Origin of the sequence: Streptomyces sp. NPDC060027 (assembly GCF_042737005.1) — a bacterium.
GTDB lineage: Bacteria > Actinomycetota > Actinomycetes > Streptomycetales > Streptomycetaceae > Streptomyces.
Genome location: NZ_JBHWVI010000002.1, coordinates 57,672 through 138,582, shown reverse-complemented (window position 1 = coordinate 138,582; position 80,911 = coordinate 57,672). Strand labels below are relative to the sequence as shown.

The following is an 80,911-nucleotide window of genomic DNA, read 5'->3' as shown; positions in this document are numbered from 1 at the left end:
GTCTCACTCCGAGGCCGGTGGCTCGGGCCGCGTAGGGTCAGCCGTCCGCGAGCGCGGGTCCGGGGCGGTTCGCGGCGCCCCGCGCCGTTGTCCGCCGGGCCCGGGCAGCAGGGCCAGGACGGATGTGGCGGTGGCGAGTGCGAGCAGCGCCCGGGTGACGGTGAACGTGCCGCTGAGGAACAGGGGCAGCGCGACGAGCACCGCCATCGACACGCTGACCGTCACGGCCAGGACGCCCGTCTCCAGCACCGCCGTGCGGTCCGTCGCGCGCACCGTGCCCGACCGGGCCCACCGAGAGGCCGCCAGGCCGGGGCAGACGAGCAGGAACGCCGTCGTCACCACGATGCGCAGGACCAGGGCGTCCGACAGGAAGGTGACCACCGCCAAGGCCACCCAGCCGGACAGCGCGAGCCCCCAGCGCAGGGAGGTCATGGTCCCGTTCCGCTCCTCGCGCCCTGGTACCGGTAGACCACCGCGTCCTTGCTGCGGTAGACGGGGATGTAGTCCCGGGTCTTCGACAGGGCCGAGTCCATGCGCCGCATGGTGTCGGCGGGCAGGACCCCCCTCTGGTAGATGTCGGCGGCCTGAGCCCGGCTCAGGATGATGAAGGCGGGCTGTTGGGGGGTGGCCCGCTGGACGAACCCCGCCAGGCCCTTCACCGGATCCTCCACCAGGCGCCGCCGGTCACCGATGTCCTGCTCGTCCAACTGCACCTGGGCGTTCTCGTCGTAGCGCAGATACAGGCCGGGCACGGCCGACGTGAGAGAGACGATCGTGGACCCGGGAGGAGAGGTGGCCGCGACGAAGCGCCCGGCCGCCACCTCGTCCTTCGCGAAGTAGTTCGCCGATTCCTTGCCGTAGTAGCCGAACACGAGTCCCGCGAGCAGGGCGAGCAGCAAGGGATAGACGGCCGCCACATGAAGGCGCGGCCCCCTGCCCCGATCGAGGAGAAGGGCGGCGATCAGGAGCGAGGCCGCGGGCAGCGCGAAGAGATAGGCGCGAAAGATCATCTCTCCGCCGTAGGCATTCGCCGCCAGGACCGGCAGCGGAGCCGCGACGAGCAGGGGCAGGCCGGTGCGGCGGACCCAGGGGCGGGCCAGGAAAGCGACGGCCGCCAGCAGGAAGACCGCGGCGGACAGGCCCCGGTCGACCCAGGCCACCACGACATGACCCGGGGCCGCGGTGCCGAGGGCGGCCAGCCCGGAGACGACGTTGGTGTCGGGTTTCAGCAGCGCGCCCAGGAAGTCGTTCAGGTTTTCCGAGATGTAGGGGCGAGCGATGGTGGCGTCCCAGACCGCGGTCAGCACCACCGTACTGGCCAGAACAGGCAGTACGACCCGTCGGTTGCGCCGCGGTAGCGACAGCACCACCAGTGCGCTGATCAGCAGGAGCGGCGTCAGCGGGTGTGAGGAGACGATGACGGCCGCGATCACCACGACCAGCACGAACCGGCCGACGGGCCATCGGTCTGTGCGGGCGTCGGCCGCACCGTACAGCACCGAGGTGGGCAACTGCCCCATGACCAGGGCGATCACCGTCACGAAGAGCAGGAACGCGAAGGCCTGGGGGGCGAAGTAGTCCTGCCCCACCCAGGAGCACGAGTAGTAGACCCACGCCGCCCCCCAGATCAGCCGGCGGTCACGTGTCACCGTCCGGTAGAGCAGCAGCAGGGGAGCGAGCAGTACGGCGTTGAAGACGGGCGGGGTCCAGATCGCGTAGCCGAGCGCCGAGTCCAGACCGGTGGCCTGCAGGAAGAACGCGTTGAGGTCGAAGAATCCGGGCCACTGGTTGTAGATGGCGAGCTTGTCGGCGTGGGGCACCTCGCCGTGGTGGCGGATCACCGCGTCGACGACCGCGACGTGCTTCCACGCCCAGCTGTAGCGCAGGGTGGGGTAGAGCAGTGTGGGCGTCGCGTGGATGACCGCGACCAGTCCCAGAACGTAGCCCGCGAACCATCCACCGGCGGTTCGTCGGTCGGCCAGCGCGAGGCAGAAGCCGAAGGTGAGCAGGCCGAGGGCGACCCAGAACAGCACCGGCAGCACCTGCAGCAGGCCGTAGTCGCGCATCTCGACGAGGCGCACATGGCGCAGGGACAGCAGCCAGAGGACGAGGGCCGCGGGAAGAACGAGGCGTGCCGCCCACTGGCGTGCCGTGGTCCGGTCGGGGAGATGACGCTCACCGGCGGCGGAACCCGGCCACCGCGCCACGGCGTTGGTGAGGGACGCCACGCGCCCGCTTGTCAGCGTCTGGAGCTTGCCCATGAAGCGGTCTCCCGGGGAACCGCTGCGCCTACGGCGTTCCTCGTGACGCGGGACGCCGGTTCCTCGACAGGACCCACGACTCTCCCGTCACGGCCGACAGGGGCGCTGACTCGACGCATGTGGCACCTTCCGGATCCGGCCTGTCGGTCTCCCGCCCCGGCGAACGGCCATCAGTGACACCGGCCGGCGGCACTTCCGCTCGTCGGTCCACATCGATGTTCGATCTCGACCGACAAGAGGTATTAGTAACGATTGTGATGGTATCTACGATCGCTGCAAGTGGCAGCTCGTGGCGATCACGCACAGCACGCGCCGACACGGTGCCCGGAGGGAGAGCGGTGAAGCCACGAGGAAGGGGCGCACGGCCGAGGCCGGGACGTCTCCGGACAAGAGGGCTCGTCGCCTGCGCGGCCGTGATGGCGACGCTCCTGAGCGCAGCGGGCTGTGACCATTCATCGGCTGGAGCCCGGATTCCCCGTCCGGACCACATCGTCGTGGTGATCGAGGAGAACCAGTCGTACGACGCCATCATCGGAAGCGCGGATGCCCCGTACCTCAACCAACTGGCCCGGCGGGGCGCCTCGCTCACCCAGTTCTACGCCCTCACCCATCCGGGCCAGCCCAACTACCTGGCGCTCTTCTCGGGCTCCTTCCTGGGGGTCAGCGACGATTCCTGCCCGCACACGCTCACGTCGCGGAATCTCGGCTCTCAACTCCTCCAGGCCGATGAGACCTTCGTGGGCTATGCGCAGAGCATGCCCCGTGTCGGCTTCACCGGCTGCGCCGACGGTGCCTACGTGCGCCGACACAACCCGTGGGTGAACTTCAACAATCTTCCCGCCTCCGGCAACCGCCCGTGGACCGACTTCCCTCGCGACTTCGGGGATCTGCCGACGGTTGCGTTCGTCGTCCCGGACCTCGACCACGACATGCACGACGGCGGCGTGCGGCAGGCGGACACCTGGCTGCGGAACAGTCTCGGCGCATACGCCGACTGGGCCATGACCCACAACAGCCTGCTGGTCGTCACCTGGGACGAGGACGATGGGGAAGGGCCCAATCGTGTCCCCACCATCCTGGTGGGTGAGCATGTCCAGCGAGGCGACCACGCCCAACCGAACAATCAGTACGGACTGCTGCGCATGCTCCTGGACGCGTACGACCTCAAGCCCCTCCACCACAGCGCCGACGTGGAACCCGTCGATGTGTGGGGCGACGACTGAAACGAGGAAGCCTCAGGGGTCCTGAAACCGGATCAGGCGCTTGACGGCCGTCCGCAGCCGCCGCTCGGCCGCCGAGACGGGAAGTCTTTCCCGGAGATAGCGCGGGGAGGAGAAACTCTCCGCTCCGAACCCCGCCTTGAACGTGGCGAGGGAGGAGTCCGGGGCGGACTCTCCCATGTCGAACGTCCGGCAGGCCGCCGCGCACGCGTCCTCGATCGCCAGCCGGTACAGCAGGGGGACGGCGTGGACCGGATGGGCCAGTTCCCGATCCATGGCACTGCGCCACAGCTTGGCGTGACGACCATGGCGCAGGACGACACACGCCCCGGCGGGCTCCCCGGCGCGCCAGGCCATCCAGATCGCGCACCCCTCCCCGAACCGGGCAGCCACCTCTTCCAGTCGGCGCACGGGGAACTCTCGCGTCCTGCGCCAGCGGGCCAACGCCAGCGGCTCATGCTGCTGTTCGGCCCAGCGCACGATCGACTTCTGGTACAGGTGGTAGAAGGCGGGGACGAGCCGGCCGGTGCGATCCACCTCGACCTCGACGTCCGAGCGCTCGGCATGGCGGACCTCCCGCCGCACATGACGTCTGAAGCGGCGCTCCCAGACGGTGCCGAAGCCGCCGTCGAGGTCAACCATCTGGGTCATGTGGGGCTCGGGACGGAAGCCGCGTGCGGCGTTCGCCCATACGGCCTGGTCCGTCGGCCGCAACCGCACACCGACCCGGAGCGCGCGCAGTCGCGCGAGATCGGCGAAGACCGCGCGTGCCTCCGCCGGACTCACGCTTTCCGGGCACACCGGTCCTCCGATGCCCCAATCGGCCGGCCAGGACTCCTCCGCGCCCAGGATCTGCGGGCGATGCCTTCTGCCGACAAGGGGGAGTACGAGCCGATGGCCTCGCTCGAACTCGTAGAGGCGGCTCGCGTCCCGGTACGGCCCCGCGGCGCACAGGCAGTCCAGCCAGAGCGGAGTCTGGGAAGGATTGGTGTCCGGGTCCCTGTCCGCCAACTCCCACCAGACGTCACGTGGAGCCGGTGTGGTGATGTGCGCGAAGCCGGCCGGTGTGTTGATCAGGAGCTCAGCAGGTGCGTTCACGGGCCTCTCCTGCCGGACGTACGGGCCCCGCGAGGACGATGCTCGCGGATCGAGGACCCGCGTGCCCATGTCCGATGCTAGGCGGGGCACCCGAGCCGAGCATCTCGGTGGGATCGGGCGTCACTCGTCCTTGAAACCGATGAGACGCTTCGCCGCACTCCGCAAGGCCTGATCGATCGAAGTCAGGGGAAGCACTTCCCTGCGGTAGCCGAACGATGCGTAGCCGCGAGCGCCGAGCCGCTCCTTGAAGATGCTGACAGAGGAACCGGGCACCGAGTCGCCCATGTGGTAGAAGCGGCAACCAGCCGCACAGGCATCCTCGATGGCGAGCTTGTGCAGCAGTGTGGTGGCACGACTCGGACCAGCCAGTTCTTTGACCATGCCGCTCCGCCAGTACTTCGCGTGAGGCCCTTGGCGGAGCACCATGATGGCCGCCGCGGGCTGACCTTGGTACGAGGCCAGCCACACGGTGCAGCACTCGGCGAACGTCTCGGCGACGGTCTGGAACTTGTGCAGCGGGTCGATCCGATGCCTGCGCCAGCGAGCGAGTGCCAGCGGCTCGTTCTGCTGTTGCGCCCAACGAGCGATCGAGTGTTGGTAGAGCGCGTAGAAGGCGGGTACCAGGCGCCCGGTGTGGTCGACCTCCACGTCGACCCCTGCTTTCTCGCCCTTGCGTACGGCGGTTCTGACCGCTCCTTTGAACCTCCGCCCCCAGACGTCACCGAAGCCGCCGCCGAGGTCCAGGACGTACGTCGTGTGACGCAAGGTGGTGAAGTCGGACGGCACCGCTGACACCCACGCCGGGTCGACGCTCGGCCCGAACCGCACGGACACGCGATTCGCGGGAAGGCGGGCCAGATCCCCGAAGACGGCGCGCACTTGCTTCGGGTCGGGCGCCTCGGCGGCGACAGGGGCTCCGATGCCCCACTCCGAAGGCCAGGCGTCCTGGGCGATCAGATGGGCGGGCCAACCGCGTCGGCGGGCCAGCGGCACGATGATCTCGCCGGCATGGTCGAATGCGTAAAGGCGACTCGCATCCTCATAGGGGTCGGTCGCGCAAATGCAGTCCAACCAGCCCGGGGTCTGCGTAATCAGCGCCTCGTCGCTCCCGTCGACCAAGAGCTGCCATTTGTCGCGAGGCGCCGGACTCGTCACGTCGAGATGACCCCCGGTCGACGAGGTTCGCGGGCCCGAAAAACGCATGACGCTACTTCCTTACGCGTCGCGAACGGTAGGCGTTTTGAACCTTCACTGATTCAAGGGTGCTCTATCAGCCATCAGGCCGCATCTCGGTCTCTCTCATTCGACGTCACATGGTGGAGCGCCAGAGCGAAAGGTATTATTTCTGTCGAAATGCCAATACCGCGACCTTGATTATCGCCAGTCGACAGAGGTGCCTGTGGACCAATTGGGCGGAACTCAGACCTCCACGCGCATGGTGCGCCTCCATCAGCGATTCCCGTCGCTTCAGGTGATGCGCGGCGCGCGGCGCAGGCTCGACGACGCGATCGATCTGATCCGCCTGAAGCTCGATGCGCTGCCCGACGGCATCTACCAGCCGGTCCCGGGCATACGCGTGCGGAAGGCCAAGCGATCCGTCGGTACCGGGTCACGATGGGCGGCGATGGAGCCGGTTGTCGAGCGGCTCGGAGTCGAGAGCGCGCTGGATGTGGGCGCCAATGTCGGCTACTTCCCGATCAAGCTCGCCATGCGCGGGATACCCTCCGTCGCTCTGGAGTCTGATCCGAAATGTGTTCGGACAGCGACGACCGCCGTGCGACGGAACCAGCTGGACAACGTGGCGGTGATGGATCTAGAGCTTCGCCCTGACACGCTCCGCCTTCTGCCGACGGCCGACTGCACCCTCCTGCTGTCCCTCTGGCATCACCTGGTGCGGGAGCTGGGTCTCGACGCCGCCACTCACCTGCTTCGAGGGCTCTGGACCCGGACCGGCAAGGTGATGTTCTTCGACAGCGGCGAGGACGAGATGCCCGAGTCGTTCGGACTGCCGCCCATGGTGCCGACGCCTGACGCCTGGCTCACGGAGTACCTGCGGAAGAGCTGCACCGGCGGGCGAGTCGAACACCTCGGCCGGCACCGGGCCTTCGACGCCGACGGTCTCCCCACGGACCGGGCGCTGTTCGCCGTGATCCGGGAAGCGCCGCATGCGCGGTAGGAGGCGTTGACCGCTCCGATCAGGCAGGCCGCACTCCTCGCCGCTTGCCCGGCAGGCCCGCTGATCCGGTGTCAGTTCCGGGTCGGCGGCGGCCGGGTTCTTGTCCTCGGCGAGATGAGATGGGTCAGCTGTCGACGCCGCACCCCTCGGCTCGTGGACAGCTCCAAGCGGATGTGTCGGCCCGCCCGGTGCTACGGCGAGGTGGGCAGGTGCGGGGAGCGGAGCACGAGCAGGGTGATCTCGCTGGGGGCGAAGACGCGGAACGGCGGGCCCCAGAAGCCGGTGCCGCTGCTGGTGTAGAGGAGGGTGCGGGCGCCGTGGTGGCTGAGGCCGGCGACGGCGGGCTGGTCGATGCGGACCAGATGGTGGAAGGGCCAGATCTGGCCGCCGTGGGTGTGGCCGGAGAGCTGGAGGTCGACGCCGTCGGCTGCCGCCCGGTCGACGAACTTGGGCTGGTGCGCCAAGAGCAGGACGGGGAGGTCGGGGTCGGCGCCGTTCAAAGCTCCGGCGAGGTGGGCGCGGTGGCCTGCCAGGCCGGAGGACTCGGCGGTGACGTCGTCCACGCCGGCGACCACGAGGGTGTCGCCTCCGCGTTCGAGCAGCAGATGGCGGTTGCGCAGCGGTTCCCAGCCCAGCTCGTCCATCAGGTCGACCCAGCCCTGGGCCTCGCTGTAGTACTCGTGGTTGCCCGTGACGTAGACACGGGCCCGGGTGGCCCGCACGGTACCGAGTGGGGCGGCCTGGGCGCGGCGGCGTTCGGCCGTGCCGTCCGCGATGTCGCCGGTGTGGCAGACCAGGTCGGCTTCCAGAGTGTTCACCGTCTCGCACACCCGTGCCGACCAGCGGGCGCGATCGAGTGGGCCGTAGTGGGTGTCGGTGATGAGGGCGACGCGGAGGCCGTCCAACCCGGCACCCAGCCGCGGGAGTCGCACGTCGAGCCGACGCACGCGTGGCACGCGGCGGGCTTCGGCGTACCCCCAGGCGAGGAGTACGGCGGTTACGCCGAGGACGGCCCAGGTGACGATTCGGGCCCGGTCCTGACTCTCGCCGACGCCGGCCGCGGTCAGGGCGAGCCGCAAGAGGACGCCGAGCAGAACCGACCAGGTGAACAGAACCCAGCTGATGCCCAGCAGGGTGTCACCGACGATCGCCGCGCGGTCCTGCTGACGGCGGCCGTGGCCGCGCACCATCGCGAGCGGCATACCGATGAGGCCGAGGGCGAACAGGGCGCTGCCGACCAGCGCGACGGGCAGCGACCAGTGCTGGCCGGTGTGCAGGAGCACCCAGCAGGGCACGGCCCACAGCAGGACAGGGGCGATCAGGGGGATGTGGCGCATCAGGCGGTGCAGTCGGCTCTGCCGCGGCGCTTGCGCCTCACTGTCGGCGGGTCGGGTGTCGCTGGTGTTGGTCACGCTTCCCCTCTCTGGCACTGGATCGTCGGTGGCCAATCCGGCTCTTCGTGCCCCACCGAGTCCGCGGGGGATCTTACTCTGGCAAAGGGAACTGAGTTAGGCAGCAGAGATCAAGAAGCGTCCTTCTCCGGTGAAGTCCGGACAGCCGTGAGGCATCGCGTTGGCCGCGGAGTGGCTCCCATGTCGGTTGCCTGGAGGTCAACCAAGCCTCCAGGCAACCGACATCGGACCCCTAGAAGAAGCCCAGCTTCTTCGGCGAGTACGACACCAGGAGATTCTTCGTCTGCTGGTGGTACAGACTCGATACCCCGTTGACCAGCGGAACGGTGGATGTTGAGGTCCTGGGAACGGTGTTGGCCCGCATATGGTCCGGATCTCCGGAAGTGGAGCCGAGCGGCGTCGCAGTTCCCCTGCTCTGGCGACAGCACGGCGAATGGTGTGGGACTCTCCGCCTCCGGTGAAGGCTTGAAGGGTGTGAGGGCAGCGAGAAGATCTCCGTTGCTCGCGCGGAGAGGACATCACGACGCCCGGCAACGTCGCGGACTACGACGGCTTACCTCCGCTCGCGCGGAGAGGACGATGACGGTGCCGTAGGTGCCGGTACGGAGGGCGGCTTACCTCCGCTCGAGCGGGGGTGACCCCGCAGGGCGCTGCGCCCCTTCAAGCGCCGCTTCCCCCAGGGGCGACGCTCGGAACTGGACCTGGACGCGACCGTCCGCGACTACTGCCGCACCGGCGAGCTCACCCCGGTGCTGGGCCCCAGCCCCGAGCCCTGGTTCGAACTGCTGCTCGTCGTCGACGCATCGCTCACCATGGCCGTCTGGCAGAACACCAACTCGGAGTTCGCCACCCTCCTGGCCGGACTGGGCGCGTTCCGACGCGTCCGGACGTGGAGCCTGAGGCCGGGCACTGATCCAGTGGTCACCGACCACCAGGACAGGCGGGTCGCCCCCGGGCAGGCCGTTTCCGCCGACGGCAGACGCCTGGTGTTGGTGCTCTCCGGCTGCGTGGCGCCCGGCTGGAGGCGACCGGAAACATGGCAGTTGCTACGCCGTTGGGGAACGAAAGGCCCCGTCGCGCTGCTCAACCCGCTCCCCGGGCGCCTGTGGCACCGCACCGGCCTCGACCTCCCCGCGATCCGCGTTGGACAGCGACGGCCCGCCCTTAGGAACGCCGACCTGACCTTTCACGTCCCCCTGCTGCTCCGTACTCTGCCCGGCGCCGAGGACGCGGACTGGCAGGCGTTGCCCACGCTCACGTTCTCGCCGCATTCCCTCGCCCGCTGGGCGGACACCTTCATGCGCGGATCGCCCCACGGGCACGACGCGGTCCTGGTCCCCGGCACCGGCATCGTGCCCAGCCCCTTTCCGACGCCGAATGCCGCGCGACACACGGGCCCCGACCCCACGGAGATGTTCCTGCGCACGGGGTCGCCCTCGGCCGTACGGCTGGCCGCCCTGTGCAGCCCGTTTCGCAGGCTGAGCCTCCCGCTCATGCACCTGGTCCGTCAGCAGCTCCTTCCCGAGGCGTGCGTCGGCGATCTGGCCGAGCTGCTGACGAGCCCCGGCGTGACCGTCGAGGCGCACGAGGACGGGCCACCGGTCATCGTCTTCGACGATGCGACACGCGAGCGGCTCGCCTCCCGCCTCAGCCGCCGGGACGCCTGGCACACGTATGACGCTCTCAGCAGGCCCATCGCCGCCAGGGCACCCGGCGGCGTGGAGGACATCCAGGCGACCGCGACGTTCGAGCCGGACTCGGTCCCGCCCGCGCTGTACCCCTTCGCGCGTGCGTCCAACGAGTTGCTGACATTACTGCGGGAAGGCGGACCGGTGCGGCCCGCACTGCTGCCGGGAATTTCGGAGTTCCCCGTGTTACAGCCCGACCCGGACCCGGGTCAGCGCCTGCCCGACCCGGCACAGAGCACCGCGCTGCTTATCGGCGTTTCCCGTTATCCGAGAGGCGACTCGTTGCCTGGCGTGAACGCCGATCTTGAGGAGATGCGGTCCTATCTCACCTCGCCGGAAGGCTGGAACCTGCCGGCCGACCGCTGCGTATCGCTTGTCGACCCCCGCAGGGCGAGCGAGGTCCTCGAAGAGATCATGCGGGCGGGCGACACGGCCGACACCGTGCTGCTCTACTTCGGCGGGCACGGGTCGGTTGACCTCAGGGGCCAGGCCACGTGGCGTCTCTCGGGAGAAGGAGTCGATGAGTGGCATACCTCCGGGAGGCTGGAGTTCCTCGACGTCGCACGGGTCCTCGATGAGTCGAGGGCTCGTCACGCCATGCTGATCCTCGACCACGACGGGGGCGCGGAGGCTACCCGGGCCATGCGCCGTGACCTGCATGAAGGGGTCGGGCAAGTAGTCTCGAGAGCACAGGTGTTGTCCGTAGGAAGTGCACGGGGCGCCTTGAACAGGGGACCGCTGACGCAACAGCTCCGGAGGGTCACGAGCCAGGGAGTGCCAAGAGGTCCCGAGTTCCTGGACCTGTCCGCCATGGTCAGGGCCTTGAGCGGGCTCGATACATGGTCGCGCTCCCAGTTCGTTCTCTTCGGTGGGGGTCGTTCAGCCCCAGCCTTCGCGCGCAATCGGGCCTGGAAACCCCAGGTGTCCTCGACCGGGCTCCACGAAGACGAGGGCGTCGGCGCCACCGAGCCGGTCGACCCCATGTACGAGTCGGTCCAGCACCAACTTCAGGCGGCTCTTCCTCGCACCTACCAAGGCGTGTACCGGAGAGAGGCGAACCGTCTTCTGCGCGCGCTACTCGCCTTCGCGGAGAGTTTCATCGACGGAGGCCAGCAGGCCGACAGCGAGATGACACTGGTCGACGAGGTTCAGGACTTCCTCGCCGATCGGGGGATCATCACCGAACGCGAGGTGCCTCGCGACGATCAACGTGTGGATGTCGTCTGGTCTTCAGAAGCCGGCCTGTTCGAAATCCACACAACGCAGGACGGAGCCGCTCGCCATTGGAACGTCGAACCCTCGGTCAGCTTCGAACTCGTGCTGGATCGAGAGGGGCGGGCCTGGATGTCCGATCTCGTCGACTGTGTCACCGCGGATACCTCAGAGACCTTCCCCGGTAATGAGAAATCGTGTCTTGTGATCATGTACCTGCCTGTCCCGCTGCACCGCGTCCACGACCCCGAGGCAGCCGTCGACGAGGCTGAGCCCGAGACGGCGGATGCGCCCTGGGGTCTGAGGTGGTTCACCCGCAATGCCCTGTCGTACGCGGTGGATTCGGCCTGTGAGCGACTCCTTGGCGAAGCCGTCGCGGACGAGTTCGCCGACGACGTCATGGACGGCGTCTGGACGCTGAACGGGGTGGCGCTACCACCCGGTCTCACGGACGTGACGATCCAGGACGTCACTCCGGACACCCAGTCGATCGTCTGGGACACCGTGGAGGAGTACGAGGAAGGCTTGGTTCTCGGGCAGGTGACGGTGGACGTCCGACTCATTCTCGAAGGCCTCATGCACAACCGCGACTATGACCTCGCCCTGCCCGAAGTGGTGCTGCTGAACAGGGTCAACGATCATATGGTGGAGGTGCATGTGGAGCGGAGCGCACAACTGGTCTTCGACGCCCGGCGGGAATCGGAGGATGTCGAGCTGGAGTTCCGCGGCACGAACGCTCCCGAGCCCAACCCGCACGACCTCAGGTGACATTCGAGCCCGGCCGGTGCCGCCGCCCAGCTGGCAGGGCCAGCGTTGTTTCCGTCTTGCGGCGCAACGCTTGCGGCAGGTGCCGTCCACGGACTCACATGATCATGAACCGGGCGTCAAGGAACTCGCAGAGACCCTGCCGCAGGGCCGGTCGGGAAAGTATTCCCTTCGGAAGCATGGCATTTGAGGGCTCGGTTTCGCGGGGCTGGCGGGAACAGTGCGGCGTGCCGGGCCAGCAGATTTTCCAGCACGTGCCCCAGTGGCGGACTGCTTCCGTGAGTTGAAAAGGAGCTGCCGGTATTTGATGAGGCAGCACGCTGCGGTTATGTGAACCGGGACATCTGATTGAGGGTATTGGGCGCCCCGGCATCGATTCTGCTCCGCTCACGCCTGAGAGCTTGCATAAATCCATATCGACTCGGGTCAAACCGGACGCAAGCGTCATTCTTCGTGAACCGCTTGACGAGGCCGCTGCATTTTCCATCTGACGGTCTTTTATGCGAAGATGATTGTCGCCTGGGGCCCACTGATGCCTCTTTGGGAGCCGCAAGCAAAGTGCGGTGAGCTGCGCGTCCCAGTGTTCGAAACCGGACAAATTTCCGTCATTGAATGTTCACTTGTTGCAAAAGGGACTTAGGGTCGTATGCAGGAAAAGGCCTCGCCAGATGCGCCGCCGGGCGATCGGTGCTCATCGCCTCTGGATCCGTCAGCACCTGCAAGAGCCGGAGACGAGAATGCAACGCACGTGACGGGTCGCGGCCGTACCGGGATCGCATGCCTGTGGAGGGTGTCTGCCTATCTGGTGGTGGCGGCGCTGTGCGCGCTGGTGGCTTACCTGTTCTGGGTTATCACCATGATGGGCGGTGGCTGGTATCTCCTCATCGGTGCTTTCGTCTTGTGCGCACCCCTTCCTACGCTGCACCTGATCACGCGGATTCAGAACAAGCGGCATTGACGTGCTTGCGGCACAGAATTCCGCCGCAATCATCACCGCCGCCTCGTCTCGCTCTCCGCGTTTCTCTCAACCAGGCCGCAAGCGGAGCAGGGCCGTCTGCCGATCCTGTCAGCATACGGTCGGCCAGCGAGGAGCTGTAGTAGATAGGCGGGGTATTTAGCCGGGTAATTTCCTTAGGGGCCGGTCTTTCCGAATGGAGAGGCCGGTCCTTTTTTTTGGCCCTTCCTCTCCGGGCCTGGACGGATCATCTCTCAGGGGAGAACGAGACCCGGGTGCCGAGTGCAAGATGCCCGGCCCATGTGCCATGGGCGACTAAGCCTGCAGGCAGGGGACCAACTGCGTGTCGAGGTGACACTTGCGTCACCTTGCAGTCACCTCGCCCGTGCGAAAATCGCGTGAATCGACGATGTTCAGGTCCAGCCGCGGGGAAGGCGGCCGGGTAAGGCGACGGCTCATCCGGCTCATTAGAACCTCACCGAAGCTCGCCAGGGTTTCGCAGTCGTGAGCCACCCGACGTTCGTGCACCAGCGATGGCTGCGCTTGACGATAGCCAGAATGAGCCACGCCTTTCTCTCGCGCCCAACAGGCAAGACTGCCCGCGCCGCATCTCATACCCGACGGATACCGGACCGCCCAAACAGGCCGGCCGGCTGCGTTCCGTACGCAAACGAGGGGGAATCACGCGATCGGGCACCGGAGTTCACGCCGGCCGCCGCGACTGCATACGACGGCGACAACAGGGCCTCCTGGCACTACTCGGGTTGCTTCGCAGCTCCGAGCCGCCAAGAGGCCCTGCCTTCATTCACCTACCGGGAAAGGCCACCCGGGCGGGAAACCCCTTCCGCAGACACGTTCCATGATCGGTTGAGATACGGACTGTCAGCCGATGGTGACCCTCTTCTGCCAGTAGTCATTGGCAGGGACCACTTCGGTTCCGGATCCGGTGAGGGCGGTCTTTCCGCCCGCGTGGAAGCGGACGGAGCCGTCCGGGCGTACGGACCAGATGTCAGGGATGCCGTCCTTGTTGACATCGGGTGTGCCGAACAGGAACGGCACACTGCTGCTGAACCAGCCGGAGGCACCGTATTCGGTGTCGCTGCCGCCGGATGAGTCGGCGCCGGAGGCCAGTGAGTTGAGGTCGACGCCGCCGTCCGGTGAGCTGATGCCCTTACGGAGCATGAGGCGCCCGGTCGCGTCGGTTCGGTAGACGAGGTCAGCGATGCCGTCGCCGGAGACGTCCAGGGCAAGGACGAGGTCGCGGTCCTTCCACGCCGAAGCGGACAGGCGGATGACCTGGTCGACGGTGGCACCGTGGTAGCCGGTGAAGGCCCACAGCTCGTCATCAGTTCCCGCACTGTTCCTGACAGTGGCGAAAAAGTCGGTGCGGCCGTCGCCGGTGACATCACCTGCGGCCACGATCTGGGTAAAGGAGGCGGGGCTCGGTGCGCCTGAGGGCAGGAGGATCTCTCGGCGCTTGTCGATGTTGACAGCGCCATAGCCGTCTCCGGGGTAGACCCAGAGCCTGCCCTCGGTCCGGACGATGAGGTCCTGCAGACCGTCGCCGCCGTAGATATCGCCGTTGTGCGTGATCAGTGCGCCCTTGAAGTGGCCGCCTGGCGCGGCGATGTTCGGGGGCAGGTCGTCGCCGTTGGGATCCTTGTCCGGGTTGGCCCGGTAGGCGCCGGGCATCGAGTAGTCGAGGTCTCCGGTGCCCTTGGCCAGGTCGTCTTTGTTGGCCTGGGAGGGGTAGAGGGAAAGGTTGCCGGCCTCGGTGACCGCCATGAGGTCCGGTAGCTGGTCGCCGGTGAAGTCGCCGGGCTTGTCGGCCTGGTCGCGCGGGGTGACGTAGAAGAAGTACTTGGTCGGCTCAGAGACGTTGTCGGCGCTGTCGACGGTACGGACGTACAGCACGTTGGGTCCCGCAGTGGGAGGTTTGGCGTTGGTGATGGTTGCGCTGACGCTGGTGGCGGTGCCGGGGGTACGGCTGACACTGCCGGTGTAGCTGGCTGAGTTGAACCCGTACTCGTAGCGCTTCACGTCGGTGTTGAGCGCGCGCATGGTGAAGGAGCCGGCCGTTCCAAACTTCTTGGCGGACCAGATGGCGTCCTCAGAACCGCTGCCGAAGCCGTTCTCGCTGGCGTCCGCGTTGGGGAAGTCGGTGGAAGTGATCTTGGGCGGGTGGGGGGCGGTAGTGTCGAGCACGAACCGGCAGGGGGTCGTGGCCGGGTACCAGTTGGAGGTGGAGGCGGCGTCGTCGACGGCTCTCACTCGCCAGGAGTACGTGGCCCCGCTCTTGAGTCCGCTGGTGGGAAACGTCTTGGTCGTTTTCAGAGCTGCGCCGGTGTCAGGGCCTACGGAAACCTTCCCCGTCGCCTTCAGAAGGTCGCCGGTGGAATCCCACTTTTTTGTCTCCCACAGGTCGAAGTCGAGGTAGTCGAGGTTCTTGTCCTTGTCGGCGGCCTTGGCGGTGAACGTGAGATCGCCGGAACCCATCCGGACGTACGGCTTGGTGGTGGTGCACTTGCCGTCCGGGCCGAGGTCAAGGGAGTTGGACGTAATCGTGGGCTTGCGGTTGTAGACCAGCTCGAGGACGGGTGCGAAGTCCATGTCGGCCTGGAACTTCTTCCATGCGTACTGAGCATTTTCGTCACGGGCCCGCATGCCGAAGGTGATGCCTTCCTCGCCCCTGTCTGCTGCCTTCTGAGCTCCCTTCTTGACGTCGAACGTCTCGAAGGCATCGCGGCAGCCAGCCTTGTACCCGTGTGCGAAGCTCTTGGTGGCAAGCTTGTTGCCGTCGTGGAGTTTTGGTGCGTTCTTCCAGTTGGTGTGGGAGTTGACCTCACTGGTGAGGTGGACGCTCATGGAGCGGTCCTGACAGGACCAGGAGTAGGTCTCCAGCACCCTCAGCTTCGCTTTGGTGATCTTCGTGCCCTTGAGGTCCTTGTCGAAGGTGATGTTGAAGTAGGAGCGGGAGGTGCCCCAGGTGTCGGACTCGAAGCCGACGCGGGCCTCGTGGCTGCCGCCCTTGTTGAATCCTCTGCCGTTGTAGAAGGTGGCGTTGGGGAATCGGTTGTAGGCGGTGGTCCAGTTCTGGGTGTGCTTCTTGACCGACGGGTCAATGAACACCGGGTAGGTCGTGGCTGAGTCGGCGAGGAAGCCCTGGTCCGGCGTGAGCGTCCACTGGCCGGCGGACAGATCGGCTTCGACGATGTCGCCGCGCGAGTCGGGTGAGGGCCCATCCAGTGAGGCCAGGCTCAGCGTTGCGGCGGATCCGGTCTGCGTAGGCGCGGGCGTCGGCTCGGCAGGTGCGGACGGCAGCGCGGAGTCAGAAGCCGTCGGTTCAGGGCCGTCAGTGGCCGACGGCAATGCCTCGACGTCGGCGTCCTTCTGCTCGTCGGATTCAGTTTCCTCCTCCTCGGACGGGCTGGGTGTGTCCGAGGGGGACGTGTCGGCGGAGTCGGTGGGATTCGGGGACTCGGCCTGTGTGGGCTGCGCGGTGGCGCCGACGGTGCCGTCGGTGACGGCCGGCTGCCCGCTGTTGTCCCACATCAGAGGTGTCGGGGAGACGGCGACTTCTTCTCCGTAGGCATTCTCCGCACTCACGATCCCGGAGACAGGGTCGAGCCGGAAGGTCAGGTCCGCGGAGTGCAGGCCATAGGCGAGCTGCTGCACGTGAGGGTCGGAGGCGGCCTGACGGTTCTTCAGGACGATCACCTGCCCGAAGCCGTCGTCATCGGCGGTCAGTACAAGGTCAGCGCCCGGGAAGATCTCCGGGTACAGGGCGCGGTTGCCGTCGATGACCGGGGCCGGGATCGCGCCGGGCCAGGTGAGCTGGATGCTGTGGTCACCGCCGCCGACGTACAGCGTGATCAGTGGAGTTCCGGTGTCGGCTGCTGCGTTCAGCAGAGAGACTCGTCGCACGGATGAGCGGGAGGCATGCTGCTTGTCATCGCTGTGGGAGCTGTCCTTCGAACCGGCGGAGAATATCATCCGCGTGTTCGTGGCCTTCGGTTCCCAGCCGGCTTTGGTCTGATGCAGGCCAGGGTCGATCTTCTTCCATTCACCGCCGACCTTGGCCTGGAACGGAGAGGAGTGCAGCTGCTTCTCCATCAGCCCGTCGGGACGGGCCCAGGTGCTCGATCGTGCTGTTCGCGCCGCAGTCACCTCGACGCTCTTGCCCGTCTTGGCGGCCTGCGCCACCGCGGCGGACTCAGTAACCGTCTTGGACTGACGCCCGGCGCCGCCTGCGCCGTCCCCGTTGTCGCCGTCCAGCCGGAATCCGGCGTAGACGATGCCGCTGGTCGCCACTGCGGTCGCGAGCAACGCTGCGCCGACCCGACGGTCGGTCGGGCGAAGCCAGTTGCGCGTCATCAGACGAGGTTCCCTTCCCCAGAATGCCACCGGCCATGAACTTCCGCTTCCTGGTATGGGAGCGGATCCCCTGATGACAAGGGGCATGCCGACGCGAGCCGATGATGACTCATGGAGAGGCTGTCGTCACGGTGCGGAAAAAGGGTGGGGAACGCGCGAGCGAGTTCGAGGAGTAGGAGCTTTCCAACGCGGGCGGGTGCTTTTGCAGGTGAAGCGGGCCCTGGCTCACGTGAAGTAATCGCCTGTATCTGCGGCAATTATGACAAAGAGTCAAGCGACTCATGCGCTTAGCTGCTGACTGGAGTCACTGGTCATGAATGTGGCTAATGTCGGATTCATGGGAGCTTTACTTGATCGTGAATATTTGACTGGTGTTGTGCTGTTACGGTGTGTGATCATGCTCACGCCAAAAGAAATGATCTAGCGCTTCTTCACAGTAGGGCCACAGAATCTGACGGTCTGCCAAATTGTCACGCGTGGTCCGTCACCGGTCCCGCCTCGAATGGTCCGGGGGGATCTCGTCGTGTTCGGCCGTCTTCCGCACGCCCGTCGTCGCATGGCCCGCGCTGCCATACCGACCGTGGCTGGCGCATTGCTGGTGGCATTGCTGCCCACTCAGTCACTGGCGCTGCCGCCTGACCCTGATCCCTCGCACGACGAGGCCGGCAGGCAAGCGGTGGAACTTGAACAGCTGGAGAACGAGGAGCCCATTCCGGGCATGAAGTCCTCCCGTGATCTCGACACCCTCAAAGCCGATATCCCTGAGGACCTGCTCACCGCACCAACAGGTACAACAACCGCACCGTCCAACCTGACGGGCACGGTGAGCTTCGGCTCGGCCTCGGCCCCGGCGTCTTTGCGCACCATCACCTCCGCCGGGCAGACAGCCATGTCGCCCGTCGGGAATCTGCCCGTCAGCCTCGGCCAGGCTCCCGACCAGCCGGCCCCCACCGGCACCTGGCAGGTGACCATTCCCGACCGCACGTCCGCTGTCAGCCAAGGTGTTGACGGGGCAGTTTTGAAGGTGCAGGGACCGGCTACCGGGGCCGTCCCGGTCAACGTAAAGCTCGACTACTCCGACTTCGAGAGTCTTTACGGCGCCGACTGGGCTACCCGCTTGCACTTCGTGCAGTTTCCCGAGTGCTACCTGACCACGCCGGACGACGAGGCGTGTCAGGCATACGAGGAGCTGGAAACCACCAACGACACGGCGGCGAAGTCGATCACGGCCACCGTCGACCCGGCAGCGCAGGGCATCACCTCGACCGTGGGCAAGCCCTCACCGGCATCGCGTTCGGGAGCTGCCCCGGCGGCGTACCACGCTTCAACTTCGGCAACTCCTGTGGCTGCCAGCACTACTGCGGTTGTCGGCGCTGTCGACTCCGGTGCCGGCAGCGGCGGAACTTTCAAGGCGACGCCCTTGGCATCCGACGGAAAATGGGAAGCCGGAGGCTCCTCAGGAGCTTTCTCTTGGTCATACCCATTGACGATCCCCACAGCACCCGCCGGTCCGGCCCCGAAGATCTCCTTCAACTACAGTTCCCAGACCGTAGACGGCCGCACCGCGATCTCGTCACCGCAGGCGTCATGGATCGGTGAAGGCTGGAACTACGAGCCTGGTCACATCGAGCGCGGCTACCGTTCCTGCCAGGAGGACCGGAAGGCGTTCAAGGCAGGTACCCCCAACAATGCAGCCAAGAAAGACAAGACGTCCGACCAGTGCTGGGTGTCGTACAACGCGGTGATGTCGCTGAGCGGCAAAACCACCGAGCTGGTCCGCGACGCCGGCTCCGGCAGCGACCCGGACAAAGACACTGAGCTCTACCGCCCCCAGCAGGACGACGGCACCCGCGTCCAGCATCGCGTCGGCGGGACCAACAGCGACAACAACGGCGAGTACTGGGTCGTCACGACCACAGACGGTACGCAGTACTACTACGGCCTGAACAGCGTGGGCGGCGGCCACGCCAACACGAACTCGGTCTCCACCACACCGGTGTTCGGCAATCACCCGGGAGAGCCGTGCCACGCCGAAGCCTTCGCCGACTCCCGCTGCGGCGCCGGGAAACAGCAGGCCTGGCGCTGGGGCCTGGACAAGGTGGTCGACGTCCACGGCAACACGATGATCGTCAACTGGAACCAGGAGACGAACTACTACGCCGTTCGCAAGAAATTCAAGTCTCCCGAGAAGTATGACCGTTACGCCTACCCGGCCTCCATCGAGTACGGCATGAGACCCGACAGCCTCAACAAGCCGTCCGCAACGGTCGAGTTCGGTGTCAAGCAGCGCTGCCTGAAGTCGACCACCTCCTGCGACCCCGCCAACTTCGCCAAGACCGACGACCCGGGCGCATACCGCCCCTGGTGGGATACGCCCGGCAACCTCAACTGCAAGTCCACGTCCAAGATGTGCCCGGCGTTCCCATCCTTCTGGACCCAGCTGCGCCTGGACACGGTGACCACGAAGGCTGCCCGTGCAGGACAGACCGGCCTCGGCCCGGTCGACACCTACACGCTCCACCAGTCCTTTCCTGAGGACTGGTACGACACCGCACCTGGCCTGTGGCTCAACTCGATAACGCGTACCGGCTACGGCCCCGGAGACACCACAGGCACTCTCCAGTCCAAAGACGGCATCAGTTTCGGGCACTACACCGTGGGATCGGCCTCCCCACTGCACGCCCGGCTGAAGGACAGACAACTGCCGAATCTCGTCCTCACGGGCAAGAGCGACCAGCGGCCCGGATTCACCCGGCCCCGCATCGGCGTGGTCTCCACCGAACACGGCGGTGACATCGAGGTCGAGTACACCGGAGGCTGCGCGAGCGAGCCCACCGAAGACAAGGGCAAGGCCAACAGCACCTGCTACCCGGTGCGCTGGTCACCCGACGGCGACGAGAAGACCCCGGCCAAGACGTGGTTCAACAAATACGTCGTGGCTTCCGTCACCGAGAACGACAAGGTCACCTCGCACGGCAAACCCGTCATCACCACCTACCAGTACTCGGGCCCGTCCTGGGCCACAAGCGACGACGAGTTCACGCGTCCAGCCCTGCGCACCTTCAGCGACTGGCGAGGATACCGACAGGTCAAGTCACTCAAGGGCAGCAAGTCGGCTTCTGAGCAAGGCGACGTGAACTCCCAATCGATGTCTGTCACCCGCTACTTCCTAGGAAACGGCGGCGAGGTCAAGGACTCCAAGGGCGAGCGCATCCTGCTCCCCGACGACGCTCCCCAGTACGCCGGCATGACCGCAGAGACGATCACCTACCGAGACTCCGACGGCCAGGTCCTCCGGCGCACCCTGAACTTCCCGCGGTCCAAGCAGACCGCCTCCCGACCGCGTGAAAACGAGGACGGCACCGCAGGCGAACCACTGCTGGCCTTCCACACAGACGTCAAACAGACGGACGAGATCCAGTCCCTGGACGACAACGGCTGGCAAGCCCTGCGCACCCTCACACAAGTGGACGACACCTACGGCCTGCCGATCCAGGTGGAGACGGCAGTCGTCAAACCCAACGGCTCCAACGAGACGCTTTCCAACCAGACCTGCACCAAGACGTCGTACGTGCACAACACCTCAGCCTGGCTGATCGGACTGCCCAAGGAAGAGCGGACAACCGCCACCTCCTGCGCCGGCTACGCCGACGCCGACCCGGCCACCCAGCTCAAGGCGGCGATGCAGACCAGCTACGACAAGCTGGCCTTCGGCGCAACTCCGACAAAGGGCTCAGCCACTTCGGTCGCCGAGATCGACGCCACCGGCACGTCCTACTCCAGCGTCACCACCACCACGTTCGACGACCTCGGCCGTGTCCGCACCATCACCCACCCCGGCGTCGGCCCCACCGAGACGCAGTACACGCCCGAGGCAGGCGGCCCAGTCACCTCGACCAAGACGATCAACGCCGCAGGCCAGGCCACCACAACCACGTTCGATCCCGGACGCAGCCTGCCGCTGACCGTGACCGACCCCAACGGCCGAATATCCCGGAGCGAGTACGACTCTCTGGGCCGTCTGGTGAAGGGCTGGTCCCCGTCCCGCTCCTCGGGCGGCAAGTCCCCGAACGTCACCATTGACTATCAACCAGCCATTGCCACATCCAGTGAGAACCGACCAGCGTCCGCAACGGTCAGCACACTCAAGGACGACGGCTCCTACGCCCGCGACGTCACCCTGTACGACGGTCTGATGCGCGAGATCCAAAAGCAGTCCGAGGCCCACGGTCCAGGCCGGATCATCGTAGACACCGACTATGACGATCACGGTCTGCCGCGCGAGCGGACCGGTGCCTACCTGGCGAAGGGTGAGCCCGGGACAGAACTCTTCGCTCCCCGGTCGAAGTCACTGATCCCTAGTTCGGTCAGGCACCGCTACGACGGCCTGGAACGCGAGATCCGCTCGTCTGTCTACCACGACGGCGACTACCAGTACGCGACGTACACCTCATACAGCTGGACCAGCACGTACGTCGACCCGGCAGGCTCGACGCTCCCCAAGACGCGCACCAACTACGACGCCCTCGGCCGGGTCACGTCGGTCAAGCACTACTCCCAGAACGCCGAAGACTCAAGCGCGGGGAGCACGACCACATACGAGTACGACACCCGCGGCAACCAGAACAAGGTCACCGACCCCGCCGGCAATGTCTGGTCGTACGTGTACGACGCTCGCGGACGCATCAAATCCACAAGTGACCCTGACACCGGCACCACCGACACCTGGTACGACTCCGCGGACCAGCCAAACCGAGTCAAAAACGCGCTCGGAAAGGAAACCTTCACCCATTACGACGCCCTCGGGCGTATCACCGACGTACGGCTGGGCTCCGCAACCGCCACCCCCATCAAGGAATACACCTACGACGACGCGCCCGGCGGAATCGGCCAGCCCTCAAGCTCCAAGCGGCACACCGACGACGGCGACTATGTCGACAAGATCACCGGCTATGACGCCGAGTACAACGTCACCGGCACTCAGACGGACATCCCGCCCAACCCGATGACGACGGGGCTCGCCGGCACATACGCCTACTCCTACACCTACACGCCGACAGGCAAGCCGCAGTCGGTCACCCTGCCAGCCGTCGGCGGACTCGCACAGGAAAAGGTCGTCACCCGCTACAACACCGACGGACTGGCGGAGTCGACGTCAGGACTGACCTGGTACACAGCCGATGCCACCTACTCGCCCTACGGCGAGACATTGCGAACCGTGTCCGGCAACCAGCCCTACCGCCTCTGGACGACGAACTTCGTCGACCCCCACACGGGCCGTCTCCAGCGCACCGTCGCCGACCGCGAGACCGACAGCCCGCACCGCATCACCGACAGCTACTACTCCTACGACGTCTCCGGCACGATCACCTCCAACGCCCGACAACTCAGCGAGGCGACGGGCAACACCTGGGACACCCAGTGCTTCACCTACGACGCCATCGGCGAGCTGACGCACGCCTGGACATCGAACATCGCACCGGATGGTAAGGGAACCGGCTGCAAAGCCTCGAACGGCACGATCTGGGGACCCCGCACCGACTACGCCACAGCGTCCGGCCCAGTAACTGACGCCCCGGACGAAGCCACAGATACATCCACCCCAGACCCGGCGCTGAGCTCCTCGCTCTCAGCCGCAGCCCCGGACACGACGACGGTATCCACTGGTACGACGGCCTACCGCCAGTCGTACATGTTCGACTGGCTCGGCAACCGGGCGAAGATGACCGAGCACAACACGGCTGACGCGACGAAGGACGTCACATACACCTACGGATACGGCAAGACGGTTGCCGCAACCGGCACCACGCCGGCATACAAGGCCCAGCCGCATACAGCAACAGCCATCAGCTCCAGCCCGTCCGGCAAAGGCAGCGTCTACACCTACGACGCCACCGGCAACACCACTGTCCGGGATCTCTCCGCCACCACACAGAACCTGATCTGGACAGCGGAAAGCAAGCTCGACTCCCTCACCGACGACGGCAAGAAGACAACCTACGTCTACGACGCCGAAGGCAACCGCCTACTGGAGAACTCACCCACGGGCACGACCCTGTACCTGGGCGAAACCGAGCTGACAACCGACACCACCGGCACAATCACCCGAGCCTCCCGCTCCTACGCCCAAGCCGGCGCACCCACGGTGGTCCGAACCACCACCAACGCAGCGGCGACGGGCCACAAACTCAGCGTCCTTCTCGCCGACCAGCTCGGTACAACCAACACAACGGTCGAACTGTCAAACGGCCAAACGGTCACCCGGCGCGCCTTCAAGCCGTACGGCGAACTCCGCGGTCCGAAACCGTCGAGCTGGCCCATCAAGCGCGGCTACCTGGGTGTCGGCATCGAGGACACGGCCACCGGACTGACCCACCTAGGCGCCCGCGAATACGACCAGACCTCGGGCCGCTTCCTCTCCGCCGACCCGGTTGTCGACATCACCGACCCGCTCCAGATGAACGGGTACGCGTACAGCAGCAACAGCCCCATCAGCAATAGCGACCCCAGCGGGCTCTGCGCAGACCTCGACTGTCCCACCCGTTCATCGCCTGACCATGAGAACAGGACGCCCACACACCCGGCCTCTTCCGGACCGCCGAGATATTCACAGAACTATCAAGCGGCACTGAATGCTGGCAACGTATACCCGGCCTCCTTCACCAATACGCACTTCGAAATCTACCCTGGCGTCTTTGTCGACAAAAGTTGGAAGAATGCCAGCCGATTTGGCGACCGGTTCAACCGGGAGGTCGACAACTGGTGCCGAGACTTTGGTGACACATGCCTTCTCGGGGATGACAGCGAGCATATTGGCCAGAACATTCTGACCCATCTTAAATTCCTCACCTGCATGCGAATGGGACATGACAGCGGGTGTAGGGGTCAGGTAACTCCTCTCGGTGCAGCTGCCATGATCGCCATGACAGGCATGGAGGGGCCGGGAGGGCTATCCGGCGCAAGGCCGGGAGGGGTTTCCGGTACAGGGAAGAAGGGTTCATCCTATTCAAGTTCGAAAATGGTCGCAGGATGCAATTGCTTCCTTGCTGGCACCGAAGTCTTGACGGCGGACGGGACAGTCAAAAATATCGAGGACGTCGAACTCGGTGACCGCGTCAAGGCAACTGACCCGGAGACCGGGAAGAAGAAGTCCCGTAAAGTGACCCGACTCATCCGAACGGAGGGAGACAAGTACTTCAATGAATTGTCCATTGCCACGCTGGACGGCATCGAGAAGCTCACGGCGACTCATGAGCACCCGTTCTGGTCCCCGTCCGAGCGTGACTGGATCAAAGCGGGCGCCCTCAAGGCGGGGATGACCCTGCTCACCGATGACGGAAGCGTCGTCATCGTCACACGAAACCACTCATTCACCAGGCATGCGCAGACGTACAATCTGACGGTTGAGGACGTTCACACGTACTATGTGTTGGCTGGCTCTACGCCCGTACTCGTTCATAATAGTAATTGCGTGAGCCCACATGAACTGGAGCGTACCGAATCGCTCGGCGGTTCCGCCTCTCGCCAGCGGGTTGACGAGATTGCTGAGAGCATGGCAAATAATGGCTGGATTGGAGATCCTATCGAGGTCTTCGAATACAATAATCGCCGCTACGTGATCAATGGGCACCATCGCGTTGCCGCCGCCAAGAAGGCGGGGATAAATGTGCAATATCGCTCAATCTCCCTAGACGAGGTCAAGGCGTATGGGTACAGAGATGCAGATCAAGTGATCTGGTCCGCGATAGAGGTTGGCCGAGACTTTCCTGGAGATTCCAGAAGGGGGCGGAGGGGATAGACGATGGAACGCGAAAAATCCATTGACTACGTGACTGCTTTTCTGGAGAATCTCGCTCGTATCAAATGCGCCCTGATTCGCGAGTATCCAGAATTCTCTAGCCTAGAGGCGGTGCTGAGGGCTGTTCGCGCAGGCACCATCGGGCGAAGTGCTGAGACTCTTGATGGGTTTACCTATTCGGTCCATGGGCGGGGGTGCCTCATGACTGGCCCATCAGGGGAAGAGGTCGACATTGACCTTCTGGCAAGCGGATTCGAGGCGTTCGATGTATGGCGCCTACATAGATTCGCGAGAAGCGTCGGAGGTGAAGTTCTTCCTGAACGAATTGATCTCTTGACGCAATGCCGAGAACTGGTCCGGATTGGCTATCTGCGCGAACCTCAAGATGAATGGTTCTGTCTCGCGGAATAATGAATGGCGAATATGAGAGGGCGGTATGAGAGTGCATAAGAGTTTTGTCGTCACCTGAAGGTGTGGCGGTGCGGTATCCCGGCCGGTCGGCGGACGTGGGCATGTTGGGCTGGGCACCGTGAGTGAGCGCAAGCCCTACAAGACCGACGTGAGCGACGAGCAGTGGGCGCTGGTCGAGCCGGTGATCGCTGCGTGGAAGGCCGCGCATCCCTCGGTCAGCGGTCATCAGGGTCGGTACGAGATGCGGGAGATCGTCAACGCGCTGCTCTACCAGGGCCGGACCGGGTGCCAGTGGGAGCTGCTCCCGCACGACTTTCCGCCACCCGGCGCGGTGAAGTACTACTTCTACACCTGGCGGGACGACGGCATCGACCAGACGATTCACGACCTGCTGCGCTGGCAGGTGAGGGAAATGGCGCGCCGGAAGGCGGACCCGAGCCTGGTGGTGCTCGACACCCAGAGCGTGCACGCGGCGGCCGGAGTGCCCGCCGAGTCGACGGGGCGCGATGCGGCAAAAAAAGTACCGGGCCGCAAGCGCGGCCTGGCCGTTGACGTTCTGGGGTTGGTGATCGCGGTGGTCGTGGCGGCCGCGTCGGTGCACGAGAACGCCGTCGGGATCGCGCTGCTGGACAAGGTCGCCGCCGACACCGACGCCGTGGAGAAGGCCCTGGTCGACCAGGGCTTCAAGAACGCCGTCGTCGCGCACGGGGAGAAGGTGGGCATCGAGGTGGAGGTCGTGGAGCGCAATCCCGCGCAGACCGGCTTCGTTCCCCAGGCCAAGCGGTGGGTCGTGGAACGCGCCTATGGGATCTTGATGTTGCACCGCAGGCTGGTGCGCGACTATGAGCATCTGCACCGCAGTTCGGAGTCGCGGGTGTACTGGGCGATGACCGCGGTGATACTGCGCCGGCTGACCGGGGCGACCGTGCCCGCCTGGCGCACCGCATGACCGGCGGGGAGCTGACGCTGGGCGCGGTGCTGGCACGGCTGGAGGAGCGGGAACGCGAGATCACCGCGCAGGCCGAGACCGCGCGGGAACAGATCACGTGGCTGACCACACAGCTCGACGAACTCGTCCGGGCTGCCGAAGAAGTCCGGATCACCCGCAAGACACTGCTGGAGCTGCCCGACCCCGGGTCGCCCGCGCCGCCGGCCCCGAAACTGCCGGACCATCCGGCCTACCAGCAGATCATGACGGTGTTCACCGCGGCCGACCATCCGCTGCGGGCCCGGCAGGTGTGCGAGGCGATGGACCTGCCGGTCGCGCCCAACAACATCAACAACGTCCGCCTCAAACTCAAGCGGCTGGCCGACCGCGGGATCCTGGCCGAGACCGAGCCAGGCTTGTTCACCCAGCCTCGGCCGTAGCTCACTGACGTCGCTACGACCTGCCCGCTTGTCCCGCACGAAACGAAGAATCGGGCATCAGGTCTCATACCGCCCTCTCACGTCGCACCACCGGGACGGATGGCACTGATGCAACCGCCTGACCAGCCCACTCGGACCGGATTTCCTGAACCACTCATCCGCCAACCCCCTCCGCGTAAGGCCCCAACTCCCTGGTCCAGTCGCCCGACCCGTTGGCGTGCCAGGCGGCAGTCACGCCTTCCTCGAAGTCCTTGAGCAGCCCGACGGGAAGGGTCACTGCTTCGCCGTACTCCTTCAGGGAAGCGTTGTAGTTCCGGAGGACCACGAAGCGTTCGTGTTCGGCATCGGAGATCGTGGAGACGTGGATCTCGACGTCTTCGGTCAGGTGGACGCGGGAGTGGTGCTCGATCCGCCCCTTCCGCTCCCTCTGCCAGACCGCGTCCTGGACTACCTCCAGGAAGCCGTCGAGCTCTGTGAGAGGGATGCTCAGCCCTTCGCCGTACTCAGCGACGGCCGGGCTGTACATCCGGCAGTCCACGAGGCGTTCGTAGTCGTCATCGTGGATCGTGGAGATGTGGATCTCGTCGCCGGTGTCCACGTTGAGGATGCGGGCGTGGACGTCCCGGTCCTCATCGTCTTCCCAGTCCTCCTCGTAGTCGTCTTTAGGCATCACTGCCCCCTGAGGCAGCAGGTTCCAGCTTGCTCGGCCAGCCGGTGATGACGTCGGTGTCTCGGAGGCGGTAGAGGTCCGCCATCAGCCGGGCCGGTGCGCGGCCGGTCCGCGGAGACCATCCGAAGAAGGCGGCGGCCTCGGCGACGGCCTGTTCGGCACCGAGTTCACGCGGGCGGTCCTCGACGAATCCGAGCAGCGCTCGCCGCCGCTCGGCCGGGGCGACCTGCTCGACCGGGCGCCGGGTCAGGCCCGGCAGCGGCCACCGGGCCTGTGCGCAGGGCTGGCCGGGGAGGCCGAGGAAGTCGTCCGTCTCGATGATCCGGCCTTCGTCCGTCAGCAGTTCCTCCGCCGCGTCGACGAGGCGTTTCTTCGCGGCGGTGAGTTTGGGCTGGTACAGCACCTCGCCCAGGTGGAGGTGGAGGACGTCCCGGTGGATCGGCCCCTCCCCCTCGACGATGCGGTACACGGCGTCCACCAGCGCGGCGGACGGGGTCTTTCCGCGCCAGGTGACGGCCGCGGGGTCGACGTCGGTGAAGTCGGCGGGCTGGTAGGGCACCGCCCAGTCGCCGTGATCGGGACCGGAAGCGGGGTTCGGCATGGCGGGTCCTGGTTCTCTCGCGCAGTGGTTCTGGCTCTGGTTCTGTCCGGCTGGTGTCGGGCCGGGTCGGGCATCCGGGTGACGTGTCGGACTGCTCACGTGGTCGCGAGTGTGTGGGTTTCGGGTTCGGGGGAGACGGGGTCGGGCTGTTCCTCCGCAGTGGAGGGGCGTTCCGCGTCGGCGGCGGACAGGTAGGCGTCGAGTCCGGCCGCGGCCAGGGGTGGGAGTCCGGTTCGGTCGGGGCCGCCGTGCAGGCGCAGCAGGACGTGGTCCTCACTGACGAGACAGTCCGTGTAGGGCAGGGTGCGGGACAGCAACCGGGCGAAGTCGTCGCAGACTGCCCGCACGTCGACGCGGTCGAGGCCGATCCACACGTGCAGCGTGCCGTCCTGGACGGTCAGTTCGACGTCGGTCCGGGTGCCTGTCGCCTCGGCCGCCTCTCCGCACCACGTCAGCGTCTCGTGCAGCGCGCCGAGGTGTGCCGGGAGCGGCACGAATGCCTCTTGGCGCATGTCGTCGCGGACCGTGACGCCGGTGCGCGGCGCTTGGTCACGCCACCAGTCCTGTACGACGTCCCGTACGGACTCGACCCGGGGGCTGGCACTGGCCGCGCGCCGGACGGCTTCGACGGCGAGGCGCCGCACCGTGCCGGCGGTGTCGGTGCCGGGGTCCGCCGCCATGCGGCGCAGTGGGGAGCGTTGCCCGTACCGGGTGATGTCGAGGATCCTGCGGTACAGGCTCGTCAGCGTTTCGGGTGCCTCCCCGATATCCGGGCCGAGCAGAGTTGTGACACGGTCAGCCCAGGCCAGAAACGCCTCGGTGTCACCGGTCGTGAGGAGGTCGGTACCGAGGTCGCCGCGGGCCAGGATGCGAGTGCGCTGCCGTTCCGTCAGCTGCCCGAGCCCGTCGAGCTGAGCGCGGAACAAGTAGGCGAGCAGGTCGCGCTGCGGTCCGTCGAGCGTGGTGAAGAGATCGTCTGTGGACGCGGCGGCGAGGACATCGAGGATGTCCTGTGCGGTCGCCTTGCCTGCCGACGTCTTGCCCGCAGGGCCGTCGGCGTGTCCCGTCCACTGGTGCGTGCGCCCCCGTACGTCCCGCAGCACGGCGGTGGCCGTGTAGTGCGTTAGATGCTTTCCGTCGTTCGTGGCCTGGTGCTCGAAGGCGTACGTCATGCCGTATGTGATCGCCATGGTGTTCAGGACGGTCGTCGGGTCGGGTCGGTGATCAAGGCCCGTGAGCCACTCGTCCAGTACGGCAGGTCGACGCCGCAGGAGTTCTGGTCCTCGGGCGCGCCAGGCCGTGGCGACCACCGCCTGAGCCGCGTCGGAGACGGCCACGAGTCCTTTTCCGCTCTCGCCGCGACCGGTGAGCAGCCCCTCCCCGAGAGCGAGAGCAGCGGCGAGCCGGGCGGTGTCCTCGTCGGAGGCGGTGAGGATGCGGGCTTCGTCGTCGTCGGGGGCGAGGCCGCGGGCCAGGGTGCGACGGGTCCGGACGCAGGCCGCTAGATGGTCGACGACGAAGGAACCCTGGTGCGCCAGGAGCTGGTTGTCGTGCTGGCGGGCAGCGTGTGCGGCTGGCTGGTTCTCGTAGATCCAGGAGGCGTGGGTGAGGGCCTGCGCGAGAAGAGCGTCCGCCCGGTGACCGAGCTCGAACATCGCCGCCAAGTCGGCGACGGCGTCCCGGTGTCCGGCTTCCGGCCGCGTGTACGGCAGCGGTGCCGCCTGCTGCCGACCGGGCTCGGGCGCAGTCTGCCGCGCGCCGGCGGTCTGAGCGACCTGCGGGTACTTGGTCAGCAGCGCCTCGGCCGCAGCCGCACGTGCCGCCTTCTTCGACGGGCCGGTGCCGTGGGCGGTGCGGCCTGTGCCGGTACGGACGGTGGCGCGGTACTCCTTGCGGTGGCCGGGGCCATCCTCCGCGTAGTCGTAACTCAGCCCTTCCTTCCGGAAGGCCGCGTCCACCTGGGTGACGGAATCGAATCCCGTGCTTGCCACTGGACGGTCGAGATCGGGCCATACGGCGGCGACGAGCCGACGAGCAGTCTCATGGTCGCCGAAGAGACTGAGTACTCCGAGCACTTGCCGTGCGCACCCTTGGTACACGGACCGGGCGGGTTGCTGTGCTTCACCACTGCCCAGGCGGGCCAACCGGCGCTCCGCGACCCACTGGCCCAACGCGAGGTCCGCGGCGCGGCGGCGCCGGACATGCTCGGAGGACTGCTCTCCCACCTTCTGAGAGACGGCCCACCGCACGTAGGCGTCGAGAAGGATCATGTCGAGAGCTGTGGCGCCAAGCCGTTCCAGCAAGCCGAGCACTTGTGGCGTAACGGTCTCCGTCGGCACTTTCTCGTACAGGTGGCTGCGGTGTTCGGCGGCCAGACCCAGCCATGTCACCGCATCTGGCTCGGGAGCGAACCGCCCCACGGTGTCCCGTACGGCCGCGACCACCTCGGCGCCGCCCTCGGCCACCAGCTCCGCCAGCTCCCTCGGCAGTGGGGGCAGCGGCGGGTACATGACGTCGCAGGCCGTCGTCCGCCGTACGACGCGGCGGTACGGCTGGACGGGCTCGGGCGTCCTGGAGCCCGTCCCGGCGACTGCCCTGCCCGGAGCGCCGGTGAAGGCGGGCCTGTCCCGATGTGAGGGCTGGGGCCTGCGGTGTTCGGTACGCCAGGGCTCGTGCCGCGTGGACGTCGTCTTCCGCGCGTTCTTCCTCGGAGCGGCGGTACTACGCCTCAGGGCGTCGTCGATTTCGGCGGTGAGCCAGCCCGGCAGGCCCCGCGGAGGTTCGCCTCCATTGTAGAAGTCGCCGGCCAGCTCGATGCAGTACGTGTACCGCTCCCACTCGTAGCGGCGCGCGTGCTCTTGGCCGAGCCTGCGGAGCGCGGCACGCATCCGCGCGTACGGGACCTCTCGTCCGGCGAGTTGGTACGACGTCCGCTTGCGCGCGGCTTCGATGGCGAGCGCGATGCGGTGCACGGGCGTGGGCGCCGCGGTTTCCCGCAGCGAGACGACGCCGACCCAACGGTTCATGCCACTCCCCCCGGCCGGGCGGCACGGCCCGGCCCGCGGCGGACGGCGTCGACACACTCCCCGGCCTCACGGGCAGGCCCTCCCCGGCCTACTGCTCCCCATTTCGTCCCGCCGTGCGCCACAGACCTCGGCGATCACAGCGAAAACCCCAGGTCAGGATACGTACCAGACGTCTGGTTCGACAGGGGTTCGAGGGAGATAGTTCGTTCTGCATGCTTCCAGGGGCAGGGCTAGCAGGATGGGGCGGCGGACCGCACTGTCCGCGTGGGTCCGGTGCGGGACCCGTCGGCGGTACGAGGGCACAGGAAGATCGGAAAGGTGGGTCCGGCTGTGGTGATGGTGGCTGAGGGCTTCAGCGAAGACAACGGGCTGATCCCGAACGCGTGGCTCTCCGGCTCCGGCGACCGCTCGCGCAAGCGCAGGAACGGCACGAGGACTTCTTCCGGCAGAACCCGTCCCTGAACGCCCGGCACTGGCTGCTGGCTTCCTTCGAGGCGCTGGCCAAGTCCCACCGGACGGTGGAGGGCCTCTTCGACCCCGCGCACAACCTGCTCTTCGAGGTCCTGGCCTCGTACGAGGCCGCCACCGCGCTGTTGGCGTTCTGGCGTGAGCGGGGCGCCGACGGCGAGGTGGTGCACGACTTCACGGACCCGGATCTGGACTTCACGGACCCGGATCTGGACACCCGTTTCCTCGGCGACCTGTACCAGGACCAATTCTGTTGCTGTCCCGGTCCGACTTGGGCAGACCACCTGCTGAGCCGTTAGGCACACCATTCGATGCGAACGGGCTCCTGGGCTGTGGCGAGGGCACCATCGAAGTCAGCGAGGCGCTCGGCGAGGGTGCTGGTGGCGATGCGGGGCGGGAGTGCTACCGAGAACTTCAGGCCGCGGACGGCCCGCGGGTCGACGGTGGGCAGGGTGAGGGATTCAGAGAGTTCGGCGCGGGCGGCTTTCCAGTCTGCGAGGGAGAGGTCTTGGCGTAGCCGGATGTGGGTGTCAGTTGGGCGCTGCACCGGGTCGGCGAGGTTGCCGAGGGAAGAGGCAAGGGTGGCGTTGGCGCGGTAGCCAGCCCAGGTCCACCAGCGGGCGGCGTTTGCGTCGCGGACCAACAGGGTGCCCACCGGGTGTACTTCGTGGGGTGCGCGGTCCATGCGGAGTTCGGCGAGGGTCGCTGTGGCGCGGCGGGTGAGCTTGACGTCGGGGTCGGTGCCGAGCAGAACATCGCGCATGGCACGGGTCAGTGCGTACGAGAGACCGCGGGCCTCGCTGCCCTGCCATTTGGCGACGCCACCGTCCTCGACCGGTTCGACGAAGGCGCGGCGCCGTGCCCAGTCGATGAAGGTGACCTGCCAGCTGCGGCCGGCCAGGAGCAGCCGCCGTGGACCCTGGCGCTCCTCAGTGAGGACGGACGGGTCTGTGGTGCCGATCTCGGTACGCCCGGCGAGCACGGTGAATTCAGGTGGTGCGGTGGGAACACGAATCCGCGTACTACGCGCTCCGCCACACGATCATGAACGGGCGCAACCTCCGCTCGGGTGACCCGGCAGGCATCGAGCAGGAGATGTGGTCCCTGCTCAACCCTCTACCAAGTCCTGCGCACTGTGATGGTCGACGCCGCCGAATCGCTCCCCGGCACCGATCCGGACCGCTGCTGCTTCACCGTCGCCCTGCAGACCGCCCGTGACCAGGTCATCCGGGCCGCCGCCGTCATCGCCGATCCCGCTGACGCAGGTCGCCTCGGACTGATCGGACACCGGATCCTGACCCGACTCCTGCCGCCCCGGCGTCGGCGGGTCAGCACCCGCAAGGTCAAGTCACCGATGTCCCGCTACAGCACCCGCCACGAGGACGGCAGGCCCGACACCAGCCGCACCATCACCGGTCTCGACATCAACATCCACGAGCCTGCGCAATCCCGCCCCCAGCTCCCCGCCGTCTCCCGCGACGACCGGAACACCGCCCTCGCCGAGCGCCGCCGTCACCGGATCCTTGGCCTGCTCGAGGAGGACCCCAGCTGGCTATGGCGCCCCCGTGACATTGCCGCCCATTTCGGCGACATCACAGGTCGTCGGTCAGCATCTCCAGCTGACTCAGTGCCTCCAGCGCCTTCCCGACCAAGGTGTGCTCCCGCATGGCCAGACGGCGCAGCACTTCCAGAAGGACGACGGACTGGGACTCGTCGTGCACGCGTACCAACGATGCGACGGCCTGAACCTGGAGCGCACTCAACGCCTTGTCGATCTCTGCGGTCGTACTGGCCGGCTGCGGCATCCGCAGGTCAGGCAGCGGCGGGCGCGCCCCTCGGCACAGCTCGTCCGCCGACCACTGCACCGACTTCTCGACAGCCGCCGCAGCCCCCGCGACCCTTGTCAGCTCCGCTACCCGGGCTTCCTCCCCGGCTGTCTGCACGGCCGCTGCGACCGTTCGTGCTCCCCGGGCCGCCCCCAGTACGACTGCGGCCAGCCCGCAGACAACGGTGGTCAGCAGCCAGCTGGGAGCTACCGCGGACATCGACCAGATGGTGAAGGCGGCACCCAGCAGCGTTACAAGTAGCAGAAGCGGCAGCGCCACGGCACGGCGGACACAGTGCAGCGTGAATGCGTCGATCCTTGGAAGCCGCCGTCTGCGATGGCCAGTGGCGGCCGACCGTGTCGGGAACGCGCTGTCAGGCATGGGAATCCTTGTCAGGGGAGGGGCTGCTAAGCGTGCTGCGACGTCAGGTCTTTGCAGGTCTGGCGCGGCCTGCGTGATGCCGAACGGGGTCGTACTCCTCGGCCAGGAGCCCAAGCAGGTCGTCCATTCCGGTGCGGTCGCCGATTGTCGGGTACCGGCGGTTACCACGGAGCACCAGCCACGCCACGCGGCCGAGGATCTGGACGATCAGAACGGCTGCAGTGACGGTCATGTCCGTGGCACGGAGGCGGCAAAGACCAGACAGGCGAGCGCAAAAGGTGAAGTTCGCGCCTCGTAGGATGTTGATCGGGAGTGTCCACCCACGTCGTCCTGGCAGCCGAATCCCGTGGCCGCTGCTGCAGGTCTCCACTGCCGCAGCGAGTTCTTGGGTCGCCTCGGCCAGTCGGACCAGGTACACCCTGCTGGGCATGTAGCCGTCGGGAACCCCCGCTGAGACGAGCTGCTAGCTCCTCATTCGGCACCCTGACGCCGAGCTGCTGGATGTGACCGCGCAGACGTCTCACGAGGTCTTTCACATCAGCCGCGGTCTCCGCCAGCGGCGAGTCCTCATCCAGCACAAGTGCCACCGTCTCTGCCGTAGCTGCCACTTGATCACGCCGCCGGGCCGACTCCTCAGCGCCGCCAGACTTCCTGATGGGCGCTGCGCGCTGGCCGTCCTTTTGCCGTGAAGCCAGCGATAGGCGCATGACACAACTCCTGTTCAGATCGAGCCAAGTTGAGTGGGAACGGCCGTACCGGGACGACGACTGTCGTGCAAAGTGAGTGATCCGGCCGCTACGTTGAGCGAACCGTGAATCCCTGCCGAGGGGTATGCCTGCGCGGCCCCCGGGGCCGTCAAAGGCGTCAAAGATCATTTCGGAACCGAGGGGCAGCCCATGGCCCGTGCGCGAAACGTCGCCCTTGCCGCATTCCTGCGCGAAGCGGGCTGGTCCCAGCCGCAAGCAGCCGCAGCAGTCGCCCGGGTAGCCGCAGAGAACGGGGTGCGTGAGCTGGAGGCCATCTCTCGCTCGCACATCGCCATGTGGGTGCAGGGCACGCAGCCGAGCGGTCAGGCGCCCCATATCCTTCGCGAGACGCTGTCCCGCAGACTCGGCCGCCGCCTCACCTTGGCCGACCTTGGGCTGGACGGTGAAGCCACAGGCCAAACCGACAGTGGTTCCGACTGGAGCGTCGACCCTCTGACCGTGCTGGCCGAGTTGGGAAGCGACGACCTCGATATGCACCGACGCAAGATGTTGGCGACCACCGCGTACTCGGCCGCCGGCCTCGTCTTGCCCGCCGCCTCGTGGTGGGCAGTTGCTCCGGCCGCGGCGGCGAAGCGCCCAGCAGTCTCCCCTAGGCTGGTGACGCAGACCGATATCGATGATGTCCGTGACCTGACGACCTTCTACTCCGCACGCGACCAGCAGCGCGGTGGGGCCTCCGGCCGCTCGGCGCTTGCTGGCCACCTTCGCGACGAAGCGGTGCCACTGCTCGGCAGCAGGTTCCGCACGGAGCAGCTCCGCCGCGACACATACTCGGCCGTGGCGGAGATGACCTACCTCGCCGGCTGGATGGCCTTCGACGCCTCCGAGCACCGAACCGCCCAGCGCTACCTCACCCTTGCCGCCCGCATCGCAGCCGAAGCGGGCGACGGGCCGCTCGGTGGCCACATCCTGCGCGCCCTCGCCCACCAAGCTGTGGACCTCGGACATCCTCGCCGAGCGCTTGCCCTGGCTGACGCATCCATGTCCCGCGACCGCTACGGCCAGGCCAGCCATCGCGAGAAGGCTCTGCTCGCAATCGTTCACGCCCGAGCCCTTGCGGCAGACGGCGACCGCACCGGCACACTCACGGCCATCAGCCGCGCAGAGCGGGATCTCTCCCGCGCCGACAACAACGGCGCCCCAAGCCGCGTGGGCTTCTTCCAGGAAGCCTCCCTGGCCCACGAGACCGCCTGCGCCCTGCGCGACATGGGTCAGCCGCTGGACGCGGAGATCCACTTCCGGCGCAGCGTCGCTACCCGCCGCCGCCAGCAATACGCCCGCACCCACAGCGTGACCCTTGGCTACCTCGGCGCCGTCCAGGTCCAGCAGGGACGCCTCGACGAGGCGTGCGCCACCTGGAACCAAGCCCTCGACGCGATGGCCGGCGTCCAGTCCGGCCGCGCCCGCGACGTCATCGTCCGCATGCAGAGCGACCTCTCGCCCGTCCGGCAACGCGGCGGTCGTCACGTTGCCGAACTGGACCGTCGCGCGCGAGGCATGCTGCGCGCCATAGGCTGACCACAGAAAAGATCCGCGGCGCCGACCGGAGGCCGCCGCACACGCTACGTCTAGGGAGAGGAACGAGCGCTGATGCCGACCTACGAGGTCAAGTCGATCGCAACGGTCGTCGGCGGCCACACCCTCGTGCAGGATGACTACCAAGGCGGGGTCGAATCGATCATCAGGCTCGACGACGCGTACCCCCTCGAAACGCTGCAAGGAATCGAGGAGTTCTCCCACCTGACCGTGACCTGGCGCTTCCATCTGGCCCGACCCGAAGATGTCCAGCTCCACGCACGCAGTCCAAGGGGAAACCAGAACTGGCCGGCGACCGGTACGTTTGTCCACCGCAACCACCGGCGCCCCAACCAACTGGCGGTCAGTTACCCGCGGTTGCTCAAGGTCGAAGGCAGGGACCTCATGGTCACCGATCTCGACGCCGTCGACGGGACGCCCGTGATCGACCTGGCACCGTACTTCGAACAGATGGGGCCTCGGGGCCCGATCCGTCAGCCCGCATGGCCTGGCGAGATGCTTGAACCGAACTACTGGGCGAAGGCAAGCGAACGGCCCTCGGAGCGTCCCTTGTAGTGGAAGTGACTGAGCTGCCCGACTCGTCAACCGCATGGCCGGAAACCAGTTAGAAGTCTGGCTCAACCCGCAGCCCTCGCGTACCGGAACTCACACCACGTCTCCTTGCCGCTGCTCTCCCACGCGTCTGAGATCGCATCGACAAGCCGGATCCCGCGACCGGATTCACCGTCGAGTCCGGCTTCCTTGAGTACAGCTGGGGCCGGATTGTGATCGGTGACCGAGACGCGCACCACGTCGAGGGCCACCGTGATCCGGAGCACGACTTCTCCCTCACCGTGAACCACGGCATTGGTGACCAGCTCCGAGACGGCCAGTACGACGACTCCTGCCACCGGCTCCGAAACACGGCACCGCCGCAGGAACGCCCCGACTGTCTGCCGCATCTCCCCAACTCTCGCGAGATCAGGGGGAAAGGCCGCCTGACAGCCATGGGATGCCGCCGGTACGCCTGGCCTCGCCGATGTGCTGTGCCGGTCTTCGTGACCGACCTCGCGCATGACACGCCTGCCACGTCGGCAAAGCTACGGATGCCCCCGCTGGGCGGGGTTTCCTCTTGGAGCCTGGTCATGGGGGCTATCGCATCGCGTGGCGACACTGTCGACCAGGGGAATCCAGAGGGGGAAAAATCTGTCAAGGGGGAAAGCTGGAGGGGGAATTAAGGCCATGATTGGATTCCGCCCACCAACAGAGGTCACACTCATGCCAGATCCGTTCGCCGACCTGCTCCTGCGGCTTCGGCAGGATGCGGGCCGGACGCAGGAGGAGCAGGCAGAGGCGATCAACGCTGTCTCCGGCCGGGACACCATGACCCGCCGAGAGATCAGCCGCTATGAGAACTTCGAGAACATCCCTACCAATCACACAATCGGCCACATCGCGGCGGCCTGCGGTGTCCCCTTCGAGGAACTACAGCGGGAGGCCAAGGCTGCCCGCGCTCGGAAGAGAAAGGGGCATACCAATGCGGGGGAGAACCAGGACGCCGTGAAGCGTCGCACGCTGCTGGGTGGCGCCGCTGCCGGCGTGAGCGCGGCTGCCGAGCCCTGGGGGCGCCTAGCCATTGCCCTCAGCAAGGGGTCCAAGATTGATTCGCCCTCCGCCGGCGCGCTCATCGACTGGGCTGCTGAACTGCACGTCCAGGAACTCAACCTCAGCGCCCGGCGGCTACAAAGCACGGTCGAGTCACATCTTGACGCGATCACCGCGGCTCTGCCCCGTGCTGGCGAACACGAGCGGGCTCTCACTATCGCCGCCGGAGAAACCGCCGCCCTGGCCGGTTGGGTGGCCTGGGATCTGGGTGAGCACGACAAAGCTGACGCCTACTACAAGGTCACGTCGCAGTGCGCGACGACCGCCGGGCACCCTCCGCTCCGAGCCCTGGCCCTGACCTACAGCAGCTACGGCGCCTCGACGCCGAAGGCGAAGTTGGAGTTCCTTTTCCAAGCGGCTAGCGATGTGCGAGGCCACGGCAACGCTACTGCTGCCGCCTGGGTCCTTGGCAGGTACGCGGAGGAGGCTGCGGCGGCCGGCGACGAGATGGGGGCGCTCCGGGCGTTGGAGCGAGCGCGCTTCGCCTACGACTTCGCGGATCACACCAGCGAGCAGGCGTGGGTCCGGTTCGTGACCCCGTACCGCATGGACTCGCTGGCCCTCTCTGTATACGGGCAGTTGGGGCGTCCCGAGCTCACCGCCACAGCAGACACCGCAGTCGATCGCCTCGGAGACGAACTCCCGGACGGAGGCGTTGTGGTCCTCGGTGATCTCGCTTCGGCCCTGCTGCGTGGAGGTGACGTCGACCAAGGGGTCTACGTGTCACGCCAGTTCGCCGCAGCGGCTCAGGCCAAGCCCAACACGATGGGCAAGGAGCGCGCCGCGACTATCGCAGCGTCCCTCCCCGACAGCGAGCAGGAACTTGGCCTTCACCTGCGGCAGTTCGCTTCCTGACCCCCGCGCGGCACACGGGCAAGCTCAGGATGCGAACGCCGTCGTATGACCTGTCGGCCGTCAGTCGCGTGCCGTCTCCTCGACAACCCAGGACAGGTACGCCTCCGACCCACCACTCACGGGCAGCGTGATCCACTGGGGAACGTCGTACGGGTGCTGCTCGTGCAGCCACGCCTCCAGTGCCGGGAGACGGTCCGTCGTAGTCATGTACGAGATCCGCCACTCCTGCGCCGTCTCGACCTTCCCCTTCCACCAATAGAAGGCGGTGATCGGCGCATCAACGTGAACGCCCGCTGCCAGCTTGCTCTCGACCGCGCCCCGGGCCAGCGCCTTCGCCTGATCCTCGTCGTCGCTGGTCGTCTGCGCAATCACAATATCGTTGGCCATACAACTACCTCTCCAGCTCGGATACCGCGACTCTACCCAGCCGTCAAGGGCACACGTCACGCTGCTGAAACAGCTCCGTCCCTTGCCCGTGCCGGGCTTTCCGCTCGACAGACCCGAACGTTCATGCGGGTCGCCAAGTGATCGAGGCGGCGACGTCCCTGTCTGAGGGTGATCGCGGGTGGTTGCGGCAACGACATGCGGAACTCCGCGAGTGGCGGGAGCACAGGCCCGCGGGCACGCCCGAATGCGTCGTGCATAGCGCGTGGGTCGGCAACGTCGACCGCACGGCGGCCCGGCCGCTGCTGATGGACTTCAAGCTGGTCTCTGTCGGGCCCTCGGAGTGGGATCTCGTCTCTACAGCGGTCAAGATGACGACGACCGGCGCGGTCACCGAGGCCGAGTACGCCGAGTTTTGTGAGACGTACGGACTCTGTTGCTCAATTCGTCTGGGCTCGGGGACCGCTGATGCGCGAGGGTGACTTGCCCGGTTCTTGACGTTCTGGTGGTGACGCTGCGGGCACGGGAGGTGCTGACGAACCAGATGCTCAGGAATATGGAGTTGCGGGCGGCGGCCCGGCTGACCGAGGAGCTTGGAGACCCGTTGCCGCGTTGCAGGCCGTTAGCCTGTCGGTATGTCAGAGCGTGTCATGCCCGGTCGCACGGACGTCCTGATCACCCTGGGTGCCGCGGACGCTCTGTGGGTCGACTTGACGGCCGACAGTGCTGTGCCGACGGCTTCTGGGGCATTCACCTGCTCTCCTGCCCATGCCCGGGCGGGCTACGTCCTGCTCGGCGGCCATGTGGTGGCGACGGTGAGGGCGAGCGGCGGTCAGTGGAGTGTTCCGGAGGCTCAGGTGCGCCGGGCGGCCGCGGAACTGAACGCGGTGGGAATGGACCGGCAGGACCTGGTCCGCATCGGTCCGTTTCGTGGGGCGCCGAGGCAGGAGTACAACGAGGAAACGCCGCTGCGTTGGCGTCGACGCATCACGTGGGAACTGCAGGAGCCGGGGGCCCCGCGCGGGCAGCACGACGTGAAGTCGGCCGGCCGTACCATCTGGCGGGGATCGACTGGCGACAGATACTCGTGGAGCAGACCCGCGACGGGACGCAGCGGACGTGGTGGCTGCCGCGCGCTGTGGTCAGGCTGCTGGATGCGGCCGAGCACAACGAAACGCAGTGGGTACAAGCCGCGCGGACCCGCCAGGCAGGCGCAGCCGTCACCGAGCCGCCCTCCTACCCCCGGCAGGCCCGAGACGCCGACGGTCGGCAGACGACGAGCCCCGAGGGCCCCACCGCCTCACTGCGCCCGTACAACAAAGAGCTGGAAGGCCAGCTGTACTCGGTGCTCAGCAGGAAGCCCGGTACCTCCCGCAGGGTGGCCGGGTGGGCGTGCGCCGTCTGCCGCACTGCACCCGCCACAGTCCTCGACCACTGCCACGAACACGGCTACGTCCGCGGCCCGTTAACCGAACTAACTCGTGAGTTCTTGCAGGTCAGACGGCCTCTCCGCTAGCTTCTCGGGATGCTTCAAGGTGATGTCCCCGAGCGGGACCTGGCAGCGTTCGTCCTGCCCGAGTTAGGCAGGCTGCACGAGACCGACAATCAGTGGGCGCCGTACCAGTTACTCGACCAGGATGGCGTTGTTGTCGACCCCGTCCGGGTCTTCTTCGCCGAGCTGCAGGCAGAGGGCAAACCTGCCTCCACTGTCCGTTCGTACGGCATGGACCTGCTGCGCTGGTGGCGGTTCCTATGGGCTCTCGACATCGAGTGGAACCGGGCAACGCGTATGGACGCACGGGACTTCACCCGGTGGATGCAGATCGCGAACAAGCCGCAGCGCCTGCACTGGCGACACCGGAAGGCGGGCTACTCCGAGGAGACGGCGCCGAAGCCGCGGATGACCCGAAAGAAGATCCCCGGTACCCCGAACGCCATCACGGGCAAGGTCTCACCCAGCCCGCAGTACGCCGCGAGGACGCGCGGGCACTGCGAAACCGTGCTCCGCACGTTCTATGACTTCCACCGGGATGAGGGCACTGGGCCGATCATCAACCCGTTTCCGCTCGACCGTTCGCGTCGCGGGGGCCGCGCGAACGCCCACCACAAGCCTGACAGGCCCTTTGGCCAAGAGAGGACAGGCCGCTACCGGCCGACCATCCCGAAACGTGCGCCTCGGCGCATCCCGGACGAGATGTTCAACGCGCTGTTCGCCGCCCTCCGACACAACCGAGATCGCGCTCTACTGGCCTTCTGGGTTTCCAACGGTGCCCGCGCCGAAGAACTGCTCACCAGTCGGCAGCGCGATGCCCTCCCCGGACAGCAGTTGGTCGGCGTAATCCGAAAGGGAACACGCGCCTACCAGCAGCTTCCCTGCTCAACCGACGCCTTCGTCTGGCTGCGCCTCTACCAAGAGGAAACACGGCGAAACGACATCCCGCAGGGCAAGAACCTGCCGTTGTGGTGGACGCTGAGGCGGCCCTGGCGACCGCTGAACTACGACGCGGCGCGCGCGATGTTCAACCGGGCCAACGATCTCCTCGGGGCAAACTGGACGCTCCACGATCTACGCCACACCGCGTCCTACCGGCTCGCCCGCGACCCCAACATGCCTCTGACCGACGTCCAATGGGTCCTCGGTCATGCACATCTGACGACCACACAGCTCTACCTTCCGGCCAGCCAGGACGAAGTGATCGAACGCGTCCGCGCTCATCATGCACGCCGGGCAGAGCAGCGTGACCGGCCGCCAGCGCCACCGGCCCCCGGCTACAACTCCGATTCGCTGAAGACTCTCTTCGGGAACTCATGGTGACGGGCACTGAGACCTTGCGCGCTCCGGCCGCCATCCGAGATGCACAGCCACTCGCCGGCGAGGCTCTGCGGGCCGCCAAGAAGCGTTTCCCGCCGCGGCTTTACGAGGACGCCTGGCCTGCCACCAGCCAGTCCTACGAGGAGGTCGTGGCTCGACTGAACCGGCCTCCGCTACGGGCCGCGAGCGAGTCCACCCACTTCTACCGGCGCCGGGGCGCAACGCTCATTCTCCGATGGCTCCTGGACCAGCCGGGCGCCACCTGGCAACAACGGTGGAATGCGACTCCGGCCGCAAGCTCGACCGGGGCGCAGTGGAACGAGCTCAACGCTAGCTGGGTCGGCTACGACGCGGCGAATGCGAACGGCATCCTGAACACGGGCCTGTTCGCCCTGGTCTGCGCCGATGTGCTCCGGCCGTCGCTCCACTGGCAGCTCACCCGGACCTCGACCAACCTGCGTGCCATCATCTGCCAGTACCGTGACCCTGAGGGATTTGCCCGCCTTCAGGAGTCGGTGGGGCCAGAAGCGTGGTCCTCTCACCTCGGCATTCTCGCCAAGAACGTGCTGGTCAAGCTGGTCATCGCCAAGGGCGGGGGTCTGGCCGACATCAATGTCGGAGACGCCATTGAGTACATGGAGGCGCATCGAGCTCAGCGGGCCACGTCGGGCGGTCAAAGCCTGTTCTACTCCTGGCTGAAGGACCTGGGTCACCTGCCACCCGACGCGCCCGTGTCACTGAGGCTCCTGCACCGAACGTCCGGCCAGGTCTCGGTCGAGCAGCTCGTCGACCGCTACCGGCCGCAGTCCAAGCCCATCCGGGACCTGCTGGTCGAGTACCTCAAGGAACGCCAGCCCACCATGGACTACACGTCCTTGGAGGACGCGTCACGGACGCTCGTGCGGAACTTCTGGTTGCAGATTGAGCGCATCCAGCCCGGCATCGACACACTCCGGCTGCCGCCTGAAGTCGTGAGTGCATGGAAGCAGGTCAGCCGGACGAAAGTCACGCGCCGCCGGCTGCCCGATGGCACGGTCCATGAGGCAGTAACGGAGCGTGCCAACTACGGCAGCCTCATGATCGGAGTTCGAGCCCTATACCTTGACCTGGCCCACTGGGCCGTCGAGGAACCAGAACGCTGGGGCCCGTGGGTTGCTCCCTGTCCGGTCAGCGCCGCCGATGCCAGTACCTCCAAGCACCAGAAGCGCCGCAAGGCGAAGATGGACCAGCGCACCCGTGAACGACTGCCCGCGCTGTCCACTGTTGTCCGCGCCGCCAGGGCGAACTGGACGGAGGCCCGGGAGGGGATGGAGGCTCTGCAGGCCGCCCCGCTCGGCGGTCAGTTCACGTTCAGGGGCAGAACATACACGCGCCAGAAGACGGACTCGTCGACTCCGTTCCGGGCCTACGACGAGTCCGGTCGGCGTGTCCATCTGGGGCTGGTCGAGGAGCGGGCGTTCTGGGCCTGGGCCACGATCGAGTTCTTGCAGCACACCGGCGTCCGGATCGAGGAGATGCTGGAGGCCAGCCATCACGCCCTGATCCAGTACAAGCTGCCCACCAGTGGTGAAGTCGTGCCTCTCCTGCAGGTCGCTCCCTCGAAAACCGACGAGGAACGGCTTCTCCTGGTCAGCCCAGAACTGGCCGACGTGCTCAGCACGATCATTGCCCGGGTCCGTGACCCTCGAACAGGTGCGATCCCGATGCTGCCCAACTACGACGTTGCGGAGAAGATCTGGAATCCGCCGATGCCGCTGCTGTTCCAGTGGACATACGGAGGCCAGCGCACACCGGTGTCCCGCCAACTGATCCGCAACGGTCTCAACGAGGTCCTGGAACGAACCGGGCTCACCGACTCCGCGGGCCAGCCTCTCGACTTCGCTCCGCACGACTTCCGAAGGATCTTCATCACTGACGCGATCCGCAGCGGCCTGCCGCCTCACATCGCGCAGGTCCTCGCAGGTCACTCCGATATCAACACCACGATGGGCTACAACGCCATCTACCCGGCAGACGCCATCGAAGCCCACCGCGCGTTCATCGCCCGTCGTCGATCGCTTCGTCCCAGCGAGGAATACCGGACCCCGACGAACGAGGAGTGGGACGCCTTCCTCGCCCACTTCGAGAAGCGCAAGCTCTCTTTGGGAACCTGCGCTCGGGCCTTCGGAACAGCATGCATCCACGAGCACGTTTGCGTCCGGTGCTCGCTCCTCCGGCCCGAGCAGTCCCAACGGGACCGCCTGATCGAGATCCGCGACAACCTACTCGATCGGATCGCCGAAGCTCAGCGTGAAGGCTGGCTCGGCGAAGTCGAAGGCCTTGAGATCAGCCTCGCCGGCGCCGAGGACAAACTGGCTCAGCTCGACACCGCTCTCAAACCCACGGTCATTCACCTGGGCCTGCCCACCTTCGCCAACATCGCCGGACGGACCTCCACACCGGCCGCGGACCAGCCTTGAATACTCGTAGCCGCCTCGAAGGAGGACCGCCTAGGCTCCAATCCATGCGCACTGTGTTCGTGTTCCCCGCAGGTGAGCGACCTGAGACCATCGCCTCACTTGATCGACACCTGAACCAGCAGCGCCATCCGTGGACTCTGGACGGCAGCCTCTACATCGACATCGACGACGAGCAGACCGGCTGCCTCTTCTCCGACTGGGACCCCGACGACGTGACGGTGCTCGAGGCGGCCGTCGAATACCACCCCACCTGGGCAGTGCAGATCGACATCTCCGGCCGGATCGACGCCACCGCAGAGGTTCACCAGATGATCGAGCTGCTACTCGAACGCGGAGGGGTGGCGATCGATGACTACTCCGCCCACCCCTGGACCCTGCAGGAAATCCAGTCCGGAACAGTCATCGACGGTCTGCGCTTCTTCGACTTCCGCGCCTACTACGAGCTCAATCGCAAGACCGGCCTCTCCTGACTCGACGAGCGCTCCAGTGTCGAACCGGTAGTTCGGAGAAGCCCCCCTCTGCCAGTCCTGCAACACACAGGAACGCCCCGACCACCTGTACAGCAACGACATCCGCGTGGCGAACCGCTACACACGCCTCTTCCACACCGCCACCGACGACTGGCTCCGCCACTGGCACCGCTGCCCCGGCTGCCGCGCACGCACCACCCTGCCCCTGCCGCACCTCGCCGCATGGACCGCCCACACAGCCTGCCGATCACTGCGCCCGACCCACCCCGCTTCCCGCGGGCGCAAGCCCTGCGGTGTCCTGCGCGTGTCCTGGACGGGCAGCCACCAGGCGCCCCGTTCCTGCCTGCTCACGGTCGCCGTCGACTTCTGCCCCTCCGGCGAGCACCGTGTCCTGGCGCGAGTCCCCTACCGCGAAGCCGCCGAGCGGTTTCGCACCTGGCTGGCCGAGACGGCCCCTGCCGTGGCCGCCGCGGCCGGTCCTGACCGCCTGGACGGCCTCCCTGCCCAGTTCCGGCCAGTCATCGTGGACACCAGCGGCGAGGGCCCAGCACTGTTCTGAGCGAGCATCGGGAGACCTGACGCCCCCACGTCACCTCGCAGCTGCCAGCCCCGACAGGGGCACCCCGCACGCCCCAGCGAAATGCGCAGCAGAGTCCGTACGGAACGGACGTCACCGAGTGGGAGGGATACGAGTTTCTCGCTGGGGCTCGCGAGTTACGCATGACGACCTACACAGACCAGCACGCGTCCATACGACCTGACTCGCAGGCAGAGGCTCAGTACCGTGTCGACTGCATGCGTGGCCGTGCAGAGCAGTGACCCTGGCACTGGAAAGGGATCATGTAGCCCTCGCGAACGCCGCGACACTCAGGCGTTGTAGCCCTTCCGTTTCACTCCGGGCCCCGATTCCCAGCGATCTGCGCCACCCGCAGGTCTGTCCGCAGTACAGCCAGCGACTTCCGCGCCGCCTCTTTCTCGGAGGCTGTCGGCTTCTCGTCCGGGCTGGCCGCCGGCGCCGTGCGCACCGGTTTCACGGTGCGCCCGAGCCAGGCGAAGGCGGAGCATGCCCTGCCGCTCTTCTCCGACGATAAGCCCCTGACGTTTTCCGGTTGGACTTCCCTCGGCCCGGCATTCGCCCACGGCAGACGAGAAATAGCCCCGAAGGACTGGAACCTTCTCTGGGACTATGTCAACGTACAACGTCCCCGAAAAACACCAGGTCAGTGATGGGATTCAGGATTCCGGGCCGACATGCAGGTCGGCCATGCCGGAGGCCGGTACCTCGTGCTGCTCGGCCTCATCGCAGAGGCCCGACCCAAGGAGTACCCCCTGTCGAATGCCGCTCTCCGATCCGTCCGATTCAACGCCCCCATCCGCTTGGCACTTGACGCCCTGAACGTATGGACCACATCGGAGCGAGAGGATTACGACGCTCATCCACGGTGCTGTTTCTTTGCGTCTGTGCGATCGGGTTGGTCGGCGAGGACTTGCTGCAACGTAGCTATCGCCGGGACCGAGTGGTCCTCGCGCGCATCGCGACACGTCTGGAGCCCCACCTTGGTACATAGCCCGAGCCGTCGGCGCTCCCGAGTGCATCGTTGCGCACGATTTGGACTGGCTAATTGACGGCGGGCTCCGGGTGCTCGTGACGGACGGCGCGACCCCGTTGTCCGATCGCACCGGCTGGTCCCTGAGTTTCGTCCGCTGGCGATCGTCCGTGAATTTCCCTGTGGGGCGCACAACATAGACCACGATCGCCGGTTGGCCAAACCGGCGATCATGAAGACCATTGAGGGTGTTCGCAGCGGCTGTGCTTGGCGGTGGAGTCGTTCGGACACTATGGCCCTTCATGTCGGCGCCCTGCAGCCCCTGTAACTGACAGCGCCTGCCCATCAGCTGTGGCGGAGTGGGTACAAGTCGCGCTGCCGCTTGGGTGGCCGACAAATCCGGAATGCCCGAGGAAGGCATCAATGGCTCGTCCACCTGCGCTCAAGCTTGCCGAAGTCCTAGCGGAAATCCGCATGAGCGCATCGGCCTTCTACCGCCTACGCGCTCGCGGTCAGGCTCCCCGAATGATCAAGCTACCGAATGGTGAACTGCGCTGCCGCCGCGCTGATCTGGATGCGTGGTGGGAGGCGTGTGAAAGGGATACGCCTGGATGGCTATGAGTTATAACGTCCGCTTCTGGGACATACGCGAGCGTTCTGATCGGCGCAAGCCTTTCCAGATCCGGTGGACGGTCAACGGGTGCGAGAAGTCCGCGTCCTTCATCACGTTCGCGCTTGCTGATAGCCGGCGCGCGAAGCTGATGACAGCGGCGCGCGAGGGTGAGCCTTTTGATGAGCACACCGGTCTGCCCGCATCTGAGTTGCGGGCCATCAAGCAGCGGACTACGTGGTACGACCTGGCGCACGAATACATCGAGCAAAGATGGGAGCGTACTCCAGGGAACACCCGCCGCACCCTGGCCGATGCCTTCGCTACCATCACGCCCGCCCTGGTGCACCCCGGCGCAACGTATTCCGATCCGCGGGTACTGAGGCGTGCCCTGTACTCCTGGGCATTCAACAAGAACGCCTGGCAGCGCGAACCCGACGAGGAGTGGCTCCACGCGCTGGACTGGATGAAGCGGAACTCTCTGCCTGTCAGCGCCCTTGCGGATGCGGATGTTCTGCGCAGGGCCCTCGATGCTATGTGCCGCAAGCTGGACGGCAAGGCGGCTGCGGCCAAGACAGCTCGACGCAAAAGGGCTGCGTTCAACGAAGCTCTCAACACTGCTGTGGAGAAGAGGTACTTCGCGGAGAACCCCCTCAACGGGATCCGGTGGAATGCGCCGGCGGTCAATGAGGAGGTGGATCCGGCTGCCGTTCCGAATCCGGCCCAGGTGCTTCGGCTACTCGAGGCTGTTGCCGGCCAGTCGGGGCGGGGGCGTCATCTTGAGGCGTTCTTCGGCTGCATGTACTTCGCGGCCATGCGGCCCGCTGAGGTCATCCATCTTCGGATCGAGCAATGCCACTTGCCGAAGACCGGATGGGGAATGCTCAACCTTTCGGGCGGGGTCGTCACGTCCGGCAAGGAGTGGACTGACGACGGTGAGGTGCACGAGGTGCACTCGCTCAAGCGCCGCGCGGCAAGCGCGACGCGGCCTGTGCCCATCCCACCGCAGTTCGTACGCATGCTGCGTGCCCACGTGGAATGCTTCGACGTGGCACCTGATGGCCGACTCTTCCGGAACGAGGCTGGCAACTACGTCGACGCTGCCGCATACGGCAAGACGTGGGCGCGGGCCCGGGAACACGCCCTGACTCGCCCGGAGCGCACCTCTGGCCTAGCTAAGCGACCTTACGATCTCCGGCACGCGGGGATCTCGTTCTGGCTCTACTCCGGAGTAGACCCGGCCGAATGCGCCCGCCGCGCCGGCCAAAGCATCGAGGTTCTCTTCCGTCACTACGCCAAGTTCCTCGACGGCGTTCGAGAACAGGCGAACCGCCTCATCGAGCAGTCGATGCAGGAGTGGGGGCGTGTCAGCCAAGGCGAAGCAACCGAGGGCTGAAGCGTGGGTTTGGTCCGTGACTGGTCCGGAAGTACTGGTCAGGAGCGGTACAGGTGTGGGAGGAACTGGGAGTTAGCACGCAAGCCGGGCTCGGCCGAGAGCAGGCTGAGGGAAAGGCGCCTGACGGGTGAAAGACCAGGTCAGGCGCCTTTTTTCGTGCGTCTAGAAGAAGCCCAGCTTCTTCGGCGAATACGACACAAGGAGATTCTTCGTCTGCTGGTAGTGCTCCAGCATCATCTTGTGGTTCTCGCGGCCGATTCCGGACTGCTTGTAGCCACCAAATGCGGCATGTGCCGGATATGCGTGGTAGCAGTTCGTCCAGACGCGGCCGGCCTGGATGGACCGGCCCGCCCGGTAGGCGGTGTTGATGTCCCGCGTCCACACACCCGCGCCGAGCCCGTACAGAGTGTCGTTCGCGATCTTGATGGCGTCGTCGAAGTCGTCGAACGACGTCACCGAGACGACCGGGCCGAAGATCTCCTCCTGGAAGATCCGCATGCGGTTGTCGCCCTCGAAGATCGTCGGCTGGACGTAGTAGCCGCCCTTCAACTCTCCGTCGTGCTCGATGCGTTCACCGCCGGTGAGGACCTTGGCGCCCTCCTGCCGGCCGATGTCCAGATAGGAGAGGATCTTCTCGAGCTGGTCGTTGGAGGCCTGGGCGCCGATCATCGTGTCGGTGTCGAGCGGGTTCCCGGGCTTGATGAGCTCGGTGCGGGCGACCGCCGCCTCCATGAACTCGCGGTAGTGGCCGCGCTGGACGAGGGCGCGCGAGGGACAGGTGCACACCTCACCCTGGTTGAGCGCGAACATCGTGAAGCCTTCGAGCGCCTTGTCGCGGAAGTCGTCGTTCTGCGCCCACACGTCGTCGAAGAAGATGTTCGGGGACTTCCCGCCCAGCTCCAGCGTGACCGGCTTGATGTTCTCCGAGGCGTACTGCATGATCAGCCGCCCCGTGGTGGTCTCACCCGTGAACGCGACCTTCGCCACCCGCGCACTGGACGCCAGGGGCTTGCCCGCCTCCACGCCGAAGCCGTTGACGATGTTCACCACACCCGGCGGGATCAGGTCCGCGATCAGGCTCATCCAGTAGTGGATGGACGCCGGTGTCTGCTCGGCCGGTTTGATGACCACGGCGTTGCCCGCCGCCAGCGCCGGAGCAAGCTTCCACACCGCCATCAGGATGGGGAAGTTCCACGGGATGATCTGCGCGACCACGCCGAGCGGCTCGTGGAAGTGGTACGCGACGGTGTCGTCGTCGACCTCGCCGAGCGAGCCCTCCTGGGCGCGGATCGCACCCGCGAAGTAGCGGAAGTGGTCGATCGCGAGCGGGATGTCGGCCGCCAGGGTCTCGCGCACCGGCTTGCCGTTCTCCCAGCTCTCGGCGACCGCCAGCTTCTCCAGGTTCGCCTCCATCCGGTCGGCGATCTTGAGCAGGATGTCGGCGCGCGCGGTCACGGAGGTGCGACCCCAGGCGGGGGCCGCCGCGTGCGCCGCGTCGAGCGCGCGTTCCACGTCCTCGGCTGTGCCTCGCGCGACCTCCGTGAATGGCTGCCCGTTCAACGGACTCGGGTTCTCGAAGTACTGCCCGCGAGCCGGCGGAACGTACTCCCCGCCGATGAAGTGGTCATACCTCGCCTGGTAGGAGACGATCGCGCCCTCGGAGCCGGGCGCCGCGTAACGGGTCATGCTGTCTGCCTCCCGGAGAAGCGCTGCCCGCCGTTGGGCAGCTCTCGCCGCGAGGCTAGGAACCCGGACGTTGCAACGACGTTGCGCGTCCCCGTAACCGCCCTCCCCGCCCCGCAGGTGGAACGTGCCTCCTCCGTCAGCGCGGCTCCGGTCGCCTACGGCCCTTCCGCGCGGAGCGCGCCCATCCGGCCGGTGCGGCCTGCTCGGACTCCAGCTCCGCCAGGCGCGCGTGTACGGCCGCTGCCGGGCGCACCGCGGACAGGGCCCGCCAGACGTCGAGATCGTCATCGCCCCACGGCGCACGGGCCCAGTCGGCCAGCAGATCGGGGTCCCGCCGGGCGATCAGCGCCGTCCGCAGCCCGTCGGCGAGCCTTCGCCGCAACCGCACCACCGCGGGCGCCGTCGACCCCGGCAGCAGCGGACCGGCGTACACCGCCGCGGCCGCCGTCACCGCGCCGGTACCGAGTCGTCGCTCCACCACCGTCACGTCGGTCTCGACCGGCCGGGTGAGCCGGTAGGGACGCGAGCCCAGCAGGCCAGGACCGAGGATTCTGCGCAGCCGCGCCAGCTCGGCGCGCAGCGTCACCGGCGTCACCGACTCGTCCTCGTACAGCGCGCACAGCAACTCGTCGCCCGTCAGGCCCTCCGGATGACGGGCCAGCAGGACCATGATCTCGCTGTGCCTGCGGCTGAGTCTGATCTTCCGTCCCTCCGCGACGAGTTGAGCCTCGTCGCGCCCCAGCGCGGTCAGTTCGAGGGCGCCGGCCATGGCCTGCGGCGGTGCGAGCAGGGCCAGATGGGCCTCGGCGGCCCGTGCCACCGCCTGCACGAAGGCGAGGCTGTGCGGATGCGCGAGCCCGTCCCCGCCCGTGATGTCGACCGCGCCGAGCACCCGCCCGGTGCGCGGATCGTGCACCGGGGCCGCCGCGCAGGTCCACGGCTGCACCCGCCGGATGAAGTGCTCGGCCGCGAACACCTGCACCGGACGGTCCACGGCGACCGCCGTGCCCGGCGCGTTCGTACCGACCGCCGTCTCCGACCACCGCGCGCCCGGCACGAAGTTCATCCGTCCGGCCTGCCGCCGCGTCCCCGGATGGCCCTCGACCCACAAGAGCCTGCCCTGCGCGTCGCACACCGCCAGAAGGTGCTCCCCGTCCGCCGCGAACGTCCCCATCAGCTCACGGAACAGCGGCATCACCCGGGCGAGCGGATGCTCCGCCCGGTAGGAACCGAGTTCCCCGTCCATGAGCTCCACGCTCGCGCTGCCGTCCGGGACGACGCCCGCCCGAGCCGAACGCCGCCACGAGTCCGCCACCACGGAGCGCACCGGCCGCGGCACCGTCCCGGCCTCGGTGAACGACTCGTACGCGCGGCGCAGCAGCCGAACCCGCTCGGCGGGGTCGGTCCCCGGTTCCAGGGCCACCCAAGGATCGGTCAACTCGGCCTCCCGGAAGGCGATGCGGCTGGGTCCCATCGTCACTCCCGGTGCGGGCCCCGACAACCCGTGTGACGCTCACCTTCCGGTCGGCGCGTCCGGTCGGGCCTCGCGGCGCGCCCGCCCGGGCTCACCGCGAGGCTTCCGGGGTCAGGCGAAGTTGACGAGCCTGATGTAGCGCGTCCAGTCCCAGTTCGGACCGGGATCGGTGTGATCCGTGCCCGGCACTTCGTAGTGGCCGAGGATGTGGGCGCGGTCCTTGGGAATCCCGTACTGGTCGCAGATCGTGGCGGTGAGCCTGGCCGACTCCTCGTAGAGGGCGTTGGTGAAGTAGGCGGGCTTGTCCACCCAGCCCTCGTGCTCGATGCCGATGCTTCTGGTGTTGTAGTCCCAGTTGCCCGCGTGCCAGGCGACGTTGCGCTCTCTCACGCACTGGGCGACATGGCCGTCGGCCGAGCGCACGACGTAGTGCGCGGACACCTGCTTCTGCGGATTCTGGAAGATGGCCAGAGTGTTGGCGTACGTCGCCTGGGTGACATGGATGATCACGTAGTCGAGCTGATAGCTGTCGGGGCGGTCGGACGCCGTGTAGTTGGAGCTGGTCGCCGGGATCCACTCGGCGTCCGGATAGTCGACGGCCGCGGTCTGCGCCGTCGCCCTGACATCGGGGAGTAACGCGTAGGGGAGGGCGGCGAGGGCAGCGCCCTTGAGCAGCCGCCGCCGGCTCGGGAACGACCGTGCTCGCTCCATGGAGTGCTGGCCTTTCGTCGGTGGGGGTGGGGTGGGGTGGGGCCGTGAGGATGGATGGTGGGGGACCGGACGCGGAGTCGGAGAGCCGGTCCGGGCTCCGCGCGGGTCGCGCGATCAGTACCGGAGTGCCGCGGCCGTCTCGCGCAGTCGGGCGTGCAGTCCGCGGTGGGTCTCACGCGCGGGCAGCCATTCCTTGCGCAGCTTGGCGACGCACGTGTAGTTCGTGTCGCAGACGTTGGCGAGGGGTGACTCGACCGTCTGCGTCGCGAACTGGTACGCGTCCAGCTCGCTGAACCCGTAGTCGCGCACCAGCCACCGCACGAGGTCGAGCTGGGATATCCGGAAGGCGTCCTCCAGAGGCCGTGCCGAGCCGGTCGAGATGATGTGGGTGTCGGACTCGATGCGCGGCCACGGGGTGGCGACCCCCTTGAGGAGCTCGACGATCACCACCGTGTTCATCGCGCACTCGACGGCGACTCCGCAGGTCTCGCCCTCACCCTGCCGGGCGTGCCCGTCACCGAGACTGAGCAGGGCCCCCTCGACGTTCACGCCGAGATAGCAGGTCACCCCGGCCCGCATCTCCGGCGTGTCCATGTTCCCGCCGTGCGCGTCGGGCACCAGGGCGGAACGCACCTCCAGGTTCGCGGGCGCCACACCGACGGTGCCGTGCATCGGATCCATCGGCAGCTCGATCCGGATGTCGCTGTCCCGCGCGCTGAACAGCGCGGTTCGCCGCTCCCGGTCGAGCCGCCAGATCCACACGGTCTCCGGCAGCGGCGGCTGAAGCGTCGCGGTGGTGTGCGTGGAGGTCAGGGCCCCGAAGAGGGGGACCGTCGTCGACGCCGCCCAGTCCCGGGCCGGCTCGATCGAGACGAAGTGGACCGCGACCGTGTCACCCGGCTCCGCCCCCTCCACATGGAAGGGGCCCGTCTGCGGATTGAGGAACGGGAACGCGCACACCTCGGACACCAAGTCCTTCTCGGAGCGCACCCGTCCGGCGAAGCAGTCCTCGGTGTAGAGATCCAGCACGGTGCCCGGCGCGATGCGTGCCACGGGCGGTGCGCCGCCGAACGTCCAGGCGAACTCGCCCGGCTCGGGCCGCACGGTCAGGATCCGGGGGTCGCTCATGGCTGCACAGCTCCGCTCTGCCGAGGGGCGGGGGTGGACATCTCGAGGTGGACACGGGCGGTCCCGGCTATCCGCCCGGGGTGGCGGAGCAGGATGATCAATATCACGACACCGGCCGGCATCCGGACCGCCACGACCGGCCCCGCGTACGACACGAGCCCGGTCGGCCCGGTCGGCCCGGTCGGCCCGGTCGGGAGGCCGAAGGTGCGCAGGCCCGCGGACCTCGGCGGGGCGATGGCGATGGCGATGGCGATGGCGATCGCACCAGGCAGGTACAGGACCCGAATCCGGCCCAGGAAGAAGGCCGTTCGCGTGGCGACGGTGGCTCGCGCTTCGGCATCGGCGATCGTCGAGCCGACCACCGTGCGAAACACGAGCATCCAGAACAGCGTGTCCGACATGTGCCCCCCGATCCGCCCGGAACGCGGCCATCGGTAGGACGGCTGCGCCTCGCGTGAATTACGGTACGGCGCCCGCCGGTTGGGCAGGAAGGGCGAGGTGTGGGTCGGTGGACAGCCCGCCGATTGTGGACAAGACGATCACCCGCAAGGGGGAACGGCTCGGCTTCCGCCGGTTACGACCGCCCGGCCACCGCCGCCGGGTCGTCGAGGACCCCTCGCACCACCGAGTGGGCCGCACCCAGCAGAGGTCCGTCGGATCCCAGCCGGGAGACGGAAACGGCGCAGGCGGGTCCCGCCGTGCGTCGCGCCAACTCGCCCTCCAGCGACGGAAGCAGCCACGGTGCGAGACCGGCGAGCGCCCCGCCCAGCACGACCGTCTCCGGGTCCAGCAGGTTGACCGCCCCCGTCAGAGCGATACCGAGCGCGGTTCCGGCGTCGCTCAGGGCACGGCGTACGTCCGGATCGCCCGCGGCCGCGCGCCGGCCCAGCAGCCCGACCCGGTCCTCGCCGAGTTCCAGACCGGCGGCACGCAGCACGGCTTCCTCGCCCGCGTACTGTTCGAGGCACCCGCGTCCACCGCAGGGGCACTCCGGTCCCTCCGGCCGTACGGGCACATGGCCCAATTCGCCCGCGAAACCACGGGTCCCGCGCAGCAGCCGCCCGTCCACGAGCACCGCGGCGCCGATGCCGATCTCCGCGGACACGTGCAGAAAGTCACGTGGGGTCGCGTCACCGAGCCAGAGCTCCGCGAGACCGCCGAAGTTCGCCTCGTTGTCCACGGTCAGTGGCAGTTCCGAGGGCAGCAGCGCGCCGAGGTCCGCGTCGTGCCAGTCGAGGTTGGGGGCGCGGACCACGGTCCGGGCGTCGCGTGCCACGAGTCCGGGGACGGCGACGGCGAGGCCCGCGGGCCACAGGCCCTCCCGCTCGGCCTCGGCGACGACCTGGCGTATCAGCGTGGTCAGCTCGCGGATCACCGGCTCGGCCGGCCGTCCGCGGTTCGTGCCGTGGCGTACCGCCCGGGCCCGCACGGCGCCGCGGAGGTCGACCGCGCATACCGCGAGATGGTCGACGCCCACCTCCGCGCCGATTCCGGCGGGACCGTGCCCGCTGACGGCGAGCGCGGAGCCGGGACGCCCCACTGTGCCCGGCCGCTCGGGCCCCAGTTCTTCGAGGAGCCCCGCGCGGATCAGCTCGTCGACCAGCGTCGAAACGGCCGCCCGGGTCAGACCGATGTGGGAGGCGACGGCGGCCCGCGACAGCGGTCCCTCGGCGCTGACGGTGTGCATGACCCGGGAGAGGTTGCGGCGGCGCATGCCCTGCTGGGTGTCGGGCAGTCGCCGGCCGGAACCGGTGGGGTGGGCCTCGTGCAGCGGTGCGGTCATGCCTCCGTCGATCCTCGTCCGGCCGTTCCCGTCGGCCTCTCTCGGTGCCGGTCCCCACCAGGCGGTCTCTCGTCGTGAGAGGCCCGGTGGGTGGCCCCGCAGCCGGGCCCGCTCACGCGGGACCGGCACTCGTGGGAGCAGGTCCCACCGGGGCGGCCTGGTCGATCCTGGTCAGTTCCTGTTCGGCTCCCGTTCGAGCAGCGGGGCCGCGTCGGAGAGTACCCCGGTGATCCTCGCGAGCGTCTCCTCGTCCCGCTCCACGGCGTCGAGCACCGGCCCGCGGGCGGTGCCCCAGCGCCGGGCGACCGCTGCCGGGTCCTCCCCGGTCAGTAGACCCGCCGCCTGGGCGGCGGCGCCGAGCGCGACCAGTTCCCTGGCCTCGGGCACCTGAACGGGCCGGCCCGAGAGCCGGCGTACGGTCTGCTGCCAGGCCTTGCCCCGGGCGCCGCCGCCGATCAGCAGCAACGGCGCCGAGCGGTCGGCGTCCGCGTCCAGCACCAGGTCCAGGGCGCCCAGCAGGGAGTGCACGGCGCCGTCGTACGCGGCCTGGAGCAGCTGCCCGCCCGTCGTGTCGTGCCGGAGCCCGTGCAGGAGTCCCGAGGCATGCGGCAGGTTCGGGGTGCGTTCGCCGTCCAGATAGGGCAGCAGCGTCACCGCGGCACCCGGCTCGACGGCCTCGCGGTCGAGGCCGAGCAGCGCGGCGACCCGGTCGACGGCCAGCGTGCAGTTCAGCGTGCAGGCCAGCGGGAGCCAGTGGCCGTGCGCGTCCGCGAACCCCGCTACGGTGCCGCTCGGGTCGGCGGGGCGGCGCGTCGAGACGGCGTACACCGTGCCCGAAGTGCCGAGGCTCACGACCGGCGTGCCGGGGCGCAGCCCGAGGCCGAGCGCGGCGGCCGCGTTGTCCCCGGTCCCGGCCGCCACCAGGGTGCCCCTGGAGAACGGGAGCTCACCCTTGGCGTGCACCGTTCCGGCCACCTCGCCCGGCCGGACGACGCGGGGGAGCAGGGCGGGGTCGAGACCGATGTGGGCGAGGACCTCCTCGTCGTACGCCTCCGTCCCGGACGCCCACCAGCCGGTGCCCGAGGCGTCGCCGCGGTCGGTGGTGCCCTGCCCGGTGAGTCGTTCGGTGAGGTAGTCGTGGGGCAGGCGGACCGCCGCTGTCGCCCGGACGGCGTCCGGCTCGTGTTCGGCCAGCCAGGCCCACTTCGTGGCCGTGAAGGACGCGGCCGGCACGCTGCCGGTCCGTTCGGCCCAGGACTTCGGGCCGCCGAGCTCCTCGACCAGCCGACGCGCCTGCGGTGCCGAGCGCACGTCGTTCCACAGCAGCGCGGGGCGTACGGGTTCGCCCCGCGCGTCGAGCGTCACGAGGCCGTGCTGCTGCCCGCCGATCGACACCGCCGCGGCCTCGTGCGCGGCGTCACCGCACTGGCGCAGCGCTTCGCAGAGCGCGTCCCACCACTGGCGGGGGTCGCTCTCGCGACCCGCACCGGTGGAGACGGTGTGCGGCGCATGTCCGCTCGCCACCACCTGTCCGGTCGACGCGTCGACGACCAGGGCCTTGGTGGACTGGGTGGATGAGTCCACCCCGACGACGAGCGGACCCTCGGCTGCTGACATCGGGCTCTCCCTCTTCCGCGGCTCCGCGGGATCTGTCCTGGTCACGGGGCTGTCCAGGCCGCCACGGCCCGGATCCCGCGCTTCGTCCCCGGACCGAAGTGACCAGGGATTCGTACTTCGTCTCTTCCCAGAGAAGCGTCCGCATACTAATTTGTAAACTGCCATGACGAAATAGTCGGAGCTAGCAAGGAGCCGCGGCATGAACTACCAGCCCACCCCCGAGGACAGGTTCACCTTCGGCCTGTGGACCGTCGGCTGGCAGGGAAGGGACCCGTTCGGCGACGCCACCCGGCGCGCCCTGGACCCGGTCGAGTCGGTGCAGCGCTTGGCCGAGCTCGGCGCCTACGGAGTGACCTTCCACGACGACGACCTGATCCCCTTCGGATCCTCGGACAGCGAGCGCGAGTCGCACATCAAGCGGTTCAGGCAGACCCTGGACGCCACCGGCCTCAAGGTGCCGATGGCCACCACCAACCTGTTCACGCACCCCGTCTTCAAGGACGGCGCGTTCACCTCGAACGACCGGGATGTGCGCCGCTACGCGCTGCGCAAGACCATCCGCAACGTCGACCTGGCGGTCGAGCTCGGCGCCGAGACGTACGTCGCCTGGGGCGGCCGGGAGGGCGCGGAGTCCGGGGCCGCCAAGGACGTACGCGTCGCCCTCGACCGCATGAAGGAGGCGTTCGACCTTCTCGGCGAGTACGTGATCTCCCAGGGCTACGACCTGAAGTTCGCGATCGAGCCCAAGCCGAACGAGCCGCGCGGCGACATCCTCCTCCCCACCGTCGGTCACGCCCTCGCCTTCATCGAGCGCCTGGAACGCCCGGAGCTGTACGGCGTCAACCCCGAGGTCGGCCACGAGCAGATGGCCGGGCTGAACTTCCCGCACGGCATCGCGCAAGCCCTGTGGGCGGGCAAGCTCTTCCACATCGACCTCAACGGCCAGTCCGGCATCAAGTACGACCAGGACCTGCGGTTCGGCGCGGGCGATCTGCGGGCCGCCTTCTGGCTGGTCGACCTTTTGGAGAGCGCCGGCTACGCGGGCCCGAAGCACTTCGACTTCAAGCCGCCGCGGACCGAGGACTTCGACGGCGTGTGGGCGTCGGCCGAGGGCTGCATGCGCAACTACCTGATCCTGCGCGAGCGTTCGGCCGAGTTCCGGGCCGACCCCGAGGTCCAGGAGGCGCTGCGCGCCTCGCGTCTGGACGAGCTGGCGCAGCCCACCGCGGCGGACGGCCTGGCGGGGTTGCTCGCCGACCGCGCCGCCTTCGAGGACTTCGACGTCGAGGCCGCGGCCGCGCGCGGGATGGCCTTCGAGCAGCTGGACCAGCTGGCGATGGACCATCTCCTGGGTGCGCGGGGCTGATCGGTTCGCTCCCCGGGTGCACGGACCCGCTCTCGGGCGGGTCCGGTCCGCCCTCTTCGGCTGTCGATCTTCGCGTGGAATTCACCGGAATCGTGCGATCCATGGCATGAGTCCGTATCAACTTCCGCACAGGGGTCGCGCCATGACCGGTTCGAGGCGACTCTTGGCGGTATGGCCATGCCGCCCGAACCGCGTCAGCCTCGATGGTCGCCGGGAGGCGCGCCGCCTCCTGGAGGTGATGTCCCGGACCCGCCGTCCGGGGTCTACGGCCCTCCGCCCTCGGGTGGTTACGGCCCGCCGTCCTCGGGTGGCTACGGTCCCCCGTCCTCAGGCGGTTACGGGCCCCCGTCCTCGGGCGGCTATGGTCCGCCCCCGGGTGGCTACGGCTCTCCTCCGGGGGGAAGCGGACCTCCCTCGGGGGACTACGGTTCGCCGTCACAGGGGGGCGACGGGCCTCCCGGGCAGGGCGGCGGGAGATGGCCGCCACCGCTGCCTCCGGGATCGCCTCCCGGACCGCCGGGCGGCCCCGGCGGTCATCGCGGAGGGCGGCGCCGCAACACCCTGGTCCTCGTCATCGCCGTGATCGTCGGCATCGGCGTCATCGTCGCCGTGGCGGTGGCGGCCACCGGCGGCGGCACCAAGGACAAGAAGACCCCCACCGAGAGCACGGGGCGGTCGCCGAGTCCCTCACTGAGTCTGCCGTCCGCACTGCCCTCGCTTCCCTCGGGCCTGCCCAGTGTCGTGCCCTCGCTCCCCTCGGACCTGCCCACCGAACTCGTACCCACCGAACTCGTGCCCACCGATCTGGAATCGTTCCTCCCGTCGCTCGCGGACGACGCAGTGCCCTACTACATGCTCCAGAAGGGCGATTGTTTCGACACGGACGACGGTCTGCCGGGGCAGGCGGTCAAGCGCCCGTGCACCGAACCGCATGACGCGGAGGTCGTGAAGGTCGCCGAACTCAACGGCGCCTACACGACGAACGCGGCCCTCAAGAAGGCCGCGTCCACGCTGTGTCAGGGGCCTCTGGAGCGAAAGGCGGCCGGGCAGGCCGCCGGGACGGTGCGGGACACGCTCGTGCAGTACCCGGACACCGGCGGCTACAAGATCGGCATCGACAAAGTCGCCTGCAGCCTGGCCGCGGACGTCGGCAAGGGCACCCACAAACTCACGAAACCGCTGAAGTGATCGGCACGCGCGCGTGGCCGCTGTCCGTCGTCCACGCCCGCGTGCCGAGCCCGAGGGGCCGGGATCAGATCCCGCGCGGCAGCCGTACGTAGGTGACGCTCGTCTCGACGCCGCTGTCCACGAGCCGGCCCTGCGCGTCGAAGGCACCGGTCCCGTCGGTCATTCCGAAGTCGTTGTCGTTGATGAGGGCGAGTGTGTCGTGGTCCACGCGCGCGACGCCCTCGATCTTGCCGGGGACCCCCGCGACGGCGCCCAGGTCGACGACGAGACGCTTGCCCAGCACCGGAACACCGACCGACGCGGGGTCGTCCAACTGCTCCAGGGAGGGAGATGTCGTGTCGCTGTCCCACGGGCCGCCGAGGATGTCCGCGTCACGCGTGAGCCGTACCGTCTGCAGCCGCGCCGCCTTGTCGGTGCGCTCCTCGACGAGCAGCCGGTCGCGGCCGACGGCCACCACGGAGGAGATCTTCAGCTCGGAGGTGTCGTCCTCGCTCGGGTCGACCACGTTCACCGGGTCGAAGCGGTACGCGTACTCGGCGGTCACGGCCCGCTTCTTGGGTGAGAAGCGCAGCAGCCGCGTCGTGCGCGAAGCGTCTCCCGCGTCTCCGTCCGGCAGCGAGAGCGGACTCTGCAGGGCCATCACCAGGTCGCCTCCGGGGAGTTGGGTCAGCCCTTCGAGGCCTCGGTTGATCTTCCGGTGGAGCAGAATCGCGGGCAGCGACTCGACGACCGGGTAGTCCGTGCCGGTCAGACCGAGCCCCTTGGGCACATGGCGCGTGAGCACCTTCCCGCGCGCGGAGACATGGATCAGCGACGGGCCGTACTCGTCGACGAGCCAGAACGAGCCGTCCTTCGCCCGCACGATGCCCTCGGTGTCCACGCCGTTCGGGTTGTACGCGAGCGGTGTCCGCGCGTCGTAGGAGTACGGCGCCTCGTCGCGTCCCGCCTGGTTGGACAGCCCGGTGACCGGCTTCCCGGAGGATGTGGTGATCGGGATCGCGTCGAGCACCGTCACGCTGTCACCGCGCACCCGGATCTTCACGATCGCCGGGTCGAAGCCCGGTACCGGGAACGTCCGTCGCTTCTTGCCGTCCACCTTGATCTGGCCGTTGGGCCCCCGGTCGGTGACCGTCCAGAACTCGCCCTTGCGTCCGGCCGGGTAGAGGTCGCTGCCGATGCCGCCGAGGTCGACACCGCGGTCGTCGTTCACCGTGCCGGGCAGCAGCGTGTCGCTGAACGCGCCGAGGGGCAGGTCTCCGAGCGTGGCGGTGCGCGTGACCCGCGGCTGGGCGGGTGCGGACGTCGCGCCGGCGGTGCCCGCCACCACGAAGGCGGCCAGCACGGCGAGCGGCATGCCCAGGGCGACGGATCGGTGGACGTGGCGCCGGCCGACGGCATGCGGGGACATCAGGCCTCCTGAGGCACAAGTTCGTTGACAGCGGCCAGAGTTGGCCCCGGCATCGAACGGCGGGCGACGTGAAGGTGAACGCCGGGCGTCAATCACTCATCGGGTCTTCCTCGGCCGTGGCGAGGGCGGTCGCCGGGTCCCTGACCGCCGGCCCCGCAGGGGTCCAGTGGCCCCGCTCCTTGCGGTAGGGCCACCACCTGCCGTCGTGTCCGAGCCGCAGCTGCGTGGAGGTCCCGAGCGCCGTCCAGCGGTTGTGGGCCGCGCGCAGCCTCGGGCGTTCGCCCTCGTCCCAGGCCGCCTGCAGGGCGGCACGCGCGCGTGCCAGTGCTTCCCCGTCGACGAGCCACTCGTCCTCGAGGGCCGACAGCGCCGCGACACCCCCGTACCGCCAGGCCTGTACGGCGAGGCGCAGGTCCTCGCGTTCGCGCCCCGAGCCCGCGGCGAGCCGCCGGGCGGTCTCCTCGTCGGGGTCGCCCGCGGCCAGCCGGACCGCGTCCTGGGCGAGGGTCGGTGCCGCCTCCACCGGATGCGCCTCGTGTCCGGGCGACAGTGCCTCGGCCAGCAGTCGGTGTGCCTCGCCCACGGCCGCGGCGGCGACGAACTCCAGGGCGGCGGGATCGATTCCGGGAGCGGGCGCCGCGTCGGTGTCCAAGGACGGCGGATCTCCGGGCTCGCCGGGCAGGAGGGGAAGGCAGGGCAGCGGGGGCAGGATGTCACCGGCCGCGTACGCCTCGGCGGCGTCCACGCCTTCCTGAGGGTCGTCGCGCGGCTCGTGGACGGGCTGCCTGCCGCGCTCCTGGAGATCGTCCAGGAGGGTGCGTTCACCGCGCCCGCGCATCAGCAGCAGTACGAACGGATCCTGGTCGAGCAGCCGGGCCACCTGGTAGCTGAGCGCGGCCGTGTGGCCGCAGTGGTCCCAGGCGCCGCAGTCGCACTCCGCTTCGAGATCGCCGAGCCCCGGCAGGAGTTCGACTCCGGCGGCCGCCGCGTCCTCGACCAGGTGCGGCGGCATGTCGCGGTCGAGGAGCGCCGCGATGTGCCCTGCGCGCTCCACGGCCATGTCCAGGAAGCGTTCCCACTGCTCCCCGGACAGCTCCTGAAGCAGGACGTCCGCGCGATGGGCGGTGCCGTCACGGTCCTTGACCACGGCCGTGACCCGCCCGGGGCGCACCGACACCGCGCCGACCGCCCCGGCTCGCGCGAGCCGGCGCCCCGTCTTCAGCTGCCCCGAGTCCAGTGCCGCGTCCTCCAGGGCCGTCAGCCAGGCCCGGCCCCACCACGTCCGCGCGAAGCCCCGTCCGTGTGCGGGCGGCAGCGCGTCGAACGTGCGCTCATTGTCTTGATCCGTCATCGTGCGCCCCCTCGCAGTTCCACCAGGTCGGCCAGTTCCGCGTCGGTCAGCTCGGTGAGCGCCGCCTCGCCGGCGCCCAGGACGGCGTCGGCCAGGCGCTGCTTGCGGCGCAGCATGTCGGCGATGCGGTCCTCGATCGTCCCCTCGGCGATGATCCGGTGCACCTGGACCGGCCGGTTCTGGCCGATGCGGTACGCGCGGTCCGTGGCCTGCGCCTCGACGGCCGGGTTCCACCAGCGGTCGTAGTGCACGACGTGCTCCGCGCGCGTCAGGTTCAGCCCCGTGCCGGCGGCCTTCAACGACAGGAGGAAGACCGGGATCTCGCCCTCCTGGAAGCGCTCCACCATCGCCTCGCGTTCAGGGATGGGCGTTCCTCCGTGGAGGAACTGCGTCGGCACGGCACGCGCGCTGAGATGCAGCTCGATGAGGCGTGCCATCTGCACGTACTGCGTGAAGACCAGAACACTCGCCCCCTCCGAGAGGATGGTGTCGAGCAGTTCGTCCAACAGCTCCAGCTTCCCGGACCTGCCGGGAATCCTCGGCCCTTCCTCCTTGAGGAACTGCGCGGGGTGGTTGCAGATCTGCTTCAGGCCGGTCAGCAGCTTCACGATCAGACCCCGCCGGGCCATGCTGTCCGCGCCCGAGATCTCCGCGAGGGTCTCGCGCACCACTGCCTCGTACAGCCCGGCCTGCTCCTTGGTGAGCGCCACGGCACGGTCGGTCTCGGTCTTCGGCGGCAGCTCGGGTGCGATGCCGGGGTCCGACTTGCGGCGGCGCAGCAGGAACGGACGGACGAGCCGGGCGAGCCGCTCGGCGGCCGAGGGGTCCTTCCCGCCCTCGATCGCCTGCGCGTAGCGGCTGCGGAAGGTGCCGAGCCGGCCCAGCAGGCCCGGTGTCGTCCAGTCGAGGATCGCCCACAGTTCCGAGAGGTTGTTCTCCACCGGGGTGCCGGTGAGCGCCACGCGCGCGCGTGCCCCGATGGTGCGCAGCGCCCGCGCGGTCGCCGAGTACGGGTTCTTGACGTGCTGGGCCTCGTCCGCGACCACCAGCCCCCAGGCCACCTCTCCGAGCCGTGGCGCGTCGAGTCGCATGGTGCCGTACGTCGTCAGCACGAACTCGCCGTCGCCGAGGTCCTCCAGGCTGCGCCGGGAACCGTGGAAACGGCGTACCGGGGTGCCGGGGGCGAACCTCTCGATCTCGCGCTGCCAGTTGCCCATCAGGGAGGCCGGGCAGACGACGAGCGTCGGGCCCGCGGCCGATTCGTCGGTCTGCCGGTGCAGATGCAGTGCGATCAGCGTGATCGTCTTGCCGAGGCCCATGTCGTCGGCCAGACAGCCGCCGAGGCCCAGGGACGTCATCCGGGCCAGCCAGTTGAGGCCCCGGGACTGATAGTCGCGCAGGGTCGCGCGGAGCGCCGCGGGCTGCCCGACCGGCTGTTGTCCCTCAGGGTCGGCCAAGGCCTCCCGCAGCGTCGCCAGCCATCCCGTGGGCTCGACGTCGACCCGGGCGCCGTCGACCTCCACCGAACCCGTCAGAGCGGCGCTCAGCGCCTCGACGGGCGTGACCCGGCGGTCCCGCTGCGCCTGCGCACGGCGTACCTCCTCAGGGTCGACGAGGACCCACTGGTCGCGCAGGCGCACGATGGGACGGTTCGCCTCGGCCAGCCGGTCCAGCTCCTGCCGCGTGAGCTGCTGGTCGCCCAGGGCGAACCACCAGTTGAACGAGAGCAGGGCGTCCGCCGAGAGGAACGACGGGGCGTCCGAGGACGCTCCGGCTCCGGAGCCGTTCTCGCCGCCCGACGCGACCCCGCCCGGACCACCGGCGTCCTCGTGCGGGCCGACGACCGCCCGGGCCGTCAACTTCCGTGCGAGCTCCTTCGGCCAGTGCACGTCGACACCGGCGAGCGCCAGCAGTCGGGCGCCGGATCCGAGAAGTTCACCGGCCTCGTCGTCGGCGAGCTCGACGGAATCGGGCACGGCGGCCGAGAGCAGTGGAGCCAGGGGCGGCCAGGCCCGGACGGCGCGCCGCAGCGCGAGCAGGGCGTCCATCCGCGCGCGCGGGCCCAGGGGCGAGGACCCCGCCCACACGGCCGCGGCGTCCGCGACGAGAGCGGGATCACTGACGCTGTGCAGTTGCAGTACCACCCGGAACGGCATTCGCGTCTCCTCCGACACGGCCGACGCCAGCCCCGGCACCTCCACACGCAGAGAGATCCGTACGTCCGCGTCGTGAACCGCGGCCACCTCCCTGGCCCATGCGCGATGCTGCGGTACGCGCTGCGGCTCCGGCGCCGCGAAGGCCGGACCACCCGCCGCGATCGCCGCCGCCGGAGAACGCGGAAGGGCGTCGGCGACGGCGTCCAGGAAGGCACGCACCAGCCGTTCCGGATCGGGCAGCAGCGGTGGTTCGGTGCCCGCCACCGGCACGGCGTGCGCCTCCGGCGGCATCGAGGCGGCCAGTTCACGCACGCGCTCCAGGTCCTCCGCCCGCAGCGGGCCGGCGCGCCAGGCGTCATGGTCCTTGGCCGTGAGCCCGGGCAGCAGCAGCCCGCGAGCGGCGAACTGGAGGGCGAGGACGGCGGCCGCGCCCCAGAACGAGGTCGCCCGATGGGCGTGTGCGGCGGCACGCGCGCGCGTGAGGACCGGCAGGGCGTCCCGCACCGGCAGCAGCAGGGCCGGCACGGACACGGCTGCGACGCCTCCGCCCTCCGCGGGCAGGACCACCGTGATGTCCTCGGCGGAGCCGGACGCCACGACAAAAGGCCCGTCGCCCGTCGGGTGCCAGAACGCGATGCTGCCCGTACGCGACGGACCGGAGGGCACGAAAACGGCGCGGCGGCGCGCCAGCTCGGAGATCTCGGCGGGTGTGGCCGCGGGAATCCTCTGCTCAGCGATGATGCATTCCTCAAATTTGACTACTGGGGGCCGAGTCGCCGAGGTTACAGCACGCCCGGGGGCGTACGAGGACCAGTTCCGGCCATGATCCGCGGCTTTCGCGTGTACTTCCCGGACGCGTGTGTGACGGTCGGGCGCCACGCACCCGACCGTGCTCAACCCCTGGTGCGCGGGCGCTGCCTGGAGTTGGCTGTTCCCCGCGCTGGGACACGGGCTGTTCGACTCCCGCACGGTCCATGTTCCAGGGGCGCGAGGTCGGGGCTTCTCAGGGTCGCGTAGGGGGCACGCGTCAGGGACGTATCAGGGTCGCGGTCCGGAACCGTGGGACACGGGGACCCGTTCTCAGGACAGAGAGCGGCAGCAGCCGCGGAGGAGGCGACACATGTCGAAGAACGCGAAGATCGCCGCAGGGGGTGTGGCGGTCGGCCTGATCCTGTTGATCTGGCTGCCCTGGTGGGCCGCCTTCTTGATCGTGCTGGGAGTCCCGGCGGCCGCGTACCTGGCGCTGGACCCCTCGCAGCGGCGCAGGCTGCGCCGTGCCACCCGTAAGGAGCTCGGTCGCTGAGGAGCGACCGCCGCCGCGCCTGCCGCCCTCGGCTCACCGTGGCCGGTGAGGGTCGGAGAGGCTGACGCGGCGGACCGACAAGGGCCGCGCCACGGGGATTCCCACGTGGCGCGGTCACTCAGCTGGGGCGGACCGCCATCTTGTCCAGGGCCTCCAGGAGGCCGGGCAGCTCCGGTCCGCGGCCGACGGGCAGGACCTCGCCGGGTTCCTCGTCGAGCAGGACGAACGCGATGTCGTCTGTCCTGGCGACCAGAGACCAGCCGGGGCCGTCGGCCCGCAGGGTACGAGCGTCGCCCGTGGCGAAGGAGGAGCGGACACGGCCCAGCGGGGGCGGTGTGTCCACGTACGAGCGCGCCTCGGCGAGAACGCGGCGAACACCGGTGCGGTCCGCGCCGCCACCGCTCCTCTCCCCGTCCTCGGAGCCGTCCGAGGCCTCGGCCCCCGCGGCGCCGTCCGAGGGCGCGAACTCACTGTCGTCGATCTGCTCGCGCCACGTCGCCCACTGGAGCGCGATCTCGTCCGCGCCGAGACGTCGCTGAGCCGGCCCCCAGGTGCTGGTGTCCGGCGGACTGAGCGGGGGCCGATCCGTGAGCTCGCTCGACGGATCGTGCGGAGCCGGTACCCCGGGGGCCGAGACGGCCACGTCGAGGGGCCAGCCGGGCAGCGCGGCGACGACCGTCCGCTCGTCCGGCGACAGCTCGTGCTCCATCCCGCAGTCCCAGGAGGCGATGGCGACGGCGACCAGTGAGACGTCGTCGATGACAACCGTCCACCGCGCGCCCTCTCCGTCCTGGCCGAGCACCAGTCCGTACCCCTCGGCGAGCGGGGCGAGGTCGAGCGTCGCACAGGCCTCCGGGTAGTCGTCACCCAGCACACTGGGGAACTTCGCCGGTGTCAGCAACACCGCCGTCAGCACGTACAGCGCGTCGTCGTCCCCGGTGGCGACGGCGTCTTCGTCCGTCCCGGCCATTCCAGCCTCCCGATCGCTCCATCTGTCGGCGCACCTTAAGCGACCGGAAGGCGCTTGTCACGGGCCCGAAACACATGCGGAGCTGCAGCTATCCGGCTGGACGGGGGCGAAACGCCCTCGCCGGCCCCGCCCCGGTCAGGCCGCGGGCAGTCCGAGCAGTGTTCGGGCGACCGCCTGCGGCGACTCGTCGCGTTCCCGGGCGAGAGCGATCACGGCCCGGCAGGCCAGCTCGTTCACACCGAAGGACAGCGCCTCGGGCGACACCCAGGCGGCCGCCTCGTCGATCTGCTCCTGATTGTCCTCCGCGCACGCGGACACGTACACCGCAGCCGCCTCGAAGAGGTTGTAGGCGCGCTTCCTCTCCTGCCGTGCCCCTGCCGGCGGGTTCCCTTCGGTCAGGTCGGCCGTCTTCTTGCGCCCCATCGTGCGGAGCCTGCCGAATATGCCGGACATCGGGTCACCTTCCCCCTGTGTGATCGATCGCTGACCGTCCATCTGCTGCTACTCAACGTAGAGTTGGAGCCGCGGAGACAGAAGGGGGACGGCCCGGTGAAGCGTTACGAGCGGCTCGAACAGATCCGGCGGATGGATCCGGAGAAGGAGGCCTCCGACATCTACCGGCTCACCTCCGCGTACGAGTTCCCCTGGGACTTCACCCGCGCCCTGGAACTGGCGCTCTACCGCACCTACGCCGTGCCGAGCATCGGCCGGCTGCTCGCCGAGACGGCGGAGCTCACGGACCGCGGTCAGAAGCGCTACGACGACACCGCGCTGCTCCTCGACGCGATCGTCGAGCACGGTTTCGGCGGCGAGGAGGGCCGGACCGCGATCCGCCGCATCAACCAGATGCACCGCAGCTACGACATCGGCAACGACGACATGCGCTATGTGCTGTGCACGTTCGTGGTGATGCCCAAACGGTGGATCGAGGCCTACGGCTGGCGCAGGCTGTCGCGTCACGAGATCGTCGCGTCCGCCGCGCACTACCGCACCCTGGGCCGACGCATGGGGATCAAGGACATCCCCGGGACGTACGAGGAGTTCGAGACCTGCCTCGACGCCTACGAAGAGGCCCATTTCGGCTGGGACGAAGGCGCCCGGCGGGTCTCGGACGCGACGCTGGACCTCATGGCCTCCTGGTACCCGCGTCCGCTCGCGCCCCTGCTGCGCACCACCACTCTCGCGCTGCTCGACGAGCCGCTGCTCCGCGCCTTCCGCTACGAGCCCCCGGGGGATGCCACGATCGCGCTGGTCCGGCGTGCCGTACACGCGCGCGGCCGGCTGGTCCGGTTGCTGCCGCCTCGTCGCTCCCCGCACTTCGCCCGGCAGAACCGGGAGATCAAGGGGTACCGGGACGGCTACCGCGTCGCCGAGCTGGGCACCTGCCCCGTGCCCGGTGTGCGGGGCTGCCCCGTCTCACCTGCCAGCCGCGTCGAGTGAGTCGAGGGTGGTCCGCAGCCAGGTCAGTTCGGCCCGACTCGTGGCCCGCGCGATGGTGAGGATGCCGCGCCGGAAGGGGTCGTCCAACTCCTCGGCGCGCAAAGGCCGGTCGCCGTCGTAGAAGAAGCTCGCGGGTTCGTCCAGAAAGGCCAGCCTGCGACGCAGTACGGCGGCCTGCGCCTCGGGGTTCTCCAGGTGCCTCAGGAAGGCGAGCACCGTGAACCAGCGGTTCTCGTCCGTGATGTCGCGCCGTGCCGGTTCCGCGAGCCTGCGACGCAGTTCGCGCCCGCCCTCCTCGGTGAGCGTGAGGACGTGACGCGGGGCGGCCACCGAGCCGGGCTGCGTGGCCCGTTCCAGCAGCTGCGCGCTCTCCAGCCGCTTGATCGCGGGGTACAGCGTGCTCTCCGCCACGGGCTTCACGTGTCCCGTCAGGGCGGTGATGCGTTTGCGCAGCTCATAGCCGTGCAGTGGGGCGTCGTACAGAAATCCGAGGATGGCCAGCTCCAGCATGACCACATTCTGCCGCACCAGCGTTGTACATCGCTTTCGCTATACCTCGGAACCGATGTATTCTCCTGGTGCTGGGAGAACCGAAGGAACCAGGAACGGCGAGCAGGGGGAGTGCTGTGCGACAGGCAGAGTTCGACGGCAGGGGAAGCCGGATCCGTTGGACCGAGGCGGCGGGCGACGGACCGGCGCGCGTGTACGTGCACGGGCTCGGATCGGCCTCCACGGTCTACAACGCCCATATCGCGGCCAGGCCCGAACTGGCGGGCCGGCGCACCCTGTTCGTCGACCTGCCCGGGCACGGCATCAGCGACCGGCCCGCGGACTTCGGCTACACCCTGGAGGACCACGCCGCGGCGCTGGCGGTCGCCCTGGACGACGCCGGTGTGACCGGGGCGGAACTCGTCGCGCACAGCATGGGCGGTGCCGTCGCCATCGTGCTCGCCGACCGGCGGCCCGACCTCGTCTCACGGCTCGTCCTCGTGGAGGCCAACCTCGACCCGTACCCTCCGGTCACCGCCGGCAGCAGCGGCATCGCCTCCTACGAGGAGGACGACTACGTCGAGAACGGCGGGCACGCGCGCGTGCTCGAGAAGGTCGGCCCCTCCTGGGCCGCGACGATGCGCCTCGCCGATCCACGCGCTCTGCACCGCACGGCGAAGGGGCTCATGCAGGGCACCAGCCCCACGATGCGTCAACTCCTCGTCGGGCTGACCGCGGAGCGCGTCTACCTCCAGGGCCAGCTGAGCGGTGAACTGTCGGGCGCCGAGGGCCTGGAGGCGGCAGGGGTGCGTGTCGTGACCGTGCCGGGCGCCGGACACAACATCATGTTCGACAACCCAGATGCCTTCGCCGCGGCCGTCGTCGGCCCGGCCTGACGGCTGACGGGCAGGGTTCTGCCGACGATCAGCCCCGGCGTACGGCGAGGGCGAGAAAACGTGCGTCCTCGTCCACGTACGAGGTCATGTCCCAGCCCGAACCAGCCAGCAGGGGACGCAGGTTGGCCTCGGCACGCAAGTCGTCCGGGGTGATCCGCCGTCCCTGCCGGGCCGCGAGCGCCGCCCGGCCGATCGGGTGGAAGAGGGCCAGCGTGCCGCCGGGCCGCACCACCCGGGCCAACTCCCGCAGATTCTCACCCGGGTTCGGCAGATGTGCGACGAGTCCGGCCGCGAACACCGCGTCCAGCGACTCCGTACGCAGGGGCAGTCCTGTGACATCGGCCAGTAGGAGCCGCCCGTCGCGGTCCCGTCCGGCCGTGACGGCGGCCTCCAGCATGGCCGGGGTCAGATCCGCTCCGACGACCACCCCGGTGCCACCCACGGCCGCTCGCAGCGGAGGCAGGGCGCGCCCGGTGCCGCAGCCCGCGTCGAGCACGCGGTCACCCGTGCGCAGTCCCATGCGCGCCACCGCGGCCGCGTAGGCGGGCCCGTCGTCGGGAAACCGGGTGTCCCAGTCGGCGGCGCGCGCGGCGAAGAACTCCTGGACGTGTGCGTGGTCGTGGCTCATGTGCCGCATGATCTCTCACCGACACGAAGGATGACGCGGTGCACACGTTCGAGCTTGACGCGATCGCTCTGGTGCACCTCTTCGTCACTTTGCAACAGCTTTCGAAATGCGCCCCAGTTGTGCGCCCCCATGCGCACTAGCGTCCCTGGGTCATGGGACACCTGGACCACGCCGCCTTCGGCTGGCTGACCCCCGTACTGTCGTACGCGATGGCCTGCATCGGTGCCGCACTGGGGCTGCGGTGTACGGTCCGCGCGCTCGACACAGCCGGACGGTCACGCCGCAACTGGCTCCTCGCCGCGGCCTCCGCGATCGGCACGGGCATCTGGACGATGCACTTCGTGGCGATGCTGGGCTTCGGCGTCACCGGCACCGAGATCCGCTACAACGTGCCGCTGACCCTCTTCAGCCTGTTGATCGCCATGGCCGTCGTCGGCGCGGGCCTGTTCGCCGTCGGATACGGCCGCGACAGGAGACGCGCACTCGTCCTCGGCGGACTCACCACCGGACTCGGCGTCGCGAGCATGCACTACCTGGGCATGGCGGCGCTGCGCATGCACGGCCAGGTGCGCTACGACCCGGCACTCGTCGCGCTCTCCGTCGTGATCGGCGTGATCGCGGCGACCGCCGCCCTGTGGGCCGCGCTCTCCATCAGGTCGCCCGTCGCCGTGGCCGTCGCCGCTCTCGTCATGGGCGGTGCGGTGAGCAGCATGCACTACACCGGAATGATGGCGGTGAGCGTGCGCGTCAGCCCCTCCGGCGGCGCCCTGCCCGGGGCCACGGCGATGCAGTTCATCTTCCCCCTCGCCGTCGGTCTCGGGTCCTACCTCTTCCTCACAGCGGCGTTCGTCGCGCTGTCCCCGATGTCCGACCGGCGCGAGGCACCCGCGCCGGCCCAGCGGCCGGTCGAGAGCGTCGCCCGCTGACGGCGGGCCCGGAGCCACGCGGCCCGGACGGCACGCCCCGAATCTCTCCGATCGAGGAGGCCATGCGTACACCCCGTAGGACCACCACAGCCGGCGGCCAGCCACCGCCCACGTTGCGAGGCCGCCGCGCGCACGCGGGAGCGCCTGCCGACGAGGGCGCCGACATCGGCGAGTCGGCCGCCGGGCCTTCGCCGGAAACACTCGCCCGCGGGGGGCAGTGGCACATCCGGCCCCGCACCGTCCGGGCCAAGATCGTCAGCCTGCTGATGGTGCCGATCGTCTCCCTGCTCGCCCTGTGGGCCTTCGCCACGGTGAGCACGGCGCAGGACATCGCCCGGCTGCGCCAGTTGCAACGCGTGGACTCGACGGTCCGGGCTCCCGTCGACACCGCCGTCGCCGCGCTCCAGGCGGAACGGGCGGCGGCCGTCCGCTACGCGACCGACCCCGCCGCGGTGCAGCCGAGCGAGTTCAAGGACCTCTCACGGCTCACCGACCGCGCCGTGGCGAAGCTGCGCCTGGGGGACCACAACACCGTCGCCGACGGCGCCGACCTGCCCGCCGGAGTCGCCGGACGGCTCGGCACCTTTGTCACCGAGGCGGAGCGACTGCGGCCCCTGCGCACCGCCGTACTGGACCGCCGTACCGGATGGAGCGAGGCGTACGGCCGGTACACCAGGACCATCGCGACGGCATTCAGTGTCGACGGAGCGCTCACCGGCACCCCTGGCACGGGCCTGCGCTCCGACGACCGCGTCCTGCTCGAACTCTCCCGGGCGGGAGAGTCACTCGCCCAGGAGGACGCCGTGCTCGGCGGAGCCCGGCTCGCCGGGACCCTCGACGGCGAGCGGCTACGGCTGTTCACGGGGGCCGCCGACACCCGCCGCACACTGACGGACGCCGCCGCGACGGACCTGAGCGGGCCCGAACGAACCGCCTGGAACGACCTCGTGGAGGGGAGCGCGTACGGGGACGTGCGCGCCGTCGAGGACAAGGTGCTCCTCTCGCGCCGCCCCGGCGCCAAGGCCCTCGACGCCGCGCCGGAGACGGTATGGAACCTCGCCCACGCACGCGTGCAGGACGCCATGCGCACGATCGATGCCGAAGCGGGCAGCGGTGTCGCGGACCGGGCCGACCCGTTCGGGAAGGCACTGCTCACTCCCGCCGGTGCCGCGGTCCTCTTCGGCCTCGCGGCCGTCGTCGCCTCCCTCATCATCTCCGTACGCATCGGACGCGATCTCGTCGTCGAGCTCGTCGGCCTGCGCGACGGCGCCCTGGACATCGCCCGTCGAAAGCTCCCCGCGGCCATGCGCAGACTGCGCGCGGGCGAGGCCGTCGACGTGGACGCCGAGGCCCCGCCGGGACGGCCCTCGGAGGACGAGACCGGACAGGTCGCCGAGGCGCTGAACACCGTGCACCGAGCCGCCCTGCGTGCCGCCGCCGAGCGCGCGGAACTGGCCGGTGGCATCTCCGGGGTCTTCGTCAATCTCGCCCGGCGCAGCCAGGTTCTCGTGCACCGCCAGCTGAATCTGCTGGACACCATGGAACGCAGGTCCGAAGACCCGGACGAACTGAGCGACCTCTTCCGGCTCGACCACCTCACCACACGGATGCGGCGTCATGCCGAGAGCCTGATCATCCTCTCCGGAGCCGCGCCCGGACGGGCCTGGCGAAGGCCCGTCCCCCTGACGAACGTGGTCCGGGCGGCCGTCTCCGAAGTCGAGGACTACGCGCGCGTGGAGGTACGGCAGCTCCCCGAGGCGGCCGTGGTCGGAGGTGCGGTCGCCGACCTCACCCATCTGCTGGCGGAAGTCGTCGAGAACGCCGCCCAGTTCTCGCCCCCGCACACCAGGGTGCGGATCACCGGCGAACCCGTCGGAAACGGCTACGTGATCGAGGTCGAGGACCGGGGCCTCGGCATGGGCAAGGAGAGGCTCGACGAGGCCAATCGGCGCATCGAGCAGTCCGAGGCGCTGGACCTCTTCGACAGCGACCGGCTCGGCCTCTTCGTGGTCAGCCGGCTCTCGGCCCGGCACGGCATCAAGGTGCACCTGCGGACCTCGCCCTACGGGGGCACCACCGCGGTCGTTCTGCTGCCCACGGCGCTGTTGCACGACGGCCCGGTGGAACGTTCCCTCCGCCAGGCCGACGCGGACAGGCCGGTGGAGAGGGAGTACGCGCGCGTGTCGGCGGTCCCGGAGCAGGACGCCGTCCGGCCCGTCACCGAGCGGCCCGCACTGGTCCCCCCGAGAGCGCAAGCCACGGAAGCCCTGGCGAACGGTTCGCGGGAGACCCCGCCTCCGGGAGTCGCGGCGCTCCGGCTGCATCGTCCCCCGGAGGATCCCGAAAGCTCCGACCAACTTCCCCGGCGCGTCCGCCAGGCGAACCTGGCCCCCCAACTGCGCGGACAGCGTGCCGAGGAGCAGGTGCAGCCCCCGGTGCCCGGGGTGGACGACGAGCGCACACCCGAACTCGTAAGGGCGCGAATGGCCGCGTACCGGGCCGGCTGGGTACGCGGCGGGGGTCGGTCACCCGGCTTCGGCGCCACCCCCGACCCGGAAGCGGGCAGCGACAGCAGCGAAGGAGACCCCGCATGATCCAGGACCCGAGTACGAGAGCCGCCCACCGGTCCGGCGAACTCGACTGGCTGCTGGACGACATGGTGCTGCGCGTGGCGGAAGTACGACACGCCGTGGTGCTGTCGAACGACGGACTGGCGGTGGGCGCGTCCACCGGTCTGCGGCGTGAGGACGCCGAACACCTCGCGGCCGTGGCCTCCGGATTCCACAGCCTGGCCAAGGGAGCGGGCCGCCACTTCGGCGCGGGCGGGGTGCGCCAGACGATGGTGGAGATGGACGAGGGCTTCCTGTTCGTCGCCGCGGCGGGGGACGGTTCCTGCCTTGCCGTCCTGACCGCCGTCACCGCCGACATCGGCCTCGTGGCGTACGAGATGGCGCTCCTGGTCAAGCGCGTCGGCGAGCATCTCCACGCCCCACCGCGCGTCGCCGCACAGCCACCGGCCGCGGGATGACCGAGGACGGCCTGTGCAGATGACCGAGGACACTCCGGGAGCCCCGCCGCAGCCGGGCAGCCAGTGGTACGACCAGGAGGCGGGCCCACTCGTCCGCCCCTACGCGATGACGGGCGGACGTACCAAAGCCGGTCCGACCGGGGTCCATTTCGATCTGATCGCCCTGGTCACGCTCGACGCGGGCGCACCCGGAGCCGACGACGACACCTCGCTCGGTCCGGAACACCGCACCCTGATCGAACTGTGCCGTACCGAGACCCAGTCGGTCGCCGAACTGGCCGCCGACGCCGATCTTCCCCTGGGGGTGGTCAGGGTGCTCCTGGGCGACCTCCTGGAACGGAGCTGCGTCACCGTGAGCCGCCCGGTGCCGCCCGCGCAACTGCCCGACGAGCGAATCCTCCGCGAGGTGATCGAGGGATTGAGGGCGCTCTAAGCGACCCACTTCGGTCGGCACTGTGGCTCCTCGCGTTCACACCTGGGCACCGAAGAGGCGGGTTCCGATCGCTAGGGGCAATGTGTGGTCCAGCCTCGTCCGGCGGCGCCGCGGTTGTCATGATGCTGACTTCGCTCACCCCTACTGACGCACCGATGCCGACGGTTGTCGGCACTCCCGAGAGAAGTGATCGATGGTCTCCGAGTACTCCGACGCCACGGGCGGCGACTCGACCGCCCTGGCGCTGAAGATATTGGTCGCCGGTGGATTCGGCGTGGGAAAGACCACCCTGGTGGGCGCGGTCAGCGAGATCCGGCCGCTGCGCACCGAGGAACTGCTCAGCGAGGCCGGTCAGTCGGTGGACGACACCGGCGGAGTGGACCAGAAGGTCACCACGACCGTGGCCATGGACTTCGGACGCATCACCATCAGGTCAGGTCTCTCGCTCTATCTCTTCGGAACACCCGGGCAGGACCGGTTCTGGTTCCTGTGGGACGAACTGTCGACGGGCGCCTTGGGCGCTGTCGTCCTCGCGGACACCCGACGGCTCGAAGACTGCTTCCCCGCGGTGGACTACTTCGAGCACCGTCACATCCCGTTCGTGGTGGCCGTCAACTGCTTCGCGGACGCTCGCGCGTACGGCGCCCAGGATGTGTCCCGCGCCCTCGACCTCGACCGGGGTACGCCGGTCGTCCTCTGCGACGCCCGTGACCGCGACTCCGGCAAGGAGGTGCTGATCCGGCTCGTCGAATACGCCGGGCGGGTGCACACCGCCCGGCTGCTCGACTCCGTCGGCTGACACCGCGGGCGACCGACGGACGCCACTGCTCCGCCCCTGGCCGCTCACGCTCTCGCGGCCGCTGTGTTCAGTCGGCCACGGCCGCGAAGGCCAGAACCTTCTCGATCCTCACGCGGACGAGCAGTTCACCGGGAACCCCGTTGCGCCTGCCGAACTCCTCCGCGCGCTCCTCGCCCATGTAGCGGCCGCCGATCCGGGCGGCCCAGTGCCGCAACTCGTCGACATCCTCCGACAGCACCGCCCGGCCCTCCAGCACCACGAAGTCGAAGGGCGGCCGGTCGTCGTCCACACACAGGGCGACGCGGCCGTCCCGGGCCAGGTTCCGGCCCTTGACACTGGCTTTCGCGGTGTTGAACACCAGGTCGTCGCCGTCCAGCAGGAACCAGATCGGTGCCACATGCGGACTTCCGTCGGCCCGGACGGTGGAAAGCTTCCCCGTGCGGGTCCCCTGCGAGACGAATGCTCGCCACTGTTCGTCGGTCATCTTCTCTGCCATGCCGCCCATCCTCCTTGCCGGGACGGCGGCTGTGGGGAAGGCTGGCTGGTCGAATCCTCCGGCCAGGGGGGAACGACGCAGGGGGAGACCGGATCATGGAGCAGAACACGGGACTTGGCTGGTTGCTGGACGACCTCACCGAGCGGGTCGAGCACGTTCGGCACGCGCTGGTGCTGTCCAACGACGGCCTGGTGACGGGCGCGAGCGGCGGACTACGGCGCGAGGACGCCGAGCACCTCGCCGCCGTCTCGTCGGGGCTGCACAGCCTGGCGAAGGGCTCCGGCCGCCATTTCGGCGCCGGACAAGTGCGGCAGACGATGATCGAGTTCGACGAGGCGGTGCTCTTCGTCACCGCGGCCGGAGCGGGCAGCTGTCTGTGCGTCCTCAGCGGCGCCGAGGCGGACATCGGCCAGGTCGCCTACGAGATGACGCTGCTGGTGAACCGCGTCGGCGAACACCTTCGCGTGGACGCGCGACAACCGGAGGGCAAACCCATTGTAGACCTCTGACCTGCGGTTATATCGTCGTGGTCGGAGTTGTCCACAGGCTCGACACGATGTCCGGCAAGCCGGATACGGTTTTTCCCGGAGCGAGCGCGCACCGGCGCGAGCGTCCGACAGCCCCCGGGAGACAGCCATGTCCGGAAGCACCATCACGCAGTCCGCCACCTCGTCGCTCAGCCGAGCGGCCCGAGAACTGGAGCTCAGGCGAGGCGAGTTCGATCTCGCCCTGCACCTCGGCTGTGTGCGCTCGGTCCCCGACGAGGGAGGTGGGGGACGCCGGGTCGCGCGCGCCGAGATCGACCGGGTGCGCGCCGAGGACGGCTTCCCTGAGGCGCTGCGTGAACGGGTCAAAGCCGTCGGCACCACGGAGGCCGCCGCTCTCATGGGCGTCACGACCACCCGGTTCACCCGCCTCGCGCGCCTGGGACTGGTGGTGCCGGTCAAATTCTATTTGAACCGCTACCGAATGGTGGTCTGGCTCTACCTCGCCGAGGAACTGCGGCAGTTCGCCGCGGACCGGCAGAACGCGCCGCTGATGACCGGCCGGACGCCCGAAGGACTCCGCGATCAGCTGGACGAAGGCCTGGACCTCCGTCCGCGCAACTGGCGCGGCCGCCACCTGGGGTTCCTGCTGAGGCAGACCGAGGATCCCTGGGCCCGGGCCGCCGTGGTGGCGTCCCTGCTCGATCCCGTCGAAGTGGCCGAGATCGTCAACGATCCCCACGAGCGCGCCCACCTCGACAGCCAGCGGCCCGAGCGTGTTTCGCAGGCGGCCCCGGAATCGCCGGCGGCGCGGATCGCCGAGCGCATCGCGACGGCGGACGATCCCGACGAGATCAGCTGGCTCAGGGCCGACCTGGCTCAGAGCCTTTCCGAAGCCAGGCAGGACCGCCCCGCGCCCCGCCCGACACCGACCGCCTCATCCGTCGCGGACCAGGCGCCGGCGGACCCACCGTCCCTGGTTCCACGGTCAGCGGCCCCGCCGTCACCGGTCAGTGCTCCGCACGCCTCGCGACCACGGCTCCCCGCCGCGGACGGCCCGCTCACGACGCCGGAGTCCCCGCGAACACGCCGGCTGCTCGGATGGCTGCGTCGCAGGAAGCCGGACGGGTGTCCGCCTACAGCGCTCTGAACAGCCCCTCCTGCACGACCGAGACGAGCAGACGACCCTTCAGATCGTAGATGCGTCCGCGGGCCAGTCCGCGGCCGCCCGTCGCGATGGGGGACTCCTGGTCGTACAGGAACCACTCGTCCGCGCGGAACGGCCGGTGGAACCACATGGCGTGGTCCAGCGACGCCATGTCGAAACCGCGCTGCCCCCACAGCGGTTCCACCGGGATGCGGACGGCGTCCAGGAGGGTCATGTCGCTCGCGTAGGTGAGGGCACAGGTGTGCACGAGCGGGTCGTCGCCCAGCGGTCCGACGGCACGCATCCACACCGCGCTGCGCGGTTCGGCGCCCTTGGTCTCCTCGGGCGTCCAGCGCAGCCGGTCCACATAGCGGATGTCGAACGGCTGACGCCGCGCCATGCGCTCCAACGCTTCGGGAAGGGCGCCCAGATGCTCCTTGATCTCCTCCGTCACCGTCGGCAGTGACTCGGGATCCGGCACCTCGCGGGCCGGCGGCAACTGGTGCTCGAAGCTCCCTTCCTCGGGCTTGTGAAAGGAGGCGGTCAGATTGAAGATCGTGCGGCCCTGCTGCACCGCGGTGACCCGGCGTGTGGTGAACGACCGTCCGTCCCGCACCCGTTCGACCTGGTACACGATCGGGACGCCCGGACGGCCCGGGCGCAGGAAGTACGCGTGCAGCGAGTGCACCGGCCGGTCGCCCTCGGTGGTACGGCCGGCTGCGACCAGCGCCTGGCCCGCCACCTGGCCGCCGAAGACCCGCTGCAGGGACTCCTGCGGGCTGCGGCCTCGGAAGATGTTGACCTCGATCTGCTCCAGGTCGAGCAGGTCGACGAGCTTCTCGGCGGGGTTCGTCATCGGTGGGATTCTCCTGTGCTCACAGCTGTCCGACGTCGGTGACCTTGACGATGGCACGGCCCTCGGCGTCGGAGGCCACGAGGTCGACCTCCGCGCTGATGCCCCAGTCGTGATCGCCGTTCGGGTCGGCGAAGGTCTGACGGACACGCCACAGGCCGTTCTGCGGCTCCTCCACGATCGACAGCAGCTTGGGGCCACGGGCGTCGGGACCCGTTCCGAGGTCCTCGTACTCGTCCCAGTACTTGTCCATCGCCTCGCCCCACGCGTCGGCGTCCCAGCCGGCCTCGGCGTCCATCTCGCCGAGTTCGGCGACGTTGTCCAGAGCGGCGAGTTCGACCCTGCGGAACATCGCGTTGCGGACGAGGACACGGAAGGCGCGGGCGTTCGAGGTGACCGGCTTGACCTGATCGGCCCTCTCCTGGGCCTCCTCGGCCGTCATCACCTCGGGATTGGCGAGCTGCTCCCACTCGTCGAGGAGGCTGGAGTCGACCTGTCGCACCATCTCGCCCAGCCAGGCGATCAGGTCCTCCAGGTCCTCGGACTTGAGGTCGTCCGGGACGGTGTGCTCGAGGGCCTTGTAGGCACTGGCCAGGTAGCGCAGGACGATGCCCTCGGTACGGGCGAGCTCGTAGTAGGAGACGAACTCGGTGAACGTCATCGCCCGTTCGTACATGTCACGGATGACGGACTTCGGCGACAGCGGGTGGTCGCCGACCCACGGATGGCTCTTGCGGTAGGTGTCGTAGGCGTGGAAGAGCAGCTCATCCAGCGGCTTGGGGTACGACAGGTCCTGGAGCCGCTCCATCCGCTCCTCGTACTCGACGCCGTCGGACTTCATCGCGGCCACGGCCTCGCCACGGGCCTTGTTCTGCTGGGCCGCGAGGATCTGCCGCGGATCGTCCAGCGTGGACTCCACGACGGACACCATGTCCAGGGCGTACGAGGGGGATTCGAGGTCCAGCAGGTCGAAGGCGGCGAGCGCGAACGTCGACAGGGGCTGGTTGAGCGCGAAGTCCTGCTGGAGATCGACGGTGAGCCGCACGATCCGGCCGGTCGCGTCGGGCTCGTCGAGCTTCTCGACGATGCCGCCGTCGAGGAGCGAGCGGTAGATCGCGATGGCCCGCCGGATGTGCCGCAGCTGCTGCTTGCGCGGCTCGTGGTTGTCCTCCAGCAGGTGCCGCATCGCCTCGAAGGCGTTGCCGGGCCGGGCGATCACCGAGAGCAGCATGGTGTGCGTCACGCGGAAGCGCGAGGTCAGCGGCTCGGGATCGGAGGAGATGAGTTTCTCGAAGGTGTTCTCCGTCCAGCCGACGAAGCCCTCGGGAGCCTTCTTGCGCACCACCTTGCGGCGCTTCTTCGGGTCGTCGCCCGCCTTGGCGAGCGACTTCTCGTTCTCGATGACGTGCTCCGGCGCCTGAGCCACGACGAAGCCCGCCGTGTCGAACCCCGCGCGCCCGGCCCGGCCGGCGATCTGGTGGAACTCACGCGCGCGCAGCGTGCGCACCCGCGTGCCGTCGTACTTCGTGAGCGCGGTGAACAGCACGGTGCGGATGGGCACGTTGACGCCGACCCCGAGGGTGTCGGTGCCGCAGATGACCTTCAGGAGGCCGGCCTGGGCCAGCTTCTCCACCAGCCGCCGGTACTTGGGCAGCATGCCGGCGTGGTGCACACCGATCCCGTGGCGTACGTAGCGGGAGAGGTTGCGGCCGAACTTGGTGGTGAAGCGGAAGTTGCCGATCAGCTCGGCGATCCGGTCCTTCTCCTCGCGCGTGCACATGTTGATGCTCATCAGCGCCTGCGCCCGCTCCACGGCCTGCGCCTGGGTGAAGTGCACGATGTAGACCGGGGCCTGCTTGGTGGCGAGCAGCTCGGTGATCGTCTCGGTCAGCGGAGTCAGGACGTACTCGTAGGACAGCGGGACGGGCCGGGTCGCCGAGCGGACCACCGCCGTGGGGCGGCCGGTGCGCCGCGTGAGGTCCTTCTCGAACATCGAGACGTCGCCGAGCGTCGCCGACATCAGGATGAACTGCGCCTGGGGAAGTTCCAGGATCGGGATCTGCCAGGCCCAGCCTCGGTCGCCCTCGGCGTAGAAGTGGAACTCGTCCATGACGACCTGGCCCACATCGGCGTGCTTGCCGTCCCGCAGCGCGATGGAGGCCAGGACCTCGGCGGTGCAGCAGATGACCGGGGCGTCGGAGTTCACGGAGGCGTCGCCGGTGAGCATGCCGACGTTCTCGGTGCCGAAGATCTTGCACAGCTCGAAGAACTTCTCCGAGACGAGTGCCTTGATCGGCGCCGTGTAGAAGGTGACCTCGTCGCGGGCGAGCGCCGCGAAGTGCGCAGCCGCGGCGATCATGCTCTTGCCCGAGCCGGTGGGCGTCGAGACGATCACGTTCGCACCCGAGACCACCTCGATCAGCGCCTCCTCCTGGTGGGGGTAGAGGGTGAGACCGCGTTCCCCGGCCCACGACTCGAAGGCTTCGTAGAGGGCGTCGGGGTCTGCGGTCTGCGGCAGCTGATCGATAAGGGTCACGCCCCCATCTTGCCTGTCGTCGCACGTGATGGGGGAATCGGATGTTCGTCGAAAGATCACGAACGCTACGCTGTGGCGCCGACGACGCGTCAGCGTGCACGGGCAACTGGACAGCTGCACAAGAGGAATAGGGCGGAAAACGGCCATGATGGGACCAGCACACTCACTGTCGGGGGCCGCGGCCTGGCTCGGCGTCGGAGCGGCCGCCGCCGCGGCCGGTCACACCATGCCCTGGCCGGTTCTGCTGGTCGGCGCGCTGATCTGCGCCGGTGCCGCTCTCGCCCCGGACCTGGACCACAAGGCCGCCACCATCTCGCGCGCCTTCGGACCGGTGTCACGAAGCCTGTGCGAGATCGTCGACAAACTCTCCTACGCCGCCTACAAGGGCACCAGGAAGCCGGGCGACCCCCGGCGCTCCGGCGGT

The 80,911-nt window shown here is 68.4% G+C and carries 65 protein-coding genes and 1 pseudogene (1 of these 66 running past the window's edge); 33 read left to right on the top strand and 33 right to left on the bottom strand.

Features of this window, described 5'->3' with window-relative positions; all coding sequences use genetic code 11:
• Positions 1-3: 3 nt before the first annotated feature.
• The gene (locus tag ACFWBT_RS01240; RefSeq protein ID WP_385694319.1) at positions 4-432 is read right to left on the bottom strand and encodes a hypothetical protein; all 429 of its coding nucleotides are present in this window, start codon (positions 430-432) and stop codon (positions 4-6) included.
• Positions 429-2,261, bottom strand: coding sequence for a glycosyltransferase (locus ACFWBT_RS01235; protein WP_385694318.1), 1,833 nt, complete (start codon positions 2,259-2,261; stop codon positions 429-431). The genes ACFWBT_RS01240 and ACFWBT_RS01235 overlap by 4 nt, the downstream gene beginning before the upstream one ends.
• Before the next feature lie 494 nt (positions 2,262-2,755).
• Here ACFWBT_RS01235 and ACFWBT_RS01230 point away from each other — a divergent pair, with 494 nt between their 5' ends.
• The gene (locus ACFWBT_RS01230) at positions 2,756-3,484 is read left to right on the top strand and encodes an alkaline phosphatase family protein (RefSeq protein WP_385694315.1); all 729 of its coding nucleotides are present in this window, start codon (positions 2,756-2,758) and stop codon (positions 3,482-3,484) included.
• Between the two features lie 12 nt (positions 3,485-3,496).
• Here the strand turns inward: ACFWBT_RS01230 and ACFWBT_RS01225 are convergent, their stop codons facing one another.
• Together ACFWBT_RS01225 and ACFWBT_RS01220 are read right to left on the bottom strand one after the other, a co-directional pair.
• A complete protein-coding gene (locus tag ACFWBT_RS01225) occupies positions 3,497-4,579 on the bottom strand; it encodes a GNAT family N-acetyltransferase (RefSeq protein ID WP_385694312.1) in 1,083 nt (360 codons plus the stop codon).
• Between the two features lie 120 nt (positions 4,580-4,699).
• Positions 4,700-5,782 carry a GNAT family N-acetyltransferase gene (locus tag ACFWBT_RS01220; RefSeq protein ID WP_385694310.1) on the bottom strand — a complete coding sequence of 361 codons (1,083 nt, stop codon included), beginning with the start codon at positions 5,780-5,782 and terminating at the stop codon, positions 4,700-4,702.
• A gap of 232 nt (positions 5,783-6,014) precedes the next feature.
• Here ACFWBT_RS01220 and ACFWBT_RS01215 point away from each other — a divergent pair, with 232 nt between their 5' ends.
• The gene (locus ACFWBT_RS01215; RefSeq protein ID WP_385694307.1) at positions 6,015-6,755 is read left to right on the top strand and encodes a hypothetical protein; all 741 of its coding nucleotides are present in this window, start codon (positions 6,015-6,017) and stop codon (positions 6,753-6,755) included.
• Between the two features lie 191 nt (positions 6,756-6,946).
• On the opposite strand, the gene ACFWBT_RS01210 is transcribed toward ACFWBT_RS01215, so the two are convergent.
• Complete coding sequence (locus ACFWBT_RS01210) at positions 6,947-8,167, bottom strand: metallophosphoesterase (RefSeq protein WP_385694305.1); 1,221 nt, start codon at positions 8,165-8,167, stop codon at positions 6,947-6,949.
• A gap of 232 nt (positions 8,168-8,399) precedes the next feature.
• Positions 8,400-8,531: a hypothetical protein gene (locus tag ACFWBT_RS01205; protein WP_385694303.1), complete on the bottom strand. Its 132-nt coding sequence runs from the start codon at positions 8,529-8,531 to the stop codon at positions 8,400-8,402.
• A 286-nt stretch (positions 8,532-8,817) separates the two neighbouring features.
• Here ACFWBT_RS01205 and ACFWBT_RS01200 point away from each other — a divergent pair, with 286 nt between their 5' ends.
• The gene (locus ACFWBT_RS01200) at positions 8,818-11,835 is read left to right on the top strand and encodes an SAV_2336 N-terminal domain-related protein (RefSeq protein ID WP_385694339.1); all 3,018 of its coding nucleotides are present in this window, start codon (positions 8,818-8,820) and stop codon (positions 11,833-11,835) included.
• A gap of 787 nt (positions 11,836-12,622) precedes the next feature.
• Positions 12,623-12,790, top strand: coding sequence for a hypothetical protein (locus ACFWBT_RS01195; RefSeq protein ID WP_385694301.1), 168 nt, complete (start codon positions 12,623-12,625; stop codon positions 12,788-12,790).
• Positions 12,791-13,669: 879 nt separating this feature from the next.
• Here ACFWBT_RS01195 and ACFWBT_RS01190 read toward each other — a convergent pair.
• Positions 13,670-17,161 carry an FG-GAP-like repeat-containing protein gene (locus ACFWBT_RS01190; protein ID WP_385694299.1) on the bottom strand — a complete coding sequence of 1,164 codons (3,492 nt, stop codon included), beginning with the start codon at positions 17,159-17,161 and terminating at the stop codon, positions 13,670-13,672.
• 556 nt (positions 17,162-17,717) lie between these two features.
• On the opposite strand from ACFWBT_RS01190, the gene ACFWBT_RS01185 reads away from it, so the two are divergent.
• The 4 genes from ACFWBT_RS01185 to ACFWBT_RS01170 all read left to right on the top strand — a co-directional run bounded on the left by ACFWBT_RS01185 (position 17,718) and on the right by ACFWBT_RS01170 (position 26,738).
• Positions 17,718-24,959, top strand: a complete 7,242-nt coding sequence (locus ACFWBT_RS01185; protein WP_385694336.1) for a polymorphic toxin-type HINT domain-containing protein — start codon at positions 17,718-17,720, stop codon at positions 24,957-24,959.
• Between the two features lie 3 nt (positions 24,960-24,962).
• A complete protein-coding gene (locus ACFWBT_RS01180; protein WP_385694297.1) occupies positions 24,963-25,370 on the top strand; it encodes a DUF6896 domain-containing protein in 408 nt (135 codons plus the stop codon).
• A gap of 118 nt (positions 25,371-25,488) precedes the next feature.
• Positions 25,489-26,319: an IS5 family transposase gene (locus ACFWBT_RS01175; RefSeq protein WP_385694294.1), complete on the top strand. Its 831-nt coding sequence runs from the start codon at positions 25,489-25,491 to the stop codon at positions 26,317-26,319.
• Complete coding sequence (locus ACFWBT_RS01170; protein WP_385694291.1) at positions 26,316-26,738, top strand: hypothetical protein; 423 nt, start codon at positions 26,316-26,318, stop codon at positions 26,736-26,738. Before ACFWBT_RS01175 ends, ACFWBT_RS01170 begins: the two co-directional genes overlap by 4 nt.
• 154 nt (positions 26,739-26,892) lie before the next feature.
• Here ACFWBT_RS01170 and ACFWBT_RS01165 read toward each other — a convergent pair whose 3' ends face one another.
• The 3 genes from ACFWBT_RS01165 to ACFWBT_RS01155 all read right to left on the bottom strand — a co-directional run bounded on the left by ACFWBT_RS01165 (position 26,893) and on the right by ACFWBT_RS01155 (position 31,035).
• Positions 26,893-27,408, bottom strand: coding sequence for a hypothetical protein (locus tag ACFWBT_RS01165; protein ID WP_385694288.1), 516 nt, complete (start codon positions 27,406-27,408; stop codon positions 26,893-26,895).
• Positions 27,401-28,009: a hypothetical protein gene (locus tag ACFWBT_RS01160; protein WP_385694285.1), complete on the bottom strand. Its 609-nt coding sequence runs from the start codon at positions 28,007-28,009 to the stop codon at positions 27,401-27,403. Before ACFWBT_RS01160 ends, ACFWBT_RS01165 begins: the two co-directional genes overlap by 8 nt.
• 95 nt (positions 28,010-28,104) lie before the next feature.
• Positions 28,105-31,035 carry a putative dsRNA-binding protein gene (locus ACFWBT_RS01155; RefSeq protein WP_385694282.1) on the bottom strand — a complete coding sequence of 977 codons (2,931 nt, stop codon included), beginning with the start codon at positions 31,033-31,035 and terminating at the stop codon, positions 28,105-28,107.
• Between the two features lie 383 nt (positions 31,036-31,418).
• Here ACFWBT_RS01155 and ACFWBT_RS01150 point away from each other — a divergent pair, with 383 nt between their 5' ends.
• Entirely contained in the window at positions 31,419-31,802 is a 384-nt protein-coding gene (locus ACFWBT_RS01150; RefSeq protein ID WP_385694281.1) for a hypothetical protein, read from the top strand.
• On the opposite strand, the pseudogene ACFWBT_RS01145 reads toward ACFWBT_RS01150, so the two are convergent.
• The 4 genes and pseudogenes from ACFWBT_RS01145 to ACFWBT_RS01130 all read right to left on the bottom strand — a co-directional run.
• Positions 31,799-32,506: pseudogene (locus tag ACFWBT_RS01145) on the bottom strand (ATP-dependent helicase); the annotation flags it as partial. The gene ACFWBT_RS01150 and the pseudogene ACFWBT_RS01145 sit on opposite strands and share 4 nt — an antisense overlap.
• Positions 32,507-32,611: 105 nt before the next feature.
• On the bottom strand, positions 32,612-32,791 hold the full coding sequence (locus tag ACFWBT_RS01140; RefSeq protein ID WP_385694278.1) for a hypothetical protein: 180 nt from the start codon (positions 32,789-32,791) through the stop codon (positions 32,612-32,614).
• Positions 32,792-33,095: 304 nt separating this feature from the next.
• Positions 33,096-33,710, bottom strand: a complete 615-nt coding sequence (locus ACFWBT_RS01135) for a hypothetical protein (RefSeq protein WP_385694276.1) — start codon at positions 33,708-33,710, stop codon at positions 33,096-33,098.
• Positions 33,711-33,753: 43 nt separating this feature from the next.
• A complete protein-coding gene (locus ACFWBT_RS01130; RefSeq protein ID WP_385694274.1) occupies positions 33,754-33,942 on the bottom strand; it encodes a hypothetical protein in 189 nt (62 codons plus the stop codon).
• A gap of 664 nt (positions 33,943-34,606) precedes the next feature.
• Between ACFWBT_RS01130 and ACFWBT_RS01125 the strand changes: the two genes are divergently transcribed.
• Both ACFWBT_RS01125 and ACFWBT_RS01120 read left to right on the top strand, forming a co-directional pair.
• Positions 34,607-35,995: a Tat pathway signal protein gene (locus ACFWBT_RS01125; RefSeq protein ID WP_385694271.1), complete on the top strand. Its 1,389-nt coding sequence runs from the start codon at positions 34,607-34,609 to the stop codon at positions 35,993-35,995.
• Positions 35,996-36,067: 72 nt separating this feature from the next.
• A complete protein-coding gene (locus ACFWBT_RS01120) occupies positions 36,068-36,568 on the top strand; it encodes an SAM-dependent methyltransferase (RefSeq protein ID WP_385694269.1) in 501 nt (166 codons plus the stop codon).
• A 62-nt stretch (positions 36,569-36,630) separates the two neighbouring features.
• Here ACFWBT_RS01120 and ACFWBT_RS01115 read toward each other — a convergent pair whose 3' ends face one another.
• The gene (locus ACFWBT_RS01115) at positions 36,631-37,068 is read right to left on the bottom strand and encodes an ATP-binding protein (protein WP_385694266.1); all 438 of its coding nucleotides are present in this window, start codon (positions 37,066-37,068) and stop codon (positions 36,631-36,633) included.
• Positions 37,069-37,270: 202 nt separating this feature from the next.
• On the opposite strand from ACFWBT_RS01115, the gene ACFWBT_RS01110 reads away from it, so the two are divergent.
• Positions 37,271-38,512 (top strand): helix-turn-helix transcriptional regulator, encoded by a 1,242-nt coding sequence (locus ACFWBT_RS01110; RefSeq protein ID WP_385694263.1) that lies wholly within the window; start codon positions 37,271-37,273, stop codon positions 38,510-38,512.
• A gap of 60 nt (positions 38,513-38,572) precedes the next feature.
• Here the strand turns inward: ACFWBT_RS01110 and cutA are convergent, their stop codons facing one another.
• Positions 38,573-38,899, bottom strand: a complete 327-nt coding sequence (gene cutA, locus ACFWBT_RS01105; protein WP_329371257.1) for a divalent-cation tolerance protein CutA — start codon at positions 38,897-38,899, stop codon at positions 38,573-38,575.
• Between the two features lie 251 nt (positions 38,900-39,150).
• On the opposite strand from cutA, the gene ACFWBT_RS01100 reads away from it, so the two are divergent.
• From ACFWBT_RS01100 to ACFWBT_RS01065, 8 genes are all read left to right on the top strand, one after another.
• Positions 39,151-39,378 (top strand): hypothetical protein, encoded by a 228-nt coding sequence (locus tag ACFWBT_RS01100; protein WP_385694260.1) that lies wholly within the window; start codon positions 39,151-39,153, stop codon positions 39,376-39,378.
• 62 nt (positions 39,379-39,440) lie between these two features.
• Positions 39,441-40,412, top strand: coding sequence for an endonuclease domain-containing protein (locus tag ACFWBT_RS01095; RefSeq protein WP_385694333.1), 972 nt, complete (start codon positions 39,441-39,443; stop codon positions 40,410-40,412).
• Between the two features lie 9 nt (positions 40,413-40,421).
• The gene (locus ACFWBT_RS01090; RefSeq protein WP_385694258.1) at positions 40,422-41,711 is read left to right on the top strand and encodes a tyrosine-type recombinase/integrase; all 1,290 of its coding nucleotides are present in this window, start codon (positions 40,422-40,424) and stop codon (positions 41,709-41,711) included.
• The gene (locus tag ACFWBT_RS01085; protein ID WP_385694255.1) at positions 41,705-44,167 is read left to right on the top strand and encodes a tyrosine-type recombinase/integrase; all 2,463 of its coding nucleotides are present in this window, start codon (positions 41,705-41,707) and stop codon (positions 44,165-44,167) included. The genes ACFWBT_RS01090 and ACFWBT_RS01085 overlap by 7 nt, the downstream gene beginning before the upstream one ends.
• Before the next feature lie 44 nt (positions 44,168-44,211).
• Positions 44,212-44,637 (top strand): hypothetical protein, encoded by a 426-nt coding sequence (locus ACFWBT_RS01080; RefSeq protein WP_385694252.1) that lies wholly within the window; start codon positions 44,212-44,214, stop codon positions 44,635-44,637.
• A 106-nt stretch (positions 44,638-44,743) separates the two neighbouring features.
• Positions 44,744-45,196, top strand: a complete 453-nt coding sequence (locus ACFWBT_RS01075) for a hypothetical protein (protein WP_385694249.1) — start codon at positions 44,744-44,746, stop codon at positions 45,194-45,196.
• A gap of 1,411 nt (positions 45,197-46,607) precedes the next feature.
• Positions 46,608-46,805: a helix-turn-helix transcriptional regulator gene (locus ACFWBT_RS01070; RefSeq protein ID WP_385694247.1), complete on the top strand. Its 198-nt coding sequence runs from the start codon at positions 46,608-46,610 to the stop codon at positions 46,803-46,805.
• A complete protein-coding gene (locus tag ACFWBT_RS01065) occupies positions 46,796-48,190 on the top strand; it encodes a tyrosine-type recombinase/integrase (protein WP_385694244.1) in 1,395 nt (464 codons plus the stop codon). Before ACFWBT_RS01070 ends, ACFWBT_RS01065 begins: the two co-directional genes overlap by 10 nt.
• 162 nt (positions 48,191-48,352) lie before the next feature.
• On the opposite strand, the gene ACFWBT_RS01060 is transcribed toward ACFWBT_RS01065, so the two are convergent.
• The 7 genes from ACFWBT_RS01060 to xylB form a co-directional block, all read right to left on the bottom strand.
• Positions 48,353-49,876 carry an aldehyde dehydrogenase family protein gene (locus ACFWBT_RS01060; RefSeq protein WP_351127512.1) on the bottom strand — a complete coding sequence of 508 codons (1,524 nt, stop codon included), beginning with the start codon at positions 49,874-49,876 and terminating at the stop codon, positions 48,353-48,355.
• 136 nt (positions 49,877-50,012) lie between these two features.
• Positions 50,013-51,350 carry a GAF domain-containing protein gene (locus ACFWBT_RS01055; RefSeq protein WP_385694241.1) on the bottom strand — a complete coding sequence of 446 codons (1,338 nt, stop codon included), beginning with the start codon at positions 51,348-51,350 and terminating at the stop codon, positions 50,013-50,015.
• A gap of 111 nt (positions 51,351-51,461) precedes the next feature.
• Positions 51,462-52,061: an N-acetylmuramoyl-L-alanine amidase gene (locus tag ACFWBT_RS01050; protein ID WP_385694239.1), complete on the bottom strand. Its 600-nt coding sequence runs from the start codon at positions 52,059-52,061 to the stop codon at positions 51,462-51,464.
• Between the two features lie 114 nt (positions 52,062-52,175).
• Positions 52,176-53,189 (bottom strand): acetamidase/formamidase family protein, encoded by a 1,014-nt coding sequence (locus ACFWBT_RS01045; protein WP_385694237.1) that lies wholly within the window; start codon positions 53,187-53,189, stop codon positions 52,176-52,178.
• Positions 53,186-53,569: a hypothetical protein gene (locus ACFWBT_RS01040; protein ID WP_385694235.1), complete on the bottom strand. Its 384-nt coding sequence runs from the start codon at positions 53,567-53,569 to the stop codon at positions 53,186-53,188. Before ACFWBT_RS01040 ends, ACFWBT_RS01045 begins: the two co-directional genes overlap by 4 nt.
• A 194-nt stretch (positions 53,570-53,763) precedes the next feature.
• The gene (locus tag ACFWBT_RS01035) at positions 53,764-54,972 is read right to left on the bottom strand and encodes an ROK family protein (RefSeq protein WP_385694234.1); all 1,209 of its coding nucleotides are present in this window, start codon (positions 54,970-54,972) and stop codon (positions 53,764-53,766) included.
• 171 nt (positions 54,973-55,143) lie between these two features.
• Positions 55,144-56,589, bottom strand: coding sequence for a xylulokinase (xylB, locus tag ACFWBT_RS01030; protein ID WP_385694231.1), 1,446 nt, complete (start codon positions 56,587-56,589; stop codon positions 55,144-55,146).
• Between the two features lie 199 nt (positions 56,590-56,788).
• Between xylB and xylA the strand changes: the two genes are divergently transcribed.
• Positions 56,789-57,955, top strand: coding sequence for a xylose isomerase (gene xylA / locus ACFWBT_RS01025; protein WP_385694229.1), 1,167 nt, complete (start codon positions 56,789-56,791; stop codon positions 57,953-57,955).
• Between the two features lie 579 nt (positions 57,956-58,534).
• Entirely contained in the window at positions 58,535-59,143 is a 609-nt protein-coding gene (locus ACFWBT_RS01020; RefSeq protein ID WP_385694226.1) for a hypothetical protein, read from the top strand.
• A 64-nt stretch (positions 59,144-59,207) separates the two neighbouring features.
• Here ACFWBT_RS01020 and ACFWBT_RS01015 read toward each other — a convergent pair whose 3' ends face one another.
• The 3 genes from ACFWBT_RS01015 to ACFWBT_RS01005 form a co-directional block, all read right to left on the bottom strand.
• A complete protein-coding gene (locus tag ACFWBT_RS01015; RefSeq protein WP_385694224.1) occupies positions 59,208-60,551 on the bottom strand; it encodes an esterase-like activity of phytase family protein in 1,344 nt (447 codons plus the stop codon).
• A gap of 88 nt (positions 60,552-60,639) precedes the next feature.
• Positions 60,640-61,902, bottom strand: coding sequence for an SWF or SNF family helicase (locus ACFWBT_RS01010; protein ID WP_385694223.1), 1,263 nt, complete (start codon positions 61,900-61,902; stop codon positions 60,640-60,642).
• Complete coding sequence (locus tag ACFWBT_RS01005; protein ID WP_385694331.1) at positions 61,899-64,799, bottom strand: DEAD/DEAH box helicase; 2,901 nt, start codon at positions 64,797-64,799, stop codon at positions 61,899-61,901. Before ACFWBT_RS01005 ends, ACFWBT_RS01010 begins: the two co-directional genes overlap by 4 nt.
• A 379-nt stretch (positions 64,800-65,178) precedes the next feature.
• Between ACFWBT_RS01005 and ACFWBT_RS01000 the strand changes: the two genes are divergently transcribed.
• Positions 65,179-65,361, top strand: a complete 183-nt coding sequence (locus ACFWBT_RS01000) for a hypothetical protein (RefSeq protein ID WP_261703155.1) — start codon at positions 65,179-65,181, stop codon at positions 65,359-65,361.
• Positions 65,362-65,479: 118 nt separating this feature from the next.
• Here ACFWBT_RS01000 and ACFWBT_RS00995 read toward each other — a convergent pair whose 3' ends face one another.
• Both ACFWBT_RS00995 and ACFWBT_RS00990 read right to left on the bottom strand, forming a co-directional pair.
• On the bottom strand, positions 65,480-66,331 hold the full coding sequence (locus ACFWBT_RS00995) for a hypothetical protein (RefSeq protein WP_385694220.1): 852 nt from the start codon (positions 66,329-66,331) through the stop codon (positions 65,480-65,482).
• Positions 66,332-66,466: 135 nt separating this feature from the next.
• Positions 66,467-66,754, bottom strand: coding sequence for a hypothetical protein (locus ACFWBT_RS00990; RefSeq protein ID WP_385694329.1), 288 nt, complete (start codon positions 66,752-66,754; stop codon positions 66,467-66,469).
• A 126-nt stretch (positions 66,755-66,880) separates the two neighbouring features.
• Here ACFWBT_RS00990 and ACFWBT_RS00985 point away from each other — a divergent pair, with 126 nt between their 5' ends.
• Positions 66,881-67,771, top strand: a complete 891-nt coding sequence (locus ACFWBT_RS00985) for an oxygenase MpaB family protein (RefSeq protein WP_385694217.1) — start codon at positions 66,881-66,883, stop codon at positions 67,769-67,771.
• Here the strand turns inward: ACFWBT_RS00985 and ACFWBT_RS00980 are convergent.
• Positions 67,748-68,281, bottom strand: coding sequence for a PadR family transcriptional regulator (locus tag ACFWBT_RS00980; protein WP_385694214.1), 534 nt, complete (start codon positions 68,279-68,281; stop codon positions 67,748-67,750). The two genes, ACFWBT_RS00985 and ACFWBT_RS00980, sit on opposite strands and share 24 nt — an antisense overlap.
• 116 nt (positions 68,282-68,397) lie before the next feature.
• Between ACFWBT_RS00980 and ACFWBT_RS00975 the strand changes: the two genes are divergently transcribed.
• Complete coding sequence (locus tag ACFWBT_RS00975) at positions 68,398-69,156, top strand: alpha/beta fold hydrolase (protein WP_385694212.1); 759 nt, start codon at positions 68,398-68,400, stop codon at positions 69,154-69,156.
• A gap of 28 nt (positions 69,157-69,184) precedes the next feature.
• Here ACFWBT_RS00975 and ACFWBT_RS00970 read toward each other — a convergent pair whose 3' ends face one another.
• Positions 69,185-69,784, bottom strand: a complete 600-nt coding sequence (locus tag ACFWBT_RS00970; protein ID WP_385694209.1) for a class I SAM-dependent methyltransferase — start codon at positions 69,782-69,784, stop codon at positions 69,185-69,187.
• A 152-nt stretch (positions 69,785-69,936) separates the two neighbouring features.
• On the opposite strand from ACFWBT_RS00970, the gene ACFWBT_RS00965 reads away from it, so the two are divergent.
• The 5 genes from ACFWBT_RS00965 to ACFWBT_RS00945 all read left to right on the top strand — a co-directional run bounded on the left by ACFWBT_RS00965 (position 69,937) and on the right by ACFWBT_RS00945 (position 74,970).
• A complete protein-coding gene (locus tag ACFWBT_RS00965) occupies positions 69,937-70,710 on the top strand; it encodes an MHYT domain-containing protein (protein ID WP_385694206.1) in 774 nt (257 codons plus the stop codon).
• 62 nt (positions 70,711-70,772) lie between these two features.
• A complete protein-coding gene (locus ACFWBT_RS00960; RefSeq protein ID WP_385694203.1) occupies positions 70,773-73,304 on the top strand; it encodes a nitrate- and nitrite sensing domain-containing protein in 2,532 nt (843 codons plus the stop codon).
• Positions 73,301-73,738: a roadblock/LC7 domain-containing protein gene (locus tag ACFWBT_RS00955; RefSeq protein WP_266755904.1), complete on the top strand. Its 438-nt coding sequence runs from the start codon at positions 73,301-73,303 to the stop codon at positions 73,736-73,738. Before ACFWBT_RS00960 ends, ACFWBT_RS00955 begins: the two co-directional genes overlap by 4 nt.
• Positions 73,739-73,757: 19 nt before the next feature.
• Entirely contained in the window at positions 73,758-74,171 is a 414-nt protein-coding gene (locus tag ACFWBT_RS00950; RefSeq protein ID WP_351535244.1) for a DUF742 domain-containing protein, read from the top strand.
• Between the two features lie 193 nt (positions 74,172-74,364).
• Positions 74,365-74,970 (top strand): ATP/GTP-binding protein, encoded by a 606-nt coding sequence (locus ACFWBT_RS00945; RefSeq protein WP_385694199.1) that lies wholly within the window; start codon positions 74,365-74,367, stop codon positions 74,968-74,970.
• Between the two features lie 67 nt (positions 74,971-75,037).
• Here the strand turns inward: ACFWBT_RS00945 and ACFWBT_RS00940 are convergent, their stop codons facing one another.
• Positions 75,038-75,466, bottom strand: a complete 429-nt coding sequence (locus ACFWBT_RS00940) for a PPOX class F420-dependent oxidoreductase (RefSeq protein ID WP_385694197.1) — start codon at positions 75,464-75,466, stop codon at positions 75,038-75,040.
• 95 nt (positions 75,467-75,561) lie between these two features.
• Between ACFWBT_RS00940 and ACFWBT_RS00935 the strand changes: the two genes are divergently transcribed.
• Together ACFWBT_RS00935 and ACFWBT_RS00930 are read left to right on the top strand one after the other, a co-directional pair.
• Positions 75,562-75,975 (top strand): roadblock/LC7 domain-containing protein, encoded by a 414-nt coding sequence (locus ACFWBT_RS00935; protein WP_385694194.1) that lies wholly within the window; start codon positions 75,562-75,564, stop codon positions 75,973-75,975.
• A 127-nt stretch (positions 75,976-76,102) separates the two neighbouring features.
• Positions 76,103-77,101, top strand: a complete 999-nt coding sequence (locus ACFWBT_RS00930) for a DUF6397 family protein (protein ID WP_385694191.1) — start codon at positions 76,103-76,105, stop codon at positions 77,099-77,101.
• Here the strand turns inward: ACFWBT_RS00930 and ACFWBT_RS00925 are convergent.
• Positions 77,088-77,954, bottom strand: a complete 867-nt coding sequence (locus tag ACFWBT_RS00925; protein ID WP_266755898.1) for an acyl-CoA thioesterase II — start codon at positions 77,952-77,954, stop codon at positions 77,088-77,090. The two genes, ACFWBT_RS00930 and ACFWBT_RS00925, sit on opposite strands and share 14 nt — an antisense overlap.
• A gap of 19 nt (positions 77,955-77,973) precedes the next feature.
• On the bottom strand, positions 77,974-80,487 hold the full coding sequence (locus ACFWBT_RS00920; protein ID WP_385694189.1) for a DEAD/DEAH box helicase: 2,514 nt from the start codon (positions 80,485-80,487) through the stop codon (positions 77,974-77,976).
• Between the two features lie 145 nt (positions 80,488-80,632).
• Here ACFWBT_RS00920 and ACFWBT_RS00915 point away from each other — a divergent pair, with 145 nt between their 5' ends.
• Positions 80,633-80,911: the start of a metal-dependent hydrolase gene (locus ACFWBT_RS00915; RefSeq protein WP_385694186.1), read on the top strand. It continues 516 nt past the right edge of the window; 279 of the gene's 795 nt are visible here — the first part of the coding sequence; its start codon is at positions 80,633-80,635; its stop codon lies beyond the right edge, outside the window.

Coding starts and splice junctions, on each gene's coding strand:
- ACFWBT_RS01155 (WP_385694282.1), bottom strand. CDS start 31,035: ATGAACCGTTGGGTCGGCGTCGTCTCGCTGCGGGAAACCGCGGCGCCC.
- ACFWBT_RS01235 (WP_385694318.1), bottom strand. CDS start 2,261: ATGGGCAAGCTCCAGACGCTGACAAGCGGGCGCGTGGCGTCCCTCACC.
- ACFWBT_RS01015 (WP_385694224.1), bottom strand. CDS start 60,551: ATGTCCCCGCATGCCGTCGGCCGGCGCCACGTCCACCGATCCGTCGCC.
- ACFWBT_RS01095 (WP_385694333.1), top strand. CDS start 39,441: ATGCTCAGGAATATGGAGTTGCGGGCGGCGGCCCGGCTGACCGAGGAG.
- ACFWBT_RS01220 (WP_385694310.1), bottom strand. CDS start 5,782: ATGCGTTTTTCGGGCCCGCGAACCTCGTCGACCGGGGGTCATCTCGAC.
- ACFWBT_RS01185 (WP_385694336.1), top strand. CDS start 17,718: ATGGCCCGCGCTGCCATACCGACCGTGGCTGGCGCATTGCTGGTGGCA.
- ACFWBT_RS01110 (WP_385694263.1), top strand. CDS start 37,271: ATGCCAGATCCGTTCGCCGACCTGCTCCTGCGGCTTCGGCAGGATGCG.
- ACFWBT_RS01215 (WP_385694307.1), top strand. CDS start 6,015: ATGGTGCGCCTCCATCAGCGATTCCCGTCGCTTCAGGTGATGCGCGGC.
- ACFWBT_RS01045 (WP_385694237.1), bottom strand. CDS start 53,189: ATGAGCGACCCCCGGATCCTGACCGTGCGGCCCGAGCCGGGCGAGTTC.
- ACFWBT_RS00990 (WP_385694329.1), bottom strand. CDS start 66,754: ATGGGGCGCAAGAAGACGGCCGACCTGACCGAAGGGAACCCGCCGGCA.
- ACFWBT_RS01060 (WP_351127512.1), bottom strand. CDS start 49,876: ATGACCCGTTACGCGGCGCCCGGCTCCGAGGGCGCGATCGTCTCCTAC.
- ACFWBT_RS00970 (WP_385694209.1), bottom strand. CDS start 69,784: ATGAGCCACGACCACGCACACGTCCAGGAGTTCTTCGCCGCGCGCGCC.
- ACFWBT_RS01130 (WP_385694274.1), bottom strand. CDS start 33,942: ATGACCGTCACTGCAGCCGTTCTGATCGTCCAGATCCTCGGCCGCGTG.
- ACFWBT_RS00925 (WP_266755898.1), bottom strand. CDS start 77,954: ATGACGAACCCCGCCGAGAAGCTCGTCGACCTGCTCGACCTGGAGCAG.
- ACFWBT_RS00965 (WP_385694206.1), top strand. CDS start 69,937: ATGGGACACCTGGACCACGCCGCCTTCGGCTGGCTGACCCCCGTACTG.
- ACFWBT_RS00935 (WP_385694194.1), top strand. CDS start 75,562: ATGGAGCAGAACACGGGACTTGGCTGGTTGCTGGACGACCTCACCGAG.
- ACFWBT_RS00980 (WP_385694214.1), bottom strand. CDS start 68,281: ATGCTGGAGCTGGCCATCCTCGGATTTCTGTACGACGCCCCACTGCAC.
- ACFWBT_RS01000 (WP_261703155.1), top strand. CDS start 65,179: ATGTCGAAGAACGCGAAGATCGCCGCAGGGGGTGTGGCGGTCGGCCTG.
- ACFWBT_RS01035 (WP_385694234.1), bottom strand. CDS start 54,972: ATGACCGCACCGCTGCACGAGGCCCACCCCACCGGTTCCGGCCGGCGA.
- ACFWBT_RS00995 (WP_385694220.1), bottom strand. CDS start 66,331: ATGGCCGGGACGGACGAAGACGCCGTCGCCACCGGGGACGACGACGCG.
- ACFWBT_RS01080 (WP_385694252.1), top strand. CDS start 44,212: ATGCGCACTGTGTTCGTGTTCCCCGCAGGTGAGCGACCTGAGACCATC.
- ACFWBT_RS01135 (WP_385694276.1), bottom strand. CDS start 33,710: ATGCCTGACAGCGCGTTCCCGACACGGTCGGCCGCCACTGGCCATCGC.
- ACFWBT_RS00945 (WP_385694199.1), top strand. CDS start 74,365: ATGGTCTCCGAGTACTCCGACGCCACGGGCGGCGACTCGACCGCCCTG.
- ACFWBT_RS01085 (WP_385694255.1), top strand. CDS start 41,705: ATGGTGACGGGCACTGAGACCTTGCGCGCTCCGGCCGCCATCCGAGAT.
- ACFWBT_RS01040 (WP_385694235.1), bottom strand. CDS start 53,569: ATGCTCGTGTTTCGCACGGTGGTCGGCTCGACGATCGCCGATGCCGAA.
- ACFWBT_RS01190 (WP_385694299.1), bottom strand. CDS start 17,161: ATGACGCGCAACTGGCTTCGCCCGACCGACCGTCGGGTCGGCGCAGCG.
- ACFWBT_RS01120 (WP_385694269.1), top strand. CDS start 36,068: ATGCCGACCTACGAGGTCAAGTCGATCGCAACGGTCGTCGGCGGCCAC.
- ACFWBT_RS00960 (WP_385694203.1), top strand. CDS start 70,773: ATGCGTACACCCCGTAGGACCACCACAGCCGGCGGCCAGCCACCGCCC.
- ACFWBT_RS00950 (WP_351535244.1), top strand. CDS start 73,758: ATGACCGAGGACACTCCGGGAGCCCCGCCGCAGCCGGGCAGCCAGTGG.
- ACFWBT_RS00940 (WP_385694197.1), bottom strand. CDS start 75,466: ATGGCAGAGAAGATGACCGACGAACAGTGGCGAGCATTCGTCTCGCAG.
- ACFWBT_RS01115 (WP_385694266.1), bottom strand. CDS start 37,068: ATGCGCGAGGTCGGTCACGAAGACCGGCACAGCACATCGGCGAGGCCA.
- ACFWBT_RS01205 (WP_385694303.1), bottom strand. CDS start 8,531: ATGCGGGCCAACACCGTTCCCAGGACCTCAACATCCACCGTTCCGCTG.
- ACFWBT_RS01240 (WP_385694319.1), bottom strand. CDS start 432: ATGACCTCCCTGCGCTGGGGGCTCGCGCTGTCCGGCTGGGTGGCCTTG.
- ACFWBT_RS01010 (WP_385694223.1), bottom strand. CDS start 61,902: ATGACGGATCAAGACAATGAGCGCACGTTCGACGCGCTGCCGCCCGCA.
- ACFWBT_RS01165 (WP_385694288.1), bottom strand. CDS start 27,408: ATGCCTAAAGACGACTACGAGGAGGACTGGGAAGACGATGAGGACCGG.
- ACFWBT_RS01180 (WP_385694297.1), top strand. CDS start 24,963: ATGGAACGCGAAAAATCCATTGACTACGTGACTGCTTTTCTGGAGAAT.
- ACFWBT_RS01170 (WP_385694291.1), top strand. CDS start 26,316: ATGACCGGCGGGGAGCTGACGCTGGGCGCGGTGCTGGCACGGCTGGAG.
- xylA (WP_385694229.1), top strand. CDS start 56,789: ATGAACTACCAGCCCACCCCCGAGGACAGGTTCACCTTCGGCCTGTGG.
- ACFWBT_RS01090 (WP_385694258.1), top strand. CDS start 40,422: ATGCTTCAAGGTGATGTCCCCGAGCGGGACCTGGCAGCGTTCGTCCTG.
- ACFWBT_RS00930 (WP_385694191.1), top strand. CDS start 76,103: ATGTCCGGAAGCACCATCACGCAGTCCGCCACCTCGTCGCTCAGCCGA.
- cutA (WP_329371257.1), bottom strand. CDS start 38,899: ATGGCCAACGATATTGTGATTGCGCAGACGACCAGCGACGACGAGGAT.
- ACFWBT_RS01055 (WP_385694241.1), bottom strand. CDS start 51,350: ATGGGACCCAGCCGCATCGCCTTCCGGGAGGCCGAGTTGACCGATCCT.
- ACFWBT_RS01125 (WP_385694271.1), top strand. CDS start 34,607: ATGGCCCGTGCGCGAAACGTCGCCCTTGCCGCATTCCTGCGCGAAGCG.
- xylB (WP_385694231.1), bottom strand. CDS start 56,589: ATGTCAGCAGCCGAGGGTCCGCTCGTCGTCGGGGTGGACTCATCCACC.
- ACFWBT_RS01050 (WP_385694239.1), bottom strand. CDS start 52,061: ATGGAGCGAGCACGGTCGTTCCCGAGCCGGCGGCGGCTGCTCAAGGGC.
- ACFWBT_RS01160 (WP_385694285.1), bottom strand. CDS start 28,009: ATGCCGAACCCCGCTTCCGGTCCCGATCACGGCGACTGGGCGGTGCCC.
- ACFWBT_RS00955 (WP_266755904.1), top strand. CDS start 73,301: ATGATCCAGGACCCGAGTACGAGAGCCGCCCACCGGTCCGGCGAACTC.
- ACFWBT_RS01065 (WP_385694244.1), top strand. CDS start 46,796: ATGGCTATGAGTTATAACGTCCGCTTCTGGGACATACGCGAGCGTTCT.
- ACFWBT_RS01070 (WP_385694247.1), top strand. CDS start 46,608: ATGGCTCGTCCACCTGCGCTCAAGCTTGCCGAAGTCCTAGCGGAAATC.